This window comes from Streptomyces sp. SID13031, assembly GCF_010548305.1.
GTDB lineage: Bacteria > Actinomycetota > Actinomycetes > Propionibacteriales > Kribbellaceae > Kribbella.
In genome coordinates this window covers 1-114,512 of the sequence record NZ_JAAGLV010000002.1, presented here as the reverse complement: position 1 = coordinate 114,512, position 114,512 = coordinate 1, and the positions used below count along the sequence as shown (strand labels likewise).

General features: G+C 68.1%; 105 protein-coding genes and 1 pseudogene (1 of these 106 running past the window's edge). 53 read left to right on the top strand and 53 right to left on the bottom strand.

The genetic code is table 11. From position 1 onward, the window contains the following. From G3I17_RS04640 to G3I17_RS04620, 5 genes are all read left to right on the top strand, one after another. Positions 1-645, top strand: the 3' portion of a protein-coding gene (locus tag G3I17_RS04640) for a LysM peptidoglycan-binding domain-containing protein (RefSeq protein WP_203589755.1). It extends 306 nt beyond the left edge of the window; 645 of the gene's 951 nt are visible here — the last part of the coding sequence; the start codon falls outside the window, past its left edge; its stop codon occupies positions 643-645. 1 nt (position 646) lies between these two features. Further along, positions 647-1,171 (top strand): Rv3235 family protein, encoded by a 525-nt coding sequence (locus tag G3I17_RS04635; protein WP_164594418.1) that lies wholly within the window; start codon positions 647-649, stop codon positions 1,169-1,171. Positions 1,172-1,295: 124 nt separating this feature from the next. Beyond that, positions 1,296-2,279 (top strand): VanW family protein, encoded by a 984-nt coding sequence (locus tag G3I17_RS04630; RefSeq protein WP_203589754.1) that lies wholly within the window; start codon positions 1,296-1,298, stop codon positions 2,277-2,279. A gap of 128 nt (positions 2,280-2,407) precedes the next feature. Further along, positions 2,408-3,100, top strand: coding sequence for a helix-turn-helix domain-containing protein (locus G3I17_RS04625; RefSeq protein WP_343238202.1), 693 nt, complete (start codon positions 2,408-2,410; stop codon positions 3,098-3,100). A gap of 529 nt (positions 3,101-3,629) precedes the next feature. Beyond that, on the top strand, positions 3,630-4,460 hold the full coding sequence (locus tag G3I17_RS04620) for a hypothetical protein (protein WP_203589753.1): 831 nt from the start codon (positions 3,630-3,632) through the stop codon (positions 4,458-4,460). Here G3I17_RS04620 and G3I17_RS04615 read toward each other — a convergent pair. The 6 genes from G3I17_RS04615 to G3I17_RS04590 are packed head-to-tail and all read right to left on the bottom strand — an operon-like array spanning position 4,450 to position 11,702. Next, positions 4,450-6,558: a hypothetical protein gene (locus G3I17_RS04615; protein WP_164594416.1), complete on the bottom strand. Its 2,109-nt coding sequence runs from the start codon at positions 6,556-6,558 to the stop codon at positions 4,450-4,452. The genes G3I17_RS04620 and G3I17_RS04615 overlap by 11 nt on opposite strands. Next, the gene (locus tag G3I17_RS04610) at positions 6,555-7,574 is read right to left on the bottom strand and encodes a glycosidase (RefSeq protein ID WP_164595097.1); all 1,020 of its coding nucleotides are present in this window, start codon (positions 7,572-7,574) and stop codon (positions 6,555-6,557) included. Before G3I17_RS04610 ends, G3I17_RS04615 begins: the two co-directional genes overlap by 4 nt. A gap of 60 nt (positions 7,575-7,634) precedes the next feature. After that, entirely contained in the window at positions 7,635-8,462 is an 828-nt protein-coding gene (locus G3I17_RS04605) for a carbohydrate ABC transporter permease (RefSeq protein WP_164594414.1), read from the bottom strand. Further along, positions 8,459-9,373: a sugar ABC transporter permease gene (locus G3I17_RS04600; RefSeq protein ID WP_164594412.1), complete on the bottom strand. Its 915-nt coding sequence runs from the start codon at positions 9,371-9,373 to the stop codon at positions 8,459-8,461. Before G3I17_RS04600 ends, G3I17_RS04605 begins: the two co-directional genes overlap by 4 nt. Continuing rightward, positions 9,370-10,662 (bottom strand): extracellular solute-binding protein, encoded by a 1,293-nt coding sequence (locus tag G3I17_RS04595; protein ID WP_164594409.1) that lies wholly within the window; start codon positions 10,660-10,662, stop codon positions 9,370-9,372. Before G3I17_RS04595 ends, G3I17_RS04600 begins: the two co-directional genes overlap by 4 nt. Further along, positions 10,659-11,702 carry a LacI family DNA-binding transcriptional regulator gene (locus G3I17_RS04590; protein ID WP_203589752.1) on the bottom strand — a complete coding sequence of 348 codons (1,044 nt, stop codon included), beginning with the start codon at positions 11,700-11,702 and terminating at the stop codon, positions 10,659-10,661. Before G3I17_RS04590 ends, G3I17_RS04595 begins: the two co-directional genes overlap by 4 nt. A 332-nt stretch (positions 11,703-12,034) precedes the next feature. Here G3I17_RS04590 and G3I17_RS04585 point away from each other — a divergent pair, with 332 nt between their 5' ends. From G3I17_RS04585 to G3I17_RS04560, 6 genes are all read left to right on the top strand, one after another. Then, positions 12,035-12,811: an endo alpha-1,4 polygalactosaminidase gene (locus G3I17_RS04585; RefSeq protein ID WP_164595096.1), complete on the top strand. Its 777-nt coding sequence runs from the start codon at positions 12,035-12,037 to the stop codon at positions 12,809-12,811. 54 nt (positions 12,812-12,865) lie between these two features. Further along, complete coding sequence (locus G3I17_RS04580; RefSeq protein WP_164594405.1) at positions 12,866-14,164, top strand: ABC transporter substrate-binding protein; 1,299 nt, start codon at positions 12,866-12,868, stop codon at positions 14,162-14,164. Continuing rightward, on the top strand, positions 14,164-15,090 hold the full coding sequence (locus tag G3I17_RS04575) for a sugar ABC transporter permease (protein ID WP_164594403.1): 927 nt from the start codon (positions 14,164-14,166) through the stop codon (positions 15,088-15,090). The genes G3I17_RS04580 and G3I17_RS04575 overlap by 1 nt, the downstream gene beginning before the upstream one ends. Beyond that, positions 15,087-15,905, top strand: coding sequence for a carbohydrate ABC transporter permease (locus G3I17_RS04570; RefSeq protein WP_164594401.1), 819 nt, complete (start codon positions 15,087-15,089; stop codon positions 15,903-15,905). The genes G3I17_RS04575 and G3I17_RS04570 overlap by 4 nt, the downstream gene beginning before the upstream one ends. Before the next feature lie 130 nt (positions 15,906-16,035). Beyond that, positions 16,036-16,557, top strand: a complete 522-nt coding sequence (locus G3I17_RS04565) for a PfkB family carbohydrate kinase (protein WP_203589751.1) — start codon at positions 16,036-16,038, stop codon at positions 16,555-16,557. Next, on the top strand, positions 16,554-17,855 hold the full coding sequence (locus G3I17_RS04560; protein WP_164594399.1) for an alpha-glucosidase/alpha-galactosidase: 1,302 nt from the start codon (positions 16,554-16,556) through the stop codon (positions 17,853-17,855). Before G3I17_RS04565 ends, G3I17_RS04560 begins: the two co-directional genes overlap by 4 nt. Before the next feature lie 4 nt (positions 17,856-17,859). Here the strand turns inward: G3I17_RS04560 and G3I17_RS04555 are convergent, their stop codons facing one another. The 5 genes from G3I17_RS04555 to G3I17_RS04535 all read right to left on the bottom strand — a co-directional run bounded on the left by G3I17_RS04555 (position 17,860) and on the right by G3I17_RS04535 (position 24,857). Continuing rightward, positions 17,860-18,816, bottom strand: a complete 957-nt coding sequence (locus G3I17_RS04555; protein WP_164594397.1) for a nitronate monooxygenase — start codon at positions 18,814-18,816, stop codon at positions 17,860-17,862. A 72-nt stretch (positions 18,817-18,888) separates the two neighbouring features. Continuing rightward, positions 18,889-21,810, bottom strand: coding sequence for a preprotein translocase subunit SecA (secA, locus tag G3I17_RS04550; RefSeq protein ID WP_164594395.1), 2,922 nt, complete (start codon positions 21,808-21,810; stop codon positions 18,889-18,891). Positions 21,811-22,035: 225 nt separating this feature from the next. Next, positions 22,036-23,247: a crosslink repair DNA glycosylase YcaQ family protein gene (locus G3I17_RS04545; RefSeq protein ID WP_164594393.1), complete on the bottom strand. Its 1,212-nt coding sequence runs from the start codon at positions 23,245-23,247 to the stop codon at positions 22,036-22,038. 36 nt (positions 23,248-23,283) lie between these two features. After that, complete coding sequence (locus G3I17_RS04540) at positions 23,284-24,054, bottom strand: BTAD domain-containing putative transcriptional regulator (protein WP_164594392.1); 771 nt, start codon at positions 24,052-24,054, stop codon at positions 23,284-23,286. Positions 24,055-24,098: 44 nt separating this feature from the next. Beyond that, positions 24,099-24,857 (bottom strand): helix-hairpin-helix domain-containing protein, encoded by a 759-nt coding sequence (locus G3I17_RS04535; RefSeq protein WP_164594390.1) that lies wholly within the window; start codon positions 24,855-24,857, stop codon positions 24,099-24,101. A gap of 152 nt (positions 24,858-25,009) precedes the next feature. On the opposite strand from G3I17_RS04535, the gene G3I17_RS04530 reads away from it, so the two are divergent. Then, positions 25,010-25,810 carry a serine protease gene (locus G3I17_RS04530; RefSeq protein ID WP_164594388.1) on the top strand — a complete coding sequence of 267 codons (801 nt, stop codon included), beginning with the start codon at positions 25,010-25,012 and terminating at the stop codon, positions 25,808-25,810. Between the two features lie 152 nt (positions 25,811-25,962). On the opposite strand, the gene raiA is transcribed toward G3I17_RS04530, so the two are convergent. From raiA to mtrA, 5 genes are all read right to left on the bottom strand, one after another. Beyond that, a complete protein-coding gene (raiA, locus tag G3I17_RS04525) occupies positions 25,963-26,589 on the bottom strand; it encodes a ribosome-associated translation inhibitor RaiA (RefSeq protein ID WP_164594386.1) in 627 nt (208 codons plus the stop codon). A 215-nt stretch (positions 26,590-26,804) separates the two neighbouring features. Further along, complete coding sequence (locus G3I17_RS04520) at positions 26,805-27,491, bottom strand: phosphoribosyltransferase family protein (RefSeq protein ID WP_203589748.1); 687 nt, start codon at positions 27,489-27,491, stop codon at positions 26,805-26,807. A 91-nt stretch (positions 27,492-27,582) separates the two neighbouring features. Continuing rightward, positions 27,583-29,352, bottom strand: a complete 1,770-nt coding sequence (locus G3I17_RS04515; protein WP_164594384.1) for an LpqB family beta-propeller domain-containing protein — start codon at positions 29,350-29,352, stop codon at positions 27,583-27,585. Continuing rightward, a complete protein-coding gene (mtrB, locus tag G3I17_RS04510) occupies positions 29,349-30,962 on the bottom strand; it encodes an MtrAB system histidine kinase MtrB (protein ID WP_203589747.1) in 1,614 nt (537 codons plus the stop codon). Before mtrB ends, G3I17_RS04515 begins: the two co-directional genes overlap by 4 nt. A gap of 119 nt (positions 30,963-31,081) precedes the next feature. Then, positions 31,082-31,759, bottom strand: a complete 678-nt coding sequence (gene mtrA, locus G3I17_RS04505) for an MtrAB system response regulator MtrA (RefSeq protein ID WP_026163715.1) — start codon at positions 31,757-31,759, stop codon at positions 31,082-31,084. Positions 31,760-32,047: 288 nt separating this feature from the next. Between mtrA and G3I17_RS04500 the strand changes: the two genes are divergently transcribed. The 6 genes from G3I17_RS04500 to G3I17_RS04475 all read left to right on the top strand — a co-directional run bounded on the left by G3I17_RS04500 (position 32,048) and on the right by G3I17_RS04475 (position 38,985). Further along, entirely contained in the window at positions 32,048-33,091 is a 1,044-nt protein-coding gene (locus G3I17_RS04500; protein WP_164594382.1) for a hypothetical protein, read from the top strand. Continuing rightward, positions 33,088-33,738 (top strand): DUF4129 domain-containing protein, encoded by a 651-nt coding sequence (locus tag G3I17_RS04495; protein WP_203589746.1) that lies wholly within the window; start codon positions 33,088-33,090, stop codon positions 33,736-33,738. The genes G3I17_RS04500 and G3I17_RS04495 overlap by 4 nt, the downstream gene beginning before the upstream one ends. Beyond that, on the top strand, positions 33,735-34,883 hold the full coding sequence (locus tag G3I17_RS04490) for a DUF4350 domain-containing protein (protein ID WP_164594380.1): 1,149 nt from the start codon (positions 33,735-33,737) through the stop codon (positions 34,881-34,883). Before G3I17_RS04495 ends, G3I17_RS04490 begins: the two co-directional genes overlap by 4 nt. Continuing rightward, positions 34,880-35,854: a MoxR family ATPase gene (locus tag G3I17_RS04485; protein WP_164594378.1), complete on the top strand. Its 975-nt coding sequence runs from the start codon at positions 34,880-34,882 to the stop codon at positions 35,852-35,854. Before G3I17_RS04490 ends, G3I17_RS04485 begins: the two co-directional genes overlap by 4 nt. Continuing rightward, the gene (locus G3I17_RS04480) at positions 35,854-37,146 is read left to right on the top strand and encodes a DUF58 domain-containing protein (RefSeq protein ID WP_164594376.1); all 1,293 of its coding nucleotides are present in this window, start codon (positions 35,854-35,856) and stop codon (positions 37,144-37,146) included. The genes G3I17_RS04485 and G3I17_RS04480 overlap by 1 nt, the downstream gene beginning before the upstream one ends. Before the next feature lie 111 nt (positions 37,147-37,257). Continuing rightward, entirely contained in the window at positions 37,258-38,985 is a 1,728-nt protein-coding gene (locus G3I17_RS04475; RefSeq protein WP_164594374.1) for an HNH endonuclease signature motif containing protein, read from the top strand. Between the two features lie 104 nt (positions 38,986-39,089). Here the strand turns inward: G3I17_RS04475 and G3I17_RS04470 are convergent, their stop codons facing one another. Next, the gene (locus G3I17_RS04470; protein ID WP_164594372.1) at positions 39,090-39,473 is read right to left on the bottom strand and encodes a helix-turn-helix domain-containing protein; all 384 of its coding nucleotides are present in this window, start codon (positions 39,471-39,473) and stop codon (positions 39,090-39,092) included. A 110-nt stretch (positions 39,474-39,583) separates the two neighbouring features. Between G3I17_RS04470 and G3I17_RS04465 the strand changes: the two genes are divergently transcribed. Then, positions 39,584-40,105 carry a cupin domain-containing protein gene (locus G3I17_RS04465; RefSeq protein ID WP_164594370.1) on the top strand — a complete coding sequence of 174 codons (522 nt, stop codon included), beginning with the start codon at positions 39,584-39,586 and terminating at the stop codon, positions 40,103-40,105. On the opposite strand, the gene G3I17_RS04460 is transcribed toward G3I17_RS04465, so the two are convergent. The 6 genes from G3I17_RS04460 to G3I17_RS04435 form a co-directional block, all read right to left on the bottom strand. After that, positions 40,102-40,638 carry an MOSC domain-containing protein gene (locus G3I17_RS04460; protein ID WP_164594368.1) on the bottom strand — a complete coding sequence of 179 codons (537 nt, stop codon included), beginning with the start codon at positions 40,636-40,638 and terminating at the stop codon, positions 40,102-40,104. The genes G3I17_RS04465 and G3I17_RS04460 overlap by 4 nt on opposite strands. A gap of 299 nt (positions 40,639-40,937) precedes the next feature. Beyond that, positions 40,938-41,867 (bottom strand): ABC transporter ATP-binding protein, encoded by a 930-nt coding sequence (locus G3I17_RS04455; RefSeq protein WP_164594366.1) that lies wholly within the window; start codon positions 41,865-41,867, stop codon positions 40,938-40,940. Continuing rightward, positions 41,861-42,820, bottom strand: coding sequence for an ABC transporter ATP-binding protein (locus G3I17_RS04450; RefSeq protein WP_164594364.1), 960 nt, complete (start codon positions 42,818-42,820; stop codon positions 41,861-41,863). Before G3I17_RS04450 ends, G3I17_RS04455 begins: the two co-directional genes overlap by 7 nt. Continuing rightward, the gene (locus G3I17_RS04445; RefSeq protein WP_164594362.1) at positions 42,820-43,698 is read right to left on the bottom strand and encodes an ABC transporter permease; all 879 of its coding nucleotides are present in this window, start codon (positions 43,696-43,698) and stop codon (positions 42,820-42,822) included. Before G3I17_RS04445 ends, G3I17_RS04450 begins: the two co-directional genes overlap by 1 nt. Next, the gene (locus G3I17_RS40385; RefSeq protein ID WP_164594360.1) at positions 43,695-44,726 is read right to left on the bottom strand and encodes an ABC transporter permease; all 1,032 of its coding nucleotides are present in this window, start codon (positions 44,724-44,726) and stop codon (positions 43,695-43,697) included. The genes G3I17_RS04445 and G3I17_RS40385 overlap by 4 nt, the downstream gene beginning before the upstream one ends. Positions 44,727-44,751: 25 nt before the next feature. Then, positions 44,752-46,557 carry a peptide ABC transporter substrate-binding protein gene (locus G3I17_RS04435; protein ID WP_164594358.1) on the bottom strand — a complete coding sequence of 602 codons (1,806 nt, stop codon included), beginning with the start codon at positions 46,555-46,557 and terminating at the stop codon, positions 44,752-44,754. Between the two features lie 152 nt (positions 46,558-46,709). Here G3I17_RS04435 and G3I17_RS04430 point away from each other — a divergent pair, with 152 nt between their 5' ends. From G3I17_RS04430 to G3I17_RS04405, 6 genes are all read left to right on the top strand, one after another. Next, positions 46,710-47,324, top strand: coding sequence for a TetR/AcrR family transcriptional regulator (locus tag G3I17_RS04430; protein ID WP_164594356.1), 615 nt, complete (start codon positions 46,710-46,712; stop codon positions 47,322-47,324). Continuing rightward, positions 47,324-48,214, top strand: coding sequence for an ABC transporter ATP-binding protein (locus G3I17_RS04425; protein ID WP_164594354.1), 891 nt, complete (start codon positions 47,324-47,326; stop codon positions 48,212-48,214). Before G3I17_RS04430 ends, G3I17_RS04425 begins: the two co-directional genes overlap by 1 nt. Beyond that, on the top strand, positions 48,211-49,803 hold the full coding sequence (locus tag G3I17_RS04420) for an ABC transporter permease (protein WP_164594352.1): 1,593 nt from the start codon (positions 48,211-48,213) through the stop codon (positions 49,801-49,803). Before G3I17_RS04425 ends, G3I17_RS04420 begins: the two co-directional genes overlap by 4 nt. Positions 49,804-49,929: 126 nt before the next feature. Beyond that, positions 49,930-50,547, top strand: a complete 618-nt coding sequence (locus tag G3I17_RS04415; RefSeq protein ID WP_239062205.1) for a hypothetical protein — start codon at positions 49,930-49,932, stop codon at positions 50,545-50,547. A gap of 7 nt (positions 50,548-50,554) precedes the next feature. Further along, complete coding sequence (locus G3I17_RS04410; protein ID WP_164594349.1) at positions 50,555-51,205, top strand: fibronectin type III domain-containing protein; 651 nt, start codon at positions 50,555-50,557, stop codon at positions 51,203-51,205. A gap of 113 nt (positions 51,206-51,318) precedes the next feature. Next, entirely contained in the window at positions 51,319-52,476 is a 1,158-nt protein-coding gene (locus G3I17_RS04405) for a polysaccharide lyase family 7 protein (RefSeq protein WP_164594347.1), read from the top strand. Here G3I17_RS04405 and G3I17_RS04400 read toward each other — a convergent pair. The 6 genes from G3I17_RS04400 to G3I17_RS04380 form a co-directional block, all read right to left on the bottom strand. After that, positions 52,471-52,920: an NAD(P)H-dependent oxidoreductase gene (locus G3I17_RS04400; RefSeq protein WP_239062234.1), complete on the bottom strand. Its 450-nt coding sequence runs from the start codon at positions 52,918-52,920 to the stop codon at positions 52,471-52,473. The two genes, G3I17_RS04405 and G3I17_RS04400, sit on opposite strands and share 6 nt — an antisense overlap. Positions 52,921-52,935: 15 nt before the next feature. Continuing rightward, entirely contained in the window at positions 52,936-53,148 is a 213-nt protein-coding gene (locus G3I17_RS40380; protein ID WP_239062204.1) for a hypothetical protein, read from the bottom strand. Beyond that, on the bottom strand, positions 53,145-53,594 hold the full coding sequence (locus G3I17_RS04395) for a MarR family transcriptional regulator (protein ID WP_239062203.1): 450 nt from the start codon (positions 53,592-53,594) through the stop codon (positions 53,145-53,147). The genes G3I17_RS40380 and G3I17_RS04395 overlap by 4 nt, the downstream gene beginning before the upstream one ends. Continuing rightward, positions 53,594-54,781, bottom strand: coding sequence for a CE1758 family FMN-dependent luciferase-like monooxygenase (locus G3I17_RS04390; protein WP_164594345.1), 1,188 nt, complete (start codon positions 54,779-54,781; stop codon positions 53,594-53,596). Before G3I17_RS04390 ends, G3I17_RS04395 begins: the two co-directional genes overlap by 1 nt. 109 nt (positions 54,782-54,890) lie before the next feature. After that, the gene (locus G3I17_RS04385; RefSeq protein ID WP_164594343.1) at positions 54,891-55,658 is read right to left on the bottom strand and encodes a DUF1206 domain-containing protein; all 768 of its coding nucleotides are present in this window, start codon (positions 55,656-55,658) and stop codon (positions 54,891-54,893) included. 30 nt (positions 55,659-55,688) lie between these two features. Beyond that, on the bottom strand, positions 55,689-56,687 hold the full coding sequence (locus tag G3I17_RS04380; protein ID WP_164594341.1) for a stage II sporulation protein M: 999 nt from the start codon (positions 56,685-56,687) through the stop codon (positions 55,689-55,691). An 82-nt stretch (positions 56,688-56,769) separates the two neighbouring features. On the opposite strand from G3I17_RS04380, the gene G3I17_RS04375 reads away from it, so the two are divergent. Both G3I17_RS04375 and G3I17_RS04370 read left to right on the top strand, forming a co-directional pair. Next, positions 56,770-57,822, top strand: coding sequence for an RDD family protein (locus G3I17_RS04375; RefSeq protein WP_203589745.1), 1,053 nt, complete (start codon positions 56,770-56,772; stop codon positions 57,820-57,822). A gap of 33 nt (positions 57,823-57,855) precedes the next feature. Next, complete coding sequence (locus G3I17_RS04370; protein ID WP_164594339.1) at positions 57,856-58,611, top strand: class I SAM-dependent methyltransferase; 756 nt, start codon at positions 57,856-57,858, stop codon at positions 58,609-58,611. Between the two features lie 54 nt (positions 58,612-58,665). Here G3I17_RS04370 and ahcY read toward each other — a convergent pair whose 3' ends face one another. After that, entirely contained in the window at positions 58,666-60,129 is a 1,464-nt protein-coding gene (ahcY, locus tag G3I17_RS04365; RefSeq protein WP_164594337.1) for an adenosylhomocysteinase, read from the bottom strand. A gap of 119 nt (positions 60,130-60,248) precedes the next feature. On the opposite strand from ahcY, the gene G3I17_RS04360 reads away from it, so the two are divergent. After that, a complete protein-coding gene (locus tag G3I17_RS04360) occupies positions 60,249-60,617 on the top strand; it encodes a MerR family transcriptional regulator (protein WP_164594335.1) in 369 nt (122 codons plus the stop codon). A gap of 19 nt (positions 60,618-60,636) precedes the next feature. Here the strand turns inward: G3I17_RS04360 and G3I17_RS04355 are convergent, their stop codons facing one another. The 9 genes from G3I17_RS04355 to G3I17_RS04315 all read right to left on the bottom strand — a co-directional run bounded on the left by G3I17_RS04355 (position 60,637) and on the right by G3I17_RS04315 (position 68,617). Further along, positions 60,637-61,596, bottom strand: a complete 960-nt coding sequence (locus tag G3I17_RS04355; protein ID WP_164594333.1) for a cation diffusion facilitator family transporter — start codon at positions 61,594-61,596, stop codon at positions 60,637-60,639. A 56-nt stretch (positions 61,597-61,652) separates the two neighbouring features. Next, entirely contained in the window at positions 61,653-62,819 is a 1,167-nt protein-coding gene (manA, locus tag G3I17_RS04350) for a mannose-6-phosphate isomerase, class I (protein ID WP_164594331.1), read from the bottom strand. Continuing rightward, on the bottom strand, positions 62,813-63,895 hold the full coding sequence (locus tag G3I17_RS04345) for an SIS domain-containing protein (protein ID WP_164594329.1): 1,083 nt from the start codon (positions 63,893-63,895) through the stop codon (positions 62,813-62,815). Before G3I17_RS04345 ends, manA begins: the two co-directional genes overlap by 7 nt. Continuing rightward, the gene (locus G3I17_RS04340) at positions 63,892-64,098 is read right to left on the bottom strand and encodes a Trm112 family protein (RefSeq protein ID WP_164594327.1); all 207 of its coding nucleotides are present in this window, start codon (positions 64,096-64,098) and stop codon (positions 63,892-63,894) included. The genes G3I17_RS04345 and G3I17_RS04340 overlap by 4 nt, the downstream gene beginning before the upstream one ends. Continuing rightward, entirely contained in the window at positions 64,099-65,487 is a 1,389-nt protein-coding gene (locus G3I17_RS04335; RefSeq protein WP_164594325.1) for a phosphomannomutase/phosphoglucomutase, read from the bottom strand. It lies immediately after the preceding gene. 37 nt (positions 65,488-65,524) lie between these two features. Next, positions 65,525-66,259 (bottom strand): ThuA domain-containing protein, encoded by a 735-nt coding sequence (locus tag G3I17_RS04330; RefSeq protein ID WP_164594323.1) that lies wholly within the window; start codon positions 66,257-66,259, stop codon positions 65,525-65,527. Further along, positions 66,252-67,340 (bottom strand): Gfo/Idh/MocA family oxidoreductase, encoded by a 1,089-nt coding sequence (locus tag G3I17_RS04325; protein ID WP_164594321.1) that lies wholly within the window; start codon positions 67,338-67,340, stop codon positions 66,252-66,254. The genes G3I17_RS04330 and G3I17_RS04325 overlap by 8 nt, the downstream gene beginning before the upstream one ends. Before the next feature lie 108 nt (positions 67,341-67,448). Next, on the bottom strand, positions 67,449-68,114 hold the full coding sequence (locus G3I17_RS04320) for a sensor domain-containing protein (RefSeq protein ID WP_164594319.1): 666 nt from the start codon (positions 68,112-68,114) through the stop codon (positions 67,449-67,451). Between the two features lie 113 nt (positions 68,115-68,227). After that, the gene (locus tag G3I17_RS04315; protein ID WP_164594317.1) at positions 68,228-68,617 is read right to left on the bottom strand and encodes a DUF3499 domain-containing protein; all 390 of its coding nucleotides are present in this window, start codon (positions 68,615-68,617) and stop codon (positions 68,228-68,230) included. A gap of 31 nt (positions 68,618-68,648) precedes the next feature. On the opposite strand from G3I17_RS04315, the gene G3I17_RS04310 reads away from it, so the two are divergent. Continuing rightward, positions 68,649-69,095, top strand: coding sequence for a metallopeptidase family protein (locus G3I17_RS04310; RefSeq protein ID WP_203589744.1), 447 nt, complete (start codon positions 68,649-68,651; stop codon positions 69,093-69,095). Positions 69,096-69,123: 28 nt separating this feature from the next. Here G3I17_RS04310 and G3I17_RS04305 read toward each other — a convergent pair whose 3' ends face one another. From G3I17_RS04305 to G3I17_RS04290, 4 genes are all read right to left on the bottom strand, one after another. After that, the gene (locus G3I17_RS04305) at positions 69,124-70,602 is read right to left on the bottom strand and encodes a DUF5719 family protein (RefSeq protein ID WP_164594315.1); all 1,479 of its coding nucleotides are present in this window, start codon (positions 70,600-70,602) and stop codon (positions 69,124-69,126) included. Beyond that, positions 70,599-73,511: a glycosyltransferase family 2 protein gene (locus G3I17_RS04300; protein ID WP_164594313.1), complete on the bottom strand. Its 2,913-nt coding sequence runs from the start codon at positions 73,509-73,511 to the stop codon at positions 70,599-70,601. The genes G3I17_RS04305 and G3I17_RS04300 overlap by 4 nt, the downstream gene beginning before the upstream one ends. A gap of 181 nt (positions 73,512-73,692) precedes the next feature. Continuing rightward, positions 73,693-73,959, bottom strand: coding sequence for a WhiB family transcriptional regulator (locus tag G3I17_RS04295; protein ID WP_164594311.1), 267 nt, complete (start codon positions 73,957-73,959; stop codon positions 73,693-73,695). Positions 73,960-74,252: 293 nt separating this feature from the next. After that, positions 74,253-75,518 (bottom strand): hypothetical protein, encoded by a 1,266-nt coding sequence (locus tag G3I17_RS04290; RefSeq protein WP_164594309.1) that lies wholly within the window; start codon positions 75,516-75,518, stop codon positions 74,253-74,255. A 114-nt stretch (positions 75,519-75,632) separates the two neighbouring features. Between G3I17_RS04290 and cofD the strand changes: the two genes are divergently transcribed. The 3 genes and pseudogenes from cofD (at position 75,633) to G3I17_RS04275 (ending at position 78,418) form a co-directional block, all read left to right on the top strand. After that, a complete protein-coding gene (gene cofD, locus G3I17_RS04285; RefSeq protein ID WP_164594307.1) occupies positions 75,633-76,610 on the top strand; it encodes a 2-phospho-L-lactate transferase in 978 nt (325 codons plus the stop codon). Then, a pseudogene (locus G3I17_RS04280) lies at positions 76,607-77,341 on the top strand (coenzyme F420-0:L-glutamate ligase); the annotation flags it as partial. The gene cofD and the pseudogene G3I17_RS04280, both read left to right, overlap by 4 nt. Before the next feature lie 357 nt (positions 77,342-77,698). Next, the gene (locus G3I17_RS04275; protein WP_164594303.1) at positions 77,699-78,418 is read left to right on the top strand and encodes a DUF3105 domain-containing protein; all 720 of its coding nucleotides are present in this window, start codon (positions 77,699-77,701) and stop codon (positions 78,416-78,418) included. 69 nt (positions 78,419-78,487) lie between these two features. Here the strand turns inward: G3I17_RS04275 and G3I17_RS04270 are convergent, their stop codons facing one another. Next, positions 78,488-79,585 (bottom strand): mannose-1-phosphate guanylyltransferase, encoded by a 1,098-nt coding sequence (locus G3I17_RS04270; protein WP_164594301.1) that lies wholly within the window; start codon positions 79,583-79,585, stop codon positions 78,488-78,490. Positions 79,586-79,610: 25 nt separating this feature from the next. Then, positions 79,611-80,723 (bottom strand): NAD(+)/NADH kinase, encoded by a 1,113-nt coding sequence (locus G3I17_RS04265; protein ID WP_164594299.1) that lies wholly within the window; start codon positions 80,721-80,723, stop codon positions 79,611-79,613. Positions 80,724-80,850: 127 nt separating this feature from the next. On the opposite strand from G3I17_RS04265, the gene G3I17_RS04260 reads away from it, so the two are divergent. The 6 genes from G3I17_RS04260 to G3I17_RS04235 all read left to right on the top strand — a co-directional run bounded on the left by G3I17_RS04260 (position 80,851) and on the right by G3I17_RS04235 (position 87,222). Further along, a complete protein-coding gene (locus G3I17_RS04260; RefSeq protein WP_164594297.1) occupies positions 80,851-81,465 on the top strand; it encodes a hypothetical protein in 615 nt (204 codons plus the stop codon). Then, a complete protein-coding gene (locus G3I17_RS40375; RefSeq protein WP_164594295.1) occupies positions 81,462-82,607 on the top strand; it encodes a peptidoglycan-binding protein in 1,146 nt (381 codons plus the stop codon). The genes G3I17_RS04260 and G3I17_RS40375 overlap by 4 nt, the downstream gene beginning before the upstream one ends. Next, positions 82,604-83,272 carry an ABC transporter ATP-binding protein gene (locus G3I17_RS04250; RefSeq protein ID WP_164594293.1) on the top strand — a complete coding sequence of 223 codons (669 nt, stop codon included), beginning with the start codon at positions 82,604-82,606 and terminating at the stop codon, positions 83,270-83,272. The genes G3I17_RS40375 and G3I17_RS04250 overlap by 4 nt, the downstream gene beginning before the upstream one ends. A 149-nt stretch (positions 83,273-83,421) precedes the next feature. After that, positions 83,422-84,573: an ABC transporter permease gene (locus tag G3I17_RS04245; protein ID WP_343238201.1), complete on the top strand. Its 1,152-nt coding sequence runs from the start codon at positions 83,422-83,424 to the stop codon at positions 84,571-84,573. A gap of 83 nt (positions 84,574-84,656) precedes the next feature. Further along, positions 84,657-85,355, top strand: coding sequence for a response regulator transcription factor (locus G3I17_RS04240; RefSeq protein WP_164594289.1), 699 nt, complete (start codon positions 84,657-84,659; stop codon positions 85,353-85,355). Position 85,356: 1 nt separating this feature from the next. Then, a complete protein-coding gene (locus tag G3I17_RS04235) occupies positions 85,357-87,222 on the top strand; it encodes an ATP-binding protein (protein WP_164594287.1) in 1,866 nt (621 codons plus the stop codon). Here the strand turns inward: G3I17_RS04235 and G3I17_RS04230 are convergent. The 3 genes from G3I17_RS04230 to G3I17_RS04220 are packed head-to-tail and all read right to left on the bottom strand — an operon-like array spanning position 87,186 to position 91,452. Next, a complete protein-coding gene (locus G3I17_RS04230) occupies positions 87,186-87,482 on the bottom strand; it encodes a DUF2470 domain-containing protein (RefSeq protein WP_164594284.1) in 297 nt (98 codons plus the stop codon). The genes G3I17_RS04235 and G3I17_RS04230 overlap by 37 nt on opposite strands. Then, the gene (locus G3I17_RS04225) at positions 87,479-90,721 is read right to left on the bottom strand and encodes an HtaA domain-containing protein (protein ID WP_164594282.1); all 3,243 of its coding nucleotides are present in this window, start codon (positions 90,719-90,721) and stop codon (positions 87,479-87,481) included. The genes G3I17_RS04230 and G3I17_RS04225 overlap by 4 nt, the downstream gene beginning before the upstream one ends. Further along, a complete protein-coding gene (locus tag G3I17_RS04220; RefSeq protein ID WP_164594280.1) occupies positions 90,718-91,452 on the bottom strand; it encodes a hypothetical protein in 735 nt (244 codons plus the stop codon). Before G3I17_RS04220 ends, G3I17_RS04225 begins: the two co-directional genes overlap by 4 nt. Positions 91,453-91,562: 110 nt before the next feature. Here G3I17_RS04220 and G3I17_RS04215 point away from each other — a divergent pair, with 110 nt between their 5' ends. The 4 genes from G3I17_RS04215 to G3I17_RS04200 are packed head-to-tail and all read left to right on the top strand — an operon-like array spanning position 91,563 to position 95,315. Next, complete coding sequence (locus tag G3I17_RS04215) at positions 91,563-92,249, top strand: biliverdin-producing heme oxygenase (RefSeq protein ID WP_203589743.1); 687 nt, start codon at positions 91,563-91,565, stop codon at positions 92,247-92,249. Next, positions 92,246-93,373: an ABC transporter substrate-binding protein gene (locus tag G3I17_RS04210; RefSeq protein WP_203589742.1), complete on the top strand. Its 1,128-nt coding sequence runs from the start codon at positions 92,246-92,248 to the stop codon at positions 93,371-93,373. The genes G3I17_RS04215 and G3I17_RS04210 overlap by 4 nt, the downstream gene beginning before the upstream one ends. 50 nt (positions 93,374-93,423) lie before the next feature. After that, the gene (locus G3I17_RS04205; protein ID WP_203589827.1) at positions 93,424-94,440 is read left to right on the top strand and encodes an iron ABC transporter permease; all 1,017 of its coding nucleotides are present in this window, start codon (positions 93,424-93,426) and stop codon (positions 94,438-94,440) included. Beyond that, a complete protein-coding gene (locus tag G3I17_RS04200) occupies positions 94,437-95,315 on the top strand; it encodes a heme ABC transporter ATP-binding protein (RefSeq protein ID WP_164594276.1) in 879 nt (292 codons plus the stop codon). The genes G3I17_RS04205 and G3I17_RS04200 overlap by 4 nt, the downstream gene beginning before the upstream one ends. On the opposite strand, the gene G3I17_RS04195 is transcribed toward G3I17_RS04200, so the two are convergent. Continuing rightward, complete coding sequence (locus G3I17_RS04195; RefSeq protein ID WP_164594274.1) at positions 95,312-96,400, bottom strand: hemolysin family protein; 1,089 nt, start codon at positions 96,398-96,400, stop codon at positions 95,312-95,314. The two genes, G3I17_RS04200 and G3I17_RS04195, sit on opposite strands and share 4 nt — an antisense overlap. Then, complete coding sequence (locus G3I17_RS04190; protein ID WP_164594272.1) at positions 96,397-97,734, bottom strand: hemolysin family protein; 1,338 nt, start codon at positions 97,732-97,734, stop codon at positions 96,397-96,399. Before G3I17_RS04190 ends, G3I17_RS04195 begins: the two co-directional genes overlap by 4 nt. A 116-nt stretch (positions 97,735-97,850) precedes the next feature. Here G3I17_RS04190 and G3I17_RS04185 point away from each other — a divergent pair, with 116 nt between their 5' ends. Then, a complete protein-coding gene (locus tag G3I17_RS04185; protein WP_164594270.1) occupies positions 97,851-98,630 on the top strand; it encodes a siderophore-interacting protein in 780 nt (259 codons plus the stop codon). Here G3I17_RS04185 and G3I17_RS04180 read toward each other — a convergent pair. Both G3I17_RS04180 and G3I17_RS04175 read right to left on the bottom strand, forming a co-directional pair. Next, the gene (locus G3I17_RS04180; RefSeq protein ID WP_275402374.1) at positions 98,627-98,995 is read right to left on the bottom strand and encodes a M1 family aminopeptidase; all 369 of its coding nucleotides are present in this window, start codon (positions 98,993-98,995) and stop codon (positions 98,627-98,629) included. The two genes, G3I17_RS04185 and G3I17_RS04180, sit on opposite strands and share 4 nt — an antisense overlap. A 211-nt stretch (positions 98,996-99,206) precedes the next feature. Then, a complete protein-coding gene (locus G3I17_RS04175; RefSeq protein ID WP_164594266.1) occupies positions 99,207-99,476 on the bottom strand; it encodes a twin-arginine translocase TatA/TatE family subunit in 270 nt (89 codons plus the stop codon). 61 nt (positions 99,477-99,537) lie between these two features. On the opposite strand from G3I17_RS04175, the gene G3I17_RS04170 reads away from it, so the two are divergent. The 6 genes from G3I17_RS04170 to G3I17_RS04145 all read left to right on the top strand — a co-directional run bounded on the left by G3I17_RS04170 (position 99,538) and on the right by G3I17_RS04145 (position 108,566). Then, positions 99,538-100,215: a TIGR03089 family protein gene (locus G3I17_RS04170; RefSeq protein WP_164594264.1), complete on the top strand. Its 678-nt coding sequence runs from the start codon at positions 99,538-99,540 to the stop codon at positions 100,213-100,215. Next, the gene (locus tag G3I17_RS04165) at positions 100,216-101,001 is read left to right on the top strand and encodes an SDR family NAD(P)-dependent oxidoreductase (RefSeq protein WP_164594262.1); all 786 of its coding nucleotides are present in this window, start codon (positions 100,216-100,218) and stop codon (positions 100,999-101,001) included. It begins immediately after the preceding gene. A gap of 152 nt (positions 101,002-101,153) precedes the next feature. Beyond that, positions 101,154-101,645 (top strand): DUF1016 N-terminal domain-containing protein, encoded by a 492-nt coding sequence (locus G3I17_RS04160; protein ID WP_164594260.1) that lies wholly within the window; start codon positions 101,154-101,156, stop codon positions 101,643-101,645. Positions 101,646-102,681: 1,036 nt separating this feature from the next. After that, the gene (locus G3I17_RS04155) at positions 102,682-104,004 is read left to right on the top strand and encodes a bifunctional o-acetylhomoserine/o-acetylserine sulfhydrylase (protein ID WP_164594258.1); all 1,323 of its coding nucleotides are present in this window, start codon (positions 102,682-102,684) and stop codon (positions 104,002-104,004) included. 11 nt (positions 104,005-104,015) lie between these two features. After that, entirely contained in the window at positions 104,016-105,248 is a 1,233-nt protein-coding gene (locus G3I17_RS04150; protein WP_164594256.1) for a homoserine O-acetyltransferase, read from the top strand. 144 nt (positions 105,249-105,392) lie between these two features. Continuing rightward, positions 105,393-108,566: a glycoside hydrolase N-terminal domain-containing protein gene (locus G3I17_RS04145; RefSeq protein ID WP_164594253.1), complete on the top strand. Its 3,174-nt coding sequence runs from the start codon at positions 105,393-105,395 to the stop codon at positions 108,564-108,566. Positions 108,567-108,582: 16 nt separating this feature from the next. Here G3I17_RS04145 and galE read toward each other — a convergent pair whose 3' ends face one another. After that, on the bottom strand, positions 108,583-109,536 hold the full coding sequence (gene galE / locus G3I17_RS04140) for a UDP-glucose 4-epimerase GalE (RefSeq protein WP_164594251.1): 954 nt from the start codon (positions 109,534-109,536) through the stop codon (positions 108,583-108,585). A 119-nt stretch (positions 109,537-109,655) separates the two neighbouring features. Here galE and G3I17_RS04135 point away from each other — a divergent pair, with 119 nt between their 5' ends. The 4 genes from G3I17_RS04135 to G3I17_RS04120 all read left to right on the top strand — a co-directional run bounded on the left by G3I17_RS04135 (position 109,656) and on the right by G3I17_RS04120 (position 114,312). Next, a complete protein-coding gene (locus G3I17_RS04135; RefSeq protein WP_164594249.1) occupies positions 109,656-110,393 on the top strand; it encodes a phosphocholine cytidylyltransferase family protein in 738 nt (245 codons plus the stop codon). Between the two features lie 4 nt (positions 110,394-110,397). Beyond that, complete coding sequence (locus tag G3I17_RS04130) at positions 110,398-111,474, top strand: iron-containing alcohol dehydrogenase family protein (protein ID WP_164594247.1); 1,077 nt, start codon at positions 110,398-110,400, stop codon at positions 111,472-111,474. Continuing rightward, entirely contained in the window at positions 111,471-112,181 is a 711-nt protein-coding gene (locus tag G3I17_RS04125) for a tyrosine-protein phosphatase (RefSeq protein ID WP_164594245.1), read from the top strand. The genes G3I17_RS04130 and G3I17_RS04125 overlap by 4 nt, the downstream gene beginning before the upstream one ends. Positions 112,182-112,359: 178 nt before the next feature. After that, positions 112,360-114,312 carry a glycosyl hydrolase family 8 gene (locus G3I17_RS04120; RefSeq protein ID WP_164594243.1) on the top strand — a complete coding sequence of 651 codons (1,953 nt, stop codon included), beginning with the start codon at positions 112,360-112,362 and terminating at the stop codon, positions 114,310-114,312. Positions 114,313-114,512: the final 200 nt, after the last annotated feature.

The window sequence follows — 114,512 nt, the reverse complement described above, 5'->3', positions numbered from 1 at the left end:
GCTGTCACGCCACTCACCATCGGCGTCGCCCAAGCCGCCCCCGGCGACGGCAGCCATGGCTTCACCACCACAGAGTCGCGCTCAACGATCCAAGTGACGGCCCACGCCGGCGACCGCCCCTGGAGCGCCGTCGAGCCCCGCTCGACCGTCGAGGTGACCGGCAGCTCAGTCGGTGATTGGCGAGCCACCGAGAAGCCGTCGTCCATCGAGCTCACCGGCTCCGGCGAACCGTCGGCGGCCTTGGCACGAACGGGAGCCGAGTCGCGGACCCGACCGGCTCCGGGCAAGGGGCAAGGCGCTCAGCTGACCGGGCGTACCGCAGTACCGAAGAAGGGGCCGGTCGAGCAGGTTGCTGTGCCGGATCGGCCGACCAGCGGGGCTCCGACTCGCTACACGCATCTGCAGTCGGGGCAGCTCGCCCGTGCCGCCTCACAGGTGGTCAAGCGAGGCGACTCGCTCTGGTCGATCGCCGCAGCCGAGCTCGGCCCCCACGCGACCGACGAGGCCATCGCCGCCCGCTGGCCGCAGTGGTACTCCGCCAACCGCCAACTGATCGGCCCAGACCCAGACCTGATCCACCCCGGTCAGGTGCTCAAACCACCCGCACTCAGCCACCCCGTGCCGCGAACCCACCAGGAGAAGTGACATGAGCAACCACCCGACACTCGCCGCCGTCCGCACCCTCCCGGCCACGGACACCCACCCTGCCCGACGCCGCGTTCACGCCGCCACCCCGATGACGCAGGGCGCCTTGGCCCTGCGCTACCAAGAGGCACCAGACCTCCGCCCGGCACCGGCTCCGCCCGTACTGCGCCTGGTGCCGACCGGCCCATCGCTGCCCGAGGCCCAAGCCTGGGCGACGCGCCTGGTGCAGGCCGTCGCCGAAGTACTGGCCGGCGATCGCCCGATCGGGCAGCTGATCCGCTTCACGGATGCGGTCGTTTTCAGCGACCTCAACCGGCGGGTCCGCGTCCTCGGCCTGACCACGACCGCGACCGGCCGCAGCGCGAAAGAGCGCAGTGCGGTCTGCTCGGTGCACGTCTTCACGCCCGCCACCGAGGTCGCCGAAGTCTGCGCGCACGTCCGGTACGGCGACCGCTCCCGCGCGATGGCACTTCGCCTGGAAGTGCACAGAAACCGGTGGATCTGCACCGCCCTCGAACTTGGCTGACCTTTAGGACGTCGTACTCGGTGCAACCCGATCGTGAATCCACTGTCACGGAGCTGTCGCACGACCGGGCGTAGCGTTGCGAGATCGGTCAGGGGGATCGATCCAGTCCGTTCCGGGGGAACGAATGCAGAAGAGCACCACCACCAGCGCCCTGTCCTTCGTGGACACCACCCCAACCGACACCGTTGACGACATTCGCGCTGACGAACTGGACGAGCAGGACGAGCTGACACCGGCCGAACTGGCCCGGATGTTGCCGCGAGTCGGCGAGCGGCGCTGGTCGCAGCGAGTGCCCGCGCTCTATCCGATGGCCATCCGGTATCACCGCGCGCGGCGGCGGATCGAGTGGATGAGGTCCGACACGGCGTACGCGCGGGCCAAACAGGGTGAGGATCTCCCGATCCGGGTGAAGCGGCACAAGTCGCTCCTGCTGCGCCAGCTCGGCGAGACCGAGATGTGGATGCAGCACAACAAGGTGACCAACCTGAAGCTCGCGTGTGCACAGGTCGACGGCGTACTGATCCGCCCGGGCGAGACCTTCTCCTTCAACAAGCTGGTCGGCAACGCGACCCGTCGCAAGGGCTATGTGAAGGGCATGCGGCTGTCCAACGGCCAGGCCAAGCCGGGGATCGGCGGCGGCATCTGCCAACTCGCGAACCTGCTGCACTGGATGGTCCTGCACTCGCCGCTCACCGTGACGCAACGCTCGAACCACAGCTTCGACCCGTTCCCGGACAACGGCCGTGTGCTCCCGTGGGGAGTCGGCTGCAGCATCGTCTACAACTACGTGGATCTGCAGTTCCGCAACGACACCGACCAGACGTTCCAGCTCCGCGTCGGAGTCGGCGAACGGTACCTGGAAGGCGAGATCCTGGCCGAGCAGCCGACTCGCTCGTCATACCGGGTCTTCGCTCGCGGGGAGCGGTTCCTCCTGGCCGGCAGCGAGTACTTCCGCCGCAACGAGATCTGGCGCACCGTCATCGACCGCCGCACCGGTTCCCGGCTCGAGGACGAACTGATCCGCGAGAACGTGGCCCTGGTCAAGTACCTCCCCACCGGCGTGAACGTCATCGACGTCGACCTCCGCCAATACCCGCCTGCGAGCTGACCCCCGACGGGCCGGCTCGGCGACACCTGGCTCGGCGACCTGGCTCGGAACAGGTGCGGCACCCGGAACGTCGGCTGGCGGAAGGTCGGCTGGCTGGAAATGTCGGTGCGGGGTTGCAGACTTGAGGTGTGGGCTGGGAAGCAGGGGTTTACCGGGAGCGGGCGGCGGTGCTGCCCGGGGCTGTGTTGTGGGCTCGTACTTCGGATGGCGGCGCCTATCGGGTGTTGCCTGATGGGTGCATGGATCTGTTGTGGATCGAGGGTGAACTGGCGGTGGCTGGGCCCGATAGCCGGGCTCATGTCGGCGCAGCCGAGGCTGGGGTTCGGTATACGGGGTTGAGGTTTGCGCCGGGGACTGCGCCGGGGCTTCTCGGGGTGCCGGCCCGAGAGGTGCTAGATCAACTGGTGCCGTTGGGCGACGTCTGGTCGCCCGCGCGGAGCCGGCGGTTGGCGGATCGGATCGGGAGGGCGGTTGATCCGGCGTTGGGATTGGAGGAGGTCGCGGGCGAGTTGTTCGATGCGGCGCCCGATCGGTTGGTGGGCCAGGTGCTGCGGGGCGTTCGGCGCGGCGTCGCAGTACCGGTGTTGGCCGGAAGCGTGGGATTGAGCGAGCGGCAGTTGTACCGGCGGTGCCTGGATGCGTTCGGGTATGGGCCGAAGATGCTGGATCGGGTACTACGGCTGAATCTCGCGTTGGATCAGGCGCGCGCGGGACTGTCCCTCGCGGAGGTCGCGGCGCGGACCGGCTATGCCGACCAAGCTCATTTCACCCGCGACGTGAAAGCGCTGACCGGGCTGCCACCGCGCACCCTGCTGGCCTGACAATCACCCCATGAGCGATTCGCGCCGCGCGGCCCGGAGCACCGACCGAGCAGGTTCGGCGACACCCCTGCGCCACAACCCCCTGAACGCCGTCACCGCATCCGTCGAACGAATCCACCGCAAAGACGGCACCACCTACATCCGCAAACAACTCCGCAACCCCACACCCCAACAGCCCACCGACACACGAGACCCGCAGAACACACCACAAGCCCCGACAGAGCCAGAAGCAGAGACCCAGCCCCAGGCTGCAGGGCCGTCGGCGACTGGGCTGCAGCCGACGGATGCGGAGCCGCTGCCAGCGACGGCGCCACGGCAGTCGCCCGCTGGACCACGGCTGCCGGCGGCTGGGCGGCCGCCCACGGATGCGGAGCCGGGAGCCGAGGGACTGCCGGTGACGCGGGCGTCGGCGGCTCGGGTGTCGGAGGCCGGGGCGGGAGCGTCGGCGGCTCGGGTGTCGGGGGCGTTGGTTGGGGCGGGGTGGGGGGCTTCTGGGGTGGTTCGGCATTGGAATTATTGGCGGCGGGAGGTGGAGGTTTATCGGGACGCTGAGTTGCGGGGGCGGCTGGAAGGTACTGGGCTGGTGTTGCCGGGGGTGGAGGTCGAGGAGATCGCCGGTGGCGCGGTGCTTTATCTGGAGGACATCGTGGGGCGGGCTGGGACTGAGTTCACGCTGGAGGATCATGCAGCGCTGGCTCGAGCTTGTGGGCGGTGGCAGGCGCGGCCTGCGGTGGTGCGGCCGTGGACTTCGGTGGGCTTCCTGCGGGACTACTCGACTACCCGCGAGGTGCCGTGGGAGTTGCTCGACGACGATGCCGCCTGGAGACAACCGCTGGTGGCCGACAACTGGCCGGCCGGGTTACGGGATGGTTGGCAGCGGTTGGTTGCCCATCGCGACGAACTGCTGACGATCGTCGAGCAGTCGCCGCGGGCAGGGTGTCATCTCGATCTGTGGGTTTGTAACGCGATCCGGCGGCCAGATGGTGAGATCGCCTTGCTGGATTGGGCTTTCTGCGGAGATGGGGCGCTTGGTGAGGACCTCGGGAACTACATTCCCGATGCGGTCTTCGATCTGTTCTGGCCGGCCGAGCGGTTGCCCGAGCTTGCCGAGACCTGCGTCAGCAGCTATCTCGAAGGGCTTCGTGAGGGTGGGTGGCGAGGCGATCCGGACGTTGTGCGGCGGGCGGTGATGGCGTCGGCGGTCAAGTACGCGTGGTTGTTGCCGGGGTTGCTCGGGCAGGCGTCCCGTTCGTCTCACAAGGCGTATCACCAGCAGGCGGACAGTCAGCATCTCTTCCAGCAGCGCGGGCTTGCACTCAGCTTTCTCGCCGAGTGGTGTGCCGAGGCGCTCAAAGGATGACGGTGAAGCCTCCCGGTGAGACGGGGACGTTGAAGGTCCGGGCCGTCGTGGCGAAGTGAGCCTGTAGAAAACAGCTGTCGTCGTAGGCGGAGATGACGCTGCGCCGCGCCGAGGCGACGGTGACCTGGTGCGAGCGCCGGTGCTTGTCGACGCTCGTGAGGAGGATGGCGGTGGTTGCCGACGAGGTCAACTGCAGCTGAGAGATCAACGGCAGGAGCAGTACTGCGTCCACGCGGAGCGCGGAGGCCGTGGAGCCGGGAACGGTGGAGGCGAGGGGTGTGGAGGCGGGGGGTGGGGTGGCGGTGGTGGTTAGGTGGGTTGTGTTTGGGGGGAGGTAGGTGGGGAGGGTGTGTGGGAGGAGGGCGCCGGGGGTGGGTGAGGTGCCTTGGGGGCCGGCTGTGCCGTGGTTGATGGTGCCTAGGGGTTTGCCGTTGGCTGACCAGGTGGTTTGGCCTGCGTGGCGGTCGGTGACGGTGTCGATGATGGGTAGGGCGAGCTGTGGTTGGTCCGAGGGCGGTAGCGTCCAGGTGGCTGTACTGCCTGGAGTGAAGGCTACGTAGGAGTTGTTGCTCCATTGGGATTCGCCGGTCCATGGTGACGGCGGGGTGATGACTGTGGCGCCGGTGGAGAGTACTGCGGACTCGGCTTCGATCGTATGCAGGCCGGAGAGCGTCCGGCTGGCGGGGCCTAGCGTGCGGGCCTGTGCGGCCAGCGACGGGTGCGCGTCCAGGGACAGCATGGAGAGTAGGCCGTGGATCGTGGATTCGGCGCCGGAGTTGCGGTTGACGATCCCGTCGCCGGAGATGCCATCGTAGGTGCGCCCGGTGGTGGGGTCGTACATCGGCGTGCCGGCTCGGTTTGCGCCGAAGTACCAGGCGCCTACGAAGGCGGCGACCTGACGAAGGCCGGGGCGGTTGGCTGCGGACGCTACTCCGAGGAGGGCTTGGAGGCGGGCATCGACGCCGTACGCGATCTGTGTCCGGTCGATCGGAGCAGGGAGCCAGCCGTTGTCGGGGCCGCCAGCAGTCATCAGTAGCGGAGTGAAGCCGGCTGCGTCGCCGATGGCCGGCTCCAGCAAGCGCGGCGATCGCAGTGCGACGGAAGCAGCCGCCAGCGCGGAAGGCATTTGAGCTCCCCACGCGTGCCAGTCAGAGATCGACTCACCCCACGGCAGCAGGGCCCGGAACGGCCACGTCTGCCTGTCTCCAGCAGCCATCGCAGCAATCGCCTCGGCAAAGCGAGCAAGCGCACGCCGTGCACGAGCAGACCCACCAGCACCGGCCGCACCAGCGCCAGCAGCGCGGTCGGCGGTGACGTAGGCGGCTAGGCCGAGGACTGCTTCGGAGGTGGCGTCGGCGCCTGCCACTATCAGCCAAGCGGGGACCCGGCGGCCGTCGACGACATTCCACACGCCGTAGTGGACCAGCACCTGCCGCTCCAGCGCAGCGATCGCCAACTCGAGCCGCCCGCGAAGGAAAGCGGCAAACCGGGAGTCGACAGAGCGGAAGACGGCATACCCTTCCCCCAATGCCCAGACCGTCCTGGCCAGCCAGTACGCCGGGCCGGAGTCGGATGGGTCGGGTAGCTCCACCGGATCGGCACTCGGGTTGAGCGTGCCATCCGGCTGCATCCACAGCACCACGTTGCCGGCGTTGGCTCCACTGGCCGTCTGCAGGAAGGTCAGCCCACGCAACAGCCCGTACGCCGCCTGTCGGCTGTGCGCGTCGCCGTGCATCGAGTAGTGCCGCAGGTAGACGACGGCAGCCCGAGCTAAATCATCGGCGTTGAACGCACCTTGTCCATAAGTGTTAGTTGAAGGGTTGTACGCACCGCCACCAACCCGCGCATAGGAGCCGTCATCGCGGCGGTCGGCGTACGTCCACAACACCCCGACCGGCCCCGACCCGTACGTCGAATGCCCAGCCACCGAAGGCGGCGAGACGGAGGCCCCCAGATAGTCGAGATGCGCAAGATTCGTCAACGCAGGCAAACCAGGCAGAGCGGTCGAAGCTGCAGCTGCCGCCGAGACCCCCGGCACGCTGGAGACGGCAGCGGCCGCAAGGGACCCACCGAGGACGGTACGGCGAGTGACCGTCATGACAACCGGTCCAAGCGGGCAACGCCGATCTTGGCGTCGGCCATGCCGTAGAAGACGTAGTGCACGCCGTCGACCTCCTCGATCGCGGTCGGGAAGACGACATTGCCGACCGTCCCGATCCGCTCCTCCTCCGTCTCAGGAACGAGGATCGGCTCCGCAGTACGAGCAATGACCCGCGTGACATCCAACGGATCCAGCAGCATCGCGCCCGCCGCATAGCTGACCTTCTGCGTGGTGGGATCAAACCCTTGAGGCTGCTCCCCCGTCACCCCGTGGTGGATGACGAGCCACCCCTCAGGCACTCGCAAAGGCGCCGGCCCCGCACCGATCTTGAGCTCCTCGAACGGATACTCCGACATCGCCACCAACCGGTGCTCCCGCAGATGAACGAGGTTGCGCAGATCCCGCTCCACCTCCGCGACGGGCACGAACGAAACCCAGATCCCCGGCCGGTCGTCCGTCACCCCAGCCGGCAGATGCACCCCCTCGCCTTCGCGGAACCAGCCGAGATCCCACATCGGCCGATGCAGCATCGCGTACGACAGAACGCCGTCCGGCCCAGGCACCGGCTCGGGAAAGAACACCGTGTCTTTGTTCGGAAACAGGTTGAGATCGGTATCGAGCGAGGCCTGATACTCGAAGTGCAACGGCCCCAACCGGGTCCACGACCGCAGATCCTCCGACACCGCCAACGCCGGCTTCGGTCCCAGCGGCCCATAGGCGACATAGGTCATCACGTGCTTGCCCAGCGATGGAATCCACGTCACCCGCGGATCCTCCACCCCGGCGTTGTTCAGCCCACGCTCCCAGCCTTCGTCGGGAGCCAGTACGACGCCCTCGCGCGAAACCCCGGTCGGTACGCCGTCAGTCAGTACCACCGACGCCAGCCCGATCCGAGACACATTGCCCGGGGCAACCAATCGCGGCAGCAGGTAGAGCCGCCCGTCAGGCGTGTGCCCAGAGGCCGGGTTGAGCACACCCCCGGACTCGAGCGAGTTGCCTGGCTCCGGCGTCATCACGACACCAAGACGCGTCAATGTATAGGGAACAGTCACAGCGGAAATCCCTTTCAAAAGCTAGCCTTTGACCCCGGACTCGAGGCTGGACGAGATGAAGCGACGCTGGAAGATGATGAACAGCCCGATCGCCGGAGCGGCCAGCACGCAGGCGCCGGCCAGTACTGCGCCGAACGGGTTCGCAGCGCGCGCCGAGACGGTGGTGAGGTAGTTCGACAACGAGACCGCGAGTGGCTGCAGGTCTTGTTGTTTGGTGATCAGGAACGGCCAGAGGAACTCGTTCCACGGACCGATGAAGGTCAGCAGGACGCCGGTCAGCAAGGCCGGCTTCACCAACGGGATCGCCACCCGCCAGAGGATGTTCAGCTCGCTCGCGCCGTCGATCCGCGCCGCGTCGAACAACTCCTGCGGCAACTGCAGGAAGTACTGCCGGAACACGAACACGGCGGTCGAGTTGATCGCGAAGGGCGCGATCATGCCGAGGTAGGAGTCGGCGAGCCCGTAGCTGCGCACGATCATCACGTACAGCGGAATGGTCAGCAACTGGAACGGGACCACCTGGACCAGCAGCATCAGGTTGAACACCGCACCGCGGCCACGAAACTGCAACCGGGCCAGCGCATAGCCGGTCAGCACCCCGAAGACGAGAGTGCCGAGAATGACACCGCCGGTGAAGATCCCCGAATTCAGCAACGACCGGCCAAGATCGATCGCCGCGTTGATCTCGGTGTAGTTCTGAAAGGTCAGGTTGCCCGGCGACGGGAAGGCGCCCTTCACCGACGGGTCCGGCTCGGCCTGCAGGCTGCCGATCAGCATGTAATAGAAGGGAAACAGGAAAACGAAGGCGCCGACCAGCAACAAGACGAAGCGTCCCGGACTCTTCCTCATCGGTCCTCCCGCCCCACGAACCTGCGTTCGACCACAGCCAGCAACAGCACGCCGATCACCAGCAGCACACCGATCGCAGAACCGATATCGGGATTACCCTGCTCGATTCCCTTCTGGTACATGATCAGTACCGGCGAAGCGGAATGTCCGTCCGGACCACCACCGCCGGTGAGCAGATAGGGCTCGGTGAACAGGTTCGCGCCGGTCACGGTGGCGAGCAGGACCACCAGCGTGGTGGCCGGCCGCACTCCCGGCACGGTCACGTTCCAGAACGACTTCAACCGTCCGGCGCCATCCATCGACGCCGCCTCGTACAGGTCCTTCGACACGTTCTGCAACGCGGCGAGGTAGAGCAGGATGAAGAACCCCAACTGCTTCCAGGTCACGTAGATCGCCACCGTCGGCATCGCGAGCTTCGAGTTCACCAGCCAGGACGGGTCGGGGGCGAGTGGGCCGAGGATCCGGTTGACCAGGCCGTCGGAGTTGAACAGGAACAGCCAGACCCCGACGACGGCGACGCTCGCGGCGACGTACGGGACGTAGAAGCTGACCCGGAAGAACGTCCGCCAGCGGATCGCCGCGTTCAGCGCGTAGGCCAGCAGCAGTGAAAGTACGACGGTCAGCGGCACGTTGATCAGCAAGAAGATGCCCACGTTGACGAACGACCGCCGGACCGCCGGATCCGAGAGCACCGTCGCGTAGTTCGCCAACCCGACGAACGGCCGCTCCACGATCGCGCCGGGCGCGGTGAAGAAGTAGTCGTGGAACGACATGTAGACCGCGAATCCCAGCGGGTAGGCGAAAATCACCGCCAGGAACACCACGTACGGGGTGACGAACGCAGTACCGATCGGCTGTTTGCCCAGTACTGCGGCAAGCACCCCTCGGCGCCTCGAGACGGGGCGGCTCATGACCCGGCGGCGAGCTGGTCGACCTTCTGGACGGCGCCGTCGAGGGCTGCGCCCGGGTCCTGCTGACCGAAGATCACGGACTTGGAGTAGGCGTCGCGGAAGGTCTGCCAGATGGTGATCGAGTTCGGCACGTTCGGCACCTCGACGGTCCGCGCGGCCTGGTCGGCGAACTGCTTGTAGTCGGGGTTCTTCGCGAAGTACTCCGGGTAGCTGCCGGCCACGTCGGCGCGCAGCGGCATCTGGCCGGTGCCCTGCAGCAACTTGCCGTCCTGCTCCTTGCTGGTGGCGAACTTCAGCACGTCCCACGCCGTCCCACGGTTCTTGCAGGCCGAGTACATCGCGACGTTCTTCGCGTCGCTGAAGGTGTAGGTCTCGGCAGCGGACTTACCGGCAGAAGTCGGCACCGGTACTGCGCCCCACTCGACCTTGCCCTTGTACGTCGCGATCGCCCAGGGACCCACGATCGCCATCGCGGCGGTGCCGTCGACGAACGAGTCACCGGTGTACTTCTCCTGCGACGCGAGCTTGTCGGCGTACATCGTCCGCCAGAACCCGGCGACCTTCTTGCCCTCTTCGGACGCGAACTGTGCCTTGCCGTCGGCAACGAGTTGCTTGCCGCCCGTCTCGGCCGCGAACAGCGGGTAGAAGTCGAACCAGGACTGGTAGAACTCGTTGCTCGGCGCCGGGTAGATGGCGAATTTCGCTGCCTTCGCCGCGACCAGTTTGCGCGAGGTGGCTAGGAACTCGTCGTACGTCGCCAGCGGCGGTTTGACCGTGTCGATCCCCGCCTTGGCGAAGGCCTTCTTGTTGTAGAAGATCATCACCGGGTTGGCTTTCCACGGCAGCTGGTAGTACTTGCCGTCGGTCGACTTGTACTGCTCGGCGACCTTGCCGGAGCGCTCTTCGAGGTACGACTTGCCGTCCGCGAAGCTGTCGAGCGCCACCAGGCCACCCTGCTTCTGGAACTGCGAGACGGACGCGGGCGAGGTGTTGAAGATCAGGCAGGGCGCGTTGCCCGCGGTGATCGCCGCGCCGATCACCTCTTCGGAGCTCTTGCCGGTCGGGATCTCCTGCGCGGTCACTTTCTGGTCAGCGTGGGCGGCGTTCCAGGCGGCCACCATCTGCTTGCCCCAGGCCACTTCCTCGGCATTGTTCGACATCCAGATGGTGATCTCGCCGCGAGCCTGGGCCGCCGCATCGGCGCTACCACCGCCATCGCCGCTGCCGCAGGCAGCCGTAGTACCGGCCAGGCCGAAGGCCAGTACCGCGGCCATGAGCTTGTGTTTCATGAGTCCTCCAGGTTGGCGGTTGACCGCCGGATGATCAGGCGAGCGGGCGGCAGTTCCACATCCGGTACTGCCGTGCCCGAGAGAAGGCCGTCGCCGTCGATGAGCTGGTTGAGGGTGCGCGCGGCCGCCTCGCCGAAGGCGTAGGGGTCGGCGCGCACGGTGGTCAGACCGGGATGGACGAACTCGGCGAGCTCGCTGTCGTCGAAGCCGGCCACGCTGAGGTCTTCGGGGACCCTCAAGCCGGCCTGTTGCGCGGCGCCCATGCCCGCGATTGCCATCCGGTCGTTGGCGTAGACGATCGCGGTCGGCCGCTCAGGGACATCGAGCAACCGCTTGGTCGCCTCGATCCCCCCGACGGCCGTGAAGTCGCTGGTCTCGATCGCGGCCGGTTGCAGACCGGCCTCGGCGAGAGCGGAGACGAAGGCCTCTGTACGGGCCGTAGCGTGCACGAAGTCCTGCGGGCCGGCCACGTGCGCGATCCGGCGATGGCCGAGCTCGAGCAGGTGCTGGACGACCGCGATCGTGCCGGGCCGGTCGTCCAGACAGACCGCGGGGAACGGCGATGGCCCCTCGGGCCGGTTGAGGGTGACGGCCGGCAGGCCGAGCGAGGTCAGCAGGTCGATCCGGGGATCGTCGTGGCGCAGGTCGGACAGGAAGACGCCGTCGACGCGACCGTCCTGAGCCAGCCGCCGGTACCCCGCCTCCTCGCCATCGCCGGGTGCGACGACCTGCAGCACGAGAGCCTGCCCGCGAGGAGCGAGCACGCTCTCCACCCCGCCGATGAAGGCCGGGAAGAACGGGTCCGACGACAGCACGCCGGGGTCCCTGGTGATCACCAGACCGAGCGCGAACGCCTTCGAGACCGACAGTGAGCGAGCCCGGTTGCTCGGCCGCCAGCCGAGTTCGTCGGCGGCGGCCAGGATCCGGTCGACGGTCGTACTGGCCAGCCCCGGCCGGCCGTTCAGCGCGAACGAGACCGCGCCCTTGGAGACGCCTGCGCGGGTCGCCACATCGGCGATCGTCGGTCGTTCCTTGCTCATCGGCATCCTTCGATTGAGCGTTTAAACCGGTTTAATCGCTCACTAAACCGGTATAAACACTCGTAGTCAAGGGTTCAGCCGCGATGCACGGGAATGCGCTAACCAATGCTTTCCGCGCACTCGTTTGCAGTTTCCCTTGACGGTCCGGCACCGGATCGCTTTACTGAGCCATCAGTGCCGGGCCTGTCAGACCCACACTGCAGTGACGCACCCAGCCGGTAATGAACTCACGTTCGAGCCCGGTTTCCAGGCGCCAGGGCGACGGCCCGAGGCGGGGTAGCGTCCCCAGGACCGATGGAGCAATCGTGTCCCGTTTCCGCACCTCTCGGGTGATGGTGGCCGCTGCGGCCGCCGCCGTCGCAACCGCCGCCCTCCTCACCCCCACTGCCGCTCAGGCCGCAGTGACCCTCCCGCCCACCCACGCCAAGTTCGACTACCAGATCGGCGGGGCCTATACGCCGCCCGCCGGCGTTCAGGTGGTCACCCGCGACCGGACCGCCTCCCCTGCCGCTGGTGTCTACAACATCTGTTACGTGAACGCCTTCCAGGTCCAGCCCGGAGAGCAGAGCCAGTGGCCCTCCGACCTGCTGCTCCGCGACGCCCAGGGCAATCTCGTCATCGACGAGGACTGGGGCGAGGCACTGCTCGACATCCGCACCACGGACAAGCAGAACCGGGTCGCAGCCAAGGTCAACGGCTGGATCGACGGCTGCGCCACCAAGGGCTACAAAGCGATCGAGCCGGACAACTACGACAGCTACGAGCGCTCGAAGAACCTGATCAGCACCTCCCAGGCCAGGGCCTACCTCAAACTGCTGGCGACGCATGCCCACAGCAAGAACCTCGCCATCGCGCAGAAGAACACCGTCGACCTCGCGAGCTACCGCACCAGCGTGGGCCTGGACTTCGCCGTCGCCGAGGAGTGCGGCCAGTACGAGGAGTGCGGTGACTATGTCGATGCCTTCGGCAACAACGTGATCGTGATCGAGTACACCAACGGCGGCCGGACCAAGGCCTGTTCCGGGTTCGGTTCCACGTTGAGCATCGTGCAGCGCGATGTGGATGTCCGCCCGGCCGGTACCAGCGGTTACGTCCGCAAGACCTGCTGATTCACTCCACCCCCTTTAAATCAACGCCGTCAACCCAAGTCCTAGGGGTTACCCATGCCATCACCAATACGTCGAGCACCAACTCGTCGTGACATCCTTCGCTTCACTGCCGCTCTGGCCGCCGCCGGCACCCTCGCTGCCTGCGGCAAATCGTCCGATGACGAGGAAGCCGGTGGCGTCGTCACCGTCGACCTCTGGCACGGTCAGACCGACACCGGCAAGAAGGCGCTCGATGCCTTGATCAAGCAGTTCAACGAAACGCACCCGTTGATCAAGGTCGTCGGCGGTGGTGGCGGGGTGACGGCGGACAGCATGCTGCAGAAGGTCACCGCGGGCCTGGCGGCGGGGTCCTTCCCGGATGTCGCGTACATCTTCGGGTCGGACCTCGCCAGCATGACCCGCAGTCCCAAGGTGGCCGATCTGTCCGCTTCGCTGGACCTCAAGGACTGCTGGCCGGCCGCGCGCGAAGCTGTCACCGTGCAGGGCAAGGTCCGGGCAGCGCCGGCGCTGCTCGACTCCCTCTGCGTTGTCTACAACAAGAAACTCTTCGCCGCGGCCGGCCTGCCGGAACCGAAGGCGGGCTGGACCTGGGACGATTTCACCAGTACCGCCCAGAAGCTGAACAACCCGGCCAAGGGCGTTTTCGGGACCGGCTGGCCGGGCGTCGGCGACGAAGACACGGTCTGGCGGCTCTGGCCGATGATCTGGGATCTCGGCGGCAATGTGGTCAGCGAGGACGGCAAGTCCGTTGCCTTCGACAAGGTCGGCGAGCAGGTCTTCGGCACGCTCGACCGGCTGCGGACCGACAAGTCCCTCTACATCGACCCCAAACCCGGCGGCGAGCAGCTCTACCAGGTGTTCCTCGGCGGCCGGATGGGAATGGTTGCCACCGGCCCCTGGCAGCTGCCGGACGTGATCGACAAGGGTGTCGACTACGGCGTCGCTCCGCTGCCGTCGTACTCCGGCAAGCCGGTCACCATCTCGGGGCCGGACACGTGGACCGTGTTCGACAACGGCAAGGCCCGGGTCAAGGCGGCGACCGAGTTCGTCAAGTGGCTGAACGACCCCCAGCAGGATGTCCGTTGGGACATCGAGGCCGGCAGCCTGCCGGTGAGCACCACCACCGCTGCCTTGCCCGCATGGAAGAAGCACGCGGCCTCGACGAAGGGGTTGCAGGTCTTCGTGGATGCGCTGGAGACCGCGCGAGTCCGGCCGGTCATCGCGGCGTACCCCAAGATCTCGCAGCAGCTCGGTCAGGCGACCGTCGCCGTGCTGCTGGGCAGGAAGTCCCCCGGTGACGCGCTCGGCGAGTGCGTCAGGCAGTGCAACGCGCTCCTGGCTGTGCTCAGCTAATGGCCAGTGTCGTCGGTACCTTCACGATCGACCCTCGCGCACGGCGGGCCGCCAAGCGGCGGCGTACGCGAGGTGAAGGTGCCACCGCGTGGGCGTTCGTCAGCCCGTCGGTGCTGATCATCCTCGGGTTGAGCGTCGTGCCCGTGCTGTGGTCGTTGCTGCTGTCGTTCCAGTCGAACGACCTGGTCTCGCCGAGCTCTTGGGTGGGATTCGCCAACTACAAGGCACTGGCGGCCGATCCCGCGTTCGCTTCGGCCGTCGAGCACACGCTGCTCTACACGGTGCTGTACGTGCCGCTCAGTGTGGTCGGCGGATTGGCGATCGCGTTGATGCTGGACCGGCAGATCCGGTTCATCAGCATCTATCGCACGCTGGTCTTCGTTCCTTTCGTCGTCTCCGCGGCCGCACAAGGGGTGCTCTTCTCCTTCGTGCTCGACCCCGAGTTCGGCGCGGCCAACTCGGTGCTGCACAAGCTGGGACTGCCGGCGCAGGGATTCTTCAGCGACCCGGGTCAGGCACTCTACCTGCTCGTCGCGATCTCGCTGTGGAGCGGGACCGGCTTCTGCGTCATCGTCTATCTCGCTGCTCTGCAAGGCGTTCCGGGTGAGCTGGTCGAGGCCGCGCGCATCGACGGAGCAGGACGGACCGGCGTACTGCGGCACGTTGTCCTCCCGACGCTGACGCCGGTGTCGATCTTCCTGGTGCTGTTCCAGACGATCAACGCGTTGCAGGTGTTCGATCTCGTCTTCGTCACCACGAAGGGCGGGCCGCTCGGTTCGACGACTGTGATCGTCTACTTCATCTGGGAGAAGGCGTTCAAGACCTTCACCGCCGGCTACAGCGCGGCCGCGGCGTACGCGCTGGCCGTTGCGCTGCTCGTCATCGGGCTGGCCTTGCAGCTCTACCGCCGGAGGGCCGCGCGATGAAGCGACTGCCCTTCAGCCCCTGGCATCTCGTACTCGCGCCGCTGGCGTTGCTGTTCGCGCTGCCGCTGCTCTGGTTGCTGGTCAGCTCGGTGATGAGCAACGCGGAGATCAACCGGTTCCCACCGGCGCTGATCCCGCACGGGATCAAGCTCGACGGCTACCGGTTCGTGCTCGGGAACGCGTTGTTCCCGCGCTGGTTCCTCAACTCGTTCATCGTCTCGGCGGTCGCGGTGACGGCCAACCTGGTGCTCGGCTCGCTGGGCGGGTACGCGTTCGCGCGGATGCGGTTCGCCGGGTCGAAGCTGATGCTCGGGCTGATGCTCGCGACGATGGTGATCCCGTTCCAGCTGACGATGATCCCGACCTTCCTGGTGATGAAGGAGCTCGGCCTGATCGACACGCTGGGCGCCCTGATCATCCCGTCGCTGGTGACGCCGTTCTCGGTCTTCCTGTTCCGGCAGTTCTTCGTCTCGCTGCCGCGGGAGCTCGAAGAGGCCGCCTGGCTCGACGGGTGCGGGCGGTTGCGAATCCTCGTTTCCGTCGTACTTCCGCTGGCCAGGCCCGCGCTCAGCACGGTCGCGGTGCTGACGTTCCTGAGCACCTGGAACGACCTGACCTGGCCGCTGATCGCCATCAACCACGACACCAACTACACCCTCCAGCTCGGCCTGACGACCTTCCAGGGTCAGCACCACACCCAGTGGGCGGCGGTGATGGCCGGCAACGTCATCACCGTCCTGCCCGTCTTGCTGGGTTTCCTGCTGGCCCAGAAGGCGTTCATCCGCTCGCTGGCCTCTACTGGACTCAAAGGCTGAAACAAATATGAAGACACAAAAGGACACGCCCTCGCTTCGCTCGGAGGTAGTGGGGAACACCCCCTCGCTTCGCTCGGAGGCGGGGCGGGGAGATTTCGATCTGCTGGTAATTGGCGATACCGCTGGAACCATGGCAGATGGCGCGGCGCGGCTCGGGCTGAGTGTCGAGGCGTCTTCCGCTGTACCGGGTGAGCTGCTCCGGTCTGCGCGGCACGTGCACGCGACCTCCTTCTACCGAGTGCCTGAGCTCGCTGCTGGGCTTGCCGTGCTCTTCAAGGAGGCGAAGAGCAACAAGGCCTCGACATCTCTCGCCATCGGAGGCGACCCGTCGGGGCGGTGGGATCGGGTGGTACTCGACGCGGTGTTGCGAGTGACCGACGTGCTGCTGCTCGACGCGGCCGAGGCGCATGCGCTGACCGGGCATCCCGTGCTGGCGGATGCGGCCGGCATCCTCGCCCGGCGCGGGCCGCTGGTGGTGGTACGGGACGGTGCTGCCGGGGCGCTGGCACATGATGGGTCGAAGGTGCGGACGGTCGGCGCGCTTGCAGTGGATGCCGCGGCAGGCGGCTTCGATGCGGGGTATGTGGCAGCCATGCTGAGAGGGCTCGGGCGGGAGCGGGCACTCACGATCGCCGCGGAGAGTGCACGATGACCAAGATCGCGTTCATCGGCGCTGGGAGCGTCGTTTTCACGCAGGGGCTGCTGGCGGATCTGTTCGGCTTCGACGATCTCGGTGAGCTGCACATCGCCTTGCACGACATCGATCCCGAGCGGCTGAGCACTGCTGCCGGCGCGGCCGCGTCGATCGCATCATCGCTGGGTGTTTCACCGGAGATCAGCGCGCACCTCGACCGCCGGGCGGCACTCGCCGGGTGCGACTTCGTCATCAACATCATCCAGGTCGGGATGAACGAGGGAACCCGGATCGACTTCGACATCCCGGCGCGGTACGGAGTGCGGCAGACGATCGCGGACACGCTCGGGGTCGGTGGGGTGTTCCGGGCGCTCCGGACCTTCCCGGTACTCCGCGGGCTCGCCGCCGACATCGCCGAGATCTGCCCGGACGCGTGGTTGCTCAACTACACGAACCCGATGGCGATGAACGTCTGGTACTTGTCGGCGCTCGGCGTGCGGAACGTCGTCGGCCTTTGCCACTCGGTCTACTGGACGATGAACGACCTCTCGACGCTGGTCGGGGTGCCCTACGGCGAGGTGTCCTACCTGGCTGCCGGGGTGAACCATCAGGCTTGGGTGCTGCGCTTCGAGCACCAAGGGCGGGACCTCTATCCGGCGCTCGATGCGGTGATCGCTCGTGATCCGGAGCTGGCGCGGCGGGTGCGGGTGGACATGTATCGGCGACTCGGGCACTACCCGACCGAGACGAGCGAGCACTCGTCGGAGTACGTGCCGTGGTACCTGCACGACGCGTCGGAGGTGGAGCGGCTGCGGTTGCCGGTTGGTGACTACCTACGGATCGTCGAGGAGAACGTGGCGCTCTACGAAGGCACCCGCGACGCCCTGAAGGCCGGCGACCCGTTGCCGGTCGAGGGCACGATGGAGTACGCGCCGCAGGTCATCCACAGCATCGTCACCGGCAAACCCCGGACGATCTACGGCAACGTGCCCAACCATGGCCTGATCTCCAACCTGCCCGAGGGCGCGGTCGTCGAAGTACCTTGTCTGGTTGACTCTCTGGGCGTCCAACCCACCTCGGTCGGCGCTCTCCCCGCCCAGTGCGCGGCGCTGAACCGCGCCTACGTCGGAGTCAACGAGCTGGTGGTCAAAGCGGCCCTCGAAGAAGACCCGCGCGCAATCCGCCAAGCGCTGATGGTCGACCCGGCCACCTCGGCCGCCTTGACGGTGCCGGAGATCTGGGCAATGGCGAATGATCTGGTAGATGCCCATAGCAACTACCTTGCTCCCGCCCTCCGCGCTCGGCTCACCCTCTGACGGATCAGGCGAGGTCGGCGGCTGCGCGGAGGTAGGTCTTGTAGCTGGCGAGGTGTTCGAGGACTTCTGCTGCAGTGGTGGTGGAGTTGAGGGCACCTACGCCTTGGCCTGCATAGAGGGAGGCTGAGGTGGGGTCGGCTGAGCGGGTGGCGGTGACGTACTGGCTGTGGCCGTCGTCGTCCGACTTCAAAGCGTCTTCCTTGCCCTCCCACGTGTCGTAGAAGGTGTTGCGGAGGGCTCGGCCGCCGAACTCGGCCGGCCAGCCGGCTCGGGAGGCGGCGTCGAAGACCGAGCCGTAGACGGTGTCGGTTTCGTCGGCTTCCAGGAGGCGTTGGCGGGAGGCGTCGGGGGTCAGGGCCTCTTCGCAGGTGAGGAAGGCTGTGCCGATCCAGCCTCCCGCGGCGCCGGCGGCCAGTACTGCGGCGAGGCCGCGCGGGCCTGAGACGCCTCCACCCGCAAGTACGGGCAGGTCGGTGAGGTCCAGGATCGCTTGTAGCAAAGGGAGAGTGGCGACGGCGTTGCGGCCGTGGCCTCCCGCTTCGGCGCCCCGGACGACGATCGCGTCGACACCGGCCGCGATCGCCACGTGGGCGTCGGCGACCGTACCGGCTTGGGTGGCGACGACGATGCCGGCCGCCCGCAGCGGTTCGACGTACGGGCTGTAGTTGCCGAAGCTGAGCGAGACGAGTGCGGGCTTCAGCTCGAGCACCGCGTCGAGGTGGTCAGGGTGATCCTTGACCGACCACGCCATCAGGCCGACGCCGTACGGCTTGCCGTGTTGCGCCGCGATGGCGCCCTCGGTGCGGATCCACTCGGCCGACACTGCGGAGCCCGCGCCGAGCATCCCCAGCCCGCCGGCCGCCGAGATCGCTCCGGTCAGCTTCCCGCCGCTCACGTTCGCCATCGGCGCGCCCACCACCGGTACCGACAGCCCGAACGTCTCCGTCAACCAGGTGCCCATCGTCCACTCCTTCTCACCCAAGCCAAAGGCCCGCCCCAAGGAATCCGGGGCGGGCCTTCGAGAGTACTGCTGTCAGCTCTTGTAGACGTCCGATGCAGCGTCGCCGTGGCAGCGCTTGTACTTCTTGCCCGAGCCACACGGGCAGACCGCGTTGCGCGGGGTCCCCGCATACTCGAGGGCGCCACCCTCGACCGCGTCGGCGTGCACCGAGACCTCGTCATCGCCGTCGATCGTCGGCGCCGAGTAGGTCAGCCGCTGCGGACGGCTCTCGGTGGACAGGCCCTTGGCGCGCAGCTTCGGGGTGTCCTGCGGACGCGGGCCGTCCTGCGGGCGGTCCTCGTCGTCACCGGACTGGCGACCGGGGAACTCAGCGACCGGAGCGCCCGGTACCAAGATGTCCTCGGCCTCGGTCTCCTCGAGCTCGGCCAGCTCCGCCTGCGCGGCCAGGTCGGCCTGCATCGCCTCGACGTCGACCTCGACGTTGAAGATGAACGCGACCGACTCCTCCTTGATGGACTCCATCATGGCGGCGAACATGTCGTAGCCCTCGCGCTGGTACTCGACCAGCGGGTCGCGCTGCGCCATCGCGCGCAGGCCGATGCCCTCGCGCAGGTAGTCCATCTCGTACAGGTGCTCGCGCCACTTGCGGTCCAGCACGCTCAGCACCACCCGGCGCTCGAGCTCGCGCATCGCGTCGCTGCCGAGCGCCTCCTCGCGGCGCGCGTACGCCTCGCGGGCGTCGGTGACGAAGCGGTCGACCAGGAAGTCCTGGGTGAGCCCGGAGCGGTCGCCGCCGGCCTCCTCGATCAGCTCTTCCTCGGTCACCTCGGTCTGGTACAGCGTCTTCAGCGCGGTGAACAGCTGGTCCAGGTCCCAGTCCTCGGCGAACCCGTCGGCGGTCGCACCCTGGACGTAGCCGGTGACCGTCTCGTCGAGCATGTCGAGCGCCTGGTCCTGCAGGTCGGCGCCCGCGAGCACCCGGCGGCGCTCGTCGTAGACGACGTGCCGTTGCCGGTTCATCACGTCGTCGTACTTGAGGATGTTCTTCCGGGTCTCGAAGTTCTGCGCCTCGACCTGGGACTGCGCCGACGCGATCGCCTTGGTGACGACCTTGTTCTCCAGCGGCACGGTGTCGTCGTCGTTGCGCGACATCGCCCAGTCGACCATCTCGCGCTTGAACAGGCGCATCAGGTCGTCCTCCAGCGACAGGTAGAAGCGGGACTCGCCCGGGTCGCCCTGACGGCCGGAACGACCGCGCAGCTGGTTGTCGATCCGGCGCGACTCGTGCCGCTCAGTGCCCAGCACGTACAGACCGCCGGCCTCCCGGACCTCGATCTGCTCGTCCTTGACCTGCTGCTCGAACTGCTCCAGGACCTTCGGGTACTCCGCCTCGTACTGCTCGGCGGCCTCCACCGGGTCGATGCCGCGAGCGCGCAGGTCCTTGTCGGCCAGGTGCTCGGGGTTGCCGCCCAGGATGATGTCCGTACCGCGGCCGGCCATGTTGGTGGCCACCGTGACGGCGTTCTTGCGACCCGCCTCGGCGATGATCGCGGCCTCCCGCGCGTGCTGCTTGGCGTTCAGCACCTCGTGCGCGATGTTGCGCTTGCGCAACTGGTTCGACAGCCGCTCGGACTTCTCGACGCTGGTGGTACCGACCAGGATCGGCTGCCCGGTCTCGTGCCGCTTGGCGATGTCCTCGACGACCGCCTCGAACTTGGCTTCCTCGGTGCGGTAGATCAGGTCGCGCTGGTTGACCCGGACCATCGGCTTGTTGGTCGGGATCGGCACCACGCCCAAGCCGTAGATCTTGGAGAACTCGGCCGCCTCGGTCTGCGCCGTACCGGTCATCCCGGCCAGCTTGGAGTAGAGCCGGAAGTAGTTCTGCAGGGTGATCGTCGCCAGCGTCTGGTACTCCTCCTTGATCTCGACCTTTTCCTTGGCCTCGATCGCCTGGTGGAGTCCCTCGTTGTACCGGCGGCCATGCAGCGTCCGGCCGGTGTGCTCGTCGACGATCAGCACCTCGCCGTCGACGACCACGTAGTCCTTGTCCTTGCGGAACAGGTCCTTGGCCTTCAGCGCGTTGTTCAGGTAGCTGATCAGCGGCGTGTTGGCCGACTCGTAAAGGTTGTCGATACCGAGCCGGTCCTCGACCTTCTCGATCCCGCGCTCGAGGATGGCGACGGTGCGCTTCTTCTCGTCCACCTCGTAGTCGGCGACCGGGCGCTGCTCCTCGGGAACCTTGTCGTCGTTGAACCGCGGCTTCAGGACGGTGGCCAGGTTCGCCATCTCGACGTACCAGCGCTGCGAGTCCTCGGCCGGGCCGGAGATGATCAGCGGCGTCCGCGCCTCGTCGACGAGGATCGAGTCGACCTCGTCCACGATCGCGTAGTTGTGCTCGCGCTGGACCAGGTCCTCGATCGAGTTGGCCATGTTGTCGCGCAGGTAGTCGAAGCCGAACTCGTTGTTCGTGCCGTAGGTGACGTCCTTGGCGTAGGCGACCCGGCGCTCGGCCGGCGTCATCTCCGGCAGGATCACGCCGTAGTCGAGGCCGAGGAAGTGGTACACCCGGCCCATCCACTCGGCCTGGAACCTGGCCAGGTAGTCGTTCACCGTGACCACGTGCACGCCCTTGCCGGACAGCGCGTTCAGGTACGTCGGGAGGGTGCCGACCAGGGTCTTGCCCTCACCGGTCTTCATCTCGGCGATGTTGCCCAGGTGCAGCGCGGCGCCGCCCATGATCTGGACGTCGTAGTGGCGCTGGTGCAGGGTCCGCTTGGCCGCCTCCCGGACGACCGCGAAGGCCTCCGGCAGCAGGCCGTCCAGGGACTCCCCGTTGTCCACCCGTTGCTTGAAATCGGCGGTCTGAGCGCGCAGCTCTTCGTCGGACATACCGGTGAAGTCGTCCTCGATCGAGTTCACCACCTTGGCGATGGTCTCGAGCTTGCGAACGATCTTGCCCTCGCCGATCCGCAGTAACTTGTCGAACGCCTTCATCGTGGGGGGTCCACTCCTTGACTGTGCAGCCTTCAATGCGGCGGGTGCCTGACCGTGCGAGCCCGGTGACGGGCACGGCACAGCCTGCCCGCCTGGCGGGCGTCTCCCATGGTACTGGGCCCGAGGCGTCACCCCAGCGAGTGGAGTAGCTCACCCCTTGCCCCACCCACGAGTGAGCCGCCCGGAAAGTTCCAGTACTGCGCCCGCGCGCGCCTCGGGCGAGGCTCAGTTGCCGCGGAGGGCGACGCTCAGGGCTGGGGACAGGTCGCCGCCGCCGGCCATCCGGACCTGGTCGAGGCCCAGCCAGCCGGCTAGCTGGACCAGCTCGGCGGCCAGCTCCTCGGGGGTCTCGGCGGGTGCGCCGGGCTCGGCGTGGGCTGATTGGACCAGGAGGACGCCGGCCGTCCGGTCCGCCTTGAGGTCCACTCGGGCGACCAGGGTGTTGCCGAGGAGGAACGGGAGGACGTAGTACCCGTGGATCCGTTTCTCGGCGGGGACGTAGATCTCGATCCGGTAGCGGAAGTCGAACAGGACCTCGGCGCGGGTCCGCTCGAAGACGAGGGAGTCGAACGGGCTGACCAGCGCCCTCGTGTTGACCCGGCGGGGCAGCTTGGCGTCGCGGTGCAGGTACGCCTGGCGCTTCCAGCCCTGGATCATGACCGGCAGCAACTCCCCCTCCTCGACCAGCTCGGCGATCGCCTGCGCGGTCGGAGCGGGCCCAGTACGGAAGTAGTCCTTCAGGCACTGCGCGGTCGCCACCCCGTGCGCGCGAGCCGCGATCGACACCAGCCCGCGGTGCGCCTCCTCCGAGGTCGGGGTCGGCGTCGCCACCACCGAGGCGGGCAGGACGCGCTCGGGAACGTCGTACATCCGCTCGAACTGCTGGTTCCGGCGAGCCACGGTGATCTCACCGGCGAAGAACAGGAACTCCAGCGCGCGCTTCACATCGGACCAGTTCCAGCCCCAGTTGTTCCGGTCGCGCTCAACGTCGTCGTCGATCTCGCGAGCCGTCAGCGGCCCGTGGTCGCGCACATCGGCGAGCACCTGCTTCACCAGGTCCGGCCGCTGGACCGCGATCGACCGCGGCCCACCCCACGCCTCGGTGGCCGCCCGGGCCATCCGCCAGCGCATCAGCGGATGCGTCTCGACCGGGATCAACGACGCCTCGTGCGCCCAGTACTCGACCAGCTTGCGCGGCGACTTTCCGGCGGCCCGGTCCAGGAGATCGCGCGGATACGGCCCGAGCCGGGAGTACAGCGGCAGGTACTGCGCGCGGCTGAGCACGTTCACCGAGTCGATCTGGATCAACCCGATCCGCCCGAGCACGCGCGTCAGCGCCCTCAGGTCAGGCACCCCTTTCGGGCGCGGGTCGGTGAACCCCTGGGCCGCCAGCGCGATCCGTCGGGCCTGAGCCGTCGACAACACCTCAGTAGTCACCCGAGGAAGTCTGCCCGAGCCCACCGACAAAAATGGCTAGAGCCTCCGCCGGACCATCCGGAAGTGCAGCAATCTCGTCTCGCCCGACGCTTGAGCCCCGCCGGCCGCCGCCAGCAGGCCACGGAAATGCTCGAAGGCCGCCAAAGCCTCCGGCTGCCGGCCGTCGCGGTACAGCGCGAGCATCTGGGTCACGCAGAGCCGCTCGCTGAGCGGGTACTCAGCCCTGGCACCGGCCAGGAAAGGAAGCACCACCGCCGATGGGCGCAGCTCCAGCAGTACCTCCGCCAGCTCCTCGACCGCGGCACCCCTGGTCGCGACGATGCCGGCACGGGCGGCATCGAAGGCCGGCCCGGCCAGACCAGCCAGCGGTTCCGCTCCCAACCGGCGCGGCCACATCGCGAGCGCCTGCTCGAGGACCGTCATGGCCTCGTGCCACCGGCCATCAGCCCGGAGCCGGCGGGCCTGCTCGGTCCTGGCCACGAACTCCGTCGCCTCCAGCGAGCCCGGCTCGACGGCGAGCAGGAAGGTCCCGTTGCTCAGCCCGATCAGCCGGCCGCCGTCCATCCCGGTGACACCCGGGTCGATGAGCCGGTCGAGCTCCTCGACGAGTCGCTGGATCGCCCCGATCGGGTGGCCGGACGAAACACCTCGCCAGACGGTGGCGTGGATCCGCGCGACCGGCACCGGCCGGTTCGGGTCGAGCAGCAGGGTCGCGAGCAGTGCCCGCAGCTCGGGCCGGTGCACCTTCAGCTCACGGTTGCCATGCCACACCCGCAACGGCCCGAGAATCTCGTACCGCACCCTCATCCAGCCTCCCCAGGTCCGGCCCGACCCTATAGCCGCCGAAGGGGTTAGGAGTCCTGTACGTCGATGACCACCAGCCGGTCGGCGAGCTGGGGGGCCAGCTGGGTGGGCAGCAGTTCGCGCGTCCAGAGCTCGTCGACCAGGCGGAACCGGCCCTGCTGGGTCCGGCTGGCGACGATGGCCGCGGCCTGTCTGCCGGTGATGCCGGGGAGAGTGTCCAGCAGGTCGACCGGCGCGTCGTTGACGTCGATCAGCCCGCCGTCGTCGAATTGCCGGGGCAGATCCGGGCGGCCGATCCCGAGAGCCCGCGCGCGAGTGGGCTCGGTGGCGGCGATGTGGCGCGCCTGATTCCGGAGTAGGGCGTCGTTCGAGGGCATGGGCGGGGGCTGGTAGCCCATCTGCGGTGGCCGGTACTGCAATGGCTGGTACTGCAGGGGCTGGTACTGCAGGGGTTGGTATTGCGGCCGCCGGTTGTTCGGGCTGCCGATGACTACCGCGGCCTGGATGGCGCAGGTGACGTTGACCAGCACGTACAACAGCGTGGCCAGCACCTGGCCGGTGCTGAGCTCAGGTGCGTCGGGCTCGAGCACGTAGAGGATGTAGAAGACAGTCGTGGCCAGATAGGCCAGTGCCGAGAGCCCGAGCGCCGCACTGCGCCGCTTGATGGCCACCAGGCCGGTCATCAGCCATCCAGCCAGACCGACGCTCGCTATCGGCACCGCAGCGCCGAGCAGCTTGAGCACCAGCAGCTTCCAGATCGACGGCCGAGCCGGTTCCTGCGGATAGCCGTAACCGACAGTCTCCATCGGGCCTCCCCCATCGGGTCAGAGTGTAGAGATCGAGGTGGTCATAACTCCAGAGTTACCGGAAGTGAGAGGTGCGCTACCAGGGGTAGCCGGGAGAGTGTGCGGGTAGGCAGCGCCGCCCGCGCAGCCCCTATCACTGTGGAGTGTGAGGCATGGCAAGACTTCAGCTGGTTCGCGCCGTTCTGGCGGCTGGTGCATTGACCGCGGCGTCCGTCGGCGCAATCTCCGCGACCGCCGCCCCGGCCCCCGACGGCCCGCATACCCGGATCGTCGGCGGCACCATCGCCCACACGGCCGACGCCCCATGGGCGATCCAGTTGTCGAACAGCGGCTCGCCCGTCCCATCCAAGGAGTACTGCGGTTCCACGCTGGTCGCGGCCAACAAGATCGTCACGGCAGCGCACTGCTCCGACCAGGCGGCGAGCACCTACACGGCGATCCAGGGCCGGGACGTACTGACCGACAAGTCGGTCGGTACTGAGTCCAAGATCAGCAGCATCTGGGTGGACCCGGAGTACGGCAAGTCGCCCGGGCACGACGTGGCGGTCATGACCCTGACCACCCCGTTCACCGGCGTACCGACGCTGGCACTTGAGACCAGTACCGCGGCTGACGCGGAAGGCGCGGCCGCGGTCGTCTACGGCTGGGGTGCAACGGAGCAGACCGGCCCGGAGGACACCTTCCAGAAGGTCGACGCCCCGGTGCTCGGCGACGCCTACTGCAGTGACGTGTACGCGAGCGAGGGCTACACCGCAGCCGGTGAGATCTGCGGCGGCTTCAAGGAGGGTGGCAAGGACTCCTGCCAGGGCGATTCAGGCGGCCCGCTGGTCCTGAACGGCCGTCTCTTCGGGGTCGTCTCCTGGGGCATCGGCTGCGCGGACGCCGGCAATCCGGGCGTCTACGCCGAGGTAGCCACCTACGCCACCGCATTGCAGGCGCAGATCGACGGCTAGACCTTCACAGGGGAAGGATGGAAAGGACCCGGGCGGATCAGCTCCCCTGGGTCCTTTCTCTTCTCCTCAGCACCGGCCGTAGCCGGACAAGCGGGAGGGCCGGACGCTCTGCGGCGCCTGACCCTCCTGCCTTCTGTGACTCCTCCCGAGGCTCAGACAGCCAGCCGGATCACGCCGTAGTCGTAGCCGCGGCGGCGGTAGACGACGCTGGGCTGGTTCTCGTCGGCGTCGACGAACAGGTAGAAGTCGTGGCCGACCAGCTCGAGCTCGTAGAGCGCCTGGTCCAGGGACATCGGCTTCGCGGTGTGGGTCTTCTCGCGCATCACCAACGGCCCGTCACCGGTCACCGTCAGCGAGCCGAACTTCTGGGTGGTCACCACGTCCTCGGCGACCGTCTCCGCCGGCACCGCGTCGGCGCCGTTGGGTGACTGCTTCGCGGCGACGTGCCGCAGTCCTTCAGGGGCGTGCTGGCCGGTGTGCAGCCGACGGCGGTCGGCGGCCTTGCGGACCTGGGCCTGCAGCCGGTCCAGGGCGACGTCGAACGCCGCCTGCTTGGTCTCACCACAGGCTTCTGCCCGGACCACGGGTCCCTTGGTGTACATCGTGAGCTCGACGCGCATCGCCCGGTCGTGCTGTCGCGGGTTCTTCTCCTGGCTGACTTCTACCTCGCATCGCAGTACCCGGTGATCGACCTTCTCGATCCGCTCGAGTTTTTCCTCGACGTACTGCCGGAAGCGGTCACTGACCTCGCAGTGATGACCCTTGACAACGACGTCCACGGAAACCTCCATCGATCGACGACTCTGTTACGTCTTCGGACCCCCGTAACCATGGCTCGGACGCCCGAAACGAAGAAACCCGCTGTCCGGCCCGGCGAACTCCGTGGGAAGGAATCCGGCTGATCCGGTCCTCGCCCACATCCCAGTCCGACAAGCCCAAGCGGGTGTCATAGGCCAACGCTAGTCGGCTTCGGCGAAAACCGGTAGGGAAGGTTTCATGAACCGGATGGTGCGCGTCGCCGGGTCGCGGCCAGCACGGCACAGCCGAGGACCGGAATTCCCCGTACTGCCAGGGCGCGGCACGCCTCGGCGACCGTGGATCCAGTGGTCAGTACGTCGTCGACCACGATCACCGGTTGATCCGTCAGCCTTTCAGCCCAGCGCGAACGAGCCGAGAAAGCCCCGGCCAGGTTGGCCGCACGCCGCTCAGCGGACAGTCCGGCCTGATCCTGCGGACGCCGTACTGCGGTCAGCGCGTCGGCAGTCCTGACGTCGTACCCGTCTCGGCGGAGGCTCCGGGCCGCTGCCGCCGTGATCCGTCGGAGCGGGTCGTGTCCGCGTTGCCGGACCGTGGACGGCGCGGACGGCACCGGGCAGAGCCAGGCTGCGCGCCCAGACCCCAGCGTCCCCTGGATCGCCACAGCGAGTGACTCACCCAGCGGGCGAGCCAGCCCGTACCGAGCGTGTTCCTTGTGCGCAAGGATCATCGAGCGCACAACCCCGCCGTACTCCGCCACAGCTGTTGTCGGCCGCAACCAGCTGGGCACCGGCTCAGGCCAGGCCCGGTACGGCGTACTGGTGGCCAGCGCGCGGCCACAGTCGAGGCAGAGCGAGACTCCCGGACGGTCGCAGCCCGCGCAGCGCCCACCCAGCACGAGATCGACGAGCGCATCCCGCAGCAACCACCCGGACCACGATCCGCGATCGCGACCCCGGACTGCAACCGCGATCCTGCCGACCTGTGGAAAAGCGCCGGCCTGTGGAAAACCGGGGTCAGCCCGGATAGACCGGCAGAATGCGGCCTTCGGGCCCATCGGCCAGGGCGACCCAGTTGAGGTCCTTGCCCTGCCAGTGCAGCTTCCCGCTGGCGTCCTGGACGGCGGGCAGGGTGTCGAGGTTCGGGTTCGAGGCCACGTGGACGGCGTCGAACTGGCTGCTCGCGCCCGCGATCACGTTCAGCTGCGAGCCGTCCACATTGACCTGGAACGGCCGCGGCGGACTCCCCTTGGGGGACTTGCCCGCCACCAGGATGCCCGCGTTGTTCCAGGACGCGTCCGTGATGTCCGCGAGCTGCAACTGCAGCGGCTTGAACCGGCCGAGCTCCAGCTGCTTGCCGTCGTTGCTCCCCACGGTCGCCGTCAGCACACTGTTGACACCCTTCGACTGCATCAGCAGCAACGCCCGGACACCGTCCGGCGCCATCCGCAGCTCGACCGGCCGGCCGTAGTCGCCGAACTTGGTCAGCACTGTGGACAGCTTGCCGTCCGGCGAGCGCACCCGCAGCCTGGGCTTGGCGGTGTCCGCCCGGTCCAGGATCCAGAGGTTGTCCTCACCGTCGAAGGTGGGACGCAGCACCGCACCCTCGGTCGGGATCAGCGATTCGCGTTCCTCGTTCTTCGGCGCGCTCAGCCGGGCCAGGACGACGACCGGCTTGCCGCCGCCCTTGGTGGTGGTGACGATCGCGCCGGCGTCAGCGCGCAGGTTCACCGCGAACGACTTCGCGTTGTACCCGTAGAGCTGGCTGTCCTCGAGCGGTTTGGCCTCGATGGTCTGGCCGTCGTCCTGGCCCTCGATCCGCTGGACCTTGCCGTCCCGCAGACCGTAGAGGTCCTTCAGCCGGCCGCCCGGCACGGACGGGTCGTAATCGCCGAAGTCGGTGTACGAGACCTCCAGCTGCTCGGGCAGCAGGGGGGCGCCTTCGATCGTGATCCGGATCCTGGTGATCGGGCGCAGCGTCCAGGCGATCTGGGCGGCCAGTTGCTCGCGGTCGGTTATGTCGGTCAGTGACGCGGCCGGGTCGCTGAGGGCCACCGTCGCGACGCCTGACTCGACCGGCACGGACACGTCCACCGTCGTCCCAGGTGGTGCGGCGGACACGACGCTGTTGCCGAACCGGTTGGTCGGGCCCTTCAGCAGTTCCTGGATGAGCTGGGTGGCCTCCTGCCCCGCGGACAGGTTGAACGGCAGCAGCACCGGGTCCGCAACCAGTAGATGCTTGGCCGGGTTGAAGAAGTACAGCGCGCGAGCGGTCAGCTTGGACGGCAGTTGGTTGCTGCCCAGGAAGACGAGGCCGGGCGGCGGGTTGGCCACCCGCCACTCGTTGGACACCTTCGTCAGGTCGAAGACCCAGTTGAGCGGGGTGCCCGGCGCGGCCGGGGTCCACGAACCGCGGGCGTCGATGGTCGCGATCAGCGGTGCGGACAGGTGCACCTTGCCGTCGGCCGAGTTGACCACTCCCGAGCCGGGGTTCTGGTCGTAAACCAGGGTGCTCTCGGGTTTCCAGGCGGCGCCGGCCGCCGGAGTCAGGTACTCCCGGGCCACGTCGACACCGGTCGAGTCCGACATCGCCTCCAGGAAACCGTTCACCAGCTGGAACGGCTCCGCGCCGGGGCGGGGTGGCTGCGCCTCGACCCCGGTGCCGCCGCTGTTGGACGCCGGCCCGTCCTGGCTGCTGTTCCGGATCGGTCCCTTGGTCGGTACGGTCGTGCAGCCGGCCACGAGCAACGCGGTCGCCACCGCAGCGGCCAGCAGTCTGGATCTCACGACTCTTCACCACCGGTGAGCTTCTGGTAGGGCGCGCCGACGTCGACCAGCGACAGCTCGGTCACCAGTCGCACCGCGTCCGCGGGCCGGGCGGGCAGTGGCGAGCCGGTCAGCGTGATGTCCGGCCGGCGTGGCACCGTCAGCCGGAAGTACGCGCCGTCGCCGGGCGATCCCCAGGCGTCCAGCCGGCCACCGTGCAGTCGGGCGTCCTCGAGCGCGATAGACAGGCCCAGCCCGGTCCCGCCAGTGGTCCTGGCCCGGGCCGGGTCGGCCCGCCAGAACCGGCTGAACACCATGTCGGCCTCTTCGGTGCGGAATCCCACGCCGTGGTCGCGGACGGCCATTGCCGCGGCCTCGTCGTCGTACGCCGTACTGATCAGGATCGGCCGGCCCTCACTGTGCTCGATCGCGTTGCCGATCAGGTTGCGCAGGATCCGCTCGATCCGGCGCGAGTCGACCTGCGCACGGCACGGCTCGGGCATCTCCAGCCGGACCTCACAGCCCTTGCGCTCGAGCAGCGTCTCGTGGTTCTCCAGGACCCGGGAGACGATGTCGCGCAGGTCGACGTCCTCCAGGTCGAGCGCGGCGGCGCCGGCGTCGAACCGGCTGATCTCGAGCAGGTCGGCAAGCAGTCCCTCGAACCGGTTGAGCTCGCCCTGCAGCAGCTCGACCGAGCGCCGGGCCATCGGGTCGAAGTCTTCGCGGTACTCGTGCAGCAGGTCGGCCGCCATCCGGACCGTGGTGAGCGGGGTCCGCAGCTCGTGCGAGACGTCGGAGACGAAGCGCCGCTGCAACCTGGACAACTCCTCCAGCCGGCGGATCTGTTGCTGCAGGTTGCTGGCCATCTTGTTGAACGAGACCGCCAGCCGGGCCAGGTCGTCGGTACCACGGACCTGCATCCGCTCCTCGAGCCGGCCGGCCGCGAGCCGCTCGGCGATCCGCCGGGCCATCCGGACCGGGGTGACAACCTGGCGGGTGACCAGCCAGGCAACGGCGCCGAGCAGGACGACCAGCAGCAGCCCCGCGGTGAGCAGCGCTCGCTGGACGACGTCCAGCGTCTCCTTCTGCGCCGTCAGCGGGAACAGGAAGTACACCTCGTAGCGCTGGGCGCTCGAGTTGAGCACCCGGAGCTGGGAGCCGATCGCCAGGCCCGGCTCACTCGGCCGGCCGTTGTAGTCGATCTCCATGTAGGTGTCGAACAGCTTGGTCTGGTCCTGGCTGACGGACGCGCGCAACTCGGGCGGGATCGATTCGCTCATCACCTGGCCGGTGCTCCGGATCGCGTTGGAGTCGGCCTTGTCACTCGGGATCAGCACGACCTCGTACAGGCCGGGGCGGTTGGAGCCCGCGACCAGCTGCGACAGCTTCTGCTGGATCGCGCCGGGGTCGAGCGCGTTGAGCGAGCCGGACAGCGACGCGAGCTGCGCGACGGCCTCCTGCTGAGCGCTCTCGCGGCGGGACTCCAGGATGCCGTCGGTGACCTGGCTCATCATCACCCAGCCGACCAGGATCAGCACGATCGTCGACATCAGCAGCGTGCCGGTGACGATCCGGGCCTGGATGGAGCGCCGCCAGACGTCCGGCCAGTAGCGCGGATGGGTCCGCCACAACGGCTGCGGCTGGGCATGCCAGTCGGACCCTGCGGCGCTGAGCTCGATCTCGGTTCCGCGGGGCTCCGGCTCGGCTGCCGGCTTGTCCGCCTGCGACTGGTCGTCGCGTCCGTACTCGATCAGTCCGCACCGGCCTTGTAACCGACGCCACGAACCGTCACGACGATCTCCGGGTGCTCCGGGTCCTTCTCGATCTTGGACCGCAGCCGCTGGACGTGCACGTTGACCAGCCGGGTGTCGGCCGCGTGCCGGTAGCCCCAGACCTGCTCGAGCAGCACCTCACGGGTGAACACCTGCCAGGGCTTGGAGGCCAGGCAGACCAGCAGGTCGAACTCCAGCGGGGTGAGCTGGATCGTCTCGCCGCTGCGCTTGACCGAGTGGCCGGCCACGTCGATGGTCAGGTCGCCGATGGTCAGCGACTCCGGCCCGGGCTCGTCCATCCGGCGCAGCCGGGCCCTGATCCGGGCCACCAGTTCCTTGGGCTTGAACGGCTTCACGACGTAGTCGTCGGCGCCGGACTCCAGACCCAGGACGACGTCCACGGTGTCGCTCTTGGCGGTCAGCATCACGATCGGCACGCCGGACTCGGCCCGGATCGCGCGGCAGACGTCGATCCCGTCCATCCCGGGCAGCATCAGGTCGAGTAGCAGCAGGTCGGGCTTGAACTCACGGAAAGCAGGCACCGCCTTGTCGCCGGTGGCGACCAGATAGGTGTCGTAGCCCTCGTTGCGCAGCACGATGCTGAGCATCTCGGACAACGCCGTGTCGTCATCGACGATGAGGACTCGGCCCCGCATCGTCCGGTTACCTTCTGCCACGCCTTGCTCCTTGTACTGTCACGGCCGGTCCGGATCTGGCTGCGCCCAGCGGGCGCCGATCGTACGCACTACGGATAGTGTCCCATTCCCGGGGCAGCACACACGCCGGATCGCCGAGCGGGACGCCAGTAATGCGGTGTCATTCCTGACCCCACCCCACCGCCCCGGTCAGGTATGGCCCGCCCGGGCTGTGATCATGGTGCACTGCAGGGGTCGGGGACAACCCACCAGGGGCCGGTAGCGGCCCACCAGGGAGGGAGGGGCGGGATGCGCGACGACGTCGGGGTCTACGAGAGTTCGGAGTACTCCGAACCGTTGCGGCCGTGGCTGCCGGCCGATCTGCTGGACAACGCCGCCCGGACCATCTCCGACAACAAGGCGATCATGTTGGGCCTCCCTGTGCTTGCCGGGATCGCGCTGGCCGCAGTACAGGCCGGTCTGACCCAGCTCACCGTGCCAGGTGGGCTCAGTGGCTTCTTCAACGCCGACTCCCCGTTCGAGCAGGCCGGTATCTCCATGCTGGTCATGTACGGGGTGGAGCTGGTCCTGTTCGCCGTGGTGTCGAGCATGCTCTCGGGCATCATCGCCCTGGCCGCAGTGCGCAGTCAGCTCGCCAACCGGGTCGGCCCGCGCGAGCTGCTGAAGCTGGTACGCCGGTCGCTGCCCGCACTGGCGGCTGTAGGTGTCGTCCAGTCGTTCTGCTTCGTCGTGGTGATCGCCGGCTGGGGTCTGGGCGTCTTCGGCCTCGGCGCCGGCGCCGACGCGCTGATCTCGTCCGAGGCGGCCGGGCTGGTCGCAGTGCTGCTGGTCCTGGCCGGCGGCGTGCTGGTGCTGATCTTCGGGATCCGGCTCGTCCTGGCGGGCACCGTGGTCCTGATGGAGGGCAAGCACGCTCCGGACATCGGGCTCTACATCCCTGCCAGGGTTGGCGTCTGGGGCTCGCTTCGGCGGTCCTGGCGACTGGTCCGCGGCAAGTTCTGGCGAGTGCTCGGCATCCTGCTGTTCGGCGGACTGGTGGTGAACATCGTCAGCTACGCGCTGCAGTTCGGGATCGGCACCCTGGTCGCCACTCTCGGCGCCTGGGCCGACGGGAGCGACGACAGCTCGGCAACGGTCGTCGCGGTGGTCGTGGGCGTCGCCGCCGGGCTCGCGACCATCCTGACCCTGATCGCCAGCCTCGCCTTCATGTCGGCCGTCCAGGCGCTCATCTACCTGGACCTGCGGGTCCGGCGCGAAGGACTCGACCTCTGGCTGCGTCCCGCACTCCAGGCACCGCAGTCACCCCCGCGGCCGACCGGGCAGACTCTGTGAGGGCGCTGGTGTTCCTCGAGCCGCCGGTCGACATCAGTCGCGAAGACGCCGCGCGGGAGGCCGCCAAGGAGCTGGCCAAGCCCGCCTACGGCCAGGCCGGCGACAACGTCGTCTCCCGGGTGATCGACAAGATCCTGGAGTGGATCGGCGACCTGCTGAGCAACCTGACCGGCCAGTCCCCCGACGGCAAGACGGGCTTGACGATGCTCGTCGGGCTGATCCTGCTCGTCGTGGTCATCGTCCTCTGGCGGGCCGGCGTCCTGCGAACCACGCGCGGCAGCGGCAAGGACCAGGCGGTCTTCGACAGCGATCGGCCGCGCAACGCGTCGCAGTACCGCTCCCAGGCTGAGGCCGAGGCGGCGAGTGGTGACTACACGGCCGCAGTACGGAGCCGCTTCCGTGCCTGCGTTGCAGAGCTCACCGAGCGCACTGTGCTCGACGAGCGGCCCGGGCGGACGGCGTACGAGGCAGTGGCGGATGCGGGACGCGTGGTACCGGCTCTGCGTGAGCCGCTGCAGCCGGCGGCGCTCATGTTCACGGAGGTTGTCTACGGCAACCGTCCTGGGACAGCAGAGCGCTATGCCCGAGTGGTTGCCGCCGATGAGGCTGCCAGGCACGTGTCGACGCGACAGATGGTGCAGGAATGAGTACGGCGGTCGGCCGGAGCGGCACCGAGGCCTGGCGGGCCCTGCGTCTCCCCATGCTGCTCACAGGGGTAATCGTGCTCGGCGTGCTCGTACTACTCATCGCGGGAGCCGCCCGGACGTCAGGGCCGTTCAGCCCGGACTCTGCGGAACCGGCCGGCGCCAAAGCACTTGCGACCCTGCTGGGGGACCACGGGGTCAACGTACGTGGTACCGAGGACGTCCAGGACGCCCTCGACGGCGACTCCAGCCAGACGCTGCTGATCGCTCCCGGTGGCTCCCTGAACCGTTCCGACTTGCTGGACATCGCCAAAGCCGGTTGGGGGCACATAGTGCTCATCCGGCCGAGCACGAGAACGCTCGAGGTGGTTGCCCCCGGCGTACTGGATGCGAGCGCGACACTGCCCGAGGACAGCCGCTCCCCTGACTGCGACCTGCCGGCAGCCGTCAAAGCCGGTACTGCGACCGTCAGCGGCGTCTCGTACTCTGCGCCCGACTCGGCCATCACCTGCTACGGCGACGGCATCAACCACACGCTCATCCGGCTCGAGTCGGGCGGCAAGATCGTGGACGTCGTCGGCTCGCCACGGACCTTCACCAACGCCGAACTGGCCGATGACGGCAACGCGGCGCTCGCACTGAACCTGATCGGCACGCACCCGGACCTGCTCTGGTACCTGCCGCAGTACGACACGACGGGCTTCGACGATGAGGACGACACCTCCGACGGGCCACCACTGGTCCCGCCGGACGTCCGCTACATCGCCTGGGCACTGGCCTTCGCCGCCTTCGTCGTGGCGATCTGGCGCGGCCGCCGGCTCGGCCCGGTCGTACCGGAGCCACTGCCGGTCATCGTGCACGCGGCGGAGACCACTGAAGGCAGGGCGAGGCTCTACCGTCGTTCCAGAGCCCGCGACCGTGCTGCGGCCGCCCTGCGAGAGTCTGCCCTCGGCAAGCTCCACAAGGCGCACGGCATCCCCCGCCGGGCCGAGCCGACCGCCGTAGTGGCCGCGATCGCCGCCCGCACGGGCAGGGATCCGGTAATGCTCTACGAACTGCTCTATGGTCAACCACCGCTCGACGACTCCGCCCTCATGTATTTATCCCATCAGCTAGACGTGCTGACGCTGGAGGTACGACACCCGTGACGACCGCTATCGAGGTCACCCCTGAACGGGCCAGGCAGGCTCTGGTCGAGCTGCGGAACGAGATCGGCAAGGCCGTGGTCGGCCAGGAGACGGCGGTGACCGCCCTGGTCCTCGCGCTGCTCTGCCGCGGCCATGTCCTGCTGGAGGGCGTCCCTGGCACGGCGAAGACGCTGATGGTGCGGGCGCTGTCGATGGCGATGCGGCTGGAGACCAAGCGGATCCAGTTCACCCCCGACCTGATGCCCGGTGACGTCACCGGGTCGCTCGTGTACGACGCGAAGACGAGTGAGTTCGAGTTCCGCAAGGGGCCGGTGTTCACCAACATCCTGCTCGCGGACGAGATCAACCGGACGCCGCCGAAGACGCAGGCCGCGCTGCTGGAGGCGATGGAGGAGCGGCAGGTCACCGTCGACGGTGAGCCGCGCATGCTGCCGGTTCCCTTCGTCGTCGCCGCCACCCAGAACCCGATCGAGTACGAGGGCACCTACCCGTTGCCCGAGGCGCAGCTGGACCGCTTCCTGCTCAAGGTCACGTTGGACATGCCGCCGCGCGACGCGGAGATCGCGGTACTGGCTCGGCACGCGCAGGGGTTCGACCCGCGCGACCTTGCTGCGGCCGGGTTGCGTCCAGTGGCCGGGCCGGAGGACTTGCTGGCCGGGCAGGCGGCGGTGCGACGGGTCGCGGTACGGGAGGACGTACTGGCCTATGTGGTCGACCTGTGTCGGGCCACTCGGCAGTCGCCGTCGCTGCAGCTCGGGGTGTCGCCTCGTGGAGCTACTGCGCTGCTTGCGGTATCTCGGGCGTGGGCCTGGTTGTCCGGGCGCGACTACGTGATCCCTGACGATGTGAAGGCGATGGCCCGTCCTTGTCTGCGGCACCGGGTGCAGATCCGGCCCGAGGCCGAGCTGGAAGGTGTTACGGCGGACGCAGTACTGGAGAGTGTGCTGGCCACGGTGCCAGTGCCACGCTGATGGTCCTCACTGGCCGGGCCGGCGTACTAGCCGCCGCAGGGGTCCTCTTCGTCGCCGTGGTGATGCCGCGGTGGGCCGGGGTTGGCCTGGTGGTGGCTGTGGTCCTACTGGTGTGCCTGGTCGACCTGCTGCTCGCTGGATCGCCTCGGCGGCTGCAGCTCAGTCGGGAGGGCGACAACGCAGTACGGCTGGGTCAGCAGGCTGTCGTGACCCTGCTGGTGGCCAACCCGGGGCGCCGGGTCAAGGGGCTGCTGCGTGACGCTTGGCCGCCTTCGGCCGGAGTACAGGACCCGCCGCACAAGCTCGACCTGCCCAACGGCGAGCGGCGGCGGCTGACGACGCGTCTGGTGCCCACCAGGCGCGGGGATCGGCATGCTGATCGCGTGACTGTCCGGTCGATCGGGCCGCTCGGGTTCGCTGGCCGGCAGGGCGCACACAAGGTCCCTTGGACGGTGCGGGCGCTGCCGCCGTTCAACAGCCGCAAGCACCTGCCGTCGCGGCTTGCACGACTGCGTGAGCTCGATGGCCGCACCGCCTTGATGGTGAGAGGTCAGGGCACCGAGTTCGACTCACTGCGCGACTACGTGCCTGGCGACGACGTCCGCAGCATCGACTGGCGAGCCACGGCCCGCCGCAACACCGTCGTACTGCGTACCTGGCGGCCCGAGCGCGACCGGCAGGTGGCCATCGTGATCGACTCGGGCCGGATGTCGGCCGGCCGGGTCGGGGACGCGCCACGGCTGGACCACGCGATGGACGCAGCACTACTGCTGGCCGCCCTGGCGACTCGTGCCGGTGACCGGGTCTCCCTGCTGGCCTGCGATTCCGAGGTCCGCGCAGACGTCCGCCGCCCGGCCCCGCAGGACGTGCTGCCATCCTTCGTCAACGCGCTGGCCAACGTGGACGCCCAACTCGTCCAGACGGACTTTCGGGTGGTCGTGTCGCAGGTATTGGAGCGCCTGGGCCAGCGCTCCCTAGTAGTCCTCCTGACCGGGCTGGACCCAGCCGTGATCGAGGAGTCCCTCCTCCCGGTCATCGGCCCGCTCCTGCGCCGCCACGTCGTAGTACTGGCCTCCGTCGCCGACCCCCGCCTGACGGAGATGGAATCGACCCTCTCCGACATGATCGAGATCTACGGCGCCGCCTCAGCCGCCCGCACCCGCCTGGACCGCGAACGAGTAACCGCCGTCCTGACCCGAGCCGGCGCCACCGTCGTAGACGCCGACCCCGACCACATCGCCCCAGCCCTGGCCGACACCTACCTAGCCCTGAAGAAGGCCGGCCGACTCTAGGTATATCCGCTTTTCGATCCACCGCCGATGTGAGGTTGATCCCTTGTGGATAAGGGGAATCGAGGCATCGTCGATTTTCGCTCGACAGACTCTTGAGCTAAAGTCGAATGCATGTTCGATGATGGATGGGGAGATTTCGACGCTGCGGCGACGCTTGACGCCGCCGTCGAGTTCGACGTGGAGGAGAACCGGGCGGCGCTCGGCAAACTCCAGGCGACGTTGCACTTCGCCGACCTCCACGCCAGCCTGCCACCGGCCTTCCGGCGAGCCTCGCAGAAGCGGGGAGGTGAACGTCTCGTCGTGTACGGCGGTGATGGTTGCCCGGCGATCGCCGAGTTCGCTCCGGCCGAGTTCGGTGTGCTGCTGAAGCTGTCCAGCGGTGCTGCCGCTGCCTACATCGGCGAAGCACTCGCGCTTCGCCACCGCCTGCCCCGGATCTGGGCCAAGACGGTCAACGGTCAAGCCATCGTCTGGCGGGCCCGCGCTGTAGCCCGGGCCTGCCTCAAGCTGTCCCGCGAGGCTGCGGCGCTGGTAGACGAACGGGTCGTCGCCGTCATCGACACCCTGTCGGCCTACAGCCTGCAAAAGATCGTCGAGGCGGTGATCAAGGAAGCCGATCCTGAGGCCGCCCGGCAGGCCGCCGAAGAGCGCGCCCGGGAGCGTGGCGTCTGGGTTCAGCAGTCCGACGATCACGGCACCAAGACGATCTGGGTCAAAGCCGCGGCCGGTGAAGTGATCCGCTTCGACGCGACCATCAACGACCTCGCGTGGGCCCTGCAGATGCTCGGCGACCCCGACACTCTCCAGGCTCGTCGCGCGAAGGCAATCGGCTGGATCGCCGATCCACTAGCTGCCTACGAACTCGTGGCCGCAGCCCGCTACCTGGCCGCCCAGCCCGATAACTCAGCCCCCACGAAGGACGGCCAGGACTCCCCCAGAGAGCCCACTGCCGCGGCACCGGACCTAGCCGCTCCCAGACACCTTCTCGATGATGCCGAGGCTGACTCCCACGCCCGTCACCACCGCGAGCCTGATCCCCACACGCCTGACCACCGCGAGCCTGGCCGCCGCGAGCCCGACCACCGCGAGCCCGACTCTCCCGAATCTGGCACTCATGGGTCTGGCTCCGACGAGCCTGAGCTCCGTGAGCCTGACCTGGACGATTCCGGTCTCGACGACGAAGCAGATCGCGACGTCGTCGATCCGCACCTCGGCGATCAGCCAACGCACCCTGCCGCCTGCCCCGCCGCGGCAACGAAGGCAGCCATCGACCCGTTCTCACGCCATCAGTTGGCCGGCAAGCTGGCCGCGATCAAGAAGGCAGCCGCAGTTGCCGCCACCGGCATCAGCCGGGCCGACCGCGTCGTCCTTTACGTCCATCTCACCGACCAGGCACTGCTCAGCGGTGAGGGCGTCGTCAGGGTCGAGAACCACGGATCGATGCTCGCTGCCCAGCTCAAGGAGTTGCTCGGCCACGACCGGGTCATCCTCAAGCCCGTCATCGACCTCAACCAGCACGTCGACGTCAACGCCTACGAGATCCCCACCCGGATCCGCGAGCGCGTCGGACTCACCCAGCCGGTGGAGAGATTCCCTTACAGCACAGCAGAAACCACGGCCCGCAGCGACCTGGACCACATCAAGCCCTACGACCCTCACGGACCACCAGGCCAGACGAGCACCAGCAACCTCACACCGGCAACGCGGTTCCACCACCGCGTCAAAACCCACGGGCGCTGGAAGGTCCAGCGGTCCGGCGAAGGAGCACTGCAATGGACCACCCCGAACGGCTTCACCTTCCGCGTCGACCACCTGGGCACCCACCGACTCACGGAGTAATCGCACATCCCCAACGACCTCCCCGAGTGCGAGGCCGTCGTCGATCGGTGCCGGCAGACGACCATCCGGTTGGCCGTCTCCTACAAGGCAGCGGTGCCCGGCTGCTACGAGGTGGCGGGTGCCCGGCTGGTGACGGCCAGGTGGTTGGCGCGAGCGGCGACGACGGCTTCTCCGTGGGTTTCGGCCCAATGGGCCACGTGCTGGAGGGCTGCGTTGAGGGCGCGGCCGGGTTCGGTCAGGGCGTACTCGACCTGGGGTGGGACCGTCGCGTGGACCGTCCTGGTGACCAGGCCGTCGTGTTCGAGGCCCCGGAGGCTGGAGCTCAGCATGCGCTGGGTGACCGGGGTGAGGATGCGGCGGAGTTCGTTGAAGCGGACCGGGCCGTTGCGCAGCTCGAACAGCACCTGCATCGACCACTTCTCGCCGATCAGCGTCAGCGTAGACCGCACCAGCTCACACGAGCCGATTCGCTCGTCATCGGATCCCATGGGTTCCTTCCTTAATACCTGGTGCGGTGAAACTGCCTTCTTGCCGGCGTTCATCAGCAACGTCAGGCTGACCGTGTTCCTTCCCCGGTACCGATTGTGAGCCCTTCCTGATGAGTTTCCCGTGGTCCGACCTGCCTCACGACGACCCGGAGTGGTTCAAGCGCGGGGCCCTGTATGTGCCGTCCGGTGAGGGCCCCACCGTCTGGGCCGCAGGTGACGTCTACACGATCAAGGCGAAGGCTGCTCAGACCAATGGTGCGTTCGGCTTCATCGAGGCGACCGTTCCGGCCGGTGGCGGTCCGCCGCCGCATGCGCATCCGGATGAGGAGGAGACCTTCTACCTGCTGTCCGGCGAGCTCGAGTTCCTCGACGGCGACCACCTCTTCATCGCCAAGGCCGGCGACTTCATCCACATCCCTCGCGGCGTCCGGCACCGCTTCCACAACATCGCGAACCACGCCGCCAAGATGATCTTCATGTTCACCCCGGGCGGCACCGAAACGGTGATCGCCGACCATGCCCTCCCCGCCGTCCCCGGCCACGAGGTCCCCCCGATCGACGACGACCAACTGGCCCGCTTCGCCCGAATGAACGAATTGGCCAGCACCATCGCGCTCCCGGACCCGTCCTAGACCAGCCCGAGCGGTTCGTGAGGTTCGGGCGGAAGTACGACGGTCAGCTTGTCCCCGGGCCGCACCAAGCCGCCTACGTTGACAACACTCATGATCCCGACCCGGCGAACGATCGTCCCGTCCTCGGCCTTCCCCATCACCTGCCTGAGCAGGCCCTTCCGCAGCCCGTTGATCTGACTGCAGGGGTCCCTCAGCCCGGTGACCGTCACTGTCGCGGTCTCACCGAGCTGGAGCTTCGTTCCGGTCGGGAGCGCGAAGAGTTCCAGCCCGACGGTGGTGACGTTCTCGCCCAGCTCACCCGGTGCCACGTCGTAGCCCTTGACCGCCAGCTCGTCGAGCACCTCCCGCGGGATCAGGTGGACCTGCCGGAGGTTCGGCGCAGTGCGATCTTTACGCACCAGATGAAGATGCTGCACGGTCACTCCCGCGTGCGCGTCGCCGTCCACGCCGACACCTTCGATCAGCCGGATCTCATCAACCGCGGGCTTGCTGAACCGGTGCTTGTCGTCGCAGTGGACTGAGTCGACTCTCACCAGCTCAGCCTAAGTGACCGGCCAGCTTTCCGGGCTGGACAGCAGGGCCCAGCACCAGGCCAGCTGGCCCGGCGCAATTCCACCTGCAGCGAAGCACGGGCGGAGGCACACGGAGTCACAGACGCGACGCAGGAGCAGCGCGCACGTGCGCGCTGCACCACCCGCGCGAGCGTGCGTCGCAGGAGCAGCGCGTGGACGCGACACAGGAGCAGCAGGTACGAGCGACGCAGGAGCTCTGTTCGGGTGGGAGCGGTGAGGGGTGAGCAGCGTAGGAGCCAGCGGGCGAAGCGGCGTGGGGGTTACAGCAGGTGGCAGGCGGCTTGGGGGGTGGTTTTGTTGGGGAGGATTGGGAGTAGGTCGGTGCGGCATTTTTCCGCGATCGGGTTTCCGGCGGCGACGATCTGGCAGCGGGGATGGAAGCGGCAGCCGGTGGGGATGCGGGTCGGGTCCGGGGGTTCGCCGGTGAGGACGATGCGTTTGGGCGACTCGGGGAGTACCGAGAGCAGGGCCTGGGTGTAGGGGTGCTGGGGGTTCTTCAGGATCTCTTCGGTGGGGCCGGACTCGACGATGCGGCCGAGGTACATGACGGCTACCCGGTCGGCGATGTTCCAGGCCAGGCCCAGATCGTGCGTGACGACCAGCGCCGACAAGCCCAGGTCGTCGCGGAGGCGGAGCAGGAGGGCCAGGATCTCGCCGCGGACGGAGGCGTCGAGGGAGGCGACGGGTTCGTCGGCGATCAGGACCTTCGGGTTGAGGGCGAGGGCGCCGGCGATGACGACTCGTTGCCGTTGACCACCGGACAGCTCGTGCGGGTAGCGCAGGAAGAAGCGCTCCGGCGGCCGCAGGCCCGCGTGCGACAGGGCTTCGGCGACGACTTTCTCCTCGTCGGCCAGACCGTGGATCCGGGGGCCTTCGGCAACGGCTTCGTAGACCGTCTGGCGCGGGTTGAGCGACCCCATCGGGTCCTGCAGGACGAGCTGGACCTGCCGGCGATGGGCCTTCAAAGCCTTCGACCGGTACGAGAGTGGCGATCCGGCGTACGAGACCGTGCCCGAGCTCGGGCGCTCGAGGCCGAGCAACGTCCGGGCCAGCGTGGTCTTGCCGCAGCCGGACTCGCCGACCAGGGCGACGATCTCGCCGTCCCCGACCGCGAGGTTGACGCCGTCGACCGCCCGGGCGCGCCGGCCGCGGGAGGAGAACTCGACCGCCAGATCAGTTGCCTCTAGCAAGATTCCTCCAAGACCAGTACACAGGCAACCGTCCGCTGATCGCCCGCCGGCCGCAGCTCGACGTCAACGGTCGAGCAACTGTCGAGCGCCACTGGGCACCGCGGATGGAACACACACCCCGACGGAAGCTGCTGCGGATCGGGCGGGTCTCCCCCGAGCCCGCGAGGCGCAAGGCGGGACGCAGGATCGCCAACGGTCGGGAATGCGGCCGCCAGCGCCTGACTGTAAGGATGCCGGAACGTACCACCGGAAGGACCGGTCTCGACCAGTCGGCCGGCGTACATGACTGCCAGCCGATCGCAGGTATCCGCGAGCACCGACAGATCGTGCGAGATCATCAGCAACGAGATCCCGTGCGACGCGATCAGCTCCTTGATCAGCGTCAGCACCTGCGCCTGCACCATCAGGTCGAGCGCGGTGGTCGGCTCGTCGGCGACGATCAACTGCGGCTCGCACGCGAGCGCCATCGCGATCATCACTCGTTGCCGTTGGCCACCGGACAGTTCGTGCGGATAGCTCCGCGCCCGCCAGGCCGGCAGGCCCACCTGCTCAAGCAGGGAAGCGACTCGCGAGCGAGCCTTCTCAGCCGAGCAGATCTTGTGCACCAGCAAGGGTTCCGCGATCTGGGTGCCGATCCGCTGCACCGGGTTGAGCCCGTGCTGCGCGCCCTGGAAAACGATCGACGCCTCAGCCCAGCGGACCGCGCGCAACCGCCCCCACTTCATCGCGAGCACGTCCTCACCGCCGAGCATGATCCGCCCCGAGGTCCGGGCGTCCTTCGGCAGCAACCGCAGCAGCGCCATCGCCAGCGTCGACTTCCCCGACCCCGACTCACCGACGACCCCGAGCGCCTCGCCGGCCTCCAGCGTCAACGACACGCCCCGTACGGCGGGCACCTCGCCCGACCCAAGAAGGTAGGTCACGGACAGGTCGTCCAACTCGAGCAGGCTCATCAGACGGCCCTCCGCAACCGCGGATTCAGCACGGACTCCAGCGCCCGGCCGCACAGCGTGAACGCCAGCACGACGATGACGATGCACAGACCCGGTAGGAGGATGTACCACCAGGCGCCCGACGTGGCCGCGCCCCAGTCGTACGAGCCGCGGAGCATCGTGCCCCAGGAGGTCTTGTTCGCGCTGACACCGAGGAACGCGAGCGTCGACTCGGTGACGATCGCGCTCGCCACCTCCAGCGTCGTACTTGCCAACAGCAACGGTGCGACGTTCGGCAGCACGTGCCGGGTGGTGATGTGCCAGTGACCGCCGCCCAACGCCTGCGAGCGTTCGATGTACGGTCGCGCCTCCACCGCCAACGTCTGCGCGCGGATCAACCGCGCCGTCGACGGCCACGAGGTGACGCCGATCGCGGCGATGATCGTCACCGTGCTGCCGCCCAGGATCGCCGCCAGCACGAGCGCTGTCACCAGCGACGGCAGGACCAGGAACCAGTCGGTGATCCGCATGACGATCGCGCCGATCCAGCCGCGGAAGTGGCCGGCCGCGATCCCGAGCACGGTCCCGATCACCATGCTGAGCAGCGCGGCGAGGAAGCCGATCAGCAACGACGTCCGCGATCCCCACCAGATCATCAGCAGCACGGACCGGCCGGACTCGTCCGTACCCAGCGGGTCGTCCCAGCTCGGCGGCGCCAGCTTCGCGCCGGTCCCGCTGACCACGTTCGTCACGCCCTCGTCGATGAACAGCGGCGCGATCACCGCGAGCAGGACGGCGAGCAGCAGGATCACCAGCCCGGCGACACCGGCCCGATGTTTCCGGAAGCCCGACCAGAACCGCTGCAGGGCAAGGCGCCGCCGCGTCCAGGTGATGCTCACGCCGACCTCACCCTCGGGTCGAGGACGTGGTACACGACGTCGGCGAGCGTGTTCATCAAGATCACCGACACCGTGATCAGCAGGAAAGTCCCTTGCATCAAGGTGAAGTCGGGCACCCGGATCGCCTCGTAGAACAGCTGCCCCAGCCCCGGCCAGCTGAAGATCGCCTCGACCGTCACGGCTCCGCCGACCACGAACCCGATCCGCATGAAAACCAGCGTCACCGTCGGCAACAGGGCATTCGGTACTGCGTGCCGCCGCCGGATCTCATCGTCGCGAAGCCCCTTCGCCCGCGCCGTCGTCACGTAGTCCTGCCCCACCTCGTCGAGCACCGACGACCGCATCACCAGCAGGTACTGCGCGTAGACGACCGCCACCATCGTCAAGCACGGCAACACCATGTGCTTGGCGACATCCAGCACATAGGCGAACCCGTCGGGCGCGTCGACGCTCTCGATCCCGCGGGTCGGGAAGATGCCCGGGATCGGCCCGATCCCCGCGGCGAACACCATCAGCAGCAGGAGCCCGAGCCAGAACGTCGGCACCGACCACAGCACCAGTGACACCCCGGTGGAGAACTTGTCGAAGCGGCTGCCCGGCTTCCACCCGGCGCGCGCTCCTTGCCAGATCCCCAGGCTCACGGCCAGCACCAGCGCCGTACCGGTGAGCAGCAGGGTCGCGCCGATGCGTTCGCCGATCAGGTCGAGGACGGGTCGCTTGTACTCGTAGGAGATCCCGAGGTCGAAATGCACCGTCTGGTTGACGAAATGCACGAACTGTTCGAGCAACGACTTGTCCAGCCCGAGCCGGCGGCGCTCCAGGTCGAGCTGCTCCGGCGTCATGTTCCGGCCTTGCGCCAGCGCCCGGACGGGATCGCCCGGCAGCAACCGGAAGGCGAAGAACGTCGCGACGATCACCATCGCGATACTGAGCAGCGCACCGCCGATCTTGGCGGCGGCGTACCGGAGCAACCCCCGGCGGGTGGGTTGCTCGTCGATCGCCTCAGCCGCCGGTGGTGCGATCGTCATCGCACCACCCGATCACCGGCGTACCTCATTCGCGGTCGTCCGTGACGCTCTTGCGACGACGGGTCAGGAAGAAGCCGGCTGCGAGCAGTACGACGACGGCCGCGCCCACCCCGACGATCACGCCGGTGTTGGATCCGCCGTCGTCGGCGGTCGTACCGTCCTTGGAGACCGCCTGGAGCGTGTAGAACGGCCAGTAGCCGCTGGCGCCGTACAAGATGCCCTTGTCCTCGGGGAGCGGGGTGATGCTGGCGATCCGGTCCTTGCGGTAGCCCTCGAGGTTGTTGGGGTAGTACAGCGCGATCACCGGGGCGTCCGTGTAGAGGCGCTCCTCCATCTTCTTGATGATCTCGGCGCGCTTCGGCGGGTCCAGCTCCTTCAACTGCTGCTGGTACAACGCCTCGTACTGCGGGTCGCAGTAGAACGACTCGGTCCCGCCGCCCTCACCCGATGCCGTCGGACGCCGGCTGCACAGGTGCGTCGCGAGCACCTCCTCCGGATCCGGGTTCACCGACCAGCCGCTGATCGCGATGTCGAACAGCGCCGTCGTCCCGGTCTCCTCGGTGAACTTGCTGGAGTCGAGCCGCTTGGTGGTCAGCGTGACCCCGAGCTCCTTGAACCAGCCGGTCAGGTACTCCGACAGCTTCTCCTCGATCGGGGTGTCGGTGTGGATGCTGAACCGGAACTGCAGCTTGCGCGACCCGTCCGGCATCGTCCGGATACCGTCGGCGCCCTTCTTGTAGCCGGCCTCGTCGAGGATCTGGTTGGCCTTGGCAATATCGAAGCTGACCTTCTCATCACCGCTGGCCTGCCAGAAGAAGTCCTTGTACATCGGCGGGATGATCGAGCCGTCGGACGCCTTGGCCAGCCCGTTCTGCACCTCGTCGACGAGCTTCTGCTTGTCGATCGCGGTGTGCAGCGCCAGCCGCACGCGCGGGTCCTTGAGTGCCGGATGCCCGTCACCGATCGGCTTGTTGTCGCTCGTCGTCGCACCGTGGTTGATCTGCAGGTAGGTCGCCCGCCGGCCCTCGGTGTTCCACTGGACGACGTTCGGGTCGCCCTTCAGCGCGTCGAAGTCCGGCGGCGCGAGCCGGCCGATCAGGTCGATGTCGCCCTTCTTCAGCCCGACGATCGCGGCCGCCGGGTTGTCGTAGAAGATCACCTGCAGCTCGTCGATCTTCGGCGCTCCCCGCCAGTAGCTCGGGTTCGCCTTGAGCTTCACGTACTGGTCCTTCTTCTGCTCCACCGCGATGTACGGCCCGCTCGTCACGGCCGGGAAGTCGTCTGCCTCGTACTTCGCGATGTCGCCGACCTTCTCCCAGACGTGCTTGGGCATGATCGGGACCGGGTTGTCGAGCATCGACGCCTGCGGGGTCTTGAGCTTGATGGTGAGGTCCTGGCCGCTCGCGGTGACGCCGGCGAAGTTCTCCACCGCCGGGCCGTTCGCGGTCTTCGCGCCGTCGTCGGTGATCATCTTGTTGAACGTCCAGGCCGCGTCGTCGGCGGTGATCGGCTGGCCGTCCGACCACTTCGCCTGGCGGATCTTGAACGTCCAGGTGAGGCCGTCCGGTGTGGTGGTCCACGATTCGGCCAGGTCGGGGCTCGGCTTCAGCGTCTTCGAGTCGGGCACGGCCAGGAAGCCGTACATCCAGCGGTGGATCTGCGACGAGACCACCCGGACCGCCAGGAACGGGTTCATCGAGTCCATCGCCTGGGTGGCGCCGACTCTGATCACCTTGGGGGTCGCCGGGTCAGCCGCCTGAGCGGTCAGCCCGGGCAGTCCTCCCAGCGCCAGCATCCCCAGTACCGCCGCCGCGCCGATCCATTTCCGCATCCGCCCCACGCACCTTCCGCCCTGGTGTTTAGGGAGAAAACCACACTATAAGTGCATCTCCCGTCAACAATTTACGCACTTTTGTCACGGTTCCGTTGTCTCTGACGCCCCTCAGTGATGCCGACTACACAGTTGTGTAGTAAATTGCTGGTATGTATAGCGATCTGACCGCCCGGGCCCGGATCCGGGACGCCGCGCTCCGGCTGTTCACCGAGCGCGGGATCGACGGCACCTCGATCCGCGACATCGCCGCCGCAGCGGGGGTCTCCTCCGGCCTGATCCGGCACCACTTCGGCTCGAAGGAGGCGCTGCGGGACGCCTGCGACAGCTATGCCACCGAGCGACTGAACCGGATCCGGGACGAGATGTTCGCCGACGGCCAGATGGCCGACCAGGCCGGCATGGTCGCGATGCACCCGGCCGCGATGGTGTTCCAGCGCTACCTGGTGCGCTCGATGCAAGACGGCTCCGAAGCGGCCGAGGGGCTGTTCGACGACGCGGTACGGCTCGGCGAGGAGTGGCTGACCCGGACCGAGGTCGAGACCAGGGATGTGCGCGCGTACTCCGCCCTGCTGGTCGCGATGCAGATGGGCGTCTTCATGCTCGGCGACCAGTTGTCGCGTGCCTTCGGTGAGGACCTCGACAGCCCGGCCGGCCAGCTCCGGTTGCAGCGCGCCTTCGCCGAGGTGTTCTCCACTCCGCTGCTCACCCCCGAGCAGAACACCAGACTCCAGACAGCTCTCGACCGACTAGAGGAAGGCCTGTGATGGCTGAGGCGATTCGTACCGAGGGCCTGGTGAAAACCTTCGGCTCGACCCGGGCGCTGGACGGGCTGGACCTGAGCGTCCGGGCCGGTGAGGTGCACGGATTCCTGGGCCCGAACGGCGCCGGGAAGTCCACCACGATCAGGATCCTGCTCGGCCTGACCCGCAAGAGCGGCGGCGACGCCCGCGTCCTCGACGGAGACCCGTGGAGCGACGCCACCGCATTGCACCGGCGACTGGCTTATGTGCCCGGCGACGTCACGCTCTGGCCGAACCTGACCGGTGGTGAGGCGATCGACCTGCTCGGCCGGATGCGCGGCGGGCTCGACCCGAAGCGGCGTACCGAGCTACTGGAGCGCTTCGACCTCGATCCCCGCAAGAAGGCCCGTACCTACTCCAAGGGCAACCGGCAGAAGGTCGCGCTGGTCGCCGCGCTCGCCTCCGACGTCGAGCTGCTCCTGCTCGACGAACCCACGTCCGGGCTCGACCCGCTGATGGAAGAAGCCTTCCGCGAGACGATCCTCGAAGTGCGTGGCGACCGAACGGTTCTGCTCTCCAGCCACATCCTCTCCGAGGTGGAAGCCCTCTGTGACCGGGTCACGATCATCCGGGCGGGCCGCGCGGCGGAGAGCGGCACCCTGAGCGAGCTCCGGCACCTGACCCGTACGACGATCCAGGCCGAGCTGACCGGTCCGCCTGGCGAGCTCGCTTCGCTGTCCGGTGTCCACGACGTCCGGATCGATGGCAACCTAGTCACCCTGGCCGTCGACGCCGCCGCGATCAACGCAGTACTACGGCAGCTCACCGACGTCGGTGTGAGCAGCCTGGTCAGCCACCCGCCGACCCTGGAGGAGCTCTTCCTACGCCTGTACGAACCGGTGGCCTCTCGATGAGCACCCTCACCGGCACCCGCGGCCTGATCCGCCTGATCCTGCGCCGGGATCGCCTCATCCTCCCGCTGTGGATCGTGTTCCTCACGCTGATCCCGGTCAGCTACGTCTCGTCCTTCAACGAGCTGTTCCCGACCGCCGCCTCGCGCCGGCAATACGCCGATAACTCCGGGTTCATCACGCTCTACGGCGTACTGCCGGACACGAGCCTCGGTGAGTTCGTCACCTGGCGGGTCGGTTTCGTCCCGGTGATGGTGGGGCTGATCAGCATCCTCACCGTCATCCGGCACACGCGAGTCGAGGAGGAGACTGGGCGCCGCGAGCTGCTCGGCTCGACCGTCGTCGGCCGGCATGCGGCGCTCGCGGCCGCGCTCGCCACGACCTTCGGCGCCAACCTGCTCTTGGGCATACTGATTGCCGTTGGCATGCACAGTCAGGACCTGGCACTTGCGGGATCCGTTGCCATCGGCCTCGAATTCGCCTTGGCCGGTTGGGTTTTCGCCGCCATCGGCGCTGTCACCGCACAACTCACCTCGAGCGCCGGTACCGCTCGGGGGCTCGCGCTCGGCGCCCTCGGTGCGTCGTACGCGCTCCGCGCCGCGGGTGACACCAGCGCGCACGCGGATGGCCCGCTGTGGTGGCTGTCGTGGCTGTCGCCGATCGGCTGGGTGCAGAAGCTCTATCCGTACGGCGCCAACCGTTGGAGTATGGCCGTCCTCGCACTGGTGGTTGCTTTGTTCCTGGTCGGCGTCGCGATCGCCTTGTCCGCCAGGCGTGACGTCGGCTCCGGACTGCTGCCCGCGCGACCTGGTCCTGCGGCCGGCTCAGCTCATTTGAGTACTCCGCTCGCATTGGCCTGGCGGCTCCATCGAGGGCTGCTCGCCGCCTGGGTCGTCGCGTTCGCGTTGCTCGGTGTGCTTTTCGGCGCCGTCGCGAAAGGAGTCGGCGACATGATGCGCGACGACAGCGCGACTCGGGAGTTCTTCGCCCGGATCGGCGGCAAGGCCGGACTGATCGACTCGTACTTCGTCGGCGTACTGACGATCGCCGGGCTGATCGCCGCCGCGTACGCAGTACAGGCGACGCTGCGGTTGCGGGTGGAGGAGACCAGTGGACGGGCCGAGCCGGTCCTCGCGACCGCCACCGGTCGGTTGCGGTGGGCAACGAGTCATCTCGTCTTCGCGCTGCTCGGACCGGCCGCCGCGCTGCTCGCCGCCGGGGTGGGCGCGGGAGTGACTTATGGCGCGACGGTCGGGGAGGTCGGCCACCAGACGGCTCGGCTGATGGGTGCTGCGCTGGTCCAACTGCCAGCGGTCTGGGTGCTGGCCGGAATCGCCATCGCGCTGTTCGGCTTGTTGCCACGGCTTTCGGCGGCCGCTTGGGCCGGGCCGGTGATCTGCCTACTGCTCGGGATCGCGGGCGCCGCAGTGCAGCTTGATCAGTGGGTGCTGGATCTGTCGCCGTTCGCGCATCTGCCGTCGCTGCCTGGTGGTGGACTGCACGTTCTGCCGATCACCGCGCTGATTTTGATCGCCGCAGCCCTGGCCGCCGCCGGTCTGAGCGGTCTTCGGCACCGGGATCTGCCGACTTGATTCCTTCGTGGAACTCGGTTCCATAAATTCCCACGGAGGACTCTGTCGGCCGGTAAGCGTTTGCCTTATGGTGAGCGGGCGTACGCGGACAGTTAACGCCCCGAACTATCCGATGAGGTAAAATCCATGAAACTGCATTCCCCAAAGACGGGCTTTCGCGCGCTCAGCGCGGCCGCCGCTATGGCCGCCGCCCTGACGCTCGCCGCCCCCAGCGCTTTCGCCGAGGTCGAGCCCGGTGGCTGGACCTCCTACTCCCCGTCCTTCTCCGAGCAGGAACGCGGGTGCGGCCAGATCAATGGCCTGACCTTCCAGCTGACCTGCTCCACCGGCAGCGGCGACCAGCGCGCCGAGCGCCGGTACGCCACCTACTCCAGCGGCAGCCGGCAGTTCGAGGGCTACTTCAAGATCACCTCGATGTCCGGCGGTACCCGGATCAGCCTCAAGCAGACCTTCAACGAGAGCGCGGCCGGTCCGTTCTTCATGCTCGCGGTGGAGAGCGGCGGCCGGCTCTACCGGGTCGGCGCCGGTACCGTCGCGAGCGGCGCGACGGTCGGTACGACGGTCCGGGTGAACACCGTGCACGTCGTCGGCAGCACGCACAAGACGTACATCAACGGCTCGCTGAAGCTGACCATCTCCAGCCCCGGTGGCAGCTTCTACGACAAGTTCGGCTCCTACCGGACCGACAGCGGCAAGGGACCGGTCACGGTCCAGTGGAGCGGCGTCAACTTCTGGCGGAAGTAGCGTCCCGTTGAAGCACCTCGCCATCGCGGCGACGGTGCTGGCCGCGCTGACCGGTTGCTCGTCAACCGGTCAGTCGGCCGGCACCCACGCCCCGTCACTCCAGTTGTCAGCCACCCTCGACACCCCGACCGACATCACCCTGTCCTGGTCGGGTGCCCCGGCGGACTCCACCAGCACCATCGTCGAGTTCGCCACCGAACCCGAGGGCCGCTACACGATCCTCGACTTCGTCTCCGCCGACCAGCAGCTGTACAAGCATCCCGACCTGATGCCGAAGACCCCGTTCTACTACCGGGTCACCCCGGTCCTCGGCCCCGCCTCCACCCCGGTCGAAGTCAAGTTGCCCGCAGCAACCATTTTCCACTCGGTGAGCGAGAACACCGCCCCGGACTCCCCCACCGAGATCGCCGCCAAGTCGGTCGGCAAGGACGGAGTACGAGTCACCTGGAAGGACAACGCCACCGACGAGGACGGCTACCTCCTGGAGATCAAGCCCCAGGGCCAACCGACGTACCGGGTGGCGGGCTTCATCGATCCCGACTCCACCTTCACCGAGCTGACCACCCTGCCCGCCGAACGCACCGCGTCCTACCGGATCCGCGCCTTCCACCGCGGCACTCCATCGAACCTCGCCCACCAGACAACCGGCGCCGACTGAGGTCAGCCGACGACGAGTTTGCCGGTGGAGTTGCGGATTGACAGATTGCACTGCGTGTCCGCATGATCACAGGGCTGATGATCCGGTAATTCGACAGATCTCCGAGGGATCCGATGAAACGTCAGATCGTCCTGAGTCTCGCCCTTGCCTTGATCGCCCCCGCTCTGATCGCCGGTCCGGCCGCGGCGGCCGCCGTCGAGATCACCCCGGCGGCCGGTTCCGTGACCGCCAGCACCAGCGACGCCAACGTCGCGGCGAACGTGGTGGACAACAACTACTCCAGTCGCTGGTCCGGGGACGGCGACGGCGCGTGGCTGCAGCTCGACCTCGGCGCCTCGCGGACCGTGTCGCACCTGAAAGTCGCCGTCTACAAGGGCGACAGCCGCAAGAACGACTTCGAGCTCCAGCTCTGGAACGGCTCGGCCTGGGTCGAGGTGTTCGACGGCCAGAGCAGTGGCACGAGCACGGGATTGCAGGTCTTCGACTTCACCGACCGGGCCGCGTCCAAGGTCCGTTACGTCGGCCACGGGTACGTCGAGAACAGCGGTGGTACAGGCACCTGGAACAGCGTCACCGAGATCGAGGTCTGGGGAGCTGACGGCGGTACCGGCAGCGGCGTACCGGCTGATGTGCTCGATCTGACGAACTGGAAGCTGACCCTGCCGACCGGTTCTTCCGGCAGCCCCACGGAGATCAAGCAACCCGCCCTGGACAGCTACACCAACAGCCCGTACTTCGTGGTCGCAGGTGACGGTGTCCAGTTCCGGGCGCCGGTCAACGGGGTGACGACCAGCGGATCGAGCAACCCGCGGTCGGAGCTGCGGGAGATGGCCAACAACGGCACCAGCAACGCGAGCTGGTCGTCGACCTCGGGCACCCACACGCTGGTGGTCCGGGAGTCCTTCGACCATCTCCCGGCCGACAAACCGGCGCTGGTCGGCGCCCAGATCCACGACGCCGATGACGACGTCACCGTCTTCCGCCTGGAAGGCACCAGCCTCTACGTCACCAACGGCGACACCACCCACCACAAGCTGGTCACCAGCTCGTACGTCCTGGGCACCGTCTACGAGGCGAAGTTCGTCGTCAACGCCGGCAAGGTCAAGGCCTACTACAACGGCACCCTGCAGACCACGATCAGCAAGAACTTCACCGGCGCCTACTTCAAGGCCGGCGCCTACACCCAGGCGAACTGCTCCAACTCCTCACCGTGCGCCAGCACCAACTACGGCCAGACCACCCTGTACGGCCTGGCTTTCAGCCACTCATGAGCCGCCGGTGGCGAGGCGCATCAGGTCGGTGGTGAAGTCGACGTCTTCGACCGAGCGTTCCGATCTGGTGGCGTTGCCGGCGAACTGGTGCTGGTGGCCGGACCAGTTGGCGTCGGCGATCTGGCTCGGTGCGCCGCTCAGCAGGAGCATCGTCAGCTCGTTCGCCGCGCGACCGATCCGCTGGCCGAGTTCCGCGGAGCCCCAGTCCTCGGGGGCTGCGTACAGCGAGGTCGGTAGCGGGATGGCACGGAGGAACGCGAAGAGCGGGCGGAGGTGGTCGTCGACGACCATCGCGTGCCGGGCTGTGCCTCCGGTGGCGGCCAGGATCACCGGTTTGGCTACCAGTAGGTCGTTGTCGATCAAGTCGATGAACGACTTGAAGAGGCCGCTGATCGCTGCCTTGTAGACCGGCGTCGAGGCGATGATCGCGTCGGCGGCGGCCAGCCGTTCGATGGCCGTCTAGACCTCAGGGGTCGGCAGGCCGGAGACGATCGAGCGAGCGATCTCCACCGCGATCGGGGCGAGGTCGATGATGCTGACGGTGGCGGTCACGCCTGCCGCGCGGAGGGTGTCGACTGCCTTCTGGGCGGTACGGTCCGCGAGCAGGCGGGTCGACGACGGGTCGCTGACACCCGCGCTGATCACGGCCAGGGTGAAAGTACCGGCGGTCATTCTGTTGTCCTTTCGGCTTGCTCCAGCAGGGCGATGCTGAGCTCGTGCAGCGTCTTGAGTTGCGTGGGGGTGAGGGCGCGCGTCATCGCCTTGGTGACCTGGCGCGCGTGCACCCTGCCTATCCGGCGCTGGACCTCGCGGCCTTCAGCGGTGAGGCGAAGACGGGAGGCCCGCCCGTCGTGGGGATCGGGGCTGCGTTCCACCAGGCCGCGCCGCTCGAGGCGGCTGACCAACCGCGAGACGCCCGCCTGGGTCAGCAGGGCATCGTCGCAGAGATCGATGATCCGCAGTCCCTCGGCCGCCGTCGACAAGGCGTACAGAACGCCGTACTCGCGCGGCAACAGGTCTCCCCAGTCGCCGTCCCGCTCGAACTCGCGGGCCAGCGTGGCCTGGGCGCGGAACATCGCTTCCCAGGCCACGTTCGCGAGTCGCGTCGTACCGTCCATCAGAACGCCACCGGGAAGTTCGCCTCGACGTTCGGGTCGCTGTCCTGGTATGGCGAGGTGCCGGACAGGTTGTCACCACGGTTCGGGTTCGGGCGCGGCTGGCGCGGTTCCGCGTCGCCGTACTTCGCCAGGACGAGCGAGCCGTGGGTGGGGGCGTCGGGTACACCCGGCGCGCGACGCGACTCCAGCTCCTTACGTAGTACCGGGACGACCTCGGTGCCGAGCAACTCGACCTGCTCGAGCGCGACCTCGATCGGCAGGGCGAGCCCGTCGACCGCGAACAGTTGCCGCTGGTAGTCGCCGAAGCCCTCCTGGAAGGTGAGCACCTTGTCGATGACCTCCTGCGGACTACCGACCGTCAGCGGAGTGCCGGCCATGTGGTCCTCGAGCTTGGAGCCCCGGAACACCGGATAGTTCTCGAAGTACGGCCGGAACGCCTTCACCGCGTCCTGGGAACGCTTCGCGATGAACGACATGCCACCGAGCCCGACGATCGCCTGTGCCGCGGTGCCGTGCCCGTAGTGCTCGAACCGCTGCCGGTAGAGGTCCACCAGCTGCTTGAAGTGGAAGTTCGGCGCCAGGATGTGGTTGGCGAAGAAGCCGTTGCCGTAGAAGGCCGCCTGCTCCGCGATCTCCGGCGTCCGAATCGAGCCGTGCCAGACGAACGGCGGTACGTCGTCCAGCGGCCGCGGCGTCGAGGTGAACCCCTGCAGCGCGGTACGGAACCGGCCCTCCCAGTCGACCACGTCTTCGCGCCACAACCGGTGCAGCAGGTTGTAGTTCTCCAGCGCCAGGGCCACGCCCTGCCGGATGTCCTTGCCGAACCACGGGTAGACGGGGACGGTGTTGCCGCGCCCGACCATCAGGTCGAGCCGGCCCTTGGCGACGTGCTGGAGCATCGCGTAGTCCTCCGCGAGCTTCACCGGGTCGTTGGTGGTCATCAGCGTCACCGACGTACTCAGCACGAGGTTCTTCGTCTGCGCCGCGATGTAGGCCAGCAGCGTCGTCGGGGACGACGGTACGAACGGCGGATTGTGGTGCTCCCCCAGCGCGAACACGTCCAGCCCGACCTCGTCGGCCCGGCGGGCCACCCGGATCATGTTGTCGATCCGCTCGGCCTCGCTGTAGGTGTACCCACTGATGGGATCCGGCGCGATGTCGCCGACCGTGAACACTCCGAACTGCATCTCGACCTCCTCTGGCGCGCCCGCGAACTGCATGACTGCGCATGCAGTTCAACAACATGACCGCGCATCTATTCCCGGGAGGCCGGGATCAGTTCTCAATGCTTGGCCCTCAGTGTTTGGCGTTGCGGGACCAGACGAAGCAGTAGACGCCGAAGCAGGCGATGCCGAGCGCCATCAGGGTGAGCAGGACCGAGCCGAACGGCTGGTCCCTGATGGTGTGCAGGGCGGTGTCGAGGCCGCCTGCCTTCTCCCGGTCGTAGCTGATCGAGGCCCAGGCGAAGAGGGCGCCGACGATCACGAAGGCGACTCCCTTGGCGGCGTAGCCGAGCCGGCCGAGCAGGACGGTGGAGTCCGAGACGCCGCCGGTCAGGTCCTCGAGGAACTTCTTCGTCACCGACTTGTAGAGCTGGCGGATGCCGACGCCGACGATGACCAGGCCGACGATCACGATCAGCACCCGGCCGGGCCCGCTCTCCATCAGCTTCGCGGTGAGCCCGCTCTGCTTGCTGCTGCTTGATTCGGTGGAGCCCATGGCCACCTTGGCGGCGCTGATGGACAGGGCGAGGTAGATGACGCCGCGACCGACGGACGAGACCTTCTTCTCCGTGTCCAGGTGGCCGTAGACGAGTTCGAGCACCTTCCAGATCACCAGCGCGAGCAGGCCGACCGCGACGACCCAGAGCAGGAAGCCACCGAAGGGCTTACTGGCGAGCTCCTGAAGCGCGCCTTGCTGGTCGGTCTCTCCCGAACTCTTTCCCAAGGCGAGTTGCAACGCGATCCACGCGATCAGCAGATGCACCACGCCGTACGCGATCAAACCGACGGTGATCGCAACGTCATACAGGCGGCTTTGCCGGGCTTTCTGGGCGGTCCTCATTGAACCCCTGTACCCGCGGCGGAAACGGGCTCAGGCGGAGACGGGTGCGCTCGCCTCGCGGTCGATCGCGTCGACGTCGCCGTACTCACCGGACTTGTACGCCCGGCGGCCGAGGGTCCAGACGTAGACGAAGAAGCCGATCTCGACCAGTACGCCGATGCCGACCCTGATCGCGGTCGGTAGTGGGGACGGGGTGACGAACGCCTCGATCAAACCAGTGATCAGCAAGATGACGCCGAGTCCGATGGCCATCCCGACGGTGGCGCGGCCGGTCTGGGCCAGCGCGTGCATCCTGGTCCGCGGGCCGGGCGCGATCCACGACCAGCCGAGCCGCAGCCCGGCCGCCGATGCGACGAAGACAGCGGTCAGCTCGAGCAAGCCGTGCGGTGTGATCAGGCCGAAGAAGACGTCCGCGCGGTCGTGGCCGATCATCACGCCGGCCATCACGCCGAGGTCCATCGAGTTGTTCCACAACACGAACATCGTCGGGACCAGCAGGACGCCGACCGCCAGTACTGCGGCCGCGATGGTCGCGTTGTTGATCCAGACCTGCAGAGCGAAGTCCTGGGCCGGGTTCTCCGAGTAGTAGTTGGCGAAGTCCTTGTCGACGAGCTGCTGGATCTGCGCCGGAGTGGTGACCGAGTCGAGCACCTCTGGGTGCGCAATAACCCGCCACGCCATCCAGGCGGCGACCAGGTAGAACAGCAGGCCGATGGTGAGCCACCAGCGGCGGGACGCGTACAGAGCGGCAGGGAAGCTCACCAGGAAGTAGCGGGAGATGTCGCGCCAGACAGGTGCCTGCGCACCCGTCACTGCGCCTCTCGCGTCGCCAATGAGCCCGGAGAGCCGGCCGATGGTGACAGGGTCGGCTCCACTCGCCCGGAGCGCCGACAGATGCGTCCCGACCCGCTGGTAGAGAGACACCAGCTCGTCGGCCTCAGCACCCGTCAACCGGCGCTGCCGCCGGGTCAGAGCGGCCAGTCGATCCCACTGCGGCTGATGCACGGATACGAACGCTTCGACGTCCATCAGCCCTCCCTTGACTCAACTGGCTCTCCCCTGCGGCAGACTAGCGGTCCGGAGTGTCGATTAGGGCTAGGGAGGGGGCATCGTGTCTCAGCTGGTCACGGGGGAAGCGGTCGTCCTCCAGGTGCGGATCGCGCGGATGCCGACCCGGGCGCTGGCGTGTGCGATCGACTTCGTCATCCAGGCGATCGCGCTGGCGACCATCCTCGGCTTCCTGCTCGGATTCCTGATCGTCGAGGCGAGCCCGGCGCTCGGCGCCGCGCTGGTTTTCATCACGGTGCTGCTGGTGCTGGTCGGCTACAAGGTCGTGATGGAGACGCTCACCCGGGGCAAGACGCTCGGCAAGCTGATCCTCGGGCTCAAGGTGGTCCGCGACGACGGCAGCTCGATCCGGTTCCGGCACGCGCTCGTGCGGGGGCTGTTGTGGTTGTTCGTCGACTTCGCGCCGTGGTTCGCGGCCAGCCCGGGGATCGTGGCGAGCCTGATGAACAAGCAGGGCAAGCGGATCGGCGACATGGTCGCGGGCACCGTGGTCATCCGCGAGCGGCACCAGCCGATGGCGTCGCCGCCGCTGTTCGTACCGGGCCACCTGGTCCAGTGGGCGCAGTCGCTGGAGCTGTCACGGCTCTCGGACGACCTGGCGAACACGACCCGCGAGTACCTGGCCCGCTACCTGGAGCTGGAGCCGGATGCCCGGATCGCTCTCGGCGACGCGCTCGCCTACCGCGTCGGGCAGGTGACGGCACCCCCTTCGCCGGTACCGATCATCGCCCCCGCGTTCCTGTCCGCAGTACTGGCCGAACGCCGCCGCCGCGAGCTGGCTCGTCTCGCCACCGCCAGAGCCACCTACAGCACCCCCGCAGGCCCCTTCGGCCCCCCGAACCCCTACGCCGCCCCGTCCGCACTTCCCAACCCGTACGCAGCCCCGGCCGCTCCACCCAACCCGTACTCCGTTCCGGCTGGCCCGTTCGCGCCTCCCAGCCCGTATGGTGCCCAGCCGGCGCAGTACACCCCGCCTCCGCCGCCGCAGAGCCGCCCGTACCCCGGGCCGCCGCCCCCGGCGCCCGCAGGGGAGACGACCAAGGTGAACCCCGAGGGCTGGCACGCCCCCGGCAGCGAGCCCGACCAGTGGTCCTGACACCGTCCACGCCCTGCTATTAGTCTTGCGACCATGTCGCATCAAGTGGAGTGGACCGGATGGCTGCAGCGGTGGGACGAGCAGCAGGCGGGGTACCTGCCTGACCGGGAGGAGCAGTTCCAGCTGATGCTGGAGATCGTCGAGCGCATCGCCGGTACGCCGGACCGCTTCGTGGACCTCGCCTGCGGCCCGGGCTCGATCTCACAGCGCGCCGCCCGACGCTTCCCGCAGGCCGAGATCGTCGGCCTCGACCTGGACCCGTTCCTGCTGGAGATCGCGCGCCAGACCGTCGCCGGCGAGCGAGTCCGCTTTGCCGAGGCGAACCTGCGCACGCCGGGCTGGGACGCGGTACTGGGCGAAGATCAGGTCGACGCCGTCTGCTCGGCCACCGCGCTGCACTGGCTCGACCCGGCCGATCTCGACGCGGTCGCGCAGACGCTCGGCCGGAGGATCCGCCCGGGCGGCGTGTTCCTCAACGCCGACACGATGCGGCTCGGTCCCGATGAGGTGCCCCGGCTGGACGCGCTCGCCGTGGAGCTGCGCGACAGGATCTCGACCGAGTCCCATGCGCGTGGCGTCGAGGACTGGCAGGCCTGGTGGGACACGGCCGCGGCGGAGCCGGCGTTCGCCGAGTTGCTGAGCGAGCGGGAGGTCCGGTTCGCTCGTCGCTGGAAGGGTCGCGACATCACGCTGACCGACACGATCCAGTGCTTCCGCAAGGCGGGTTTCGCGGAGGTCGCCGTACTGGGTCAGGTCGCCGACAAGCACCTCTTCGCCGCCATCCGCTGAGAACGCCGAAGGGCGCCGGACCAGATCCTGGTACGGCGCCCTTCGGTCAGAATCTCAGTAGCGGTAGGCGTCCGACTTGTACGGACCCTCGACCGGGATGCCGAGGTACTCCGCCTGCTCCTTCGACAGCTCGGTCAGCTTGACGCCGAGCGAGTCGAGGTGCAGCCGGGCGACCATCTCGTCGAGGTGCTTGGGCAGCACGTAGACGTCGGTCGGGTACTCCGAGGTCTTCGCGAACAGCTCGATCTGCGCGAGCACCTGGTTGGTGAACGAGTTCGACATCACGAACGACGGGTGCCCGGTCGCGTTGCCCAGGTTCAGCAGCCGCCCCTCGGACAGCACGATGATGGTGTGCCCGTCGGCACTGTGCCCATCGCCCGCCTTCGGCGGGAAGCGGAACTCGTCGACCTGCGGCTTGATGTTGATCCGCTCGATACCGGCCGTCTTGTACAGCCCGGCCATGTCGATCTCGTTGTCGAAGTGACCGATGTTGCCGACGATGGCCTGGTGCTTCATCTGCGCCATGTGGTCGGCGGTGATGACGTCCTTGTTACCGGTCGTGGTGACGAAGATGTCGACGATCCCGACGACGTCCTCGAGCGTGGTGACCTGGTAGCCGTCCATCGCCGCCTGCAGCGCGCAGATCGGGTCGATCTCGGTCACGATGACGCGGGCGCCCTGGCCACGCAGCGACTCCGCACAGCCCTTGCCGACGTCGCCGTAGCCCGCGACCAGCGCGACCTTGCCGCCGATCAGGACGTCGGTGGCGCGGTTGATGCCGTCGATCAGCGAGTGCCGGCAGCCGTACTTGTTGTCGAACTTCGACTTGGTGACCGAGTCGTTGACGTTGATCGCCGGGAACAGCAGCGCGCCGGCCTTGTGCATCTCGTACAGCCGATGCACGCCGGTGGTGGTCTCCTCGGTGACGCCCAGGATGTTCTGGCCGACCTTGGTCCAGCGCTGCGCGTCCTCCTGCAGCGACCGGGTCAGCACCGACAGTACGACGCTGTATTCCTCGGACTCGGCCGTCGACGGGTCCGGAACGACGCCGGCCTTCTCGAACTCGGTGCCCTTGTGGACGAGCATGGTGGCGTCGCCGCCGTCGTCCAGGATCATGTTCGGGCCGTCAGCGCCCGGCCAGTTCAGCGCTTGCTCGGTGCACCACCAGTACTCCTCCAGCGTCTCGCCCTTCCAGGCGAACACCGGCACGCCCGCGGGGGCGTCGGCAGTACCGTTCAGGCCGACGACGACCGCGGCGGCCGCGTGGTCCTGGGTGGAGAAGATGTTGCAGGAGACCCAGCGCACCTCGGCGCCGAGCGCCGTCAGCGTCTCGATCAGCACGGCGGTCTGGATGGTCATGTGCAGCGAGCCCATGATCTTCGCGCCGGCCAGCGGCTTGCTCTCGCCGTACTGCGCGCGCATCGCCATCAGACCCGGCATCTCGTGCTCGGCCAGCCGGATCTCCTTGCGCCCGAACTCGGCCAGGCCGAGGTCTGCCACCTTGTAGTCGAACGTCATACCGTTGCCGCTCCCCTGGGGATATAGGTGCTTGCTGCCGTGATGAGCCTAGAGGTCCCCGACGGGGTGGCGGACCGCCGGGTCGGCATTTCTGACACTGAAATGTCAGGATTGCTGTCATGCGCATCACGGAAGCAGCGAAGAGCCTCGGTACCACCCCCCGAATGCTCCGCTACCGGGAGGCGCTCGGGTTGCTGCCGAGCTCCCGCGCCGCGCGCAACACCCAGCGCCAGTACGACGGCCGCGACCTCGCCGCCGTCCGCCTCGCGCTCGAACTGGAACGCCGGTACGACGTGACGCCGGCGGCGCTCGCCTTCGCGCTGAAGGCCCTCGCCGAGCCCTCCGTCGCCGCCGACCTCCGCGATCTCGGCTACCGCACGGGACGGCTCAGCGCACCACCGAGCGCGGCCGAGATCGACCGCGAGCGCGCCCTGCGCTGGCTCGGCCGCAGCGGCACGCTGCCCCCGCCGCACAACCGGCCGCGCTGAACAGCGCGTAGCAACTGGGTCAGTGCGAAGGCGCCTCGGGGATCGTCGGGCGCTCGTCGGGCGTGTAGTTCTCGGCGTAGATGTCGGGTTCCAGGTAGATGTGCTGGGACATCGGTTCAGCTTCGCGGACCGCTCGTTCGGCCGCGTTGATCGTTTCGGCGATGGCGGCCGCGTCGGCGTCCGGGGCGACGGCGAGCTTCGCGGCGACCAGGACCTCTTCCGGCCCCAGGTGCAGGGTGCGGATGTGGATCAGGCGCTGGACGCCGGGCGTGTTCTCGATCGCGGAGACGATCTTCTGCTGCGCCTCGCGAGTCGCCGACTCGCCCAGCAGCAGGGACTTCATCTCGATCGCGAGGAAGATCGCGACGCAGACCAGCAGCGCGCCGATCGCCATCGAGCCCAGGCCGTCGAAGATTCCGTTGCCGGTGGCAAGGGTCAGGACGACGCCGATCAGCGCCAGCACCAGACCGGCGAGGGCGGCGAAGTCCTCGAGCAGGATGACCGGCAGTTCGGGAGCACGCGCGTTGCGGACGAACCGCACCCACGACGTCGTACCGCGCAGTTTGTTCGCCTCGACGATCGCGGTCCGGAACGACAGCGACTCCATCACGATCGCGGCCAGCAGGACGGCGATCGGCACCCACTTCCAGTGCTCGATCGCGTGCGGCTCGTGCACCTTGTGGTAGCCCTCGTAGAGCGCGAAGAGCCCGCCGACGCTGAACAGCACGATCGCGACGATGAAGGAGTACACGTACCGCTCGCGGCCGAAACCGAACTGGTGCAGCTCGTCGGCGTCCCGCTTGGCCCGCTTGGCGCCGACCAGCAGCAGCACCTGGTTCCCGGCGTCGGCCAGGGAGTGGATCGCCTCGGCCAGCATCGAGGCGGACTGGGTCAGCCCCCAGGCCGCGAATTTCGTGACCGCGATACCGGTGTTCGCCAGCAGCGCCGCGACGACGGCTTTGTTACCGCCACCAGCCATTTCCGTTGTCCTCCGGACGATTCAGGGATCAGTTCAGGGGGTCAGTTCAGGGGGGATCAGCGAGCGGACACGACGAACGCCGTGCCGGAACCACGCAGAGTACAGGGTCCTTCGGGTCCGCGGAGAAACGCGGACTGTCCGGCGGACAACTCCACGGTGTCTTCGGTGCCATCGGCACCTACCGTCACCGATCCGTCAACACACGCGACGATCCGCGGCCCACCGGCGGCTACCTCGACCGCCTCGCCGACCAGATCCAGCCGCCGGACGGCGAAGTACTCACAGCCGGTCTCGTACGCCGTCACGCCAGGTGCGACCTCGGTCCCGGCCAGCACCGGCGACGGCAGCGGCTCGAAGTCGACCACGGAGACCAGCTCCGGCACATCGACATGCTTGCGGGTCAGGCCGCCTCGCAACACGTTGTCCGAGTTGGCCATCACCTCGAACCCGGTGCCGTGCAGGTAGGCGTGCACATTGCCGGCCGGCAAGTAGACGGCCTGGAACCGCTCCAACCGCACCCGGTTCAGCAACACCGCGGCGAGCACGCCCGGGTCGTCCGGGAACTCTTCGCACAACCGGGCCACCGTCGCGGTCTCCAGCGCAAAAGCAGAACCCTCGTACCCACTGCAGGCAGCACCCAGAGCAGCGACCAACGGACGGATCGCGTCCCGGTCGGTGCTCATGAACGTCGTGAACGCCTCCTGCAGTTTGCCGTCGATCAGCAGCTTCCGCAGCTCGTCAAGCACATCCAGCGCCTCGAGCAACGCGATCGAAGCAGCCAGTGGCCGGAAGCCCACCAACGCGTCGAACGGTCCGAGCGCGATCAGGATCTCCGGCTTGGGCCAGGCGTCCTTGTAGTTCCGGTCACCGGCATCCCGCGGAATCCCGGCCGCTTCGTCGCGCGCATAGCCGTCGATCGCCTGCGCCCGCGAGGGATGCGCCTGGATCGACAACGGCTGCTCGGCCGCCAGGATCTTCGCCAGGAACGGGAACCGCCCCTCGAAAGCAGCAGCGGTCTCCTCCCCCAGCACCCCGGCTGGATCCCCCGACACCAGCTCGAACAGCGACTCGCCCGACGGCAGTACGGAGGGCGCCGACTCGTGCGCGCCCATCCACAGCTCTGCCTGCGGCGTGCCGTCCGGCTCCACCCCGGTCAGCTCGGGGATCGCGGTCCGCGATCCCCAGGCATAGTCCCGGATGGTGTTCTGGAGCCGAACTACCACGCCGGATCCTCCGCGGGGTTGCCCGGAGTCGCCGGAGCCTGGTCGTCCCGAGGGGTGCCGTAGCGGCCGAGACCGATGCCCAGGTACGCCGCGGCGTATCGGCCGTGCTGCGTCAGGGCGGCGTACCGGGCCACGTCCGTCCCGTTCGCCTGGGTCACCACGTGCACGCGCACGTCGTGACGCTCGGCCTTCTCCACGAGCTGGCGGCGGTGCTCGGCGACACCGGCGTCCTCCACCCCGTCGTCCAGGATGACCAGACCGGGCCGAAGCTCCTCCGGCTTGTCGAAGGGGTCGGCGAAGACGTCCCGCGGCGGCTGGTTGGCCAGCACCGGCAGCAGGTGGCCACAGTCGGCTGCGAGCGCCGGACGGCCACTGGCGAGCCGCACAGCCTCCACTACCCGACGTGCAGCACGAGCGGCCAGCACAGAGCCACCCCAGACCAGGGGTAGCGCGTCAGCCAGCATCAGCGCCAAGTCCTTCGCAGGGTTCGACGCCAGGTCGTTGTTGGGCGAGCACTCGATGGCGACCTCGTCCAGCATCTCCGCCACGGCCTTGGCGTCAACGGCCGGGCCGAGGTCCATCTGGTGCAACCCCTGGAGCACTGCGACAGCTGCCGCCAACTGGTCGTCCGACTGCGACGGCAGCCGTACTGCGTGCCGCGAGCCGGCCGAAGCCTGTGCCACCGGCGAGTCCGGCGGCGCAGCGACCAACAGTCCCGCGCCACGCCGGACAGCCTCGGACGCGGCCGACACAGCTCCTGGATCATCGTCGGAACCGCCCAGCACGACGACGAGGTCGAGAGGGCTGGTCCAGCCCGGCAGACCCGGACCGGGCCAGGCCACGAAGGGCACCGGGCAGACCGGCTCCAGCACCGCACGGACCAGCCGGGCGTCCCGGCCGGCGGCGACGATCGCCCGCGGGCGGAAGCCATCAGTGGACAGCTGGGACAGCGCCTCCTCGGAGGCTTCGAGCTCGGCTCGCACCCGGGCACCCGCACCGGCGAGCCGGCGCAGCAAGTGGTCGGAGGCCTGGAGGGCTGCCGGGTCGTCCAGCCGCGAATCGTCGAAGACGCTCATCGGTTCTCTTCTGCCTCAGCATCCTTGGTCTCGCGCGCCTCGTCGATCAGCAGCACCGGGATGTCGTCGCGGACCGGGTAGGCCAGCGCGCAGGTCGCGTTGGTACAGACCAGCTCGCTCGCCTCGTCGTCCACGCGGAACTCCGACCGGCACTTCGGACAGACCAGGATGCTCAACAGGTCAGGGTCCAGGTTCACAGGCATCTAGTTCTTCTCCTCCACCGGTGCACCGGTGATCAGGGCCAGTACTTCGTCGCGAACACGCTCCATGGTGGCGGCGTCCCCGGCCTCGACGTTCAGCCGCAGCAGCGGCTCGGTGTTCGACGCACGGACGTTGAACCACCACTCACCTGCGTCGATCGTCAGACCGTCCAGATGGTCAACGGTAATGCCCTCACGGTCGCCATAGGTGTCCTCGATGGCCGCAACCGTGGCGGCGGCGTCCGCGACCTGGCTGTTGAGCTCGCCGGAGGCCACATAGCGCTCGTAGACCGAGAACAGCTCCGAGGCGGGTTTGTCCTGCTCACCGAGCGCCGCGAGCACGTGCAGCGCCGCGAGCATGCCGGTGTCGGCCCGCCAGAAGTCCCGGAAGTAGTAGTGCGCGGAGTGCTCGCCGCCGAAGACCGCGTCGGTCTCGGCCATCTTCTGCTTGATATTGGAGTGGCCGACCCGGGTCCGCACCGGCACCCCGCCGTGCTCGGCGATCAGCTCCGGCACCGCCTTGGAGGTGATCAGGTTGTGCAGGACGATCGAGCCGGGGTGCTTGGCCAGCTCGCGGACGGCGACGGCGCCGGTGATCGCGCTCGGCGAGATCGCGTCACCCTTCTCGTCCACCACGAAGCAGCGGTCCGCGTCGCCGTCGAAGGCCAGCCCCAGGTCGGCGCCGGTCTCGCGCACCTTGGCCTGCAGGTCGACCAGGTTCTTCGGGTCGAGCGGGTTGGCCTCGTGGTTCGGGAAGTTGCCGTCCAGCTCGAAGTACAGCGGGAGGATCTCGACCGGGCCGGTGGCGAAGACGGCCGGCACGGTGTGCCCGCCCATCCCGTTGCCCGCGTCGACGACGACCTTGAGCGGCCGGATGCCGGTCAGGCCGACCAGGTCGTTCAGGTGGTCCGCGTACGCCGTCAGCAGCTCCTTGCGCCGGACGTGCCCGGGGACCGGGACCGGGGAGAGACCGTCGATCAGCGTCTTGGCGACCAGGTCGGCGATATCGCGCAGGCCCGACTCCGAGCCGACCGGCGAGGCGCCCGCGCGGCACATCTTGATCCCGTTGTACTTGGCCGGGTTGTGGCTGGCCGTGAACATCGCACCGGGCAGTTGCAGTCGCCCGGAGGCGAAGTACAACTGGTCGGTGGAGGCCAGGCCGATGTCGATCACGTCGACCCCGGTGCTGGTCACCCCCTCGGCGAAGGCGGCGGCCAGCCCCGGGCTCGACGGACGCATGTCGTAGCCGATCACCACGGCTCCAGGACCGGCGAGGACATCCAGGACCTCGACGAACGCCGCCCCGGTCGCCCGGGCCACCGCCTCGTCCAGCTCGTCCGGAACGACACCCCGTACGTCATACGCCTTGAAGATCGCAGCTACATCAGCCATGCGTGGACCTTATCTGGCCCCACCCCGACCTCGTGTTTCAGGCTGTTTCGAACCAGCCGGGTGTTGCGCGGTGGTGGACGTCGGGGAGCTTGCGTTCGGTCGCCGGGGCGGCCCAGCGGACGGCGTTGGCGAGGATCCGCTGGATCTCGGGCTGGTGGTAGGTCGGGTACTCCTGGTCGCCCGGGCGGAAGTAGAAGACCCGGCCCTGACCGCGGCGGTAGCAGCAGCCGGAGCGGAAGACCTCGCCGCCGGAGAACGAGCTCACGAACACCAGCTCGTCCGGCTGCGGTACGTCGAACAGCTCGCCGTACATCTCCTCCTGCGGGATCACCAGCGGATGCGGTATGCCGGCCGCGATCGGGTGGCCGGCCGCGACCGTCCAGAGCAGCTCGCGGTCGTTCTCGGAGCGCCAGTCGAGCGAGCAGGTGGTACCCATCAGCCGCTTGAAGATCTTGGCGAAGTGCGCCGAGTGCAGCACGATCAGGCCCATCCCCGAGAGCACTGCCTGCTGGACCCGGTCGACCACTGCGTCGTCGACGTCACCATGCGCACGGTGCCCCCACCAGGTGAGCACGTCGGTGTCGGCGAGTACCTCGTCGGTCAGCCCGTGCTCAGGCTGCTGCAGCCACGCGGTACGGACCGTGACCTCTTCACCCAGCAAGGAGCGCAACCCCGCGGCGATGGTCTCGTGCATGGTGTCCGGGTAGATCTTCTGGACCGCGGCATCGTCTTGCTCGTGGACGTTCTCGCCCCAGACGGTGACCTTAATCATGGAGTACTACCTCTCGTCCGGCCTTCGCCGAGGCGTAGGCGGCGTCGATGACCTGGGTACGCGCGAGCGCCTCCGAGCCGTTGTGGGCCGACCAGTCGCCGCTCAGCACGATGGCGACGAATTCGCTGACCACCGCGCGGTGGCCGAGCCCAGGTCCGGTGGCCGGCCGGACCTCGGCCGGGATACCGCCGACGTCGGTGAAGATCTTCAGCGTGTCGGTGTTCGTGTAGTCCTGGACGTCGATCTTGGCGCCGCCCTCGGTGCCGAACAGCTCGATCCCGAAGTTGTCACCCGGCGCCCGGTACGTCGCCCAGCTGGTCTCCAGTTGCAGCGCGCCACCACCTTCGAGCCGAAGGTATGCCGTGGCCAGGTCCTCCACCTCGAACTTCGCGCCGAGCGCGTCGACGGTCGGCCGGACCACGCTGCTCACACTGCCCCGGCCACGCGGGCCGAGCTCGGCGAAGGTGCTCGCGCTGACCGTGGTCACCTTCGGCTCGTTCATCAGGTGCAGCGCCATATCGAGGATGTGGACGCCGAGGTCGATCAGCGGGCCGCCACCGGACAGCTCGCGGTTCGTGAACCAGCCACCCATCCCCGGGATGCCGTTGCGGCGCATCCAGTGCGCCTTGGCGTAGTAGATCCGGCCGAGCAGCCCCTCGTCGATCTGGTGCTTCAGCGTGGCGACGTCACCCCGCTCGCGGTGGTTGAACACCACCTTGAGCACCCGGCCGGCCTTCTTCGAGGCTGCGACCATCGCGGTCCCTTCGGCGACCGTACGGGCCAGCGGCTTCTCGCAGAGCACGTGCAGCCCGCGCTCCAGGGCCGCCAGCGCGATCGGCGCGTGCAGCTGCGTCGGCGTACCGATGCTGACGGCGTCCAGGCCGTCGAGGGCGATCAGGTCCTCCCATTTCTCGAAGAGGCTGGGCACCCGATGGGTGGCGCCGAGACTCTTCAGGATGTCCGTCTCGAGTCCCGCGAGCGCCACCACTTCGACGTCGGGCAACTCCGAGAACGCTTCCAGCGCGGTCCGTCCGGCATAACCGAGACCGACCACTCCGACTCGTAGTTTTTGATCGTTCACAGCCCGAGTCTTGTCATTGCCTGACAACGTGGTCAACCCCGTCCCACGCTACGAAACGGACCATTGCCTCCGTGCTCGGGCGAGCATTGGGGCAATGGTCCGGCGACGTCAGCGAGGCTGCTTGGCCGCGGCCGCGACGGCCAGCTTCTGGAAGTTGGCCGGCTTGACCCCGGCGCCGTAGCCCCAGAAGGCCACCACCGACACCGTGTTGCCCTTGAGCGTTACGGCGTACGGGAAGGTGCCTGCTTCGCTGCCCGGGTCGTTCGGCAGCGGGTAGTCGTACCACCGCAGGATCGTGGTGGCGTCCCCGGCCTTGACACTGGTCACGGTGAGCTTGCGAGCGTGCGTGCGGCTCGGCGGCTTCGCGCCCTTGCACCCCTTCACCGCGGTGACCACCGAGGCGTACGCCGCCTTCGCCGCGGCCGGCGAGTTGTACCGGGTCAGGTACTGCGCGCCGGTCTTCGACATGTCGTCGGAGTAGCCGCGGGCCAGCCGCTGCGCGACCAGCTTGCCCTCCTGCGAGGCCGGCCCGCAGAACGTCCGCGGCAGGATCCCGGTATCGCGCTGAACCGACCAGCCCTGCCGAGGATCGGCCTGGCTCACCTGGCCGACGGTCAGCAACATCGACCGATTCAGTGTCGTCGCGCTGGCCGACGACGCGTTCGTGGCCTGAGTGGATCCAGTCGTCGCGCCCGTGGCGGCGGACGCCCCTGCTACCAGGCCGACCACCGACAGTCCGGCGGCCACAGCCCAATACTTGCCGATTCGCTTCATGTCTTCCCATCCCTTTGGTGAGGTTCTCCTCGGGGCATGGGACAGCGAAGGCCGGCATGGAGTTCAGGCTCCGCGAGCGGAGAAATGACTCCGTGACCGGAGCGGCCGACGAGTCAGCCTTGGTCAGTGTGTCCCGACGGTGAGGCGTCGGGATCCCGCAGTACCCGAAGGTGGCCGCGACGGGTCACCTCGACCGAAGCTCCGGGGGCGGGCTGAGGCGCCGGTGGCAATGGCCGGGCAGCGTCCCGTACCGCGTTCGCGAGCGCTTCGAGGTCGTCGTCCGAAGGACCGGAGGCGGCCGGATCCGGAGCGAGCCGGATCACTTCCCAGCCGTTCGGCGCGGTCAGCCGTTCGGCGTGGTCGGCGCAGAGGTCGTAACAGTGCGGCTCGGCGTACGTCGCGAGCGGGCCCAGCACGCAGGTCGAGTCGGCATAGACGTAGGTGAGCGTCGACACCGCCGGCCGATGGCAGGCGGCGCGCGAACAGATCCTGGCGATGCTCACGTCCAGACGCTACCCCCACTAGGCTGATCGCGTGACCGAGGCTCGCCGTCATCGACGGCACATCGACCGCCATGGGCGCGGCATGCTCGGGCCGATCAGCCGGCCGAGCAGCTTCGCCCCGCGCGGACTGCCCCTGCAGCGGTCCGCCGCGGCCCAGTTCGACGAGGTCGTCGCGATCGAGGTGACCCGGCTGGAGAAGCGGCTGCCGCAGGTCGTCGCGCGGGTCGAGTTCGCGATCGAGGACGTTCCGAACCTCGACCTGCACGCGGGCGAGATCCCGCTCACCCACTCCACCGGCGGCACGTCGCACGAGCCCTACCGGATCGTCGTGTTCCGCCGCCCGATCGAGCTGCGCGCCGAGCGGTCCGGCACCAGCCTGGCCTGGCTGGTCCGGTCAGCGCTCGTGCTGGAGCTCGCCGACGTACTGGCGCTGGCGCCGGAGCAGATCGATCCCGACTTCGACATCGACGAAGACTGAACCACCGCCGGGCTACTCGAGGGCAGGGCTACTTGAGGGCAGCCTGTACGTCGGGTTGCGCGCCGAGCTGAGCGCGGAAGACCAATGAGGTGGTCAGCGGCCACGCCGCCACCATCGCCACGTCGTCGTCATCGGGCTTGGCCGGCGGCATCAACGTCACCGCCGCGACCACCGAGCCCTTGACCTGCTCGACCATCAGGTACGTCGGCCGCGGCTGCGCCTTGAACGGGATCATCGTGGTCGCCCCGTTGACCACGTCGAGCGAGCGCGACGCGAGGGTCTTGCCGGCCAGGTCACGCAGCTCGAACCGCACGCTGGCCGTCTTGCTCGGTGCGGTGATCTGCAGCTGCGCGGGCTCCGTGTGCGCAGGCAGCACCAGGTATGCCGGTCCGGTCAACGCCTCGGCCGAACCGATGACGGCGAAGTCCGTCCCACTCGCGTCGATGGTGCGCGTGGACGCTGTCAGCGGCTGATCCGAACTGACGGTCACCGCGGACGGATCTCCCAGCAGTACGGCGTCGAGCCGGATCGACTTCACCGTGCCCGCCGGGATCTGCATGGTCGACAGGTTGGCCGGCTTGAAGGGCCCGTTGGGTCCGTTCACGGTCAGCGTTGCCGACGCCTGCAGGTCACTGGGGTTGGCCAGCGTCAGGATCCGGGTGCCCTTGCCCGGCGCGATCCCGGGAACGACCAGCGAGGTGGCCGGCGGGGCCGACGGGTTGATCCAGTCAACGCCAGCAGGGTTCTTGCCGTTGGTCGCATTGTCGCGCAGCGCCGGCGACACCCGGCCACCGCTGGACTCGACGTGCAACGCCAGGTCCCGCCTCTTCGGCGCCAGGAGGTTCAGGTACACCTGGGTGGACCCACGGGCCGGTACAACGATGCCCCGCGCGTTCGGCAGGTCAAGCAGGCCGTTGGCCGAGTAGACGGTGATGTTGACCTCGGCGTTGATGCTGTCGAGGTTGGTCAGCTCCAGGATGTCGCGCCGGCCGGTCGCGCCACTCGCGCCGACGAACCAGAACTCCGACCCCGGAATCTCGCAGGGCACGCTCGCCATCCCCCGGTTCACACCTTCGGTCGACGTCGTCGTACTGGTACCGACGGTGCCGGCCGCGAGCGGGCCGATGCCCTGGATGGCCAGCGGCTCCGGCTTCGCGGTCTTCGCCGTCGAGGCGATCTTGCCGCGGACCAGGACCGAGCCGATCGGGTCCGACGTGGCCGGCAGCGGCCCGATCGACAACGGCGTCGCCGCACCGTCGGCGATCGGGGTGTCCTTGGGCAGGTACGGCGAGACGGCATCGACCGAGCTCTGGATCTTGCCGCCGGGGCCGGGCGCCGGGCAGCTCAGCGCAGTACGGTTCACGATCGTGCGGGTCGGGCCGCCGGTGCCTTCAGGACGCGTGACCGCTTCCTTCGGATGCGTGACGACGCCCAGTCCGCCGGCCACCGCCATGGCGAGGACGCAGGCCCCGACCCTGATCCGCAGGTCCGATAGCAGGCCGCTCACGACACCCTCCTTGCATGCGTCCCGCGCGGTACCGCGACCGTACGGCGGGCTGTCGGCAGGCAGGAGATCAACGCGATGATCCAGGCGATGATGCCGAGCACCCGCCAGAAGGAGCGAACGTCGTCCTGCACGGGTGTCTTGCCTTCGATCTTGGTGCGGTCGACGAGCCAGGAGGCGTCGCCGTCCGCGGCGCTGGCCCTGGTCAGGCCGGGCAGCGAGTCGAGCGTGGCCATCAACGTCGGATCGACCGGTGACGGCAGATAGACGTAGTCGATCGCGAGCCCCGCCAACTGGCGGCCTTCTTCACCGGTACCACCGCCGCCGAGGGCGGACAGGATGTCGGTGATCGGCTTGCTCTGCTCGGGCTTCGGCGCGGCCTCCAGCGAGCCCATCCGCGGGCCGCCGTCACGCACCAGGGCGAAGCGCATCGCGGTCGTCGCCTCTTTGCGCACCACCAGGATCGACGCGTTCTGCGGCGGCCCCTGCGAGGACATCAGGTACTCCGGGAGATCCTGCGCGGGCCCACGCCGCAGCGGTCCGTCGTCACCACGCACCAGCCAGAAGCCGGCCGTGACGAGCGTCGCGACCAGCACCAGACCGAGCACGGCCTGGACGATGATCTCGCGCGACTTCCCGACCGAGTCCCACGCGACGGTGATGGCGACGATCCAGCCGGCCGTCATCAGGAACATCAGCGGGCCACTGCCGCCACCGAGGCGGCTGGCGATCAACGTGCCGGCCAGCCCGGCCAGTGCGACGAGCCACCCGATCAGCTCGTACCGCTGGCGAGACTCGCGCAGCAGGCTGAACAGGGCGACCAGGATCAGCGGTACTGCGAACCACCACGGGACGGGCGCGCCGAGCGGCGTACCGGTCAGCAGGTGGGGAAGGCTCTCGCCCGGGCCGACCGCTCCGGTCGGTGGGCCGCCGGCTTCTTGCCCAAACCGGGACGGGTGCAACACCAGCTCGATGGTCCAAGGCAGCACGAGCACCAGGCCGAGTACGACTGAGAAGACCAACTGCCGGCCCTGACGACGCCAGCCGAGGCCGAGCGGCGCGGCCACCACCAAGGTGATTCCGACCAGCAGACCGACTGCCGGGGTGAACGCGAACAAGACGGCCAGGCAGATGCCGGCGAACCAGGCCGCTCGCCAACTGCCCTGGATGATCACGCGGCGACGCCGAGCGACCGTGTGCACGGCAGCACCGAGCAGCGGCAATGCGATCGCGGCCACACACGTCCCGAGCCGCCCTTGCGTGACCGCACCGTTGGCGAAAACCGCCAGCCCGTACGCCGCCGCGCCCCAAGCTCGCGCGACCCGGTCGACCACGAAGGCGCGCAGCAAGGCCCAGGCGGCTAGTGCAGCAAGGGGAACCGCGCCGAGCAGGATCACGTTGGTCGCGCCGGACGGCCCGAAAGTCACCGTGGCCAAGGCCCAGAACTGAGCCAGCCAAGCCGGTGGCGTGACGCCGGGCGGCGCCGCGGCAGCCGCATGCCAGAGCGCGCCGAGGCTCTCGTGCGGAGGCAGCAGCAGGGTGGAACGCAGGACGCCGCCGCCGATCACGCTGCGAGCGGCGATGAACGTACCGATGGCGAGGAAGACCCACGTCACCAGGAAGGGCCGGCGGATCAGCTGCCGGCGCCAGCGGGGCTGATCCTGCGCGACGCGTGCCGTGCTCTTGGCCCGGCGAGCGGTCGTGACGACCTGCTCCTCGGGCTCGTCGGCCCAGGCCTCGCGGAGGCGCTCGGTGATCGTGCCGCCGGTCTCCTCGAGGTTGTGCCGCAGCGCGTGCACCGAGCGCGAGAAGAGAGACTTGATCGACTCGTACGGAACCTGGTCGAGCTGGCGGCGGTCCTTGCGCGCCTGGGTCCAGCCGCCGGCCAGCAACGTGCCGAGCAGGGCGGTCCACTCGTCGACGGCGCCGGACGGCGTCTTGCCGATCAGGAACCAGACCGAGCGGACGAAGGTACCGATCAGGAATCTGAGGATCAGCAGGGGAAGCAGCTTGCCAGGGGCGTTCGCCAGGACGGTGTAGTACGCGTGGGCCCGGTCGAGTTGGTAGGCGTGCCGACGAGTGCCGGCCAGTGCGCGCTCGCCGGTCGCGGCGGCCTCGGCGTGGTAGACGACGGCGTCCGGTGCGACGCCGACCTTGAAGCCCGCCCGGCTGGCGCGCCAGCCGAAGTCGATGTCGTCGCGGAACATCGGCAGCCGCGGATCGAAACCGCGCAGGGATTCCCAGACGTCGCGGCGGACCAGCATGCCGGCCGAGCTCACCGCGAGCACGTTGCGCGGCTGGTCGTGCTGGCCCTGGTCGAGCTCACCGTTCTCGATGCCGGTGTCGCGGCGGCCGCCGAGCGACGTCGTGACGCCGACCTCGAGCAGCTCGCGATCGCGCGGCCACATCCTGAGCTTGGGGCCCCAGACGCCGGTGTCCGGCGTAATCGTCGCCTGCAGCAACAGCTGCTCCAGCGCCTTCGGAGCGGGCGCGCAGTCGTCGTGCAGCAACCAGAGCCACTCGACCACGGGAATGTGCTGGTCGTCGCCGTACGGGCCGACAGCGGACGGTACCGGCGCGAAGCCGACCGTCTCGAGGCCGCGGGCGACCGCAGTACCGAAACCTGTCCGGGCCGAGAGGCTCACGACCGGTTCGACGGCGGGCATGGTGGCGAGCAGTTCGGCGGTCTCGTCGGTGGAACCGGTGTCGACCGCGATCAGCCGCTCAGGGCGGCGGCCGAGTGCCCACAGCGCCTCGGTCAGCCGGGGCAGCCAGGCGGCTCCCTCGTGGCCGACCACGACCGCGGTGACGACGTGCCTGATCGGCGCGCGACCCATCGGGTCGTTGGTGAGGTCGGTGGGGAAGTCGACTGAGTCGAAGAACTCCCAGCCGGCCGGGGCTTCTGGTTCCATGCGGAGCAGTGACACCTCAGGGGAAAGTGACGGCCTGGTATGGCGAGGCCTCACCTTACGCGACCCCGAGATGCACCCTGTACACAGCAGCGGGCCCCGGTGGACAAAGTCCGCCCGGGGCCTCACGCCGATGTTCGTCTGAACTTGTCTGACCTGATGATTAACTCAATGAATTAAGCCATCAGACAGCCTTCTTCTTCAGCTTGCGGCGCTCGCGCTCCGACAGCCCGCCCCAGATTCCGAAGCGTTCGTCGTTGTGCAGCGCGTACTCGAGGCACTCGCCTCGTACGTCGCACCCGAGGCAGACCTTCTTGGCCTCCCGGGTGGAACCGCCTTTCTCCGGGAAGAAAGCCTCTGGATCGGTCTGGGCGCACAGCGCCCGTTCCTGCCAGTTCGGCTCCTCCTCGATCGCCTCACCGTCGACAATCGCCAGTAGCGTTTCTGTCACGGTACGACCTCCTCGACCCTGTTCGTTCCCCTGTACATGTGGGCTTGCGGTCCCACATGCCTGACCTCGACCGCTCTGTGTGCTGAAAGCGGTCCCCGATACCGAGTGTCCAACGAACGACACGGTTGAAATTACATTCCTGCAATCCACGAAAGTCAAGCCGTGGTCTGCTATTGGCATCATCCGCAACATGGCTGCAAAAGAACGAGAGGCCTGTCTGCACAGGCCTCTCGGTCTACTTCGGCACTTTGTCAGGCGATCGGAACCGGGCTGACGCGGTGAAAGCTTCCTGGTCAGGAAGGCTGTGACCACCAACCCTGCTGTCCGGCCTGACCCTGCTGCTGCTCGCCCTCTTCGGCCTTGGGGGTGTCGGAAACCTGCGGTTCCACGCGGGTTTCGTCTGCCCCTTCGGGCGCCGCCTCGGCCGGCTGCTCGGCCGCCGGGGTCTCTTCCGCCGGCCAGGTCTGGCCTTCTTGCTGCCAGCCCTGCTGCTGCCAACCTTCGGCCTGCGGGGCGGCCGGCGGGGCCTGCTGCTCAGGCTGAGCAGCTTCCTGTGCGGGCCATTCCTGCTGTGCGGGCTGGCCGTACTGCTCCTGGCCCCACTGCTGACCGGAGTCGGCGCCGCCCCACTGCTGCTGCTCCTGCGGCCACTGCTGGCCCTGCTCCTGGCCGGCCCACTGCTGCGGCTGGCCTTCCGGGCTCCACTGCTGCGTCGGCTCGGCTACCTGACCGTCAGCCGACCAGGCCTGCTCGCCCGGCTGAACTACCGGCGCGTCAGCCTGCGGCTGCGCGTCGCCTTCGGTGACTGGCCAGGTCTGCTGCTGCTCGCCCTGGTTCCAGCTCTGCTCCTGCGGCCACTGCTGCTCGCCACCCTGTGCTGCGGCGTAGCCACCAGCTGCACCAGCAGCGGCACCGGCCGCACCAGCGCCATACGCGCCGTACTGGCTCTGCTGCTCGTTCTGACCGTACTGGCCCTGCTGGGCGCCGTACTGGCCGTACTGAGCGCCCTGCTGGCCGCCGTACTGGCCGCCCGGAGCGCCGTACTGCCCCTGGGCGCCGTACTGACCGCCCTGCTGGCCGGCGAACTGACCCTGCGGGCCGGCCTTCGGCGCACGGACCGGAGCAGGCAGTGCCTGGAAGGTCTTGAGGATGTAGAGCCCGGCGGTGCCGTACAGCGCGAGGCCGCCGAGGGCGTAGAGGAAGCTGGTGATCTTGATACCGGTCGTGCTGGTCTCGTTGAAGCTCGCGAACGCGACGATCAGCCCGAGCAGGACGACTACCCCGGTGATCGACAGTGCCGCCAGTGCGACGGTGCGGGCGTTCGGGGTGCGCTCACCGGCTTCGGTCACCAGCCAGACCGATGCGGCTAGTGACACCAGCACCGCCAGAGCAGTGAGTCCGGGCGGGGTGAGCGTGCTCTGGACGAGGCCGGCGGCGTTGGTGAAACCCGCCCCGCCGACGAACAGCCGGAGCAGCGAAGCCAGCGCCACAAGGCCTGCGAAGGCGAGCAAGATATACGCGACCGGCTCTCTGAGCTTCTTGGTTGCGTCGGTGACCACGAGGGCTCCTCGGGATGTTGGGGGCCGTTCAACTGACAGGTGACACACATCGGACCCTGGGCAGCATAGTCGTGCGGTGGTCGACTGCTTTGACGACTCGTGGAAACTGTCCTCATGCGATTGACAGTGCTTGCTGGTGGCATCGGCGGTTCCACCTTCCTGCGCGGCCTGCTGAAGGCCCGCCCGGACGCCGAGATCACCGTGGTGGGGAACACCGCGGACGACATCACCCTGTTCGGGCTGCGGGTCTGCCCCGACCTCGACACGGTGATGTACACCCTCGGCGACGGCATCTCGAAGGAACGCGGCTGGGGCCGGGAGGACGAGACCTGGGTGATCAAGGAGGAGCTCGCGGCGTACGGCGTGGAGCCGACCTGGTTCGGCCTGGGCGACCGCGACGTCGCCACCCACCTGGTCCGGACCCAGATGCTCGACGCCGGCTACGGCCTGACCGCGGTGACCGAGGCGTTGTCCAGCCGGTGGAAGCTGCCGGTCCGGCTGCTGCCGATGAGTGACGACCGGGTCGAGACGCATGTCGTGGTCGACGACCCGGACAAGCCGGGGACGAAGAAGGCGATCCACTTCCAGGAGTACTGGGTCCGGCTGCACGCCGAGGTGACCGCGCACCAGATCGTCGCGATCGGCTCGGAGAAGGCCAAGCCGGCGCCCGGTGTCCTGGACGCGATCGCCGAGTGCGACGCGCTGCTGCTGCCGCCGTCCAACCCGGTGGTCTCGATCGGCACCATCCTGGGCGTCCCGGGGATCCGTGACGCTGTCCGCGAGACGTCCGCGCCGGTGATCGGGGTCTCCCCCATCATCGGCACCAGCCCAGTCCGCGGGATGGCCGACAAGGTGCTCGCGGCGATCGGGGTCGAGTCGACGGCCGGTGCGGTCGCCAGGCACTACGGTTCGCGCGCGGCGGACGGCGTACTGGACGGTTGGCTGATCGACACGTCCGACGCGGCTCAGCTGGAGTCGATCGCGGCGGCCGGCATCCACGCCCAGGCCGTACCGCTGTGGATGACCGACGAGGACACCACGGCCGCGCTCGCTTCCGCTGCGTTGACGCTGGCCGAGGCGGTCCGCCGATGAGGAAGCAGCTGGAGGTCTTCCCTGTCACCGGGCTGCCCGAGGTCGCTGAAGGCGAGGACCTGGCCGCGCTGATCGGTGACGCGGCCGACCTGCGCGACGGCGACGTGGTCTCGGTCACCTCGAAGATCGTCAGCAAGGCCGAGGGCCGGCTGACCACCGGCACCCGGGACGAGGCGATCGACGCCGAGCTGGTCCGCGTCGTCGCTCAGCGTGGCGACACCCGGATCGTCCAGACCCGGCACGGCCTGGTGCTGGCGGCAGCGGGCACCGACACGTCCAACACTCGCCCCGGCACCGTCCTGCTGCTTCCTGTCGACCCTGACCTGTCCGCCCGCTCGCTGCGGACGGCTCTGAAGGACCGGTACGACGTGAACGTGGGCGTGGTCGTCACGGACACGCTCGGGCGCCCATGGCGCAACGGCCAGATCGACCTGGCGATCGGGGCCGCCGGAGTGCAGGTGATCGAAGACCTGCGCGGTACTACGGACAGCCACGGCAACGTGCTGGCTGTCACCGAGCCTGCGCTGGCCGACGAGATCGCTGCCGCCAGCGAACTGGTGAAGGGCAAAGCGGACGGTGTACCGGTCGCAGTACTGCGTGGGCTGGCCGACATCGTGTTGCCGGCCGGCGAGCACGGGACCGGGGCTCGGGCGCTCGTGCGAGACGCCGAGATGGACCTGTTCAGCCTCGGCACCCGGGAGGCGGCGCTGGCCGCAGTACTGGACCGGAAGGCGCCTGCTGGGCCGCGGGAGGTCGATCCGGCGCTGTGGGCCGCGCTACCGCTGGAGGGCGTCCAGGTGGAGCTCCTCGACGGTGCCTTGAGGGTCTCCCTCGGCGACCCCGTCGCAGTGGGCATGGTCGCTGAGCGGCTGGCCGTCCTGCTGCACGCGGAGGGCTACGGGGTGAAGGTGCGGACCGGCCCAGCCCGACCGGGGCGGTGGGGTGGGGGTCGGCATCAATACAGTGAGGCGACGATCACGTTCGGCTCACGGTCTCGCTAGTTTTCTAGGCAACTTCTCAGGCACCTTGCGTACACTGCATCCGCACGGCGGCTCCGAGACCGCCCCTGATCCGGGAAGACCATCACTGTGGGTAAGTCTCAGAAGCAGTCACGCCGCGAGCTCGTCGAGAAGATGCAGCGCGATCAGGCCCGCGGCGACAAAGTCCGCACCCGACTCATCATCGCCGCCTGTATGGTCGTCGGTCTCGCGATCATCGCCTACCCGGCGATCAAGCTCATCCAGGACTCGCGGACCAGGAACCAGGCGATCACCGACCTCGGTGTCGCCGCCTCGGCAGCGTCCTGTGACACGCCGACCGAGGACCCTGCCGCCGGTACCCAGGACCACAAGCCGGACGGCACCGTGATCCCGTACGCGGTGTCCCCACCGTCGTCGGGCCCGCACTACCAAACCTGGGCCCCGCTGTCGAAGAAGTTCTACGCCGACAGCGACCGCCCGCCGGTACCGAACCTGGTGCACAACCTGGAGCACGGCTACACGGTCCTCTGGTACAACGAGGCGACCATGAAGAACGCCGACCAGGTCGCCCTGATCGAGAAGATCTCCAAGGCCAAGCTCCCGGACAGCTCCAACGGCAAGTTCATCGCCGCCCCCTTCAAGGCCTCCGACGGAGCCGCCTGGCCGGCCGGCAAGAACATCGCCTTCTCGCACTGGTCCGGAATGGCCCAGGACGGCAAGACCGCCTTCGGCCACCGCCAGTTCTGCGGCTCGGTCTCCGGCGAAGCCCTCAAGCAGTTCATGGACAAGTACCCGTCCCTGGACGCCCAGGAGCCCAACGGCGGCTGACCACCCAGCCCCACGAAGAAGCCCCGAACCTCGAGTCGAGGTCCGGGGCTTCTTCTTGTGGTGCAGGGCTCAGACGTACTTGTCGGCGTGGTCGGTCTGGACGATCGCGACCAGGTCCTTGATCCGCTCGCCGTCGGCCAGTGGGCAGACCAGCGTCACATCGTGGGTGTGCACGATGATGTGCCCGCGCAGCCCGACGGCCGCGATCAGGTGGTCCGGGTCGTCGGTGACGATCACGTTGTCGTGCGAGTCGAGCAGGCAGCTGAGCGCCGCGCCGTCATGACGGTTGCCATCGGCATCGACCTCGTAGGTGCCGGCCAGCGTCGCCCAGGAGCCGACGTCGAGCCAGTGCACCGGCATCGGTACGACGACCACGTCCGCGTCGACCTTGCCCTGCGAAGCCGGCTCCATCACCGCGTAGTCGACGCTGATCTTGCGCAGCGTCGGGTAGATCTCGGCCAGCGTCGCGTCCCGCTCCGGGGTGTCCCAGACCGACGCGACCTGGCGCAACTGCGCGGCCGACTCCGGCAGCAGCGCGTCCAGCACGCTCAGGACGGTCTCGGCGCGCCAGACGAACATGCCCGAGTTCCACCAGAACCGCCCGGTGGCCAGGTACTCCTCGGCCGTCGCGCGGTCGGGCTTCTCCCGGAACCGGTCCACGACGTACGCCGGGGTGCCCTCGATGGCGTCACCGCGTTCGACGTACCCGAGACCGGTGTGCGGGTGGGTCGGCTCGATCCCGAACGTCACCAGCGATCGGGGGCGCTGCTCGACCACTTCGAAGCCGGCCTCGATGGCCGCCCGGAACTCGTCCTCGGGCGTGATCAGGTGGTCCGATCCGACGATCGCCAGAACCGCGTCCGGGTCGTTGCGGGCCACCACGGCCGAGGCCAGGCCGACCGCGTTGGCCGTGTCCCGGCCGACCGGTTCGCCGATGATGTTGTGCTCGCCGAGCTCCGGCAGTTCCTCGCGGACCAGCTCGGTGTGCGCCGCCACCGTGCAGACGTAGATGTTGGCCGGATCGACCAGTCCCTGCAATCGGTCGTAGGCCACTCGCAACAGCGAGTTCCCCGCTGCCAGGGGCAGCACCTGCTTGGGTTTGTCAGCTCGCGACAGCGGCCACAGCCGAGTCCCCGAGCCGCCGGCCAGGATCACCACGTTTCGCATGGAGAGGGAGCCTACCGGGCTGGGGCTACTCGGCTGGTTCGGTGGCGGGGGCTACCTCGCAGGCGGGGTTTTCGGGGCGGAGGTCCGGGGGCGGCGGGAGGCGGAGGTGGGCCAGGTCTGGGGGGATTGGGCTGATGGGGCGGAAGAAGGGGTCCGGGTCGCCGTCGATGCCGGTGGCGGGGGCGTCGGTCAGGCGGAAGCGGTCGCGGAGGCGGCCGTAGAAGTCGGTGGGGCGTAGGCGGACCAGGCGGAGGCGGCGGACTGAGCCGTAGACGCCTATCCAGTCACCTGGGTCTAGTACGCCGCGGAGCTGGCCGTCGATGCTCACTGCAGCCTGGCCTGAGTGTGGGAGGACTCGGAGGCCTACTGGTTCGTCTGGCGCTGCTACGACGGTGCGGTTGAAGGTCATGTGCGGGGCGACGGGCGTGAAGACGACTGCTTCCATGTTGGGCGACAGGATCGGGCCGCCGGCCGCGAAGCTGTACGCCGTACTGCCGGTCGGCGTGGCGACGATCAGGGCGTCAGCGGAGTACGACGCGAGCAGGCGGCCGGACAGGTAGACGCCGACGCTCACCTGGTGGTCGCGGGCGAGCTTCTCGACTACTACGTCGTTCAGCGCCGTGACGTCGAGCGCAACGCCCCACCCGTCGGCCTCTGGGCTCTCCTGCCGGACAGCCGGCGGCGGTAGCGCCGGGCCGTGCCCGTACCGCAGTAGGGCCTCGATACCGGTCGGGATCTCCAGCGGGCGGGAGGCGCGCATCGTGAGCGTCATCCGCTCCTCGATCGTCGCCTGGTCGTGGTGGACCGCCTCGAGCGCCTCCTCGACGTCGCTGCAGGCCACCTCGGTCAGGAAGCCGACCTTGCCGAGGTCAACGCCGAGCACGGCGGCACCGTTCTTGGCCGCGATCCGGGCGCCGCGCAGGAAGGTACCGTCGCCGCCGAGGGTGACGACCAGGTCCGGGTTGCCGGCGTGCTGCATCTCGGCCATCCCGCCGCGGCGGTGGCCGTGGTCCTTCCAGACGTCGATGTCGGTGCAGCCGATGCCGTTCTTGCTGCACCACTCGCGGACCACTCCGGCGGCATGGACGGCGAGCGGACGGGCTTGGTGGACGACGAGGCCGAGACGGCTGACTGGCACTGTGCGACTCCTCCGGTACTACGCCGTACGACTCCTGTACGACGCTGCCGACCACCGTATGTCGTGCAGACCGGATCGCCACCGTTCGCCGACATTTCCCTGACATTCGGTCAGCACTGTGGAGCGTATGACGACCACCAAGCTCTTCAGGCTGGCCCCGCTGGTCCTGCTCGCCGCCGTGGCGACGGGCTGCTCCTCGGCGAAGGCCGATCAGCAGGCTCAGAGCAATGACCCCGGCAAGGCCCCGGAGATCGCCACCCTCACGACACCGCCGCCGTCGGGCAAGACGACCACCAAGGCGACGCCGAAGGACCCGGACGCCGGCCGGCCGCGGGAGCGGATCGACATGACCGAAGCCGACCGCAAGCGCCTGTACGCGCCGTACATGGCCTGCCTGAAGGACAACGGCATCGACACCTCGGCGCGGAGCAAGGAGCCCGGTGTGCTCGGCAGTGGGCCGACGACCGACCCGAAGAAGGCCAAGAACGCCGGCGAGGTCTGCGAGCCGAAGCTGCCGCTGCCGGCCTGGGAGATCGACGCGAACAACCCCGACGCGCTGGACTTCGGCCGGAAGGTCGTGCAGTGCCTCAAGGACAAGGGCGTCAAGTACGTCGAACTGTCCACCGACACCTCGTCGGGCATCGTCGGGCCGTCGCTGGGCGGACCGCAGAACGACATGCAGTCGATCACCAAGGGCATGGACCTGATGCCGGAGTGCCAGCGCGAGGTGGCCGGCAAGTGAGCAAGCGTTCCAACCGGGTCATCGCGCTGGTCACGGGGGCTGTCGTAGTGGCCGGCGCCGGAGTGGCCGGGTTCCGGCTCTTCGACAAGCCGGAGAAAGCGGTGGCGGCGGACGGTCCGGATCCGGCCCAGACGGTGGAGATCGTGCGGGCCGACCTGTCCCAGGCGAAGGATCTGAACGGACGACTCGGGTACGGCGCCGGCCAGACGGTCAAGAGCCATGCGGGCGGGACGATCACCTGGTTGCCCAAGGTTGGCGCGGCGCTGGAGCAGGGTGATGTCCTGTTCCGCGTCGACGACAAGCCGGTCGTGTTGTTCTACGGCGGTACGCCGCTGTTCCGCACGATCGGCAAGCCGGCGGCACCGCCGAAGACGCCTGGTACCCCGCCGCCCTCCACTCCCCCCAGCGCCCCGCCGGCGAAGGACAAGCCGATCGAGGGTCCGGACGTGCGGGTGGTGAAGGAGAACCTGACCGTGCTCGGTTTCTTGCCCAAGACAACGACCGACAAGTTGACCGCGGCAACGACCAAGGCGATCAAGGAATGGCAGAAGTCGCTCGACCTGGCCGCGACCGGGGTGATCGATCCGGCGACCGTCATCGTGCTGCCCGGCGCTGTCCGGGTCGACTCGATCAAGGTCGCGCTGGGCGACCCCGCGACGGCGGACATCCTCGGTGTGACCGCCACCGACAAGGTTGTCACGCTGCCGGTCGATGCCGACTCCACGCAAGGGATCATGGTCGGCGCGAAGGTGAAACTCACGCTGCCCAACGGCAAAGCGACCACTGGCACGATCCGTAGTGTGGGCACCGATGCGGCCGCGCCGCCGAGCGATGGCAATCCGGCCGATGGCGGCAAGAAGCCTCAGGTGGCGGCGATGATCACGCTCGACCAGCAGGCCGCGAGTACCGGGGTCGACTCGGGTCCGGTGACCGTCACAGTTCCGGGGGCATCGCGCAAGGGCGTGCTCGTAGTACCGGTTGCTGCGTTGCTTGCTTTGCGGGAAGGCGGCTATGCGGTTCAAGTGGTGAACGGTACGACGTCGGCGCTGGTCGGCGTGAAGACCGGAATGTTTGCCGACGGCAACGTCGAGATCTCCGGCGCCGGACTGCAGGCCGGCCAGAAGGTGGTGACGACTTCATGACCGCCGTGGTCGAGCTCAGCCATGCAGTGAAGGAGTATCCCGGTGGCGTCCGTGCACTGGACGACGTCTCGCTGCGGATCGATCGCGGCGAGCTGATCGCGATCGTCGGCCCGTCCGGTTCGGGTAAGTCCACGCTGCTCAACCTGATGGGCACGCTCGACCGCCCGAGCGCGGGAACGGTCGCGATCAGCGGCCAGGACGTCGCCGGCCTGTCCGACCGCGAGCTCTCCGCCCTGCGCGGCCGGTCGATCGGCTTCGTCTTCCAGCAGTTCCACCTCGCCGACGGCCACACCGCCACCGAGAACGTCGCCACCGGCCTCCTGTATGCCGGTACGCCGCGCCGCGATCGCAAGCCACTCGCCCTGGAGGCACTCGCCAAGGTCGGCCTGTCCCACCGGGCGAACCACCACCCCCACCAACTCTCCGGCGGCGAACGCCAACGAGTCGCCATCGCGAGAGCCCTCGTCAACAGCCCCGCCGTGGTCCTGGCCGACGAACCCACCGGAGCCCTCGACACCGCCAACGGCCTGGCAGTCCTCGGACTACTGACCCAGCTCCACACCGCCGGCACGACGATCGCCGTCATCACCCACGACCGGGAGATCGCCGCCCAGATGCCCCGCCAGGTAGAAATGCGCGACGGCCGCCTGGTGGGCGCCGAATGAAGCGTGCGGAGGCGGAGGCGACTCGTCCCACTGCTGGCCGGCTGCGCCTGGCCGGACACCGTCTGCGACGTTCGCGCGCTAGCGCGAATCGGCTGACTCAGCCAGTGCGGTTGCCCGTCTCTGACCTGCTCTTGCTCGGCCTTACTCGGGTGCGTACCAGGCCGATGCGGGCCGCACTGTCGGCGCTGGGGATTTCCATCGGGATCGCCACCATGATCGTGGTGACCGGGATTCCGGCGTCGAGTCAGCAGGCTGTGCTGGATGAGCTGTCGACGCTTGGGCCTGATCTGTTGCGGGCGGCCGCGGTGCCGAATGCGAATGACCCGAGTCAGGCCACCGGGTTGCCGCCCGAGTCGGTGGGGATGGCTGCGCGGATCGGGCCGGTGCAGGAAGTCAGTGGGGTCGCCAACGTGCACGCGAGCGTTCGGCGGTCCGACAAGATCGACGCGACCACCAACAGCAGCGGGATCACCGTGCTCGCGGGCACGCCCAATCTGCTGGGCCTGCTCGGCACGAAGGTTTACTCGGGCAAGTTTTTGTCTCAGGCAACCGACAAGTTCCCGACCGTCGTTCTCGGCGCGAAATCCGCTACCTGGCTGGGCATCACCGACCTCCCGGCCGGGCAGCCGCTGCCCCGGATCCTGCTCAACGACACCTGGTTCACCGTCATCGGAATCCTCTCCGCCTCGCCACTCGCACCCGACGTCGAGCAATCCGTGCTGATCGGTTGGGACGCGGCAAAGACCACACTCGGCTTCGACGGCAGGCCATCAGTCGTGTACGTCCGCTCGACGGACACCGCCGTGGAGGACGTCCGGGCTGTGCTCGGTCGCACCCTCAGCCCCGAGCAACCAGGCATGGTCCAGGTCAGCCGCCCCTCGGAGGCGCTCGCAGCGAAACGCATCACCCAGAACGCCTTCTCCACCTTGTTCCTCGGCCTGGCCGGTGTCGCCCTGCTCGTCGGCGGGATCGGCGTCGCCAACACGATGGTGATCTCGGTGCTCGAACGCCGCCGCGAGATCGGCCTCCGTCGCGCCCTCGGCGCCAACCGGCGGCAGATCCGCGGCCAGTTCCTGACCGAGTCGGTCGTCCTCTGCGCGATCGGCGGCCTGATGGGCGCGGTCCTCGGCGTCCTCGGCGTGATCGGCTACGCCGATGCGCAGGGCTGGCCGATCGTGATCCCGGCGTCCGCGGTACTCGCCGGACTGGGCGCCTCGGTGAGCGTCGGCGTACTGGCCGGTGTCTATCCCGCGGTCAGAGCATCGTTGCTCACCCCAACGGAAGCCCTGGCCTCAGATTGACGAGACAGCTCAATTGTCAGGAAGTTGTCCCGGCTCCGCCGACATCGCCCGAAGCAAAGACCTTGCGACCTATAGTCGAGGACATGTGTGCCCAGGTCGTGCTTGCCGAGGACGACGAGAAGCAGGCCGAGCTGGTCCGGCGCTACCTCGAACGCGAGAACCACTCGGTGATCGTCGTCCACGACGGACGGTCCGCGCTCGAGGAGGTCCGCCGCCGGCAACCCGAGCTGCTCGTCCTGGACGTGATGCTGCCCGGCGTCGACGGCCTCGACGTCTGCCGGATCCTGCGCCGCGAGTCCGATATCCCGGTGCTGATGCTGACCGCCCGGACCGAAGAGGAGGACATGCTGCTCGGCCTCGACCTCGGCGCCGACGACTACATGACCAAACCCTTCAGCCCGCGCGAGCTCGCCGCCCGCGTCCGCACCCTCCTCCGCCGCAGCAGCGCGAGTACCGGCGGCAAAGCGAACGAGCCCGACCCGATGCTCCGCGTCGGTGGCGTCTCGGTTGACCCCGAACGCCACGAACTGTTTGCTGACGGCAACAAAGTCACCTGTACTCCGGGCGAGTTCCGGCTGATCGCCACGATGGCCGCCCGGCCGCATCGCGTCTTCACCCGGGCCCAGTTGCTAGAGCAACTGCACGGCATCGACCAGTACATCACCACCCGAACGATCGACACCCACGTACTCAACCTGCGCAAGAAAATCGAGCCCGACCCGCGCAAACCGATCCGCCTGCTGACCGTCTACGGCGTCGGCTACAAGCTGACCGACGGGTGAGATGACCGCCCGCCGGAGCTTGCTCGTGCGGCTGCTGGCCGGCGCCGTCCTGATCGCGCTCTGCTCGATCGCGGCGACGGCCTGGCTCGCGGCCCGCAGTACGACGGTCGCCATCCAGCAGCAACAGGGCCAGGCGCTGGCCGACGACGCGAAGATCTACAACACCCTGATCGGGTACGCCGCGACGCACCGCACCTGGTCCGGCGTCGGCAAGGAGATCTCCAAGCTCAGCCACGACACCGGCCGGCAGATCTCCCTCACCACCCGCGACCGCGAACCCCTCGCCGGCCAGCCCGTCCCGGCGAACCAGGTCCAGTCCGCGACCGTCTGGCCGCTCGACCTCAGCTCCGGCCTCGGCGGTACGCCGACCGACGCCGCCGGACAGATCGATGCGCGCGTACTCGGCCCGTTCAAACTCGCCGACGCAGAGAAGACCAGACTCGACGGCGTGGCCCAGCGAGTCCTCAGCTGCGTCCAGAACCGCACGAGCGGACTCGGCAAGATCACCTACGGCCCGACCGGCAGGCCGCAGATCGAGGGAGCGCCGCAGTTCGACCTGGACGAGTGCCGGACGGTCGCGCTGGACGATATCGACACGCAGCAGGCCAAGGCGTACGCGGACCTGCAGAACCGGGTCAACACCTGCCTGGCCAAACGCGGACCGGTCACCCCGATCAAGATCCAGGCCGATCTGAGCTGGACACCGTTCCTCGGCGTCACCACCAGCCAGTTGCAGCCCCAGGCCAGCAGGCCCCGCGAAGAGCCGGCGGTCAAGTCCAGTGCAGCGGCCCCGTTGCCCGACTCCGCAGTCGTCGAAGCCTGCCTGACCGCCTCCCGCCGCGCCCAGCTCACCCCGTACGTCGCTCCGCCGGCGCTGCTGTTCGTGAGCACCCACAGTGAGGCGTCGGCCGAGCTCGACCTGTCGCCCGCCAACCAGAAGCGGATCGCCGGGGTCGCCGCCGCGATCCTCGGTATCACCGTGCTGATCGCCGCGGTCGGCGGAATCCGCCTCGTGCAGCCGCTGCGAGCGCTGACCAAGGCCTCTCGGCAGATGACCAGCGGCGACGAGAACGTCCGGGTGCGAGTGCGGGGCACCGACGAGATCGGCCAACTGTCGCTCGCCTTCAACGAGCTGGCCGATGCCCGGGCCAAGACCGAATCGTTGCGCAGAGCAATGGTCAGCGATATCGCGCACGAGCTGCGGACACCGCTGAGCAACATCCGCGGCTGGCTGGAAGCCGTCGAGGACGGCGTCGCCCAGCCGGACGCGACCTTCATCGCCTCACTCAGCGAGGAAGCCGCCCTGCTGCAACACATTCTCGACGACCTGCGCGACCTGGCCACCGCCGACGCCGGCAACCTGCGGATCCATCCCGAGCGGGTCTACCTCGGATTGTTGCTCGACCAGGTGGCCGGCACCTTCCGGAGCCAGGCCGAGCACGCCGGCATCACGTTGTCCTCGGCAACCATCGGCGACATCGAACTGGAGGCCGACCCGGTCCGGCTGCGGCAAGCCGTCGGCAACCTGGTCGCCAACGCACTCCGCTTCACCCCGGCCGGGGGCAGCGTCCGGATCGAGGGCCGCGTCGACGGTACCGAGGTTGTCATCGACGTGAGCGACACCGGTGCGGGCATCGCCCCCGAGGACCTGCCGAAGGTCTTCGACCGGTTCTGGCGCGCCGAGCAGTCCCGCAACCGTCATACCGGTGGAAGCGGCCTCGGACTGCCGATCGTGCGCAGCCTGATCGAGGCGCACGGCGGCACCACCAGCGCGACCAGCACGCTCGACGAAGGCTCCACCTTCACCCTCCGGTTGCCGCTCTATCCGCTCTACCCGCCGGACGAGGTACGCGTCACCGCCTCCTGATACCAGCGTGCGAACTCACCGCGGAACTGCGGCCGCTCGCGGATCGTGCTCGACCAGGCCAGGATGACGTCGATCGAGTCGCCGGTCGGCAGCATCGCCTTGAAGGTGGCGCCATCCGGGCCGATCGAGGTCAGTACGACGGAGGTCGCCGTCGGCTGGCCGCCGAGCGTACGGACGATCAGCAGCGAATCGTGCGCGTGGTCCTCGTTCATGTGCCGGAGCACGGCGAGCACGATCTCGGGATCGAACGGGTCAGTCATGCCTTGGCCTTCCGTCGGCGGGTCGCCAGGGTGATGGCGACACCGGTGATCAGCAACAACGCTCCGAGGAGCGGCAACCACAGGGACGCACCGCCAGTACTGGCCAGCGCGCCGGTCGGTTTAGTCGGTGCGTTCGTCAACGGCGGCTCCGTGGTGGTGGCCGTCGGTGACGAGGTCGGCGACGAGCTGTTCGTCGGTGTCGGGGAAGGCGTCGGGGAGGGCGTGGGCGTCGGCTTCGCAGTCACTGTGAAGGTCGCCGTGGCGGTGTACTTCACGGCCGCCGACAGCATCACGGTGTGCTCGCCGGCAGCGAACTCCGCGGGTACCTTCCAGCTGAAGGAGACGTTGCCATCGGCATCTGCCCGTTGCTCTCCCAGTACCGTCCCCTCGTCGGGGCCGGCCGTCGCCACGAACTGCAACGGCACCCGGACGTCGAACTCCCGGTTGGCCGTCGAGCGGTGGTCGGTGCGCAGATAGAGCACGCATCCCGTCCGCGCCTCGGTGCAGTCGGTGAGCTCGTCGGCCGCGGAGATCTTCACCGACGCCTTCGCGACCAGGTCGGCCCCGATCGGTACGACGATGTTCTCCGAGCCGGCGTACGGGAAGTTCGTGATCCACTGGGATTCGCCGGACGAGCCGGTCATATCGGCACCGCCGATCGCCGGGGACGCCTGCTTGCCCGGGCCGTTGTCGACCGCGGTCAGGACGTAGAACCCGCTCGGCGCCGCCGTCGTGTTCGCCTTGCTGTTGGTCAGGCCCGTCACGCGAACGTTGACCTTGGCTCCGCTGACGACCTGGAGCTTGCCGCTGACAACCTTCAGTTGCTTGCCGTCGGCCGAGCTGACGATGACGGTCTGGCCGTTCTCGTTGCGGAAGGTGAACTCCGCGGGCTTGCCGGCATCGACGACCGCCTTCACCTTCTGGTCCCTTGGGAAGCCGGTGCCGGTGAGGACGAGCTCCTCGCCGGGCTTGACGTTGCCCGGGGCAACCTTGACCGAGGGCACGGTGACCGTCAGCGCAACCGGTTCGGAGGTCGCCGACCCGGCCTCGTTGCTGTACACCGCGCGGAACCTGGCGTCATGGTCGGCAGCCGTGACGGCGGTCAGGAACAGCGTTCTCGTCAGCGCGGACGGCGAGGAGATCGGGGTCCAGGTCTTGCCGGCGTCGTCGCTGCGCTCCCACTGCACCGACGGCGCCGGAGTACCGGTGGCGATTGCCGTGAAGGACACGTTTCCGCCAGCAATGGTTGTTGCTGGCAACGGCTGGGTGGTGATTGCCGGTAGCACCGGCTGCGGGCCGGCCGGCTTGAATTTGATTGCCTGGAAGACGTCCTGGCTGCGATCGCCGCGGCGGTCGACCTCGACGTTGTCGGAGGCAAGCGGTGAGTTGAAGCTCGCGATATAGCAAGGCACGGCCACGCAGTCCACGTCGGCGCCCTCGTTGCTGAACTTCACCGTCGCCTCGACGGAGGCCTCGAATGTGCCGGTCGCCGAGGTCACGACGCGTTGGGCGCCCGAGAACGGCGACGGGTTCGATTCGCCCGACTTGCCCTGCGGCGTCTGCGCGACGTACAGGGCTCTGTTGGCCGCGAAGCCGGTGCCCTTGACCGTGACGGCCTGCTTGTCGGCGACGTCGGTGTTCGGCGTGACCGTCAGGATCGGAGTACTGGGAGTGGTGAAGGTGAGCGGCTTCAGGAGTTCCTGGGCCGCGTTCGGTGCGGCACCGCCGGCGGCGTACGTCGCGATGCCATAGGTGCCCTTGGCCGTGTCGGCCGGCTTGACCGCGAGGGTCGTCTCGAAGGTGCCGTCGGGTTTGAGGGTCACGTACGCCGGGTTCGCGCCGCCGGGACGGGATGCGTCGGGGAGTGCCCACTTCTGGTCAAGGACGCGACGGGACTCGGCCGGCGCGTTCTCGGACGGACGCCAGGTCGCGTCGAAGCTGCCGAAGACGACGTACACGCCTGCAGGCAGGCCGGGCGTTACGGGCGGGCGGGTCGACAGGTTGGCGGCCGGATCGAAGCCCGAGCCGCGAACCGTGACGGTGAGGCCTGCCGCGGGCACGCCGGTGACCGGCTGGCCGTCCGGACCGACGAGGTCGAACTTCGGCTCCCAGACCGGCGTCGGCGTCTGCTTGAGCGAGAAGCTGATCGGGTCGAGCGCAGTACCGGCGGTGTAGAAGTTGGCGAACGCTGGGACGCCGGCTTCGGTGAGTTTGGTGGCGGCGCCGACGACTGTCGCGACGCCGTCCTTGATGACAACGGGTTTGGTGGCGAGGTCGATGTCGGCGAGCGCGAGATCGTCGTACGTGGTCAGCTGGCCGTTCTCCAGGCTCTTGCTGATCACGTCGGCGACCACGGAACCCGTTGTACCGTTGAGTTTCACGCGCACGTCGGAGACGGTGACCTCGAGCAGCGGGTTGCCCGGCTGGGTCTCGTGACCCTTGAAGTAGGCGCCGCCGGTACCGACCGGGAAGCGGAAGGTGCCATCGGCGTTCCGCGTCGTGGGCGGGCGCATGGTGATCGAGCCGTGCGCGATGTTGCCCTCGATGTAGTTGCGGAACGAGAGCTTCAACCCCCAGTCGATCGTGTCGACGGGCGGGGCGCCCGGATCGGGATCCCCACCACCACCCGCAAACGCAACCGGCACCGTGAGCTCATGCCCGGCGTTGACCGCGCCACCACCCGGATAGGTGTAAACCCCGTAGTTGCGCGGATTCTCGGCAACCTTCTTGGCCTTGACCTTCACCTCGAAGGTGCCATCTTCGTTCAGCTTGACCAGCCGCGGGATCTGATTGGAGAAGTCCCGGCTGACCTGATCAAACGAAACCTGCGGCAACGCCCACTTGGTATCCAGCAACGTCCGCGTCGACGAGTCGGCCCCGGTCGACGGCCGCCAACCCTCCGCAAACGACCCGAACACCACATAAACCCCAGCCGGCTGCCCAGGAGTCACCGGCACCCGCAAACTCGCATTGGCCACCGGATCAAACCCAGACCCCTTGACGGTGAGCTCTTCACCTTCAGCTACACCAGCGGTCTTGGAAACCTCGATCTTCGGCACCCACTCCTGCTGCTGCGCAACAGGAGTGGGAGAAGCCGAGACGCCGGAGGCGGTGCTGGCCAAGGCGCTCGTCGCCACCAGCACTGCAGCCAGCGCCGCGATACCTCGCCGGGCCATCCCCCGCACATCTTGGCCGATGGTCGCCCCTTGGGCGGCCGAGGCGGGTAGGCGGTGCCTCATGCGTGGTTCTCCTTGACGGTCTTGCGGCGGCGGGTGGTGATGAGGAGGATCGCGCCGGCTACCAGCAGGGCCAGGGCGGCGATCAGGAAAGCGGTGGGGATGCCGCCGGTGCTGGCCAGCTTTCCGGTGGGCTTCTTCTCCGGGACAGTGGTGCTGTTGTTCGACGTGGTCGCGCCGGGCGTCGGCTGCTTGGTTGGCGCGGTGCTCGTCGGAGTGCTGCTCGTGGCGCCGGTGAAGGTGACGGGGATGAGGACGTCGGCGCTGCGGTCGGCGGTACGGGTGTGGTCGGCTCTAGTGCCAACCACGCAGCCAAGCGGTGCCGCCTTCTTGTCCAGGCAGTTGGTGAACTGGTCTTTGGCCTTGATCGTCAGCGTCACCTCGAAGGAGCCCTTGCCGTCAACCTTGGTGAAAGGTTTCGCCAGCCCCTCGCCGTACGACGGCGGGTTCGACGAGATCCACGCCGACGAGCCCGACGCCCCCTGCATGTCGACGCCTCCCAGGCACGGCGACGGCATCTGCCCAGCGCCCTTGTTCACGCAGAACACGACGTAGATCCCCTTGTTCAGGTCGAATCCACGCCCGCGCACGATCACCGAAGTACCGGCCGGATCCAGCCCGGTACTGCGGCTGGCGGTCACCTCCTGCCCCGACGGCCCCGTCGCCGCCTGCGCGACCCCCGCGGGTACCAGCGCTAGTACGGCGACACCGATCAGGCCCAAAAACCTTCTCAAGATCCATCCCTCCCCAGCTGCAGAACCCGTGTCGCGCCACCTGACGAACGACACGGGTTATGCAGGTTAGCCTCACCTAACACACAGTTGGTTAGGCTAACCTAAGTCTCGTGACCCCACAATCGGGCCCGCCGGCCACCGCACAGCCGCCGTTCTCGCAGCGCTTCCGGGAACGCAGCATCCTCATGCATCGAGAGACCGGAGGAAGCACCTATCTCGCCGCGCTGACCGACGGCCGGCTCGACCTGACCGCCTACGCGGCACTCGTCAGCCAGCACACGGTCATCTACCGCACGCTCGAACAGCTCGGCGACGCCTTCGCCGACGACCCGATCGCCGGCAAGTTCGCCTTCCCCGAGCTCGCCCGCCGCCCACACCTGGAGGCCGACCTGGCCTTCCTCCAAGCGCGCGGCATCCCGATCTCCGAGCCGACCGAGGCCACTACCCGTTACGTCGAACGCCTGACCGAGCTGGCCGGCTGGCCCGCCGGCTTCGTGGCGCACCACTACGTCCGGTACCTCGGCGACATCTCCGGTGGCCAGGCGATCGGCCGGCAGGTCGCGACGGCGTACGGGCTGGTACCCGGCGGCGACGGCGTGCGGTTCTACGTCTTCGACAACGTCAAACCCAAGCCGTTCAAGGAGAACTACCGCGCTCTGCTCGACGCCGCGCCCCTCGACGAGCGTGAGCAGGACGAGGTGCTCGACGAGGTACTGCTCGCCTACCGGCTCAACGTCGAGGTGCTGACCGAGCTAGCCGAGCAACTGCTCCCGCACTACCCGCAGGTCGCCTCGTGACCCGTCCCCTCCTGGCGGCAATCCTCCTGCTCACAGTCACCGCCTGCGCGGGCCCGTCCGACGCGGCATCACCCGGTACTACGACAGCCGACGCCTGCCGCCCCGCGGTCAAGGGGTTCGCCGTCACGGCGGATGCTGACGGCAAGCCGCTTCCCAAGCCGACGGAAACCCCGCTGCAGGAAGCGAAGGACCCGCACACCCTCACCGGCCCGTCGACGGCGACGCTGGCAGACCATGGCATCCACCCGGTCGAGTCCACCCAGGAGCCCAGGCTCCCGGTCGAGGTGAAGTCCTGCGACGGCAAGTCCGTGCAGGTGAAGGACGTCAGCCGGATCATCCCGGTCGACCTCTACGGCACGCTGGCCGAGATCGTCTTCAGCCTCGGCCTCGGTGACAAGGCTGTCGGGCGGGACACCTCCACCGGCTTCCCCGAGGCGGCCAAGCTGCCCAAGGTCACGCCGTCCGCGCACGACCTGAACGCCGAGGCGATCCTCGCGCTCGACCCGACCGTGGTGCTGACCGACAAGAGCATCGGCCCGCCCGAGGTACTCGAGCAGCTCCGCGCCTCCGGGGTCGCGGTCGTCTTCTTCGACGACGCGCGCACGATGGACGGCCTGCCGAGTCAGGTCCGCGCGGTCGCGGCAGCGCTCGGCGTACCGGAGCGCGGCGAGCAGCTGGTACGCCGTACGCAGGGCGAGATCGTCAAGGCGCTGTCTCTCGCGCCGGATGGCACGACGCCGCTGCGGATGACGTTCCTGTACGTCCGGGGCACGGCCGGCGTCTACCTGATGAGCGGTCCCGGGTCGGGCGCCGACGCGATGATCATGTCCATCGGCGGCGTCGACACCGGTACGGACATCGGCTTGACCAAACCGTTCGTCCCGTTGACCAGCGAGGCGCTGATCCGGTCCCAACCAGACTTAATCATCGTCATGACCGAAGGTCTGAAGTCGATCAAGGGCGTGGACGGACTGGTCAAGCTTCCTGGGATCGCGCAGACCCCGGCCGGCCGCAACCGCCGGGTCGTCGACATGAGCGACACCGACCTCCTGGGCTTCGGCCCGCGTACCGGCCGCACCGTGGAAGCCTTGGCCAAGGCGGTCTACACCCCACCGCAGTCGTGAGGCTTCGCAAACTCAGCTTGGTCACCGGGCTCGTTGTAGTACTGCTGGTCATGGCCGTCGTCGCCGCGGGGGCCGGGCAGCTGCCGATCCCCGCCAGCGAGATCGTCGGCTCGGTGATGCATCGCTTAGATCATGGCTTGGAACAAGTGCTGCATCTCGACCTGCCCTTCGACGTCGGCCCGATGCCGCATCATCCGCAAGGGGACAACGCCCTCTGGAAGGTGCGGTTCCCGCGGGTGACGCTGGCCGTGCTGGTCGGTGCGTCGCTGGCGACGGCGGGCGCGCTGATGCAGGGGATCTTCGGCAACCCGCTGGCCGAGCCGTCCGTGGTCGGTGTCTCGTCGGGGGCGGCGGTCGGCGCGAGTCTGGTGATCGTCACCGGGGTGACCTTCCTCGGCAACTGGACGATCGCCGCGGCCGCCTTCGTCACCGGGCTCATCACCACCTTGCTCGTTCATGTGCTGTCGCGAGCCGGCGGGAAGACCGCGGTGGTCACGTTGGTACTGACCGGGATCGCGGTCAACGCGTTGACCTTCACGTTGATCTCGTTCGCCACCTTCATCGCGAACACGAGCGCCCGCGAGCAGCTCGTCTTCTGGCAGCTCGGGAGTCTCAACGGCGCGACCTGGCAGGCCGTCGGCGCCGTCCTGCCGTTCACGATCGTCGGGCTGACGGCCGCCTTCGCGCTCTCCCACAAACTCGATCTGCTCTCGCTCGGCGACCGATCGGCTGCTCACCTCGGTGTCGACGTGGAACGCCTGCGCCTGTTCGCGATCGTCGTGGTCGCGTTGCTCGTCGGCGCTTCGGTGGCCTTCTCCGGCATCATCGGGTTCGTCGGCCTCGTCGTCCCGCACCTGATCAGGATGATCGCCGGGCCCGGCCACCGGTTGTTGCTTCCGGCAAGCGCTCTGGGCGGTGCCGTGCTGGTGATCACCGCCGACCTGATCGCCCGCACCCTGATCCGCAACGCCGACCTCCCGATCGGGATGATCACCTCACTCGTCGGCGCGCCGTTCTTCTTCTGGCTCCTCCGCCGCACCCGAAGCCGCCAGGGCGGCTGGGGATGAAGCGCCGCCTCCCGGCCCGCCTCGACCCCGGTACGACGATCGCCGCCGTCCGCGACCTCCACGTCCGCCTGGGCGGCACCAAGATCCTCGACGGCGTCACCCTCGACGTCTCGGCCGGCCAAGTGCTCGCACTGGTCGGCCCGAACGGCGCCGGCAAGTCGACCCTGCTCAGCGCGCTCTGCGGCGACCTCCCGATCGAGAGCGGCGAAGCCCTTCTCTACAACGAGCCCCTCTCGCACTGGTCCGCCGTCGAGATGGCGATGCGCCGCGCGGCGATGTTGCAACAGGCAACGATCTCGTTCCCTTTCAGCGTGGCGCAGATCGTCGAGATGGGGCGTGCGCCGTGGTCCGGCACTGATCGCTGCGACCTCGACGAAGACGTGGTCCGCACCGCGATGGAGTTGGCTGACATAGTCCCCTTCGGCGAGCGAGTCTTCAGCTCGCTGTCCGGCGGTGAACGAGCCCGCGTCTCGCTGGCCCGAGCCCTGGCTCAGCAATCCCAACTCCTCTTGCTAGACGAGCCGACAGCAGCCCTCGACCTACACCACCAAGAGGACGTCCTCCAGCTAGCCCGCCGCCAAGCAACTGAAGGTGACGCGGTAGTCATCGTCCTCCACGACCTCAACCTCGCCGCCGGCTACGCCGACCAAGTCGCAGTCCTCTCGCACGGCCAGCTAGCTGCGAGCGGCGCTCCGGCCGAGGTGCTGACAGCCGAACTGCTGACTGAGGTCTACCAGCACGAGGTCGAGGTCTGGCCGCATCCCACCACGGGCGAGCCAGTGATCCTTCCGCGCCGGCTGACCGCCAATCACCCGGCCACACCAGACCAGTTTCGCTGGGATGCGCTTGACACCCGTGATGCCCGTCCTGACTAACCGGCTTTGGGCTGACCCGGCTGGGCAGGGCGGCGGGAGGCGGTGATGATGGGGTCGGTTTCGTCGTCGAATTCGCCGATGACCTCTTCGAGGAGGTCTTCCAGGGCGACTACGCCCAGCGGCACCTCGCCTTCCTCGACGACGGCCAACTGCGACCGCCGTTCTCGCATCAACCGGATCGCCGCCGCGACCGGCGTACCAGCGGGCAACCGCAACGGCTCCGTCATCAACTCGGAGGCCCGAAGCGTCGTCCCACCACGAGTGGTCGCGCGAGCGGCATCGCTCACATGGACGATCCCGCAGACGGCGGACGTCCCAGGCGTCACCACAGCGAGCCGCGAGTGTCCCTCGCGGCGGCTGGTCAGCTCGACCTCGCGAGCACTCGCCGACGCGGGCACAGTGGACACTTGAGCCGTCGGCGTCATCACCTGCGCGACCGTCGTGTTCTGCAACGCGAGCATCGCGGTCAGCAGGTCGTGTTCTGGCGCCTCGAGCGTTCCGTGCTCGCGCGACGACTCGATCAGCAACCGCAGCTCGTCCGGACCGTGGGCGTTGGCCAGCTCGTTCTGCGGCGACACCTTCACCAGCCGCAGACACAGATTGGCCATCGCGTTGAGCACGATCAGCAAGGGCCGGACGGCATACGTGAAACCCCGGAACGGTAACGCCAGCAGCAGCGCCGAGCGCTCGGGATCGCTGATCGCCCACGACTTCGGCGCCATCTCCCCCAGCAGCACATGCAACAGGCCGATCCCGCCGACCGCGATGATCAGCGCGATCACATGTCCGACGTCCTCGGGCAGTCCGGCCAACTCGAACAACGGATGCAGCAGATCGGCCACCGCGGGCTCCGACAACGACCCGAGCCCCAGCGTGCACAAGGTGATCCCGAGCTGAGCACCCGCGAGCATCAACGACAACTCGCTGACTCCCGCGATCGCCGCCCGCGCCGAGCGCGAACCCGACGCGGCCGCCTGCTCGAGCCGGTGCCGCTTGGACGCGACGAGCGCGAACTCCGCCGAGACGAAGAACCCGTTGAGGATCAGCAGCAGCAACGAGATCAGCAACGCCACCGTAGTACTCATGAGAGGCGCTCCAGTACGACGATGCCGGGCACATGCCGCAGTACGGTCTGGACCCGGAGCTGGACGAGTTCGGTGGGCACCGGCCGCCCGTCATGGTCGAAGCGGCGCGGCAGCTCGACCACCAACTCGTCCAGCACGACGGGAACCCGTCCGAGCCGGGCCATGATCAGCCCGGAGACCGTGTCGTAGTCCTCGTCCTCGGGCAGCTGGACCCCGATCGCCTCGGCCACCTGATCGATCCGCCAGCGAGCCGGCAACGTCCACGACCCGTCGGCGTTCTCGATCAGCTCCGCCTCGGGCAGATCGTCCTCATCGCGGATCTCACCGACCAACTCCTCGGCGATGTCCTCCAGCGACACCACCCCGGCGAACCCGCCGAACTCGTCGACCACGATGGCCAGCTGGCGATGCGCAGTACGAAGGGCCTGCAGTACTGCGGGCAGCGGCAACGTGGACGGTACGACGACGGGCTCTGACGCCAGCGAGCCGGCCAGGACGTGGAACCGGTCGGCGGGCTCCACCTCGACGACGTCGCCGATCGCGATCACGCCGACCACCTCGTCGACCGATTCGCCGATCACCGGGAACCGGCTGTGCCCGGTGTCGAGCAGCTCCACCACCCGGGTCAGCAGCGCGTCGCGGTGCACGGTGATCACGTCGACCCGCGGCGTCATCACCTCGTCGGCGTTGCGGTGCCGGAAGTCGAGCCCGCGGTCGAGCAGCCGCATCGTGTCCTGATCCAGCCGGCCCTGCTCGTACGAGGTGGCGATGATCCGGTCCAGGTCCTGTGCGGTGGCGCCCTGTGGGAGCTCCTCGACCGGCTCGATCCCGACCCGGCGCAGGATCCGGTTCGAGGTGGCGTCGAAGACGTGGATCAGCGGGCCGGCGACGGTCAGGTAGATCAGCGTCGATCGCGACAGCCGCAAGGCGATCGCCTCGGCCCGCGCGATCGCGAGGTTCTTCGGCGCCAGTTCACCGAAGACCATCTGGATGATCGTTGCCAACAGCAACGCCAAGATCACCGAGATCGTCAGGCTGATGCTCGCCGGCAGGCCGGCCGTGCCGAGCAGATCCTCCAAACCGGCGCCCAGGTAGGGCTGTGCGACATACCCGGCCAGCAGCGCGGTGACGGTGATGCCCACCTGGGCGCCGGACAGCACGAAGGAAAGCCGGGACGTCACCTTCAGCGCCCTGGCCGCGGCGGGGTTTCCCCGGTCGGCCAGTGCCTGCAGCCTGTTCCGGTCGACGGCGACGTAGGAGAACTCCTGGGCCACGAAGTAGCCGGTGGCAACGGTCAACGCGAGGATCAGCACCAAGCCGATCACGATCAACATGCAGTGACTTTACGAGAACTCCCACTACTGGAGGACCGCGGGGTTCATCCGGCGGTCACAACATTGCGGGTCTCCTCACATAGACCGCGAGCTTAGCCAAGGCTAACCTAAGCTGCATGGACATGTTGCGGCGACCATTCGTAGGCACGGTGATCCAGACCAAGACCCTCAACCGGCAGCTGATCCGGGTCACGGTGACCTCGCCGGAGCTCAACCGGTTCGAGTACTGCGGCCCTGATCAGCTGGTCCGCGTCTTCCTGCCGCCCCATCCGGAGGCGGAGCTGGTACTCCCGAAGACCGAGGCCTGGTGGCCCGAGCTGCAGTCGATGGACGAGAACCAGCGGCCGGTACTGCGGAACTACACCGTGCGCAGCCTCGACCCGGTCGCGCGCACGATGAACATCGACTTCGTGATCCACAGCGAGCACGCCGGCCCCGGTTCGACCTGGGCGGTGAACGCCATCCGTGGCGACCGGATCGGGCTGCTCAGCGACGGCGCCGACTACCAGCCGCCGGAGGACACCGACTGGCAACTGCTGATCGGCGACGAGACGGCGTTGCCCGCAATCGCCTCGATCATCGAGCAACTCCCGCCGGACGCTCGCGCGCTGGCCTTCGTCGAGGTCGGCGACCGCGAGGACGAGCTGCCGATCGCCCGCCACCCGGGTGTCCGCTTCCACTGGCTGCACCGCGGCGATACGAGCCCCGGCAACAGCGACGTCGTACTGCGTCGCCTGCGCGAAACCCCACTCCCCACCGGCCGGGCCTATGCCTGGGTGGCCGGTGAGTCCTCCCTGGTCACCTCGGTACGCCGCCACCTGGTCGCCGAACGCGGGCTGGAAAAACTCCAGGTCTACTTCTGCGGCTACTGGCGACGAATGGAGACTCCTACTTAGGCGGCGGCCTTCCAATCCGGGTGGCCGGGCATCGCGGGGAGCTTGGTGCCATACAGCCAGGAGCGGAGGAACGGGCCGAGTTCGGTGCGCGCGACCTTCGAGGCGGTCGCGATGAAGTCCTCGGTACTTCCGATGCCGTTCGCATGGTCGCGGACCCACGCGCGCTCGATCTGGCTCTGCAGACCTCGGGCGGCGATCCAGGCGTCTTGGTAGAAGACCGCATGCCCCTCGTTGAGCCACAAGTCCGACCAGGTCTTCGGCGAGACCGAGTTGCCGAACCATTCGTGCGAGACCTCGTGCAGGACGACGCCGTCCATACCGTTGTTCTCGAACCCTTCCTTGGTCATCTGATCCGCCGACAGCAAGGTGAGGCCCTGGGTCTCCAGCTCACCGCCGACCGGCGCGATGTACGCGCCCTGCCCGGACGCCGGGGAACCGCCCCAGCCGCTGCTCCATGAACCGGACCGAGTCGTCGAACGACTACCTCGAACCTATTGACGCCTGGGCGCGCCGACATCGTCCCCCGGGGCGGGACCGGACCTCATCCCCAGGTCGTAGCCGGCGTACGGGCTCGCGCTAAGCCTGCGGCTTGTCGACCTGCTGGGGCTCCTCGACCGGCTGGGGTTTCTCGACCTGCTGGGGTTTCTCGACCTGCTTGGGTTTCTCGGCCGTCGTGGGCTGGTCGTCGGCTGTTTGGGCTTTCTCGCTGATCTTGCGGAACTCGACCAGTGCCTTGGCCGCGTTGCGGGTCAGGTCGGGGAGCTTGTTCGCGCCGAAGAGGAACACGACGATGACGAGCAGCACGATCCACTCGCCGCCCTCGGGCAGCGCCAGTAGTGAAGCCATGACGATCCTTCTTTCCGGTGTCCTCGTCCAAGGTACTTCGGTGCGAACGTAGGGTTGCGGCGTGACCCTTCCTGAGCTGTTCGGCGCCGCAGTCCGGCGGGATGGCGCCAACCCGTTCCTGACCTACTACGACGACGTCACCGGCGAGCGAATCGAGCTCAGCGCGGTCACCACCGCGAACTGGGTGGCGAAGACGGCCAACCTGCTCGTCGACGAGTACGACCTGGAGGCCGGCGAGACCGTCGCCATCGGGCTGCCGCCGCACTGGCTGGGTGTCGTTTGGGCGTTGTCGACCTGGTCGGCCGGCGCGACCGTCACCACCGGTGAGGGGGATCTGGCCATCACCGGTCCGGACTTCCGCGTCCGCGGATCGCGCGAGACGATCGCTTCCGCGTTGCTGCCCCTCGGTGGGCGGTTCCGCGAGCCGGTGCCCGAGGGGATCCACGACTACGGCGCCGAGGTCTACAACCATCCGGATCTGTTCGTACCGTTCGACCCGCCGACGGCCTCCGCAGCGGCGTACGACGAGCAGACGCACGCCGACCTGATCGCGGCCGCCGAGCCGATCACCGACCGCGTACTCACCACCACCTCGCTCGTCGTACCGGCCGGTCTCGGCACGTTGGTCGGGGTGATCTCGGGTGGCGGTTCAATCGTGCTCTGCCGCAACCTGGACCCGGCGAAGCTCGATCGGCGGATCTCGGACGAGAAGGTCGATCGCGTGCTGGAGGGCCTTTAAATGCAGCGTTTCGAGGGGAAGGTCGCGCTCGTCACGGCGGGTGCGCAGGGAATCGGCGCGGCGGTCGCGCGACGGATCGCGGCTGAGGGTGGGTCGGTGGTCATCACCGACCTGCAGGAGGACAAGATCAGCGCCCTCGCCGCCGAGCTCGGCGATGCGCTTGCTGTCCGCCTCGACGTGACAGTGCGGTCGCAGGTCGACGCCGCGGTCGCGGCGACGGTCGAGCACTTCGGCCGGCTGGACGTGCTGGTCAACAACGCGGGCGGCTGCATCGTCGGGGCGGTCCCCGAAGACACCACGGACGAAGACTGGCACCGCCAGTTGGACCTGACCCTGGTCGGCGCCGCCCGGTGCATCCAGGCATCCCTGCCCCACTTGGTGAAAACCAAGGGAAATGTCGTCACGATCAGTTCGGTCAACGGCCTCGCCGCCTTCGGCAACATCGAGTACGCCGCCGCGAAGGCCGGCCAGATCGCCATCACCCAGAACTTCGCCGCCCGCTACGGCGGCATGGGCGTCCGCTTCAACGTGGTCGCCCCCGGCACCATCAACACCCCGAACTGGGACGACCAGCCCGACACCCTGGAAAAGTTCAAAGCCCTCTACCCACTGGGCCGGGTCGGCGAACCCGAAGACGTAGCCGCCGCAGTAGCCTTCCTGGCCTCCTCCGACGCCTCCTGGATCACCGGCCACACCCTCCCCGTGGAAGGCGGAGTCCTCACCGGCCCCGGCCTGCTGGACCTGACCCCCTCAGGCCCCTTCCGCAAGGACTACCCAACAACCTGACCCACCGCCTGGTGATGCTGACCGTCACCTCGCCAACTGGACAGATTCAGGTGCTCCGATCCGTCCGGTCTGACCAGGCCTGCGGGTCTGCCCCCAATCTGCCCTCCGAAGGCCTTCGTGTCGCACCCACCGTCGGTCCCATCCTGGCTCGCATGAACGTGATTCCCACCGACCGGCCGTCGATGCCGGACTGGTACCCGGCCTTCCTCGAAGCTGTCGCGACGCACGTCGCCGCCGACAACAACACAGTCCTGACCAACTGGTCGATCGGTCAGGAAATCCTCCGCTGGCAACCGAGCTCCGACTGGTCGAGCCGCGCCATCGACCACCTCTCCACCGACCTGACCGCCCGCTTCCCCACCCGCAAAGGACTCTCGGCCCGCAACCTCAGATACATGATCACCTTCGCCGAATCCTGGCCCCTGGAGGCCTACGCCCGCGGTCCCCTCGCCCGGCTCCCCTGGTACCACCACCTGACCCTCATCCAAAAACTGACCAACCGCACCCACCGTCTCTGGTACGCCCGAGAATCCATCGACAACAAGTGGACCCACGCCACCCTGAAAGCCCACATCGCCAACAACTTCTACCGAACCCAACACCTCCGCACACCCCCCAAATCAAAGAAGAAGAAGACCACCTAACCCCCATGCGCCCGCCCGCGCACACCCCCAACCAACCCAAACCGCATTCGTGCAACACCCCGTTGCACACATGCCCACACCTCCGGACCGCCACCACACACCAACGCCCGCGAATGCCGCATTCCCGCGCCACCGTGAGCCTGCCCGACCAGACGGCGGCGAGGTTAGTGTGTGATGGCGGTCCGAGGCCGGCACCATGACCTGCCGATCAGTAGCAGCACGACGGGCTGACGGCGTCAGCCGCACCTAGGTTGGCCCGGACACCTAGCCGTACCTCTCCACGGTGCGGGGCTTCTTCTCCCCTGTCCCGCGTCCCGTTCACGAGGTGACGCCCAGCGTCACGAGCCGGTCGCGCGCCGGCCGGGAGGCCCAAGGGGCCCCTCTCCGATGGGGGCTTTCGCCCGTGACGCGTCCAATCCGCGACGGTGACGCCCAGCCTCATGAGCCGGATGCGGGCCGGCGGCCGAACTCCAGCCTCGCTCCCATAGCACCTCGATCACTACCGGTATGGCTTAACTCTGGCGAGTTCCGGGCGACTGCGGAGCCGGTTGTCCAGCGCCCCGGACCTGCACCACACACCAACCTCCGCGAATGCCGTGTTCCGGCGCCGCCGTGAGCCTGTCGGGGCGGACGAGGGCGAGGTTGGTGTGTGGTGGCGGTCCGGGGGCGACGCCAGGCGGGCGGTGCGGGGTGCGGGTGCGGGTGCGGGTGCGGGTGCGGGTGCGGGTGCGGGTGCGGGTGCGGGTGCGGGTGCGCGGTGTGGGTGTGGGGTGTGGGTGTGGGGTGTTGGTGGGAGGGGTGCTCAGAATGTGGACGGTTACCTTGGGTGAATGTCTACCAACGTTATCGTCTTTGGTACGAGGGCGGTCCGTCAGCGGCAGCCCGGGGACTCCAGGAGCTGCTATGACCGAGTGTTGTTGCCGCTAGCACCTGTTGTGAGTGAAAACCCTTAATCACCTGGCATACCGGTCGCTTAGCCCTGCTCGGAAGCAGGGCCGGTCGGTGCTGCCGTCGTACCCGAGAACAGGACCGTCGTATGACCGAGAACACCCCCAGCTGGTCTTTCGAGACCCGGCAGATCCACGCCGGGCAGACCGCCGACCCGACCACCAACGCGCGGGCGCTGCCGATCTACCAGACCACCTCGTACACCTTCGACAGCACTGATCATGCCGCCAGCCTGTTCGGGCTGCAGGAGTTCGGCAACATCTACACCCGGATCCAGAACCCGACCCAGGACGCGGTCGAGCAGCGAATCGCCAGCCTGGAAGGGGGTACGGCCGCACTGCTCGTGTCGTCCGGGCAGGCCGCGACCTCGCTCGCGCTGCTCAACATCGCCGAGGCCGGCGACCACATCGTCAGCAGCCCGAGCCTGTACGGCGGCACGTACAACCTGTTCCACTACACCTTCCCCAAGCTGGGGATCGAGGTCAGCTTCGTCGAGGACCCGAGCGACCTGGAGTCGTGGAAGGCCGCGATCAAGCCGAACACCAAGGCGTTCTTCGGCGAGACGATCGCCAACCCGAAGAGCGAGATCTTCGACATCGAGGGGATCGCCGGCGTCGCGCACGAGTTCGGCGTACCGCTGATCGTCGACAACACCGTCGCCACCCCGTACGTCCTGCGCCCGCTCGAGCACGGCGCCGATGTCGTCGTGCACTCGGCGACGAAGTACCTGGGCGGTCACGGGACCGCGATCGCCGGCGTGATCGTCGACTCCGGCAAGTTCGACTACGCCCAGAACCCGGAGCGATTCCCCGGTTTCAACCAGCCCGACAACAGCTACCACGGCCTCACCTACGCGACCGCGCTCGGTGTCGGCTCCGACCTCGGCAACCTGGCCTACATCCTCAAGGCCCGGGTGCAGTGGCTGCGTGACCTCGGTACGGCGGTGGCGCCGTTCAACGCGTTCCTCATCGCCCAGGGCCTGGAAACCTTGTCGCTGCGGATCGAACGCCACCTCGACAACGCGCTCAAGGTGGCCCAGTGGCTCGAGGCCCGTGACGAGGTCGACAGCGTCGCGTACGCGAGCCTGCCGTCCAGCCAGTACTACGAGCTCGCGCAGAAGTACACGCCGCGCGGGGCCGGTGCCGTGGTGGCGTTCGAGATCAAGGGCGGTGTCGACGCGGGCAAGCGATTCGTCGACGCGCTGCAACTGCACAGCCATGTCGCCAATATCGGTGACGTCCGCTCGCTCGTCATCCACCCGGCGTCGACGACGCACAGCCAGCTGTCCACCGAGGACCAGCTCGCGTCCGGCGTGACGCCCGGCCTGGTCCGGCTCGCGGTCGGTCTCGAGCACATCGACGACATCCTGGCCGATCTCGAGGTCGGTTTCGCCGCTGCCAAGTCGGTCTGAGAACCAAACCAATGACCCAGGATCGCCCGCCTGCTTCAGTAGTCGATGCCCGGGGGCGGGACATCGGCGCCGAAGCAGGCAACCCCGGAAGTACGCCTCCGGGGGCTCCTCACGCACCAGGTCAGGTGGCCGGTGCGTGGGGAGCGGGCGGTCCTGACCACGAGTTCGGTGGCTGGCGCACCGGAGATCCAGTGGCCAACCGACGCTTCAAAGCGATCGGCGACCTGCCACTGGAGTCCGGCGCGCAACTCCCCGCAGTACAAGTCGCGTATGAGACCTGGGGCCGGCTGAACGCCGCCCGGGACAACGCCGTCCTCATCTGTCATGCCCTGACCGGGGACGCACATGTGGTCGGTCCCGCCAGTCCGGGGCAACCAACCCCGGGCTGGTGGGACGGCTTGATCGGCGACGGCCGGTACGTCGATCCGGCCGACTGGTACGTCGTCGCCGCGAACGTACTGGGTGGTTGCCAAGGCACCACCGGGCCGTCATCCCAAGCACCGGACGGCAAAGCGTGGGGCAGCAGGTTCCCCGCCATCACCATCAGGGACCAGGTCGCCGCCGAGGCAGCGCTGGCCACGCAACTCGGCATCGACGAATGGGCAGCAGTGATCGGCGGCTCGATGGGCGGGATGCGCGCACTCGAGTGGCCGTTGCTCTTCCCTGACAGGGTCGGTACTGCGATCGTCCTCGCCTCGACCGGTTACGCGTCGGCGGAGCAGATCGCCTGGTGCGCGCCACAGCTCGCCGCGATCGAGCACGACCCCGCCTGGCAGCAAGGCGACTACTACGAGACCGGTACAGCGCCGACAACCGGTCTCGGGATCGCGCGCCGGATCGCGCACGTGACCTACCGTTCGGAGTACGAGCTGGCCACCCGCTTCGGCCGCAACCCGCAAGGCGACGGCCGCTTCGCCGTGGAGTCCTACCTGGACCACCATGCCGGCAAGCTGGCCGCCCGCTTCGACCCCGGCTCGTACGTCGTCCTGACGCGCGCGATGAACAGCCACGACATCGGCCGCGATCGTGGCGGACTCACAAAAGCCTTGCAGGGCCTGAAATCCCGCCTCGTCGTCGCCGCCGTCGACTCCGATCGGCTCTACCCGGCCCGCCTGTCGGCCGAGCTCATCGACGCCAGACCCGACGCGGGCCCGTTGCACCTGATCAAGTCGCCCTACGGCCACGACGGTTTCCTGATCGAGCTCGAGCAGGTCGGACAGCTGATCGCCGGCACCCTAGGCTGAGCCCTGAGCCCTGAGTCCAGCGCAAACATCGGATGTTCCCGCCTGCAGACAGTAGAGGTTTGCTGACTCTTCGCTGTTTACAGCCGCAAGTGGCGCACCTAGAGTTTCGGCAATCATCGGATCTCTGGACCGTGGGGACTTAGGATGCGACTCGTGACCACCGGCTTCGCCGTGCTCGCCGCCGTGACCGTGGCGGCCGGACTGACCACCCCGCCTGGCTCGTCCGCGGCTCCCGTCCCGGTCCGGGCCTCGAGCCCCGGGGACCTCTCGCTCTGGTACACCGCGCCGGCCACCGACTGGGAGTCGGAGGCACTGCCGATCGGCAACGGTGCGACTGGTGCGATGATCTTCGGCGATCCCGGCACCGAACATCTGCAGCTGAATGAGAAGACGCTGTGGACCGGAGGCCCCGGCTCGACGCAGGGCTATGACTTCGGCAACTGGCGTACGCCCCGGCCGACGGCTCTGGCGGATATCCGCGGCCAGATCGACCAGAACCTGGTGGTTCCCGCCGAAGCCGCGACCACCGCACTCGCCCAGAACGCGATCGGCTTCGGCGGCTACCAGCCGCTGCTCGATCTCAAGCTGGCGATGACGCCTGCTCCCTCCGACGTCACCGGTTACCGCCGCCACCTCGACATCGAGAACTCGCTGGCCGGCGTCCAGTACGAGGCCGCCGGCATCCGCTACACCCGCGAGTACTTCGCCAGCGCGCCCGGCAACGTCACCGTCGCGCGGCTGAGCGCGAGCCAGGCGGGCAAGGTCGGCTTCACTGCCAGCCTCACCGGTGAGGCGAACCGCACCCGCACAGTGCAAGCCGTCGGCGGCAGGATCACCGTCAGCGGCGCCCTGCTCGACAACGGCATGCTGTATGAGTCGCAGCTCCAGGTCCTGAACACAGGCGGCACCCGGACCGACAACCCGGACGGCACTGTGACCGTGTCCGGCGCCGACTCGGTCGTGCTGATCGTCAGCTCCGGGACCAACTACTCCGATGTCTACCCGACCTACCGAGGTACGGATCCGCACGCAGGCATCACGAGCCGCGTCGACGCGGCCGGCAGACTCTCGTACGGCGTACTCAAGGCGCGGCACCTCGCGGACTACCGGAAGCTCTTCGACCGGGTCGACCTGCGACTGGGCGAGGTGATGCCGAACATCCCGACCGACGAGCTGCTCACGCAGTACCAGGAAGGAACGGCTGGTCCTGAGGCGAGGAAGGCCCTGGAGCGGTTGTACTTCCAGTACGGGCGCTACCTGCTGGTGGCCTCATCCAGAGACAACTCGCCGCTACCGGCCAATCTGCAAGGCGTCTGGAACAACATGACCTCGGCACCGTGGGGCGCCGACTACCACGTGAACATCAATCTGCAGATGAACTACTGGCTGGCCGAGACCACCAACCTCGCCGAGACCACTGCGCCGCTGTTCGACTTCGTGGACGCTCTCGTGCCACCCGGGCGCGTGACGGCGAAGGAGATGTTCGGGTCCGACGGCTGGGTGGTGCACAGCCAGACGAACCCGTTCGGATTCACCGGCGTGATCGACTATCCGTGGGCCTTCTGGATGCCGGACGCGGGCGGCTGGCTCGCCCAGAGCTACTGGGAGCACTACCAGTTCACCAAGGACAAGACGTTCCTGAAGGAGCGGGCCTATCCGCTGATGAAGGAGCTCGCGGAGTTCTGGCTCGACGAACTGCAGGTCGACCCGCGCGACGGCAAACTGGTCGTCTCGCCGAGCTTCTCCCCCGAGCACGGCGACTACTCCGCCGGCGCCGCGATGCCGCAGCAGATCGTCTGGGACCTCTTCACCAACCTGTCCGAGGCAGGTCCGCTGGTAGGAGAGTCGAAGGCCTTCCGCAACCAGCTCACGTCGACCCTGCAACGCCTCGACCCTGGCACCAGGGTCGGATCCTGGGGTCAGCTGCAGGAGTGGAAGGAGGATTGGGACGACCCGGCAGACCAGCACCGGCACACGTCCCAGCTGTTCGGCCTGCACCCCGGCCGGCAGATCATCCCGGCGGAGAACCCCGAGCTGGCAGCGGCCGCGGTGAAGACGCTGGAAGGTCGTGGCGACGGTGGCACCGGCTGGAGCAAGGCCTGGAAGATCAACTTCTGGGCGCGACTGCTGGACGGCAACCATTCGCACAAGATGCTGTCGGAGCTCCTCAAGACGAGCACGCTGAAGAACCTCTGGGACACGCATCCGCCGTTCCAGATCGACGGCAACTTCGGAGCCACCGCCGGCGTCGCGGAGATGCTGCTGCAGAGCCACGCCGGCCCGATCGACGTACTGCCTGCCCTGCCTGACGCCTGGGCGGACCAGGGCAGGTACGAGGGACTTCGGGCGCGTGGAGCATTCACGGTCGGGGCGACCTGGCAGGACGCGGCTGCCACGGAGATCCGGCTGCACTCCGACAAGGGTGGACCTGTTGCCCTGCGCAATCAGATTTTCGCCGGGCCGTACACGGTGACGGACGAGCGCGGTCGCAAGGTCGACGTACGCCGCACCGGTACCGACACCGTCTCGTTCGCCACGTCGGCCGGGCGCGACTACGTGGTCCGCGCGAAGGCCCAGCTCGACATCACCGCACCGGCAGCGGTCGCTCTCACACCGGTGGAGGTCACGGCCTCGGTCGTCGCGCTCTCTGGCAACCTGCCGGCCGGCGAGCTGACCCTCGACGTACCGGAAGGCTGGAAGGTCAGCCCCGCCTCAGTGAAGACGCCGACCGTGCGGCCCGGCCGTCCGTACCCGGTGACCTTCACGGTGACACCGACCCTGGGCTCGGGCGAAGGCGACTTCTCCTTGGTGGCGAAGCTGACCTCGAAGGACTGGCGGTTGTCCGCGCGAGCCGGTACCGGCCTGTGGCGGGTGAACCTCGCCCGCGGCAAACCCGCGACGCAGAGCACCACCGCCCACGGCGCGCAGGCTTCTCGCGCGGTGGACGGGAACACCAGCGGTAGTTGGGGCGACAACTCGCTCACCCACACGGCCGAACCATCCAACGAGGCCTGGTGGCAAGTGGATCTCGGCAAGGCCGAAGCGTTGTCGCAGATCTCGCTGTGGAACCGGACCGACTGTTGCTCCGACCGGCTGAGCAACTACTGGATCATCACCTCGGAGAACCCGATCACGGCCGACTCGTTGCTAGCGGCACGCACCGCGCCCGGGGTGACGGCGATCCGCCAGGCCGCGACGGCCGGAAGTCCGGCGACGGTCGACCTGAACACCACCGCCAGATACGTCCGGATCCAGTTGGAGTCCACGTCGAACCCGCTTTCCCTGGCGGAGGTGAAGCTCTACCCCACCGGGGGTTGACGCACGGCTGTTCGATTCAGGGCTTCGGCCAGGCTTCCCAGGCGGTGGCGAACATCTGGTCGACGGTGTAGGTGTTCTTCCACTCCAGGTCGCGGGCGGCGAGCTCGCCGGAGGCCACGACGCGGGACGGGTCGCCCGGGCGGCGAGGGCCTTCAGTGGGGGTGAAGTCGATGCCGGTGACGCGGCGAGCCGCGTCCATGATCTCGCGGACGGACGTACCGGTGCCGCTGCCGAGGTTGTAGACCGGCTCCAGCGACGTGCCCTCGTCGAGGATCCGCGCGGCGGCGACATGGGCGCGAGCGAGGTCGGCGACGTGCACATAGTCCTTGACCGAGGTGCCGTCCGGGGTCGGGTGGTCGGTGCCGTAGATCTGCGGGATCTTGCCCTGGCTCAACAGGTCGCAGACGATCGGGAACAGGTTGTACGGGCTCGCGTCGTAGACCGACGGGTCGCCGGAGCCGACCACGTTGAAGTAGCGCAGAGCGGTGTGGTTCAGGCTTACCGCCTTGGCCTGGTCCTTCAGCAGCCACTCGCCGATCAGCTTCGATTCGCCGTACGGGCTCTGCGGGTCGGGCACGGTCTGCTCGGTCACCACCTCGTCCTTCGGCGTACCGTAAACGCCCGCGCTGGAGGAGAAGACGATGTTGCCGACGCCCTGCTCGGCCATCGCCTCGAGCAGGGAGACCATGGCGGTGACGTTCTGGGTGTAGGTGTGCATCGGCCGCTCGACCGAGACCCCGGCGTACTTGAAGCCGCCCAGGTGAACCACCCCGGTCGCGCCTTCGAGCGCGCGACGGGTGGCGTCGCCGTCGAGCAGGTTCGCGTGCGTGAACGGCACGCCGTCGAGCAGGAACTCAGCCTTGCCGCTGGACAGGTCGTCGATCACCGCGACGTCGATCCCGTCCGCCCGGAAGGCACGCACCACGTGCGATCCGATGTATCCGGCCCCGCCAGTCACCAGCCATGTCATATCCAGATGCTCCCATCGATGCCGTCCTGACTCTCATTGTTATTTAACCACACAAACGATCATATTCGCACAGAAACACTCATGCTGAGGATTGGGCGCCCGGCCCGTAGGATGCGCGGATGATCGGACTAGTCCTCGCCGCCGGTACCGGCCGCCGCCTGCGCCCGTACACGGACACGTTGCCCAAGGCACTCGTCCCGATCGACCCGGAGACGACGGTGCTCGACCTGACGCTCGCCAACTACGCGGCGGTGGGCATCACGAACGTCGCGATCGTGGTCGGGTACGCCGCTGCCGCGATCGAGCAGCGGGTGGCGGGCTTCGAGGAGCGGTACGGCGTACAGATCGCGCTGGTGCACAACGACAAGGCGGAGACGTGGAACAACGCGTACTCACTGTGGTGCGCGCGCGACCTGCTCGATCAGGGCGCGATGCTGGCCAATGGGGACACGGTGCATCCCGTCTCGGTCCAGCGGGCGCTGCTCGATGCTCGCGGCGAGGACCGCTCCATCATCCTCGCGCTCGACACCGAGAAGTCGTTGGCCGACGAGGAGATGAAGGTGATCTGCTCCGCCTCGGGTGGCGTCGAGCGGATCACCAAGCTGATGGATCCACTGTCCGCGACCGGTGAGTACATCGGCGTCACCCTGCTCGAGCCGTCGGCGGGTGCCGTGCTGGCCGACGCGCTGAAGGCGACCTGGGAGCGCGACCCCGACCTGTACTACGAGGACGGCTACCAACTCCTCGTCGACCAGGGCTTCCGCATCGATGTCGCCGGAATCGGCAAGGTCGACTGGGTCGAGATCGACAACCACGATGACCTCGCCCGGGCCCGGACGATCCTCGGATTCGCTTAACCAGATGCCTTTGCTAGCCCGGATGATCCCGGCGCCGCTGGTCGTCGACGTACGCCGGGGAGCACTGGCCGATCTCGGTGCGATCCTGGCCGACCAGCGGATCTCCACGTCGGGGCGGGTCGCGATCGCGGTCGGTTCGACGTACGGGCCGATCGTGCAGGCGACCTTCCGCGACGGGCTGGCCGGGGCCGACTGGTTCACCGTGGACGGCGGCACCATCAACACGGCGATCAAACTCGTCGAACAGATCCGCCGCGAACGCTACGACGCGATCGTCGGCATCGGCGGCGGTACCGTCCTGGATGTCACCAAGTTCGCCGCCGCGCGACTCGGCCTGCCGATGGTTGCCGTCGCCACCAACCTCGCGCACGACGGCATCGCCTCACCGATCAGCACCTTGGACAACGACGCCGGCCGCGGCTCGTACGGCGTACCGGCGCCGCTGGCCGTCCTCGTCGACCTGGACCTGATCGCGCAGGCGCCGCCGCGGTCGGTCCGCTCAGGGATCGGGGAGATCGTCTCCAACCTCTCCGCCATCGCCGACTGGCAGACCGCTCATGCGTTGCGTGGCGAGGAGATCGACGGCCTCGCGGTATCGCTGGCGCGGACGGCCGCGCAGGCGGTGATGAACCACCCGGGCACGATCGCCGACGACGCCTTTCTCTGTGTTCTGGCAGAGGGTCTGGTCCTGTCGGGGATCTCGATGGTGGTCGCCGGAACTTCGCGGCCGTCGTCGGGCGCCTGCCACGAGATCTCCCACGCCATCGACCTCCTGCATCCCGGGCGCCGGGCTTTCCACGGCGAACAGGTCGGGGTCGGAGCCGCCTTCGCCTGGTCCCTGCGCGGTGACCTCGCGATGTTCGACGCAACCGTCAAGTGCCTGCACCGCCACGGCCTGCCGGTACGCCCCGCGGAGCTCGGCTTCGGTCTGGAGGAGTTCGAAGCCATCGTCGGCTACGCACCCCAGACCCGCCCCGGCCGCTTCACCGTCCTCGAGGAATCGGCGTTGACCCCCGCGCGCATCACAGCGAAGGTGAACACGTTCAACGACCGCATCACGGCCACTCTGGAGGCACAGTGACCCTCGACCGTCACCTCGACTGGCCGAACTGCTACAACGCCCGCGACCTCGGCGGCCTCCCGACGGCTGATGGCGGCGTGATTCGCACCGCGGCTCTGATCCGCACGGACTCCCTTCAATCCCTAACCCCTGAAGGCATCGAGACGGTACGAGCTACCGGCGTCAGCCGAATCATCGACCTGCGCAGCCTTGGTGAGGTCACTGCCTTTCCCACCCCCTTCACCAACGACCCGATCGGCCTGCACGTCCCGGTCCAGGACCCGGCCGACCCCCAGGACCACACCACGATCGTCGAGTCCTGCAACCTGATGCTCGACCTCCACCCGGACCGTTTCGCCGACGCCCTCCGAGCCATCGCCGATGCCCCCGACGGCCCGGTGGTCATCCACTGCTTCGGCGGCAAGGACCGGACCGGCATAGTCGCGGCCTTGGCGCTGATCATCGCCGGCGTCCCTGAGCCCGAGATCATCGCCGACTACGCCCTCACCCAATCCCGTATGGCCGGCCTGCTGGCCGAACAACTGGCCGCCGAACCAGACGAATCCCGCCACCCGCACCTGATCGAATACCGCGACACCCGCCCCGAATCCCTGGTCGCAATCCTCCGCCACCTGGACACCGAGTACGGCGGCCCGCTGGCCTACCTGACCCAAGCCGGCCTGACCTCCACAGACGTCGAAACGCTCCGAACCCGCCTCACGAACTAACCCCCACCCTCCAAGGCGGCTTCAAACGCTTGCTTAAAAGGTGATTCGCCCATTGCTATCCGGGTTGAGGTCTTGCACTCCTTCGAGCGGACATTTACCTTCAGCTAATCGTTAGGAAGGTTTCCTAACGATCAAGGCCGCTGCAGCGCCTTTCCCCACCGCCCGGAGGACACCGCTGATGAAATATCTACTTCGAGGGCTGACCGCTGCCGCGGTCGTCGCCTCCGCTCTGTTCGCTCAATCCGCACTGACGCCCTCGGCTTCGACCGCTGCGGTGGCCGCCGACACCCTGCTCTCCCAGGGGAAGCCCGCCACCGCGTCGTCCGTCGAGGGCAGCGGCTTCGAGGCCGCGAAGGCGGTGGACGCCAGTACCACCAGCCGCTGGGCAAGCGTCGAAGGCCATGATCCCGAGTGGATCAGCGTCGACCTCGGCGCGACCGCGACCATCTCGCGGGTCAAGCTCAGCTGGGAGGCCGCCTACGGTAAGTCGTACAAGATCCAGACCTCGGCCGACGGCTCGACGGGCTGGGCCGACGTCTTCTCGACCACGACCGGCAACGGCGCGACCGACGACCTGACCTTGTCGGGTAGCGGCCGCTTCGTTCGCGTCTACGGGACCGCTCGCGGCACGGCGTACGGCTACTCGCTCTTCGGCTTCGAGGTCTACGGCACGATCGGCGGAGGTACCGGCGACACCACGCCGCCGAGTACGCCGGGCAGCCTCGCGGCGACGGGGACCACCTCGAGCAGCGTATCGCTGGCGTGGAACGCGTCCACGGACAACGTCGGCGTCACCGGCTACGTCATCTCTCGCAATGGCGCGGAGGTTGCCACCACCGGTACCGGTACGACGTACACCGACACCGGTCGTACGGCTTCGACCACCTACACGTACACGGTGAAGGCGCGCGACGCCGACGGCAACACGTCCGGGGCGAGCAACACGGTTACCGCGACCACGCAGGCCGGTGGCGGCGGCGGACCGGCCGTTCCCTTCGGCAGCCACCAGTTCCCGTATGCGGCCGGGATCCTCAAGCCGACGGGCAGCCAGGCCACCCTCGACCAGAAGGTGATCGACTACTACCAGCAGTGGAAGTCGGCCTTCGTCAAGCAGAACTGCGGCAACGGCTGGTACCAGATCATCTCGCCCGACGCCGATCACCCGTACGTCGCCGAGGCCCAGGGCTACGGCATGGTCATCACCGCGACCATGGCCGGCGCCGACCCGGCCGCGAAGACGATCTTCGACGGCCTGACCAAGTACATGCTGGCCCACCCCTCGGTGCACAACGCCGACCTGCTGGCCGCCGAGCAGAACACGTCCTGCGTGAGTGTGAACGGTTCCGACAGCGCGACCGATGGCGACATGGACGTCGCCTACGGGCTGCTCCTGGCCGACAAGCAGTGGGGCAGCGCGGGTACCTACAACTACAAGCAGCTCGCGATCAAGCACATCAACGCGATCAAGGCGAGCGAGATCAACCCGAACACCAACCTGCTCACGTTCGGCGACTGGAGCACCTCCGGCGACGCGACGTACAACATGTCCCGTACGTCGGACTGGATGGTCGACCACTTCCGCGCCTTCAAGACGGCCACCGGCAACGCGGTCTGGGACACCATCCGCACCAAGCACCAGAGCGTGACGGCCTCCCTGCAGGCGAACTACGCCGCGAGCACGGGCCTGCTGCCCGACTTCGTGATCAACACCAACTCCACCCCGAAACCCGCCACCGGTGAGGTCCTGGAGGACCCGAACGACGGCGCGTACTGGTGGAACGCCTGCCGCGACCCGTGGCGGATCGGCGCCGACGCGGTCACCAGCGGGGACAGCGCGTCCCTGGCCGCGGCCCGCAAGCTCAACACCTGGATCAAGACCAAGGCCGGCGGCAACCCCAGCAACATCGCCATCGGCTACAAGCTGAACGGAACCCAGATCTCGTCCGGCAGCGACCCCTCGTACTTCGCCCCGTTCGCCGTAACGGCGATGACCGACTCCGGCAGCCAGGCCTGGCTGGACGCCCTGTGGAACAAGATGCTGGCCACTCCGATCGCCACCGACAGCTACTACGCGGCGAGCATCCAGCTGCAGGTCATGATCACGGCCTCCCACAACCACTGGGTCCCCTGATTTATTGAGCCCCCGCGCGGCCAGCCATCCGCCCCGGCCGCGCGGGCCAGTGAGTCGAGCGCCCGCCGAATTGGGCGGTTTCAAGGGGTCGTTGCAACACCGCCTTGGTTTCTAGGTGGTGAGTAGATCACGCAAGCGCTCGGCTGGGGTGTCCCAGTCGAGTGTTTTGCGTGGTCGGGCGTTGAGTTCTTGGGCGACGT

Coding starts and splice junctions, on each gene's coding strand:
- G3I17_RS04635 (WP_164594418.1), top strand. CDS start 647: ATGAGCAACCACCCGACACTCGCCGCCGTCCGCACCCTCCCGGCCACG.
- G3I17_RS04630 (WP_203589754.1), top strand. CDS start 1,296: ATGCAGAAGAGCACCACCACCAGCGCCCTGTCCTTCGTGGACACCACC.
- G3I17_RS04615 (WP_164594416.1), bottom strand. CDS start 6,558: ATGACGGTCACTCGCCGTACCGTCCTCGGTGGGTCCCTTGCGGCCGCT.
- G3I17_RS04610 (WP_164595097.1), bottom strand. CDS start 7,574: ATGACGCCGGAGCCAGGCAACTCGCTCGAGTCCGGGGGTGTGCTCAAC.
- G3I17_RS04605 (WP_164594414.1), bottom strand. CDS start 8,462: ATGAGGAAGAGTCCGGGACGCTTCGTCTTGTTGCTGGTCGGCGCCTTC.
- G3I17_RS04600 (WP_164594412.1), bottom strand. CDS start 9,373: ATGAGCCGCCCCGTCTCGAGGCGCCGAGGGGTGCTTGCCGCAGTACTG.
- G3I17_RS04595 (WP_164594409.1), bottom strand. CDS start 10,662: ATGAAACACAAGCTCATGGCCGCGGTACTGGCCTTCGGCCTGGCCGGT.
- G3I17_RS04590 (WP_203589752.1), bottom strand. CDS start 11,702: ATGAGCAAGGAACGACCGACGATCGCCGATGTGGCGACCCGCGCAGGC.
- G3I17_RS04585 (WP_164595096.1), top strand. CDS start 12,035: ATGGTGGCCGCTGCGGCCGCCGCCGTCGCAACCGCCGCCCTCCTCACC.
- G3I17_RS04580 (WP_164594405.1), top strand. CDS start 12,866: ATGCCATCACCAATACGTCGAGCACCAACTCGTCGTGACATCCTTCGC.
- G3I17_RS04575 (WP_164594403.1), top strand. CDS start 14,164: ATGGCCAGTGTCGTCGGTACCTTCACGATCGACCCTCGCGCACGGCGG.
- G3I17_RS04570 (WP_164594401.1), top strand. CDS start 15,087: ATGAAGCGACTGCCCTTCAGCCCCTGGCATCTCGTACTCGCGCCGCTG.
- G3I17_RS04565 (WP_203589751.1), top strand. CDS start 16,036: ATGGCAGATGGCGCGGCGCGGCTCGGGCTGAGTGTCGAGGCGTCTTCC.
- G3I17_RS04560 (WP_164594399.1), top strand. CDS start 16,554: ATGACCAAGATCGCGTTCATCGGCGCTGGGAGCGTCGTTTTCACGCAG.
- G3I17_RS04555 (WP_164594397.1), bottom strand. CDS start 18,816: ATGGGCACCTGGTTGACGGAGACGTTCGGGCTGTCGGTACCGGTGGTG.
- secA (WP_164594395.1), bottom strand. CDS start 21,810: ATGAAGGCGTTCGACAAGTTACTGCGGATCGGCGAGGGCAAGATCGTT.
- G3I17_RS04540 (WP_164594392.1), bottom strand. CDS start 24,054: ATGAGGGTGCGGTACGAGATTCTCGGGCCGTTGCGGGTGTGGCATGGC.
- G3I17_RS04535 (WP_164594390.1), bottom strand. CDS start 24,857: ATGGAGACTGTCGGTTACGGCTATCCGCAGGAACCGGCTCGGCCGTCG.
- G3I17_RS04530 (WP_164594388.1), top strand. CDS start 25,010: ATGGCAAGACTTCAGCTGGTTCGCGCCGTTCTGGCGGCTGGTGCATTG.
- mtrA (WP_026163715.1), bottom strand. CDS start 31,759: ATGCGGGGCCGAGTCCTCATCGTCGATGACGACACGGCGTTGTCCGAG.
- G3I17_RS04500 (WP_164594382.1), top strand. CDS start 32,048: ATGCGCGACGACGTCGGGGTCTACGAGAGTTCGGAGTACTCCGAACCG.
- G3I17_RS04490 (WP_164594380.1), top strand. CDS start 33,735: ATGAGTACGGCGGTCGGCCGGAGCGGCACCGAGGCCTGGCGGGCCCTG.
- G3I17_RS04480 (WP_164594376.1), top strand. CDS start 35,854: ATGGTCCTCACTGGCCGGGCCGGCGTACTAGCCGCCGCAGGGGTCCTC.
- G3I17_RS04475 (WP_164594374.1), top strand. CDS start 37,258: ATGTTCGATGATGGATGGGGAGATTTCGACGCTGCGGCGACGCTTGAC.
- G3I17_RS04470 (WP_164594372.1), bottom strand. CDS start 39,473: ATGGGATCCGATGACGAGCGAATCGGCTCGTGTGAGCTGGTGCGGTCT.
- G3I17_RS04465 (WP_164594370.1), top strand. CDS start 39,584: ATGAGTTTCCCGTGGTCCGACCTGCCTCACGACGACCCGGAGTGGTTC.
- G3I17_RS04450 (WP_164594364.1), bottom strand. CDS start 42,820: ATGAGCCTGCTCGAGTTGGACGACCTGTCCGTGACCTACCTTCTTGGG.
- G3I17_RS40385 (WP_164594360.1), bottom strand. CDS start 44,726: ATGACGATCGCACCACCGGCGGCTGAGGCGATCGACGAGCAACCCACC.
- G3I17_RS04435 (WP_164594358.1), bottom strand. CDS start 46,557: ATGCGGAAATGGATCGGCGCGGCGGCGGTACTGGGGATGCTGGCGCTG.
- G3I17_RS04430 (WP_164594356.1), top strand. CDS start 46,710: ATGTATAGCGATCTGACCGCCCGGGCCCGGATCCGGGACGCCGCGCTC.
- G3I17_RS04425 (WP_164594354.1), top strand. CDS start 47,324: ATGGCTGAGGCGATTCGTACCGAGGGCCTGGTGAAAACCTTCGGCTCG.
- G3I17_RS04420 (WP_164594352.1), top strand. CDS start 48,211: ATGAGCACCCTCACCGGCACCCGCGGCCTGATCCGCCTGATCCTGCGC.
- G3I17_RS04415 (WP_239062205.1), top strand. CDS start 49,930: ATGAAACTGCATTCCCCAAAGACGGGCTTTCGCGCGCTCAGCGCGGCC.
- G3I17_RS04405 (WP_164594347.1), top strand. CDS start 51,319: ATGAAACGTCAGATCGTCCTGAGTCTCGCCCTTGCCTTGATCGCCCCC.
- G3I17_RS40380 (WP_239062204.1), bottom strand. CDS start 53,148: ATGACCGCCGGTACTTTCACCCTGGCCGTGATCAGCGCGGGTGTCAGC.
- G3I17_RS04395 (WP_239062203.1), bottom strand. CDS start 53,594: ATGGACGGTACGACGCGACTCGCGAACGTGGCCTGGGAAGCGATGTTC.
- G3I17_RS04390 (WP_164594345.1), bottom strand. CDS start 54,781: ATGCAGTTCGGAGTGTTCACGGTCGGCGACATCGCGCCGGATCCCATC.
- G3I17_RS04385 (WP_164594343.1), bottom strand. CDS start 55,658: ATGAGGACCGCCCAGAAAGCCCGGCAAAGCCGCCTGTATGACGTTGCG.
- G3I17_RS04380 (WP_164594341.1), bottom strand. CDS start 56,687: ATGGACGTCGAAGCGTTCGTATCCGTGCATCAGCCGCAGTGGGATCGA.
- G3I17_RS04370 (WP_164594339.1), top strand. CDS start 57,856: ATGTCGCATCAAGTGGAGTGGACCGGATGGCTGCAGCGGTGGGACGAG.
- ahcY (WP_164594337.1), bottom strand. CDS start 60,129: ATGACGTTCGACTACAAGGTGGCAGACCTCGGCCTGGCCGAGTTCGGG.
- G3I17_RS04360 (WP_164594335.1), top strand. CDS start 60,249: ATGCGCATCACGGAAGCAGCGAAGAGCCTCGGTACCACCCCCCGAATG.
- G3I17_RS04355 (WP_164594333.1), bottom strand. CDS start 61,596: ATGGCTGGTGGCGGTAACAAAGCCGTCGTCGCGGCGCTGCTGGCGAAC.
- G3I17_RS04345 (WP_164594329.1), bottom strand. CDS start 63,895: ATGAGCGTCTTCGACGATTCGCGGCTGGACGACCCGGCAGCCCTCCAG.
- G3I17_RS04340 (WP_164594327.1), bottom strand. CDS start 64,098: ATGCCTGTGAACCTGGACCCTGACCTGTTGAGCATCCTGGTCTGTCCG.
- G3I17_RS04335 (WP_164594325.1), bottom strand. CDS start 65,487: ATGGCTGATGTAGCTGCGATCTTCAAGGCGTATGACGTACGGGGTGTC.
- G3I17_RS04330 (WP_164594323.1), bottom strand. CDS start 66,259: ATGATTAAGGTCACCGTCTGGGGCGAGAACGTCCACGAGCAAGACGAT.
- G3I17_RS04320 (WP_164594319.1), bottom strand. CDS start 68,114: ATGAAGCGAATCGGCAAGTATTGGGCTGTGGCCGCCGGACTGTCGGTG.
- G3I17_RS04300 (WP_164594313.1), bottom strand. CDS start 73,511: ATGGAACCAGAAGCCCCGGCCGGCTGGGAGTTCTTCGACTCAGTCGAC.
- cofD (WP_164594307.1), top strand. CDS start 75,633: ATGCGATTGACAGTGCTTGCTGGTGGCATCGGCGGTTCCACCTTCCTG.
- G3I17_RS04270 (WP_164594301.1), bottom strand. CDS start 79,585: ATGCGAAACGTGGTGATCCTGGCCGGCGGCTCGGGGACTCGGCTGTGG.
- G3I17_RS04260 (WP_164594297.1), top strand. CDS start 80,851: ATGACGACCACCAAGCTCTTCAGGCTGGCCCCGCTGGTCCTGCTCGCC.
- G3I17_RS04250 (WP_164594293.1), top strand. CDS start 82,604: ATGACCGCCGTGGTCGAGCTCAGCCATGCAGTGAAGGAGTATCCCGGT.
- G3I17_RS04240 (WP_164594289.1), top strand. CDS start 84,657: ATGTGTGCCCAGGTCGTGCTTGCCGAGGACGACGAGAAGCAGGCCGAG.
- G3I17_RS04235 (WP_164594287.1), top strand. CDS start 85,357: ATGACCGCCCGCCGGAGCTTGCTCGTGCGGCTGCTGGCCGGCGCCGTC.
- G3I17_RS04230 (WP_164594284.1), bottom strand. CDS start 87,482: ATGACTGACCCGTTCGATCCCGAGATCGTGCTCGCCGTGCTCCGGCAC.
- G3I17_RS04225 (WP_164594282.1), bottom strand. CDS start 90,721: ATGAGGCACCGCCTACCCGCCTCGGCCGCCCAAGGGGCGACCATCGGC.
- G3I17_RS04205 (WP_203589827.1), top strand. CDS start 93,424: ATGGCCGTCGTCGCCGCGGGGGCCGGGCAGCTGCCGATCCCCGCCAGC.
- G3I17_RS04200 (WP_164594276.1), top strand. CDS start 94,437: ATGAAGCGCCGCCTCCCGGCCCGCCTCGACCCCGGTACGACGATCGCC.
- G3I17_RS04195 (WP_164594274.1), bottom strand. CDS start 96,400: ATGAGTACTACGGTGGCGTTGCTGATCTCGTTGCTGCTGCTGATCCTC.
- G3I17_RS04190 (WP_164594272.1), bottom strand. CDS start 97,734: ATGTTGATCGTGATCGGCTTGGTGCTGATCCTCGCGTTGACCGTTGCC.
- G3I17_RS04185 (WP_164594270.1), top strand. CDS start 97,851: ATGGACATGTTGCGGCGACCATTCGTAGGCACGGTGATCCAGACCAAG.
- G3I17_RS04175 (WP_164594266.1), bottom strand. CDS start 99,476: ATGGCTTCACTACTGGCGCTGCCCGAGGGCGGCGAGTGGATCGTGCTG.
- G3I17_RS04165 (WP_164594262.1), top strand. CDS start 100,216: ATGCAGCGTTTCGAGGGGAAGGTCGCGCTCGTCACGGCGGGTGCGCAG.
- G3I17_RS04160 (WP_164594260.1), top strand. CDS start 101,154: ATGAACGTGATTCCCACCGACCGGCCGTCGATGCCGGACTGGTACCCG.
- G3I17_RS04155 (WP_164594258.1), top strand. CDS start 102,682: ATGACCGAGAACACCCCCAGCTGGTCTTTCGAGACCCGGCAGATCCAC.
- G3I17_RS04150 (WP_164594256.1), top strand. CDS start 104,016: ATGACCCAGGATCGCCCGCCTGCTTCAGTAGTCGATGCCCGGGGGCGG.
- G3I17_RS04145 (WP_164594253.1), top strand. CDS start 105,393: ATGCGACTCGTGACCACCGGCTTCGCCGTGCTCGCCGCCGTGACCGTG.
- galE (WP_164594251.1), bottom strand. CDS start 109,536: ATGACATGGCTGGTGACTGGCGGGGCCGGATACATCGGATCGCACGTG.
- G3I17_RS04135 (WP_164594249.1), top strand. CDS start 109,656: ATGATCGGACTAGTCCTCGCCGCCGGTACCGGCCGCCGCCTGCGCCCG.
- G3I17_RS04130 (WP_164594247.1), top strand. CDS start 110,398: ATGCCTTTGCTAGCCCGGATGATCCCGGCGCCGCTGGTCGTCGACGTA.
- G3I17_RS04120 (WP_164594243.1), top strand. CDS start 112,360: ATGAAATATCTACTTCGAGGGCTGACCGCTGCCGCGGTCGTCGCCTCC.